Raw genomic sequence first — 115,343 nt, 5'->3', positions numbered from 1 at the left:
GCCGCAGACATTGCAGGGATTGCAGATATCATCGACCTTGCTGACATTCTAGACGTTGCAGACATTGTAGGCATTTCGTTCACGGGATCGGCTGCGACGATGGCTGAAGGCGCGTACGCCAGGGTCTCCCACTGGCGTACGAACTGCCGGACGGCTTCGCTTAGTCCGGCATCGTAGATCTGCAGGGAGTCCACATACTCCCTGCCAGTGACACCGGGCGGCGGCGGTCCATACCGCTCCGCCAGCCCGTGCCAAGCTAGAGAGGCAGCGCGCAGCTGCCTCTCGCGGCTCATGCTGCTGGCGCTGCGCGCGGCCAGCAGCAGAGCCAGGCTACGCCGCCAGCGCCAAGCGGCGGCGGGAAGCAGCGCCGCGGCAGCGAGCGGCGCGGCAGAGGTCCTGCCCGCCATCGGCAGGGCGGGCAGGACCGCGCTTCGCGCAGCTTGCGGCGCGAGCGAGGCTGCCGCAGGCAGCGCCGGTGCGGCGAAGCCGGCGGCAAGGGCGGGGCCAGGCGTTGGGTCGAATGGGACCCAACCGGCGCCGGCGAAATAGACCTCCACCCAAGCATGGGCATCGCCCTGGGTGACTAAATACTTCGCCGGCATAGTATCGTCCTGCAAGGTCCCAGGCCCAAAGCCTTGAACATAACGAGCAGGAATTCCTGCACTGCGCAGCAGTACGGTCATAGCTGTTGCAAAATGAACACAGTAGCCTTGTTTCGTCTCAAATAAAAAGCGATCCACAAAATCAGATCCGGATGGTGGAACCGTTGTGTTCAACGTATAGGAATATCCATGTTGTAAGTAATCCTTAATGGCAGTTACAGAGTCATAGCGGTTACCTGAAGAAGCTGTAAGCATCTCCGCCAGATCTCTCACTCGTACGGGTAACAAATCTGGCAATTGCAAATACTTGCCCATAATGTCCTGAGGATCGCTACTGCTTAAACCACGAAGCAGTACTGGATCGCTCTCAGGAAGTAAGGACTCCACTGAATATTCTGTGATCCGTGCAGAGCCTATTGAATCAGGCAGACGAAAACTCTCTCTGTCTATGTTAGACAGCACATATCCCAGTTTACTTCCGCCCAAGAGTTCAACCGACTCAACATCAGTTATTATTCCCGCATTGAATAAAGGAATTCCCCCGGAAGAAGGGGTGGCAAATTGTATCCGCTGTTGAAGTGTTCGTTTCCTAGTTTCACCGCTTAGCATCAATGAAGGATTCTTTGGAATACCAGACAGATTAAGCGGCATAAACTCTTCGCCCCCCCTGATCCATCGGCGACCATCGTAGTAAGCAATGCTCTCACCTCGCCAGTAAGTACGCTCGCTAGTTATAGCTGTAAAGACTGGTTCAGTATTGCGGGATAACGGAGCACCGAGTTCACCGTCATTCGAACTATACCCTGTTGTTCCTGAAGCATTAGACGCCTTATCTTCTGGTAAATGGCCTGAAGCCCAAGTCTGCAGCTTCTGAAATGTCGATTGCAACGTAAGCTCGCTGGTTGGTCTTGCCCCGAGCAGCTGCCCACCGAACCATGCTGTTGCCATCACGACAATGGCTGTCGCCAAAGTCAGCCCTCCCCAACGTGCATAAGGCAGTGTAGTAGCTCCCTCACGTTCTTGAAGACGCAGGAGACCACTCATCGCGTGCATCCAAAAAATAAGACCCATTGATATCACAATATCCATTGTGGTATTGACGTCAAAGCCCATATCCAAGATCAGCAAGTAAATGATTGTAACTGCTGTGAATAGCACTGTACTCCCTCGGAAGAGTGCCAGCTGCTGTACTGAGGATACCAATAGCCCCCAACCTACAATCAATATCAAAAGCCTGCTGATCTCGCTTAACTGAGAAACATGTCCTGAAAGAAGCAGAATGAGATCATTCGGAATTTCGTCCGCATAAATCCCTAACCACCCTATGCCTTCGCCCCCACTGCATAAGTAAAACCATGCTGAAACAGTAATAAGAAATTGAATACTTAGCAGTAGCCACCCCGGAATCTGAAATATCCCCCATAACAGCAACACTGCCGCCAATACCATTAGAACTTGTAGCATCTTGGAGGTATCTTCTAATAAAGCAGACCTATATAAAGGGAGTAACCATTCAATAAATAGCCCCATAATGGCCAAAGAGAACAGCAAACGATAGTACAGAGGCACTTTTCTCTGCTTACCGGCATGTCTGTTCTCTATTTGCCCCAAGTTGAACTGAAAGCCATTCATAGCCAGTTCTGTATCACCCGATTTTCCCTTACCGTAGTGTTGGTTTTCCGGATGATTCATGGAACTCTACCTCCCTGAATCTGAATGCTGGCAATGCATCATCCAGACAAAACATTCGTGCTCCAAGACGAGCCAAACTATCTCCGACAGTTCCCCTTCCAGGCTGGCGAGCCTCCCCTGGCTTCGGTGCTGATTGGTCCCAAGCATAATAAAGCTCCACCTTCACACCTTGCATCAAGAACTTGGCAATCACCTTGGCAGATTCCTCTTCTAGCCGTCCCGTGATAATGGCTACTGTCATCCCCGGAATCCAGCCTCGGGAGGCATCATCAAGCAGCAGCGACAGGTTTCTAGTGCCATCCAGAGAAATTTCAGTCAGAATATCCAGCACTCTCCCTGGGATTTTACCCAGACCTTCATGTCTAGCCATACCTTCTGGCCAACCGCCGCTAAACAACTGAACATAAGCACCTGAACGCTCAGCGGAGAGCATCAGCCCCATCGCAGTCGACACCGCTTTCTCAAATGCTGGAGGCGAATCGTCTCGGCTCCCACGAGGTTTAAGCGCATCTGTAGGAACCTCGTAGCTGAACGGGTCATTAGCCAATACGATACAGGTCATTCTTGCCTTTTCCCGTTCTGGAACTTTGCTCTGCAGTGCTCCCGTTCTTGCACTATTCTTCCAATGAATTCGGCTAAGTGGATCTCCTGGCTCATAATCCCTGGATTCCAAAGCCTCATCGCTGATGCTTCTTCCCCTTCTAGAATACAAGGTGTCACCCGTCATAAATCCGCTATCTGGTACAGTTCCACCAAAGTATAAAGGCGCTGGCAGCACCTTAAAACTCTGTCCTCCATCCGGTTCAGATCTTCCCGTGAACCAACCCGGAAAATCTCCCCAAGTTACTCTACAGCCAAGCAGATGATGATTGCCGCGAGATAAATTTTCAATCGTGTATGTGTATGAAAAAGAACGTTTGAATCCAGGAAATAGCAGCTTCTGATGATGGCTATCACCCCAATAATCGGCAATGGTCATCCAAGGGAGAGGCAACCGAGAAGAGAAGCTCAGCTGTACCTTCACATGAAGTGTATTTCCAGCCATCGGTCTCGCAGGAGTAATTGTACGAACTAGCTTAATCGTCCGTGGACCAGAGAGCTGAAGCATAAGTCCACCGAGCATAATAACTCCAACAACGATCAGGAGAAACAGCAAAGACGGACCTCCTCGCCAAACATATAAAGCACCTATAATTCCAGCCACAGTTAGCATCCTTAACCATTCCATCAGAGCACTTCGGCTACGCGGATAAGAGAAGCTTTTGACACTTCCGGCATCTTTCTTCAATTGATCAATTAGTGATGAAGAGGACAATGGGACACCCATCCTTTGGTCATAGACTTGTTCCCAGCTCAGGAACTTATTACTATCTATTCTTCCCATGAAAAAGGGTGCCCAGACATTTGTTTTTTCTTTTTACTAGACAGCCTCAGCTCTTCTTTCAGAATGTTTTTACCCGGCGTTCTACTTCAGTAACGCTTATATTAAGCGGAGGATGACCTGTTGTCTCCAGCAGTTCTCGTAGCGATACCCAGATCGATCCACCAATCATTTCTACCCTCGCATCGATTGTCTTTTGACCCTTATCAGGATGGTTTAGAATCAATTGTTTGTTCATTACATCGGCAATGACCGCTTTCCCGTTCCAATCTATTTCTCCACTTCGGCTATTCACATCCCAGCTAACTCGCCCTCCAAGCCGTTCAATTACAGCACGAAGCGGAACCATATACTGTCCATTTCGCACAGAATATTCCCCGGTATTCAGCTTCGTCTCCAGCTTTCCTACCTCCAGAATCAATGGCTTTCCAGGCGCAAAGAGCTCCGCATTCGGTGTGATATTTGAGGCGACCCAAGCTTCTGAAGGCTTTTTCCGCCCCAAATTAGTGGCTTTTGCAGAGACTCTAAATTGTACAGGTTCTACCGTTTCATCCAATAGGCCAAAGTCATATCCAGCCGCCTTATAGCGTGCAATAATGTCCGGCAGCGCTTTGACGCTCTCTTGATGACCGCCACCATCATGTAGCAGCAAAATAACCTGGGAAGACTTCATATCCATTGTGGATTCCTTCAAAATTTCTGAGGCTGGCACGCCTTTCCGTTTAGAATCGCCGCTATCCACCGTCCAATCCATCACCTTATAACCTGCTTGCTTCAATAAATTGAAATAGGTATTATCAAAATGATCATAGGTTCCACCTGGGGCCCGGATAAGCTGTGGCCGAACCCCTGTAATCCCCTGAACAATCTCTTCAGTCTGTTTAATTTGATTCCAAAATTCCGTGAATCCACTATATAAATCATGGTAATTATGATTATAGGTATGATTGCCAATCGCATGGCCCTGTTCCCATATGGAGTCGATGAGCTCAGGATGGCTTTTCGCTTGATTACCAAGAACAAAAAAGGTTGCCTTCACACCTTCCTGATGTAAAATTTCAAGTACACTGAAGGTGTTATCGCTAGGTCCGTCGTCAAATGTAATATAGACTGTTTTTTTAGATTTTTTTGCTGCTGTGATTGCAGAACTCGTTGTCGAAACCTTGGATATTTTCTCTACCCCATTAGCTTGAGGGAGTTGAGTCACAGTAAGGGCCGCACTTGAAGAGGAGTGAACTTCCGGAGATGCAGAAGCGAGTGGTTCTACTGCAGATGGCAAATCTTGCATCGTCGCTGCGGTAAGCTTATTCTTAACAGATACAGACTCGGCGCTAGCGGGCTGCAAGGATCGGAGCTCCCATGAATTCAAGTTTTTCCCTATACTCCATCCGAGCATTACGATGAATATTACAACCATAACGAGCAATCCGCTTATCAACTTTCGGCGGCTGTGTGCGCTTTTATTACCCTTCATCTTCTCTACCTCCAGCATTCTATTGGCTTAAAAGCCATTTGGTAGATTGTATGAAGACAAGCTGTAAAATAGAATAAGGCAACTGCCTCTTGGAGAGTGACAATCTTATGGAAATGCTGAGTTTTATACAAGAATTATTCACCAAATATGGATATAGCGTATTATTCTTTGGATTACTTCTCGAGTTCGTTGCCCTGCCCTTTCCCGGAGAGACCACTATGGCGTTTGCCGGTTTCCTTTCCTATACTGGGAGACTTGATTTCTTTACGCTAATTGTAGTTGCTTTTGCAGGCACCACAGCTGGGATGACCCTCACCTATTTTGTCGGATTAAAAGCCGGTATGCCCTTTATCCAGCGATATGGAAAATGGTTTCTATTCTCACCTACTAAGCTAGAAAAAACACAGAAATGGTTTGAGAAATACGGAAGCTTTCTAATTTTTATCGGTTATTTCATTCCAGGGGTACGGCACTTTACAGGTTATTTTGCTGGTATTATCGCGCTTCCCTTCCGTAAATTCGCCCTATATGCTTATAGTGGAGCCGTATTCTGGGTAGTACTGTTTCTTAGCATCGGAAAGGTGTTTGGTCCACAGTGGATGGGCATCTTCCATTTGTTCGAGTCATATGCGCTTTGGATTATTTCTGGTGGTGCAGTAATAGCAGCTCTTGTGATCATTTACCGTTATCGCAAAAACATTGGTGCCCGCCTCTTCCCTGGCAAAGCTGCCACTCGGATTCAGGCCCAGATTAAAAAACCTTCCAAGGAGCGGTGAATTCACCGCTCTTTTTACTACGTATCAACGCATACCCTGCCAACAGTATAGCAATTATAGAAAACCCTGCTCCCCCAGTAAATCCCAGCGCCCGAGGCTCTATCCATGCTTTATTTTCAAGAATTTGCTAAGATGTAGTACATCATTACATAACGAAATTATCCGAAAAGGAGGGCTCTATTTTTGAAAATTGATCGATTGCTCTCTATCGTCATTCTACTAATGAACCGGCGTCTCATTCAGGCGAAGGAGCTCGCCGACATGTTCGAAGTGTCCGTGCGTACCATTTACCGTGATATTGAAAGTATTAATGGGGCTGGAATTCCTATCGTCACCTATCAGGGATCGGGTGGTGGTATCGGCCTTATGGAAGGCTACCGGTTAGACCGCAATGTATTGACCGACCGCGAGCTGGCTGATATTTTTTCCGCTCTGCAAAGCGTCTCCTCTTATGGAGGAACTGAACACACTCTGCTCATGGAGAAGATCAGTAGCGTAATCCCGCCCTCACAGACCGCCGCTTTCCGAAGCAAAACGACCCAGCTTATCATCGATTTCTCTCCTTGGGGTCTTCAGCCTATCCTAGAAGAGAAGATTGCAACTCTAAAAGAGGCGCTGGAAGAAAATAGAACTGTGGCCTTTGATTATGTCAATGCCGAGGGGCAGTCCAGTCAGCGTTCTGTCGAGCCCTATACTTTAGTCTTAAAAGGACAAGCATGGTACTTGTATGGTTACTGCCTGCAACGCCAGGATTTCAGATTATTCAAGCTGCATCGTATGAAAGGACTCGTTAAAGAAAAACGGGAGTTCATTAGAGAAGATAGGGACATGCATGAGCTACCCTGGAGCACTGATTATCAGCGAGTGACTTCTGCCTCAGTAGTGTCGCCAATCCTTCTGCACTTCACAGCTGAAGGCAGACATCTAGCGGAAGATCGCTTTGACTCCACTGAGCTTCAACCGGACGGACATGGTGGATATAACGTGTCCATCCATTATCCCGAGGACGGATGGCTCTATGGTTTCTTGCTCAGCTTCGGAACGGCTTTAGAAGTGCTAGAGCCGGAACATATTCGTCAGAAGCTTGGAGAGTTGGCTCTTGGGGTTGCCAAAAAATATGCAACCTCGCTTTAAACCTGACGGTATGTCGTCAGATTCATAGTTCTATAATGTACTTAAAGCGAGTGCTCATAAGCTTCGCATACTTTTAAAAGGAGTGCTGTATATGAATCAAGAGCATGTAGGGCAAATGCAAGGCGAATCGAAATTTTGTCAAAGCTGTGGGATGCCTATGCCTACGGAAGATTTACTTGGAACGAACAAGGAAGGGCAAAAGATCGAGGATTATTGTGTATACTGCTACGAAGATGGAGCATTTAAACAGCCTGATATTACGCTGCAAGAAATGTCTGACATTTGTACAAGCTACTTGGTTCAAGAAGGAATGGATGAGGCTGTCGCCCGCAAATTACTCGCCGAACAGCTGCCTCATCTGAAACGGTGGAGAGGCGTAGCCAGCTCTCCTTCAACAAACTAATAATCAGCACAAAAAAGCGGACCAAGTGAATTCTTGGTCCGCTTTTTATAGGCACTTCGTCTATATGTTACCTTTTTAAGCTCAGGTCAAACTGTAGGAGCCTTCAAGTAGGGGCTGCTGCAGCGATTTAAGTGATGGTTCTAAATCAGACACAGCATTCCCTTCCTGACTGCTGGCAATCGACATCATCAGCTTGATTCGATTCGCTTGGTTAACTACACTAACTCCAGCATCATAATCAATGGCGACGATATTCGCACCTGGATACAACTCCTTAAGGCCCTTAATCATCCCACGCCCGGTAATATGATTGGGCAAGCAGGCGAACGGTTGAATACAAGCAATATTATTCACACCATTATCCAGCAGATCCATCATTTCTGCAGTCAGGAACCATCCCTCACCCATCTGATTTCCTACGGATACCAGTCGGCTGGCCTTCTCAGCAAGACCATAAATATTTTCCCGTCCTTTAGCCAGTCCGGCATCCTCAAGAGCTACCTTTATCGGCTTGCGATAAATCTCCAGATAGGAGATCAACATCGGATTAATATATCCTAGCCGTTTACTTTTACCGAATTGCTCGGCTTTGTAGATCGGATTATACACGCAATAAAAGATGAAATCTAAGAAGTCTGGCATTACCGCTTCTCCGCCCTCTGCCTCAATCATCTCGATGATGCGGTTGTTGGCGTCCGGATGAAATTTAATCAGGATCTCTCCAACAATGCCTACTCTTGGTTTAGTAGCACCTGTAACGGGCAGCTTACAAAAATCAGCTACAATTTCACGAATCAGACGTTTATATTCTCGGAACGAGAAGTTGACTAGGCTGACCTTACAGCGCTCCATCCCCTTACGGAATAAACGCTCAGCACTCTGTGGAACGACCTCATACGGCCTAAAATGATTTAGCAACCGCATCATTAGATCACCATAGCAAGCCGCAGCGATCAGCCGATTTGCCAGCTTAAGACTGATTCGGAAGCCTGGCTGGTTCTCCATTCCAGAAGCATTCAGCGAAATCACAGGAATCTGTTCTAGGTCTGAATCCTTTAGGGCTTTGCGGAGCAAAGAAATATAATTCGTCGCCCGGCAGCCACCGCCCGTCTGTGACATGATTACAGCGGTACGATTCGGATCATAGTCCCCACTCTTCAGTGCCGACAGAATCTGCCCTATCGTTACAATAGCGGGATAACATGCATCATTGTTAACGTATCTAAGGCCCTCTTCCGTCTCTTCAGGCCCAGTGGTTTCAAGGATCTTGAGACGGTATCCCGCATCGCGGAAGACCTGTTCAAACAATTCAAAATGAATGGGCGACATCTGCGGCGCAAGGATCGTGTACGTTTCTTTCATTTCCTTCGTGAATGCTACATTAGCCTGTATTTTAGGCGGCTTCTGTGGCAGCACCTTTCCTTTTTCCCGTTCGCGCATCGCTGCCAGCAGTGAACGCAGCCGAATGCGCGCAGCGCCAAGGTTGCTAATCTCATCGATTTTGATCAGCGTATATACTTTGTTATGCCTTTCCATAATGTCTTGTACGGCATCACAGGTGATCGCATCAATCCCACAACCGAAGGAAGTCAATTGAACAAGCTCCAGGTCGGTTCGGACTGCGGCAAGGCGGGCTGCGCGGTACATTCGGGCATGATAGGTCCACTGATTAACTACCGCCACATCCCCTTCACTTCGGTCCAGATGGCAGACAGAATCTTCTGTCAGCACGGCGAGTCCCATACCGGTAATCATATCTGCAATGCCGTGATTAATTTCAGGATCCGCATGATAAGGGTGACCACAGAGAAGTATTCCCTTGTTCCCAGTGCTGGCAAGATACGCAAGCGTCTCTTCACCTTTGGTACGCACATCACTTTTGGCGCGGTCAGCTTCAGCAAGTCCTGCCTGCACAGCATTCGCAATCTCTTCTCTCGGAATCCCTGTAAATGTCTTCACGAGTCCCTTAGTCAGCGCAGATCTATCGTCGAAGGTCAGAAACGGACTGACCAGCGTGATTCCATTATCCTTTAGTCCATCCATATTGTTGCGAATGACCTCAGGGTAAGAGGCGACCACCGGACAATTGAAATGATTATCCGCTGCTTCATCTTCCTTCTTCTCATACACTACGGCAGGATAAAAAATAAAATCGACGCCTTTACCGATCAAGCTCTGCACATGTCCGTGCGCCATCTTTGCAGGATAGCAGATCGATTCTGAAGGAATCGTATCCATCCCACTTTCATAGAGCTTCTTGCTTGATTTAGGAGAGAGAATTACCCGGTAGCCAAGTTTGGTGAAAAAAGTGTGCCAGAACGGGTAATTCTCGAACATATTCATCGTACGTGGAATACCGACAGTGCCCCGTGCTGCACCTGCCTCAGGTAATGCTTCATAGTCAAAGAAACGTTCATACTTATACTGCATCAAATTTGGCAGTACATTCTTCTCTTTCCTGCCTCCTGCACCACGCTCACAGCGATTGCCTGTAACGTAGAAGCTCTTGTCCGGGAACCGACTGATCGTTAACGCACAGTTATTTCCACAGCGGCCACAGCGACCTGAAGATACCTCGTACTTAAAGTTGGCTATTTCCTCCGGTCCAAGCAGTGTACTTTTTCCGTCAGCCCCTGCTTGCTCACGGGCAATCAGTGCACAACCGTACGCTCCCATAACGCCAGCAATATCCGGTCTGACTACCGTTCTCCCCGTTAGGCGCTCAAAGGCCCGCAATACGGCTTCGTTATAGAAGGTGCCGCCCTGAACAATAATATTCCGCCCTAAATCCTCAGGGTTGCGAATTTTAATTACTTTTTGCAGGGCATTCTTAATTACGGAATAGGCAAGACCTGCCGAAAGATCAGCCAGCGACGCACCTTCCTTCTGAACCTGCTTCACTTTAGAATTCATGAATACCGTACAGCGGGAACCCAAATTAACAGGTTTGACTGCTTCCAGCGCTGACTTCGCAAACTCCTCGATACCTAATCCGAGCGCAGAAGCAAAGCTCTCCAGAAAAGAGCCGCAGCCTGCCGAACAGGCTTCATTGAGCATTAGACTGTCGATAGCACCGCCGCGGATCTTGATGCATTTCATGTCCTGTCCGCCGATATCCAGAATAAAGTCTACTTCCGGCATGAACTTAGATGCGGCCTTGTAATGAGCAACCGTCTCCACTTCACCGCCGTCCGTCCATAAAGCGGCTTTGATTAGCCCCTCTCCATAACCTGTTACATAAGAACCTGCAATATAACAGCCTTCCGGTAGAACCCGATACATTTCCTTCAGTGCCTCACTGACAGAATACAAGGGATTCCCCTTGTTGCTGCCATAAAAGGTATGTAGAATTTCGTCAGCAGAGCCGGTCAATACGAGTTTGGTTGTTGTTGACCCCGCATCGATCCCCAGATAACAAGGGCCACGATACACAGCCAGGTCTGATCTGGCAGCAGAAGCTTTACCATGGCGCTGACGGAACGCAGCAAGCTCTTCGGGGTTCTCAAACAGCGGTGGTAATTCAGCATCCGCTGCCCGATCCGCTGTAAAATCCACAGCCGCTATTCGCGCGATCCAGCCTGAAAGCGGCAAAATAGTAGGATCCGCTTCAGAGAGTGCTGATCCAATCGCTACGAAATACTGCGACCGCTCGGGGAAAAGAATATCTGACTCCGCAAGTTCAAGTGTCTCCGCAAAACGCTGACGCAGGGCTGGCAGGAAGGTTAGCGGTCCGCCAAGGAAAGCCACCCGTCCGCGAATCGGACGTCCGCAAGCGAGACCGCTGATCGTCTGATTAACAATACTCTGAAAGATTGAAGCCGCCACATCCTCCCGGCGGGCCCCCTCGTTTAGTAGCGGCTGCACATCGCTTTTGGCGAATACACCGCAGCGTGAAGCGATAGGATAGATTCGCTCATGCTTCTCTGCCAATGCGTTTAAGCCCGCTGGGTCGGTCTGTAGCAGTGATGCCATTTGATCAATAAATGCTCCCGTTCCTCCCGCGCAAGCCGTATTCATACGCTGCTCAATGCCGCCTCGGAGATAGATGATCTTGGCGTCCTCACCACCCAGTTCAATCGCCGTATCGCATTCTGGAATCAGCTCGCCAATCGCCTTTGTACAGGCGATCACCTCTTGAACGAACGGTACGCCTCCCAGTTTGGATAAAGATAAGCCCGAGGAACCGCTTACAGTAAGGGCTGCGCCTCTCTCAGGAAATCTGCTCTGTACATCAGATAGAAGAGAGAGGGCTGCTTTTTTTATATCGCTATAATGTCTTACATAGTCCTGATAAACAATAGTGTTACGCTCTATAACAACCACTTTCGCAGTAGTTGATCCGATATCAAGGCCAATACGCAGCATTATCACTACACCACCTCGTCTTGCTCCAAATTTGAAGCAATTATGAGGAAACTATATCATGACAACACCTTATGAAAGCTGTTAAAAATGTAACAGACTTTTACAAAAAGTTATTAACAAACTTTATGATTTGGAAATCCCTGCTATGGCAGATGCTACATGACCTTTCACTCGTACTTTCCGCCATTCTTCCACTAAGATCCCCTGCTCATCGATCAGAAAAGTAGAACGTACAATGCCCATGAATTCTCTACCATAGAGCTTCTTAAGCTGCCATACACCGAACATTTCACTGACCTTATGATCCTCATCAGACAACAGTGGAAAGGGTAGACTGTTCTTCTCCGTAAATCTCATATGCGAAGCTAAAGGATCTGGACTGATGCCTAAAACAACCGCACCAAGCGTAGTAATCTGATCATGGGCGTCCCGGAATTCGCAGGCCTCCTGCGTACAGGCTGGTGTCATATTTTTAGGATAAAAATATAAAATGACCTTTCGGCCCAGGTAATCACTTAAACTAACCTCTTGCCCGTTGGAAGACGGAAGAGTGAAATTCGGTACTTTTTGTCCAATAGCTACTACGTTCAAGTTATATCCACTCCTTCTTGATATTGGAGGATCGAGCATGAATTGCGCGTATCCCCAAAAGAAATTATAATGTAGAGAATGTGAATGCGAAAGGAAGAACGAGAAATGCCACCTAGAAAGAAAAGGCACGCAAAGACTGGTAAGTCAAAAAAGAAACCGCTGCTTTGGACACTGGCCATTATACTCCTCCTTATTATCGGTGGAGCCATTTACTACTTTACATCCATCTACACTGAGCTTGGCAGCATGTCGAACACCGAGAATTCACCATTTAAGAATGCTGAAACTGTTGATGTCGACACGCCAGAACCTCCAAAATGGGAAGGTACAGAGCCTGTTAATATACTGCTAATGGGCGTAGATGCCCGCGGTGTCAAGAAGGGAGAAATTCCTCGTTCTGATACAATGCTCGTAGCCTCACTTGATCCCGTGAAGAAGAAAATCAGCGTATTCTCAATTCTTAGAGACACTTACGTTCCGATTCCAGATCACGGCGAAAAACGTATTAATTCAGCTATCATTTATGGACCTAACACGGCGATGCAGACTGTAAGCGATCTGCTCGGCATCCCGATTCAATATTATGTCTACACGGACTTCCAAGGATTCATCAAGCTAGTAGATGCCGTTGGTGGTGTAGATTATGAAGTCGAGAAAGATATGGTGTACAAGACCATTGCAGATGGTCCCGAGTATGACATTGATCTTAAAAAAGGATATCAGCATCTCGACGGTAATAAAGCTCTGCAATATGTACGTTTTCGACATGACGCTACCTCCGACTTCACTCGGACCGAGCGCCAGCGTGCTTTTCTCAAGGTTGTGGCTGACAAGCTGATCAAGACCACATCCATAATCAAGCTACCGAATATCCTGTCTCAAGTTACGCCTTATATCGAAACTAATCTGACAGTAAATGATATGTGGAAGCTTGCAACCGTTGGGTACGATAGTACCATGGGCGGTAGTGAGCAAATTCCGCCAATGGATCTGCTCAAAGAGGAAACTACAAGTGACGGATCGCAGGTTATAGGCATTCGCAGTGAGAAAAAATTAAAGGAATTTGTTCAGGATACCTTAAATGGCCCTGAGCCAACGCCTACACCTTCAAGTTCACCAGAGACTACTTCAAATAGTAACACTAGCGGAACCCAATAAAGATCTGACAAGCAACGTTCACAAGTAGACACTACAGGCAATGGTATAATACGGGCGGACAGCGGAAACACCGTTGTTCGCCCGTTGCCATGAGCACCAACAATCGAAAGGATGATCACATTATGAATCGTTCCACATCTGAGCAACTTTATCACGAAGCCCTTCAACATATCGTTGGAGGTGTAAATAGCCCTTCCCGCTCTTTTAAAGCCGTTGGAGGCGGAGCACCTGTATTTATGAAACGTGCCAGCGGATCTCACTTTTGGGATGTAGATGGCAATGAATATATCGACTATCTCCAAGCCTATGGACCGATCATTACCGGCCATGCTCACCCACATATAACGAAGGCAATTACCACTGCAGCTGAGAATGGTGTTCTTTACGGAACCCCAACAGAGCTCGAAATTAAGCTTGCTAAAATGCTTAAAGAAGCTATTCCGTCTATGGATAAAGTCCGGTTTGTCAATTCAGGCACAGAAGCGGTTATGACTACCATTCGTGTCGCTCGTGCTTATACAAAGCGCAGTAAAATCGTAAAATTTGCTGGCTGTTATCACGGCCACTCTGATCTAGTGCTCGTAGCAGCAGGATCCGGGCCTTCTACGCTTGGCATTCCAGATAGTGCCGGCGTTCCTAGCAGTATTGCACAGGAAGTAATCACTGTTCCGTTTAATGATCTGGAAAGCCTGCAAGAGGCACTAGAAAAATGGGGCGAAGATGTCGCCGCTGTAATGGTTGAACCGATCGTCGGTAATTTCGGTATGGTGATGCCGAAGCCCGGATTCCTCGAAGGGCTCTGCAAGCTGGCTCATGCTAACGGCTCACTCGTTATTTATGACGAAGTCATTACGGCCTTCCGCTTCCACTATGGTTCCACACAGACATATGCAGGACTGGATAACCATGAAGACATTACTCCTGACCTTACAGCACTCGGCAAAATCATCGGCGGCGGTCTACCGATCGGCGCGTACGGCGGACGTAAGCATGTGATGGAACAAGTAGCCCCACTAGGACCGGCATACCAAGCGGGAACAATGGCGGGAAATCCTGCTTCCATTTCCGCAGGGATCGCCTGTCTGGAAGTGCTGAGCGCAGAAGGCGTATATGATGAGATGGAACGGCTTGCGATCCGCCTTGTCGGCGGTCTTCAGGAATCCGCTGACCGTCATGGCATTCCACTGACGATCAACCGCATCCGTGGTTCATTCTCTACTCATTTCTGTAAGCATCCAGTTACAAATTACGATGAGGCACAGGATACAGATGGCGAATTGTTCGGCAGCTTCTTCCGGCACATGTTGAACCGAGGGATTAACCTCGCCCCTTCGAAATATGAAGCTTGGTTCCTAACGACAGCACATACCGATGCAGATATCGACGCTACGCTGATTGCAGCAGAAGAATCATTCCGCGCTATGGCGGCTGAGAAATAAGACGTTATTTACAGCCACTAAACATACTAAAACCTACCACCAAGCTTCTGGTGGTAGGTTTTTTGCATAGGCACTATTCGAAATCAATTTGCTTGTCCAATATAATCTCTGTCATGGCAGGTCGAAACATTTGGTCTCCTCCGGGTATTAAGGCAAATTGAACCGTATCCAGATCCGCTGGCAGCGGTGGCGAGACCAAGAACTGCATTTGTGTATGAGCTCCCCCTCCGTGACCTCCATGCTGCTGGATTTCATAGGCTGCCTCGCTCAAAATCTCCAATGTTAGAGCCGGTTTAAGATAAACTTGCTCCACTGTTTCTTTTAAATACTTAATCTCCACAGTAACTATACTGAGCGTTTCATACTGCATAGCATGTGTAAGTGTATACTCGCAATCTTCGAGGACTGTCCGCTTCACAATTGGAAGTACGCCGAGCAGTAAACCGGGCTCTTCCCAATATTTCCGTCTGGGCACAGCCTCATTCAGACTGTGTATATACTGTACAATCTGAGAAGTGTCCATCTCGAATCTAGTTGACCATTCCTCAAGGAGCTCACTTTCGGGGGAGAACCGTTTTTTGCCTGTTATAGCTTTACGTTCCTGAATCAGAGTCAAAATCTGCTCATCAATCTTCTTAACCTCATCATTATATTCGTTGACCACGCCTCTTATTGGCATTCTACCCCAACCCATTTAATAACCTCCTTCTTATAATAAAGTTACTTTCTACCCATTAGCTATATGGTACCTCCTGTGGATTAATTTGTAAAATATTCGAAATCTTTCAATCTTGCAGATAGCAAAAAAAAAGCATGTACCCCTCAGCTTTATGCTGCAAGACCACACGCTTTATGATTCAGAGATTTTCTTTTACTCGTACAAGTTACGGATTTCCACTCCCTGAGGAAGCTTGAATGGATTTTCCTTGTTGATTCGGTCGTAGAACATGATCCCATCGAGATGATCAATCTCATGCTGGATAATGATGGCTTGGTAGCCCTTAAATTTAAGGACCACTTCCTTCCCCTCAAGATCATATCCCTTTACCTTCACAGATTCATAACGAGGTACAAAACCATGCACCGGCCGATCAACGGACAGACACCCCTCGCTCTCCGGTAAGTACACCATGGTTAGTGAGTGACTGATGATCTTAGGGTTAACCCAAGCATGCTCTACAATCCTCCCTCTCTCGTCCGTAGAATACATCACGAACATACGCTTCAACAGTCCGATTTGATTCGCCGACAGACCTACGCCAGAGCGTAAATTGTATTCTTCGGAAATCTCCGGGTCCTGGCTGTTCTTCAGAAACTGAAGCATACATTGCAGAGTCTCGCGATCCTCCTCCTGTAGAGGAAGCTCCACTGGTTGAGCTACGGTACGAAGTACGGGATGACCTTCCCGTACAATATCATCCATAGTGATGATATATTCAGCACTAAATTTTGAACTAGACAATATTCCATCCACCTTTGCCTTACGGGCTTAATTTAAAATACCTATGATATAGTATGCAGATTTATGGATTTATGAAAGCCGTTCGCAGTTTGCTACTATAATTAACATCAAATCCAAGTCCGGTCGCCAATGCGGCAAGGGGAAGATAAGTTTTATCTTCTTTGCCTACCTTTTGCAGAAAAGCAGGGGTATCAATGGCTACATTCTGTCCATTCACCTTAATAAATTTGCTACCGATCGTGATTACAACCGTCCGGCCACCGTATTCAATAGTAGCACTGGAGGTCTTATTATCCCACTTTCCATTAGCGCCTACGGCATTTAGAATATCTTTAAGCGCCAAGAAGTTCTGACCATTCTTAAGGATGGGCTTATTCGGCGTATTTAACTCCACACCCTTTACAACAATCGACATCGGTACAGTATCCGTAGCCGTCACCGCTACAGTGGGAATGCGGTATTCCCCCCATTGTAATTCAGCAAATACTTTTGCAATGGTCTCGTATCCAAGCTGCGTAGGGTGAAAATCCGCTTGTCCTGCCCCGATAATATGTGTGAGTGATCCCTCTGAGCCGGCAAACTTTGCCGCTACATGAGCTACTACTACCTTTGCTCCCTCTTGATTCGTACTTGCAGCCACACGATCTGCCGAATCCGTAAATTTCGCTGCTGCGGTCATCAATTTAGTGTACATCGCACCAAGAGCGATCTTAGGAGCAGGCTGGTATTGGTCAGCCAATATAATTGTTGCTTGAGGATTTATCGCACGAATATTCTCAAGACTCGCCTTCACATTCGTATTGTAATCCGCTAGCTTCTGCTCCAGCTGAGATTCAAAATCTGTATCTGTCAGCTCCTTCACCTGTAAGAAAAGACGGCTTACATCATTCCCGCCAATTGTAATCGTAATCAGATCGGCTTCCTTCAGCTCTGATGCGATCTGCGGGGTTAACTTTACGAATTGGTCAATCCGCGGATCTGGAAGACCTGACTGAATACCTTCAGCGGTAATCGCTGAGCCGTCCTTGATGGCTCCAGTGTAATTACGTAATCCAGCAGTGGTCAATCCAAGAATACCATAATTGGTAAGCTCGCTCCGGCCATGATACCACCCCTGCTCCAGTAGTCGCTCCGCATAACCGTAAGGCTTGGTATTCACATCCGTCATTCCCGGCTCGTATCCGGCAGTAATCGAATCGCCAAGAGCTACGATGCGAAAGACATCCTGACTTGCATCTTGTGATGTAGACGTGTCAGCTGCATTTGCCGATCCGGCACCTACGCCAATCAGCACAGATAACAAAAGCATACTGCTTGTGCTAGCTGCTAAAATTCTTCTCCACTTACTTAGCATCGTATCCCTCCCAAAATGTTCTAATTCTCATTCTACCATCCCTGATAGCAACGCAAAAGAGCGGCCTCCCATATTCGGGAAACCGCTCTGAACATCACAATTATTATCACAGCTAGAAACGAATGTCTTATTCTTTATTTGAATCCTCTTGTGAATTCAAATGTTTCCCGGCACGTTCCAGATATTTATCATATCGATCGTCTAGTTCATGTCCAATCTTACGATACCGCAGCGTCTCCTCCACAATAGGATCCATTGTGGTCTGGATACGAATTTCATACTTCGGAGAGATCTCACGGATTTCTTTAGCTATACGGTCACCCTGTTCCATCTCACCATCAACCAACATTTCGCTTAGCTTGCGTTCCAGATCATCCTTCTCGCTCATGATGCATCGTCCTCCCTAAAGCTTATATCCTGTTGCTTCAGCATTCTTCAGTGACGAAACCAAGTATTCGTGAATATGACCATTACTTGCTACTATATGACGAGTGCCAATATCGTATGGACGCCCAAGCGTATCCGTAATTCTGCCCCCTGATTCAAGCACTAGCAGCACTCCTGCTGCGCAATCCCAAGGGCTTAAGCCTACTTCCCAGTATCCATCTACCCGACCTGCTGCCACATAAGCCAAGTGTAGAGCAGCTGAACCTCCTGCGCGAATACCACGAATCTGCGGAAGAATGCTCTGCAGTCCTGCCATATTTACAGGTTGCGCAAATTCACGGTCCGGCGGAAAGCCCATTGCAATCAAGCTGTCTCCAAAAACGTCCTCCGTAGAGACTTCGGTAGGAACACCATGCATGTAGGCTCCCTTACCTTTTTCAGCAACGAACATTTCATCACGAATCGGATCGTAAATTACCCCCACTGTTAATTCTCCACGAATCACTAAAGCAATGGAGACACAGTAAAAAGGAAATCCGTGTACAAAATTAGTCGTACCATCTACAGGATCTACAATCCACAGATATTCATGCTCACGAGCTTCTTCCAATGCAGCGGTTGCTGCTGCTGCTCCCGGGGAAACGCCTTCCTCACCGAGGATCGCATGATCTGGATAATGTGTCAGGATCAACCTGCGAATCATCTGTTCAACGCCTTTATCTACTTCCGTGACCAGATCCTGTGCTGATGTCTTTGTATTAAGTTCCTTCACCAGGCCCTGTCTGCTTTTTATCCATTCTCCTGCTTTGGCAGCAGCATTAATGGCTACCGCCGTATGTCCCTTGCTTGTTACTACATAGGGTTCACGTTCTTTCTTACCCTCTGGTTTTAAAGGACTCATATCTTCACTCCGCTTCCTTGAACATAATCGCCATTGGCATGAAATTTAAAGCAATCCTATTCACAATACCGTTCAATACGCCAAAACGTTCTCAAAGTTCCGCCATAAGGGATACCCATTTCTATGATCCCTTGAATGTTAATCGTAATAAAGTTTCATTCAACGTACCCTATTTCAAGTTACATATCAAGTCATGATAGGGCCCGTATTCGGGACCTATCGCCTTATTTTCATTGTTTAAGGTTCGATATTCACACTTGCCCCATTTAATACAGAAATTCCGTTACCGGCATCAGCCAGCTCCTTCATTGCTTCCATCAATCCAAATAACGCACCATCTTTAAGTTTTGCCTCAATCATAACATCAATAGCAGGGGTATCTGCAGCTATCCGCTTTAAAAAAGCTACTAATGGCGCAGGCTCCACACCATCTGCATGGCTGCGTGGATCAGACGGACTGCGCGGACTAGATACATGAATCTTAGGCGGGAAAAGCTCTCCAGACGGAACATCCTTCTGCGCAAGCTCGCTTCGCCATGTCTGCTGAATATCAGGCCACAGCTCCCAAGGGAGCTCTCCTTCATTATTCACCCATTGATGGTGAATATCCAGCACCATCGGCAGGCCTACGTTCTGGCAGACTGCCAGTGTCTCCGGGGCTGTGAAGGTCTTATCATCATTCTCCAGCGTAATACGTGCCTGCAGCGCTGCTGGTAGCTCGCGGAAATGCTTCTCAAACCGCTTGGCTGCCACCGGCTTGTCCCCATAGGCTCCGCCAATATGAATATTGTTCTTCGCCATGGCAGGAAGTCCCATAGCATTTAGCATGTCCGTGTGGTGCTGCAAATCCCGGATGGAACTTACTAGCACCTCAGGACGGGGTGTACTAAGCACTGTAAAGTGATCTGGATGAAAAGACACCCGCATCCCATGCTTTTTCACATATTGCCCCACTTCCGCGAATTCCTCAGCGAGCGCAGCAAACGGATTCCAATCCTGTAAATCAGGATGCGTCGCCAGAGGAATCAACTTGGAAGTGAGACGGTACACGAAGATGTCCGAACCCACATTATGCTTCATTAGTCGCAGCGTATTGTGCAGATTCATCCGAGCGAGGTTCTCCAAACGCCGAAGTGCCGCTTCACGGTCATCCAGCTTCTTGAAGGAGGCCATCGTCATAGTCTTGGATGGTGAGCAGTCTTTGATAACGGTGGACATCGCTACATATCCAAAACGGACAATCATCCCTGCGCTCCAAAAAACATTTCATCTGCTAGTGCAGTTTGCACTTTTGATTCTTCTTCATTCAATTTACGCACGAGTTCCATTTCGACCGCTGTAACCTCATGCCCCTGAAAATTAATCTCTGCAATCGAGGCTGAGATTTTGACGATCGCTACAGCTACATTCTCAGGTGTGTAGGCAATCACCTTCTGACCCGTCGGATACACGCGAAAGCCCTGCTTCACCATTTTGGTACGCCCATACTCCAGCAGCTCGTACAGCTCTTGTTCATTCTTGAACTTACAGACGGAATTGAATTCAGTTTGAAAACCCATATTTTGTCGCCCCTTTCCAGTCGGGATGAACCCGCTAGTAGCTTCAATTACTCGTTATCATACTTAAGACCTTGTTTGAAATTATAGCGCTCTAAAGCTAACTCAATCATACGGTCTAACAGAGCTCTATAGGATACACCTGTCTCACGCCACAATAGCGGATACATGCTGTAAGGAGTGAAGCCAGGCATCGTATTCACTTCGTTAATTAGAATTTTACCATCCGATCTCCGCAGGAAGAAGTCCGCCCGGGTAATCCCGCTACCCTCAATCGCTCTAAAAGCGGTTATCGCGGACTCCCGCAAACGATCAGCAACTTCAGAATCTACTGGCGCAGGAATCATCATTTGCGATTTACCATCCGTATATTTAGCTGCGTAGTCATAATATTCTCCAGAAGAAACGATTTCACCCGGAACAGAGGCCTCTGGCTCATCATTTCCGAGCACACCGACCTCTACCTCACGAGCATCCACGAATTCCTCAATAATGACTTTGGTGTCATAACGGAAGGCGAAATCTATAGCTTTTACAAGACTTTCCTTATCAGAAGCCTTAGAAATACCTACACTTGAGCCCAGATTAGCAGGCTTTACGAATACTGGATATCCCAGTTTATCCTCTACACCCACAATCAACTCATGGCTTTTTCTTTTCCAAGCGCTGATGTTAAAATAACAATATTCACACTGATCCAGACCTGCATCAGCGAATAACTTCTTCATAACAACCTTATCCATCCCTGCCGAAGAGGCAAGAACACCAGCCCCAATGTAAGGAATATTCGCCATTTCGAACAACCCTTGAATTGTTCCGTCCTCGCCATACGTGCCGTGCAGCAGTGGGAACATAACGTCTACCGCTTTATCCGCACCGGATAGTCCACTAAATACTACATTCAGGGCTGTGCCCATATCTTCCGTTGCATCTGAAAGCTTGAGCTGCTCTACCTCACTATAAGGTGCCGATAACGTCTCTCCGACTTTCCACAAGCCCTGTTTTGAAATATAAAAAGGGATAATCTCATATTTATCGTAATCAAATGAGTTCATCACGGCAAAAGCCGTCTGTAGCGATACCTCATGTTCTCCGGATTTGCCCCCGTACACCAGCCCTACGGTTAGTTTTGCGTTCCCCATACCTTTACAACCTCTTTCTGTCTTATAAATAGTCGTTAATATGAAAAAAACGGTATTTCGTTTGTTCCGTCCATGCGTAGGAATCACGATAGTCCCAGAAGCGATGACGACTGCTAACTGTACGTGCATTCACAAGCGGCATGCCACCAGCATCAAAGGCTGTGACGATCGTGCTGTGCTGATATTGCCCGTTACCATCCCAGTCATATTGAATGATATCGCCCAGCATCAATTGCTCCGGCCGCTCCATGACTTCCGCACGCAAGCCACTGCTCCGGCTAACGCTCAAATAGCGCTGCAGACTGTCTGATACAGCCCAGCTATAACTCCACCATTCTTGTTTTCCTTGGTAGCCTTTGTACCACCAACCCGTTTCTCTTTTACCAGTATAGTTGATAGGCGCGCCCCCTGCAAAGAGGCATTGGGAGACATAATTCGTACAATCTACCTCAAATGTTTCGAACTCCGGATTCCCGTCTTTCCACCAACGATCGGCATAAGCCACCGCTTCTTCACGGTTGTAGCGAACCTCTCTTGAGCCCGAGATCTCACCAAGAATATTCCGGTTTAGAAGGGGCTGTGATGGCAGCGGAGCAGGCAAAGCTTCCCCCCATTTGGACAACCTGCCTGATAACTCCGCCTCAGCTCTATGAACTGTATTCCTTTCGGGAATGGTTCGTTCAATAGCAGCGATTTCCCAACCCCCTCCGTCCCGCACAAAGGTCAACCGCTCCAGCTCAACCCTATCCTCGCGGTGGTTAACGCCTCCTTTTTCATAATAAAGTGCACTATGCAGCGTAACCTCTGCTACCACCTCATTCGGAGTCTGCCGGACGGTCCGTAAAGTCTTCACACCTGTTTCCCCACGCAGCGGAGTGATCCCACGAGCGGTATACCATTCAGCGATACGGCGTGAACGTTCCCCTTGCTCCACCAGAAAACGTGGATCTTTAACGGATACGGAAACTGTTTGCGATGAGGACTTAGGTTCCACCTTGGCCTTATTCACTTGATCTACATATACATATAGACTCTGCTTCCACTGTTGTTCCATTATACTCGCACCCCTTCATTCCCTTTTAACTACTGCTCTATGTATATGAAAGGAAACAGGCCGCTATACAGATCGCTTCAATTTACATGGTAGGGCATATGCTTTGCTTATAGCTTACGTTTTAGAGGTAACTCTAAATGGTTTCAGAGATGCGATATTCGGGCTTTATATATAGGAAAAAAAACTTTACTCCCCTCTTTGTAACCGTTATAATTAAATAATATGCAATGTGAAATTGAGTTTCAATAGATGAAACAAGGAGGCGCACATATGCCAAGCAAGGATCATTTCTCGTTGGCCCGCACCCTGGAATCAGGTGGCAAATCTTATCGCTATTATGATCTTAACTCCCTTGAGGAACAAGGATTGGGCTCTATCTCTTCCCTTCCTTTCTCGATCAAAGTATTACTTGAGGCGGCTGTTCGTCAATTTGACGGACGGGCGATTACAGAAGAACATGTGAAACAATTGGCTGATTGGTCAGGCGACATTGATCGCAATAAAGAAATTCCGTTTATCCCTGCTCGTATCGTACTTCAGGACTTTACCGGTGTTCCGGTAGTCGTAGATCTGGCAGCTATGCGTGACACCGTAAAGAAAGCCGGCGGAGATCCTAAACAGATCAACCCGCTCGTTCCCGTTGACCTTGTAATTGACCACTCTGTTATGGTTGATGCTTTCGGTACGGCAGACGCTTTGGAATACAATATGAACGTGGAGTTTGAGCGCAACGAGGAACGCTACCGTTTCCTTCGCTGGGCACAGACCGCTTTCAATAATTTCCGCGCAGTTCCTCCAGCTACCGGTATCGTGCATCAGGTGAATTTGGAGTATTTGGCTTCCGTAGCCACCACTAAAACTATCGATGGTGAAACTGTCGTTTATCCAGATTCCCTTGTTGGAACGGACTCCCACACTACGATGATCAATGGACTTGGTGTTGTGGGCTGGGGTGTAGGCGGTATTGAAGCTGAAGCAGGTATGCTCGGACAACCGCTCTATTTTGTTACACCAGATGTAGTGGGCTTCAAGCTAACAGGCAGTCTTATCGAAGGGGCTACAGCAACAGACTTGGCACTGACAGTGACTGAAATGTTGCGTAAAAAGGGCGTAGTCGGCAAATTCGTCGAATTCTACGGTCCTGGTCTTGCTAACATCAGTCTCGCTGACCGGGCAACGGTTGCTAACATGGCGCCAGAATACGGAGCAACGATCGGTTTCTTCCCTGTAGATGAAGAGACACTTGCTTATCTTCGCAGCACAGGTCGTCCAGATGATCTGGTAGAGCTCGTTGAATCTTATTACAAAGCACAAGGCATGTTCCGCACTTCGAATACGCCAGATCCTGAGTTCAGCGATGTAATTGAACTTGACCTAGCTTCTGTCGTTCCAAGCTTGGCTGGACCAAAACGTCCGCAAGACCGGATCGAACTTACGCATATGAAAGAAAATTTCGAAGGTATTATCCGTACACCTGTAGACAAAGGCGGTTACGGTCTCAGCGATGAGAAAATCGCCCAAGTTGTAGAAATAGAACATAAAAATGGCACCAAAAGCAAGCTGAGCACAGGCGCGGTCGTGATCGCAGCGATTACAAGCTGTACGAATACTTCCAACCCTAGCGTTATGCTTGGTGCAGGTCTTTTGGCGAAAAAAGCTGTGGAACGTGGTCTGACCAAACCAGCATACGTTAAGAGCAGCTTGACTCCAGGATCATTGGTAGTTACTGAATATTTGGAAAAAGCAGACTTGCTGAAGCCACTTGAAGCACTGGGCTTCTACTTGGCGGGATATGGCTGTGCTACTTGTATCGGTAACTCCGGTCCATTGCCTGAAGAGGTTAGCCAAGCCATCACTGATAACGATATGACCGTAGCTGCTGTAATCTCCGGTAACCGTAACTTTGAAGGCCGCGTACATGCTCAGGTCAAAGCCAACTACTTGGCTTCACCGCCGCTCGTAGTTGCTTACGCACTGGCTGGCACTGTAAATATCGATTTGCAGACTGAACCGCTTGGATTTGATCCACAAGGTGAGCCAGTATTCCTGAAGGATATTTGGCCAACTACTGCTGAAATTCGTGAAGCTATCGGTCTCTCCCTTAGTCCGGAGATGTTCCGTCGTAAATACGAGAATGTATTCACTGCTAATGAACGTTGGAATTCTATCCCTGTTCCACAAGGCGAGCTGTATGAGTGGGATGATAATTCCACGTATATTCAGAATCCGCCATTCTTTGAACATCTGGCAGACGGTCTGGGAGACATTAAGGATATCAAGGATGCACGCGTTCTGGCGTTGCTTGCTGATTCCGTAACGACCGACCATATCTCACCTGCAGGTAATATCTCTACCTCTGGTCCTGCCGGCGAATATTTACGCGATCATGGTGTAGAACGTGCAGACTTCAACTCCTACGGCTCACGCCGCGGAAATCATGAAGTCATGATGCGTGGTACATTCGCTAATATTCGGATTCGTAACGCAGTAGCTCCAGGTACAGAAGGCGGAGTTACAACCTTCCTACCAAGCGATGAAGTCATGTCCATCTATGACGCTTCCATGCTGTATCAGGACGCTGGACAGAATCTCATCGTTATCGCCGGTAAAGAATACGGCACAGGAAGCTCACGTGACTGGGCTGCCAAGGGCACGCTTCTGTTGGGTGTTAAAGCTGTTATCGCTGAGAGCTTTGAGCGGATTCACCGCAGCAATCTGGTTGGTATGGGTGTGCTTCCACTGCAATTCCAGGAAGGCCACGGCTGGAGCAGCTTGGGACTGACCGGACGCGAGACCTTCAACATTACCGGTCTCGATAACGAGGTGACGCCAAGCCAAGATCTAACTGTTACCGCTACCCGTGAAGACGGTACTCAATTCGACTTCCCTGTTACTGCACGACTCGACAGCACGGTTGATATTGATTACTATCGCAATGGTGGTATTCTACAAACTGTACTTCGTCAAATGCTGGCGGATGCCACAGATTCTTCGGCTGTATCGGTAGAATAGATTTATCGTAAGACGCACAAGGGAGTGCCCTCTGGCCATTAAGGTTAGAGACACTCCCTCGTCTTATTATATTTGAATATTAAACGGCCAGCCTCCGATCATCCGGAGACTGGCCGTTTTTCTCATGTTGGGCTATGGAATCATCATGCCCATTTCACTTGCTGCTTCCTTCAAGATGGCAGCATACTCCACTAACGTATCCCTAGACAGGCGGCTGACCGGCCCTGACAGTGATAACGCCGCAATCACATTTCCACTACGGCCTGTGACAGGTACCGCCACAGCGGCCGCACCAGACTCACGTTCTTCGAAACTCGTGGCATACCCCAGCCGGATGATCTCATTAAGCTGATCTTTGTATACACTCTTCTCAACGTAATCCGGCCACTCCGAACTCTCCAGCAGCTCTCTCAACACCTCAGGTGGTGCATACGCTGCTAACACCTTACTCGACGCCCCTACGGATAATGGCAGCCTCGCACCGATCTGTGCAACTCTACGAATCGCTTGCTGGCTCTGTACCGCCTGAATACGTACGCGTTCAATACCATCCCGTAAGTAAAGGCTGACCGTCTCTCCGAGTCGATCTCTCAGCCGTTCCATAGATGGCAGCAATACCGCTGCCGACTCGTCAAAAGCAGGCAGATGCGTAGACAACTCCCAGATTCGTATACCCAACCTATATTTTTCTGTCGCCGGATTGCGAATAAGAAAGCCCTTTTCCTCTAGTGTTGCCAGCAATCTGTGGACTGTACTCTTATGTAAGTCAATCTTTGATGCGATCTCCGTTAACCCTAAATCTCTGTCCTGCGTAAAACAAAGTAATATATCAAGCGCACGTTCTACCGCGCGTACCGTTAGCTTTCGGTCCTCCACAGTAATCCCCCTTCGTGTTTCATCAAATGAAACGCGGTTACATTATAACTAACTCTATCTTAGTGCAAAACTCTACGGAAAGTCCAGTATATTCACTGAGTCGAAAAAGACTGGTCCGCACTTTACAGTTACATTACAAAACGGTCCAATTCATTGACTTTGTAAGTGCTTCAACTTACGATAAACATATTAAATATACTAATGCTTTAGTATCATTTTCGACAAATTATCCTAGGCACTAGTACTCACATCATACTTAGGAGGGGACCTTATGGATCTGACAACCAGCCGAGCCGGCACGTCAGTCTCCCGTCGTCCTAAACTACCTAAACAGGGCAGTTCATCACGACTATCGCTGCGGATGATCCGTGTTAAGCATATTATCGTTGCATTGCTATTATCTATATTTTTCTTTTTAGCATTTTGTTTTGTCTCGCTTCATGGCTACATCGCTTGGGTACTATCCAATCCAACCGTCGCGCCACTGTACTCCAATCCTATGATGGCCAAAGGCCTCGCCTACGAGGATGTAACTTTCCCCGCTAAGGATGGAAGTCGCATGATGAACGGCTGGTATATTCCAGCCAAGGATGCTACTAAGACTATCGTGTTCAGCCATGGCTATGGTGCCAACCGCGAAGAGTCTTGGGTACCTATGTACGATCTCGCTCACTATGCACACAGTCTGAATTTCAATGTCGTAATGTTTGATTACGGATTTGCTGCCCAAGGTAATAAGGATATTGCAACCGGCGGCAAAAAAGAATCCCAGCAGCTTCTAGGCGCCATTGATTTCGCAAAGGAACGCGGAGCTAAAGAGCTCGTTGTTTGGGGCTTCTCCATGGGGGCTGGCACAGCACTGCAAGCAGGATTAGTATCTGAGGACATCGACGCGATGATTCTGGACAGCACCTTTTTGTTAGAACCAGACACGCTGTATCATAATATCAAGCAGAATATCGATCTGCCGCGCCAGCCTTCCCTGGCGATCATGGAAATGCTGTTCCCGGTACTGAACGGTACGGGACTAGATCAGATTCCATATGCAAAGGTTAAATCCAAAGATTATCCTTTCCCTATCCTTTTCATGCATGGAACCAAAGACGATAAAGCCCCTTATCCTATTGCCGAAGAACTAGCAGCAAATCAGAACAATCCGTTCTCTGATTCCTGGATCATTGAAGGTAGTCATCATGAGCTGTTGTTCCGCGAGCATCCCCGTGAGTATTTGCGGCGGGTCTCCGCTTTTTTAGGGAATGTCCATCTGGCCAAAAATAATAATGGCGATCAGCCGGCGATGGCAAGTAATTAACTAAGCGCTAATAACCATACGAACAGCCTCTTCCAGGGACAGAAAGAAATGTATCCTAGGAAGAGGCTGTTTTCATCCCCAGGAAAGAAAGAAGCCAAAGAGGCACTCTAAGTTTATGTTCTTCATAACCTTCCAAGACCGTTCATATAATGGACTGATAAAGACATATCACGGGAGGTTTTCTTGGCATGCTATATGTATACGGGCCGATGCTGCCAGTACGTATTCTGGAAGAAATCGTATTTTGGAAAACACAAGAGAAAGAGCATACCGAAGTCATCAAAGCGATCGTACCTAAATTAGAGGACCCTTATGTGAAACTCCTCGATGAATGGGCCGTTGTTTTTGGTGCAACTGAGCAGACGGCACAGCAGCTATTGAATGCTGCCCTTTCCGCTTCTCCTCCGCCACAGGCAGAACTCACTGCGGAAACGGAGAAACTGCTACATATCTCCTGCAATCAATCCCAAGAGTTCGTCCGGCAGCTCTTTGCCATCATGGAGAGTAGCGCAGCGGTCAAAGCCGTCCCCCTTGCAACTACTGTGATTCTGCATATTATTCGCGAATCAGAATACTTCTTAGCCGTACTGCAGACACTCAGCTCGCCCGGAAAGCTTTCACAAGTCATGCGTGATTACACAGAGGATTATGTCGTAAACATCGATACAGACGATACTATGCGGAATGATGGATTCTCTACTTTTACTGACACTGTTCCTGATATCCGCGATAAAAACGACGCGGTACCCATTGGCGGCCATACGCTACCTCCCTTGCCTTACACCTATAATGCACTAGAACCTTATATTGACGAAAAGACGATGAGAATTCATCATGATAAGCACCATCAAAGTTATGTAGATGGATTAAACAAGGCTGAAGTTAAATTAGCAGATTCCCGTAAGAACGGTGACTTCGATCTCGTTAAGCATTGGGAGAGAGAATTAGCCTTTAATGGTGCAGGCCACTATCTTCACACGATCTTTTGGAACGTGATGTCTCCGCAAGGCGGGGGCCGCCCAACAGGTGCTTTACTAGAAGCTATAGAACAAAGCTTTGGAAGCTATGACAGCTTCAAGAAACAGTTCACCGAAGCTGCGAATAAAGTAGAAGGTGGCGGCTGGGCCATTCTCGTCTGGAGTCCACGTAGCCATAGACTAGAAATTCTCACTGCGGAAAAACATCAAAATTTATCGCAATGGGACGTTGTTCCGCTCTTGGCCTTGGATGTATGGGAACATGCCTACTATCTGAAACATCAGAATAATCGTGCGGATTATATTAACGATTGGTGGAAGGTCGTCAACTGGCCATATGTGTCAGAGCGTTATGCGGCTGCCAGTAAACTGGCATGGAAGCCTTACTGATCTCTTACCACTTCGTAGAAGACATCACTTCTATTCGCTTATATTGACCCAAAAGGACCCATCGTTCACAAAAAGTGAATGATGGGTCCTTCTAATTTCGAGGTATAGACACCTCTATATACTATTCTTTAATCAAGCTCAGAAACTCCGCACGAGCGGCGGCATCCTCCCGGAAGACCCCTCTAGTAGACATGGTTACCGTCTTACTTCCTGGCTTCTTCACTCCACGTGCGCACATACAAAGATGTTCACCTTCCACAACGACCATAACGCCGTGAGGGCTTAGTACCTCCGTCATAATATCCGCAATTTGCGTCGTAATGCGCTCTTGAACCTGCAAACGCCGACTCACTGCTTCAACTAGGCGAGCTAATTTGCTGAGTCCAGCAATCCGTCCGCTCGGAATGTATCCAATATGCACTTTACCGAAGAAAGGAGCCATGTGATGCTCACATTGGCTGTAATAGACGATATCCTTCACGATCACTAGCTCTTCATGAGACTCATCAAAAGTAACACCGAGCGCCTCGCGGGGATCTATCGAATAACCGCCGAATATCTCCTCGTACATCCGCGTAACACGCGCTGGTGTTTCAAGCAGTCCCTCGCGGCCGGTATCTTCACCGATTAATTCTAATATTTTCTCAACGTGATACTCGATTTGCTCACGGTTCTCTGATACTTTACCGTTCACGTATTCATTGATGTTCCCCATGATGTCTCCCCCTTCCGCACCCGTATAATTTCTATCCGGACCCGGTTACTTACTTCTACGTTTATTCCCTTTAGCTGCTCCTGGTCGGGCGCCTGTCTGGTTCTGATTCTTCATCATCTGTTGGGCACGTTGCATTTGTTTCCCATTCAGGTTATAACCCATTTGTTTCGCAACCTTTTGCAGCATTTCAGGATCATTCTGCATAGTTGTCATTTGTCTGCGCAGATAATACACACCGATAAAAAATCCACCGATGAGACCTACGACCAATGTAATAATAGGTAATGCGATATTCATCTAAAGCCCACCTCTACACTCTATTGTCTGCATCGCCATATGGCGCGCGAATCTATCATAGCATTTCGAGAACTGGACAGCAATTGGGAATATGCAACCTGTCTATGATCTTTTTCCTTCATTAAACATCGTTGTCCTCTCGTGCCTGCTTCGCAGTAAGGAGCACATCCTGCGCCCGGCTCAGCATTTCTTTTACCGTGTCATGCTCTTCGCGCTCTAAAGCCGATTCAACAGCAGCTAGAGCCTCCTCACCACCGATGCGTCCCAGCGCCCAAGCAGCAGTGCCTCGCATCTCAGGCCGCGGCTCTTTCAGAACAATTTCTGTTAGCTTTGGCACCGCTTCTACTTCCTTGAAATTACCGAGAGCGATGATCGCATTTCGTTGCATCGGCTTTTTGCCTCTCCAGGCAGCAGAGCTATTTCCGAATCTCTCTTTGAATTCACGGTTGCTAAGATCCAGGATTGGCATTAACAATGGCTTCACGATCTCAGGATCAGGCAGCATCTGAGGGCGATGATTCCAGTTCTTCCCTCGATTCTTGGGACATACAATCTGGCAGGTGTCACAGCCGTATAGACGGTTGCCAATCTTGGTCATGTATTCATCACTCAGAAATCCTTTGGTCTGCGTCAGAAAAGAAATACAAGCCTGCGCGTTAAGCTGACCCGGCCCCACCAGTGCACCGGTTGGACAAGCATCAATACACTTGGTACACTCCCCGCAGCCTTCCTCAACAGGCTCATCCGGAGCAAAAGGAATGTTCGTAACCATCTCCCCTAGATAAATCCAAGATCCCCATTTGGGTGAGATGATAGAACAGTTTTTGCCGCTGAAGCCTATCCCCGCTCTTTCCGCTACCGCTCTATCTACCAGTACACCGGTATCGACCATACTTTCCAGCACAGCCTCCGGTACACGTTCATGAATAAAGTCCTCTAGCTTACTTAAGGCCTCCCTCAGCACATGATGATAATCCCTGCCCCATGATGCTCTGGCGAGAATACCTCTTCGTGCACCTGGCTCAGACTTCGGAGGATTCTCCATTTTGGAAGGATAGGCCACAGCAATTGAAATAATAGATAAGGGCTTGTCCCCAGAGCTCAGAGCGGGGATTGTCCTTTTATCCAGATCCGGTTCCTCGAAACCAGATTCATATCCTTTGTCTCGGTGGTCTTGCAAAATATTTTTCAGATATAAAAAAGGCTCTGCTGTAGTAAACCCGATATCATCAATACCGAGTGACGTCGCAGCCTCCTGAATCTCCGCTTTAAGCTGTGCCCACTTGGAAGGCGGGGGTGCATACGGTGACTGAAATGTATTGTTCATTTCCGCCTTCTCCTTTTCATGTTATCGATAAAATTCTTATAACCCTTTCAGTTTAGACAGCGGCCACCAGATATAATCCGCCCTGCCTACAATCATGTCCTGTGGGATGGAGCCGAAATAACGACTATCTTTGCTTGCTGAAGCATGACGGTTATCTCCCATGACAAAATAGTTTCCGCTCTCCACAGTTAACGCCGCGAAATCCGGGTCTTCAATCTCGGTATCTATATACGGCTCATTCACTATTTTTCCATTCACATATAACTGGTGATCCTTCACTTCTATGATATCTCCAGGTATACCAATGACTCGTTTTACTAAAAAGTCCTTCCGACTTGGTCCAGTGCTAGGATCATGAAGAATGACGACATCCCCGTGTTTTGGGTTTACAAACATCAATGAAAGCTTATTAATAAAGAGCCTCTCACCTTCCACAAGCGTTGGCTGCATAGACTGACCTTTAACCGTTGATATATTGAACACAAAAATATTAAGAACCGACATTACCGCAAAGACAACTACCGCTGTAAGCAACCAATCCTTCAATTCCGCGGCCAAACGACCACCAAAGCCTTTGTTTGATCTGGACGATCTATGTCTTTGCTTCCGATTACGCATGAACTCTACTTGGGACTCCTGACTCAATATGTCACCTCTTATTCTCAATTATTGATGTCTATACTTGCAGATATTATAACAATAAAAAAGCATATCTCCCAGCCATTAGTAATGGACTTCTGGAAAATACGCTTGAGTATGAATGAAACAGACTATATCATCAACTATAGTTCTTTATTTAGTAAATGTTTCCGCTTACGCATCTGAGTGATCAAAATTACCCAACAATGCTCAGCTTCCGGACAGATTTAAAAATTTGATTCTCGCTATATCCCATAGCTTCATACAATGGCAATGCAAAAGAATTATGCTCATCGACGGCTACGTAGATACCACTAACCTTACGAGCTTGAAACCTGGATTCCATAGCCGATACCAGACTTCTACCGACTCCTCTGCGGCGATAATCAGGATGTACAGCAATCCGGAAATAACAACCGTGGTTTTTCTCAATCGTACCAATCAGTGCTCCAACAATTTCTTCTTCATCTTCCGCAACTACAATGAGATCTGAATCCCATGAAAGCTGCCTGGAGAAAGGCTCGATAGTGTTCTCGAAACATTCTTCCGATAATGCTGTTTGCAGCAAATCAGTCACAGGGCTAACGTCGCTTAATTGAAAGGAACGAACGTGCATTCTTTAAAATCTCCCTTGTCTATGGCTTATGAATTTAACAAAAAGAAGGGGTTCCCTTAACATTGAGAAAATAAAAAAAAGCATCAAATACCGAGGAATACCTGCTTTTAAATCTATTAAAGCACACTTTTCTCGTGATATCATCATTTTTCTTTTGAAAGCGCTTAATATCAAGCGTTTACATTTTGACTAAGATTCATTGTTTCATTATAAGGGTAATTATAAAGAGTTATGTCTATGGGGTGACGGCTCTTTATTTTAACATTTTAAATACAATTGATGATTCTGTTTACACTCCCATCATACTTTATAAACATTTATGTTTGTTTAGTGTTGCATTATTGATCCAGATACTGTTTAATTAAAGTATCCTATTGGGAGATACCCTATAGTACATATCAACAATAAAGAATTTTGACGATAAACCGCCGAAGTTCTTTATCTATACAAATTCTAATATACTCAGGAGGGATTTTTCCATGGCATTTCAATTACCAGCACTTCCTTATGCAAACAACGCACTCGAACCACACATCGACGCTTTGACGATGGAAATTCACCATGATAGACACCATAACACATATGTGACTAATCTGAACGCAGCTTTAGAAAAGGCACCTGAATTGCAAAGCAAAAGCATCGAAGAACTTCTTACAGATCTGAACGCTGTACCAGAAGCTATCCGCACTGCTGTTCGTAACAATGGTGGCGGACACGCTAACCACACCTTGTTCTGGGAAGTTATCGGACCAAACGGCGGCGGCGCACCAACTGGCGCACTTGCAGCAGCTATTGACAGCGAACTGGGCGGATTCGAAAAATTCAAAGAAGATTTCGCAGCAGCAGCAACTACTCGTTTCGGCAGTGGCTGGGCTTGGCTAGTTGTTAAAGATGGCAAACTGGCAGTAACAAGCACACCTAACCAAGACAACCCAATCAGTGAAGGCGCTACTCCAATCCTCGGACTTGATGTATGGGAGCACGCTTACTACCTGAACTACCAAAACAAACGCCCTGATTACATCAAAGCGTTCTGGAACGTAGTAAACTGGGAAGAAGTTGGCAAACGTTACGAAAGCGCGAAATAAGGAATTAAATTCGGCTTGAGCTTATAGCTTAATAGCCAATTTAAAAAGGTATCCCCTGGCCTAATAGGCTGCGGGATACCTTTTTTTATGTTGCTCTACTGGGCAGAGTCCCCAAATAGCCTTCGTCTTACTATAATTAGGGAAAAACTCCCTGAAATTCAGCGATATTCTCCATAAACACTAGTAATAAGGGAAAACCTCCCTAAAAACCAGCGGTTCTGGAGCATAAATAAGATATTCACCGAATTTTTAGGGAGGTTTTCCCTAAAATGATTAAAAATAGGCGGAAAGGGCATGATTTCAGGGAATAATTCCCTAAAAACAATTTTGATCACTCTTGAGGTCATAAAACAACAGAAGCAATTAGATGTAAGCATAGTACATTCCATACTTCTACATCAAACATTCTCTACTTCCCCGACTTCGCCAGCTCTTCCTGCTCATCGAAATAAAGATTCAGCAGCTTCAAGAAGACATTAGGGAACGCATAATTAGCCATGTCCTCACGACTGATCCAGCGAACAGCTCCGCCATCCTCTGGACTAGCATTACCGTCCTCAAATTTCTCGACGGGCACGCTGCTGTCCATCTCTGGGAACAGGCCTACATCCGCGGTGTAGGCTGCCCGTACTTCTGCCGCTATTGGCAGCGGAAGGGCGTCCTCCTCCCTGCACCGATACACCTGCAGGGTCCACACAATATGGCTGAAGATATGCTCAGCAGCCATCCAGTGCTCCTCAGGCCGGGCGGAGATCCCGGCCTGCCGCAGTGACCGGCGCAGCCGGTCCAGCGCCGCGGCCTCCGGCAGCCGCGCGTTCTTAGCGCCGCCTTCCGCTGGCGGCGCCTGCCAGTGCGGCAGCTCCCACATGCGGGCTAACAGCCCGCTTTGTGGCCGCTGCCGGATGAGCACTTGGCCCGCGTGGGTACCGCGGCCCTCGATTAAGGCCGCCAGCCGCTCCTCTGGGCGCGGCGGCTTGGCCTTGGTCTTGACGGGCAGCGAAGTCTCGCAGCCCGCCAGGCGCGCAGCACAATGCTCCATCACCGGGCAGGTTAAGCAGCTCGGTGATTTCGGGGTGCATACGAGCGCCCCGAGCTCCATAAGCGCCTGATTAAATGAGGCAGCTTCCCCCTCCGGGATCAGCTCAGCAGCCAGGCGCTCCATTTTCACGCGGGTGGGTCCCTTAGCGATATCATCCTCGATGAGGAAGTATCGGGACAACACCCGCATTACATTACCATCTACCGCTGGCTCTGGCCGATTAAACGCGATGCTGAGAATAGCCCCTGCTGTGTAAGGACCCACTCCCTTTAAGCTGAACACCGCATCACGGTCATTCGGCACCTGTCCACCATAAAGCTCCTTTACCTGCTTGGCTGCATGCTGTATATTACGTGCGCGGGAATAATATCCTAAGCCTTCCCAACACTTAAGCACGTCTTCTTCAGGGGCGTCAGCGAGTGACTCCACCGTCGGAAAGCGTTCAATAAAACGATTAAAATAAGGGATTACCGTATCTACCCTTGTCTGTTGCAGCATAATTTCAGAAATCCAAATATAATAAGGATTGCGATGCCTGCGCCATGGCAAATCCCGTTTCTGCCCTTGATACCACTCCAGCAAATGATAACTGAAATATTGCTTGGCCTCCCACAGCTCCTGATCTTGTTTATCTTGTCCTTCTTTAAAATCCAGCTGTTTTGGTCGTTCATCTTGATCTTGCAGATCTTGTACTTTTTTTAACTCTCGTCCTTCTTCTCGTTCCTGCAAATCCTGTCGTTCTTGTTGTTTCATTGTAACTCTCCTTGCCCTTCTATAATCACGGTTCAATTCATGAACCTAGCTCCTCCACCACCGCAAAAGCTGAAGCCAAATCACGGCCATGTGTTATCGTAAGATGAATGGTATACTTCTGTCCTTCAGGTAGATCTAGTCTGCTCCAGGCTTCGCATGATAAGGTTACTTCCGGCTTACCTTTACGGTCAGGTAATATCTCAATATCCTGAAAACCAACCACATTACCAATGCCACAGCCTAAAGCCTTCACAACGGCTTCCTTGGCAGCAAAACGCCCGGCTACGAACTCAGCCAACCTTCCACCTCGTTGCTCAGCAAGCTGGTACTCATGCTCCGTTAGGATGCGCTGGTTGAATTTCTTGCCCTGTCCCCTGCGCATTACCTCTGAGATTCGCTCAATTTCTAACACATCATGTCCGATTCCGTAAATCAAAATTTCACGCTCCTTATGGACGTGTATCCTATACTACTTCAATAATGGTATGATCATTATACAGGTCATTCATTTCAATTTTAAATTATAGTCCTATAAGATTCTTTCTGCTATCTTAAAAGAAAATGCTTTGGAAGTCTATCTAGGCGCCTTCGTGATGGACTTGCTGATTTACTTTATTTATATATAGAGAGAGGGGATTACCCTATGCAGCATCGTAATTTCGAAATACCCGCTGGTGAAGACGCTGTTCTCCGCTGCTCACACTTTCCTGCCCAAGAAGCACCTAAGAGCCTTATCGTTATTGCACACGGCTACAAGGGCTTCAAAGATTGGGGGATGTTTCCTTACATAGCCACTACTCTCAGCCAAGATCATGAAGTGATCACCTTCAACTTCTCTCATGCTGGAATCGGAGAGGATCTGCTGCATTTTACCGAGCTTGAAAAATTCGCCCGCAACACCTTTCGTCGCGAGCTGAAGGACATAGAAATACTGTTGTCCTACCTTAGCCAGCACCCGAAATTCGGCAGCTTACCCTTATTCCTTTTAGGACATAGTCTTGGAGGGGGAATTTGTCTGGTCTACACGCTTGACCATCCCAGTGAAGTTAGCGGGGTCATCTCCTGGAACGGGGTTACGAAGCTCGATTTGTTGACGGAAGAACAAAAGCAGGAGATGAAGCAAACAGGACGAACCCACGTCCTTAATGCACGCACGGGCCAACAAATGCCGCTGGATGCTGTTATTTTAGAAGATATGGAGAACCAACAAGAACGTTATAATATCCTTGAACGCATGAAGACAGCGTCCTTCCCAGTTGTTCTTATTCAAGGCAGTCTGGATGGAGCGCACCTCCGGCAAGGATCTGAGCAGCTCACTGAACTCCGACCCGATATTAACTGGGTTCATATTCCTGAGGGTAATCATACCTTCGGTACTGTGCATCCTTTTGCCGGTACTACCCCACAATTGGAGCTTGCGATTGCTTCGACCACTAATTTTATCGATCAAACGCTGGCTAACTAAGATTCTTGTAGCTTATCCATCTCACAAAAAACCGCCACGAGAGCTGCTACAACGCAGACCCGTGGCGGTTTCTACTTCTACCTATTCTAAATTCCAGGAATGACATTGCGCTTATGCGCCGTTCTCCGGTAATAATTCTCGAGTTTCTCCGCTACCTCAGGGTTAACCTGTTTGCCTTCCAAATAATCGCTATTATCGTCATAAGTAATGCCCAGCTCGGTTTCATCCGTCTGCCCCGGCCATAAGCCTGCCGTAGGTGCTTTAGTAACAATATCCGCAGGCACACCAATATGAGCAGCTAATTGACGAACCTGACGTTTGTTAAGTGTGGATAGAGGTGTAATATCTACAGCACCATCCCCCCACTTGGTGTAGAAACCCGTAATGGCTTCTGAAGCATGATCCGTCCCTACTACAATCAGATTGTTCTCAAAAGAGAGCGCATATTGCATAACCATACGTGTTCTCGCTTTAACATTCCCCTTGCCTTGATGGGTCATATGACGATGTTGGCCCAAGGACTTCAGGCTATGCTCAACTTCAAGCGCAATCTCATTTACAGCTTCCTCAATGTTTGTCTCCACGGTATGGGTCAGATTAAAAGCTTTTGCGACATCATAGCTGTGCTGGATATCCTCTTGAACACCATATGGCTGGTATACGCCAAGCGTAATATACTCTGTGCCTTCTTGAGCCGACAGCTCGTCCGTAGCCTGCTTACACAGACCCGCAGCTACCGCGCTGTCCACCCCGCCGCTAATGGCGATCAATAATCCTTTGGCACCTGCCTTCAGCACGTACGACTTTAAGAAATCAACCCGTTTGCGTACCTCTGCTTCTACATCAATCGTTGGCTTCACACCAAGATCAGCAATAATTTCTTCCTGTAAACTCACAAACCACACCCCGTTCCATCAGAAATGGTTCCATATCCATCAAAATATCCATACCAAGTGAAGCTCTATGCTTCTAAGTATATTCTATCCCATTATCGCTCTTATATTTTGAAAAATCCCGCAACAGCCGAATTACCGACTAATGCGAGATTATATGGAATAACTTTTTTACTTACAAAAACGATCAAAAACTTCTTTCAACTCAGCAGCAATTTCAGCAGCCGAACGATTCTCAACACTATGGCGTTCAATAAAATGAACGAGCTCTCCATCCTTCATCAATGCGATGGAAGGGGAAGATGGCGGATAAGGAGCAAAATATTCACGCGCTTTAGCAGTAGCTTCTTTCTCTTGACCTGCAAACACTGTGAACAAGTGATCCGGAGCGATCTCATTTTGCAATGCCTGAGCTACACCAGGACGGCATTGTCCAGCGGCACAACCACAGACCGAATTCACGACTACAAGCGCCGTACCTTTTGCGGTAGGAAGAGTGGCTTCCACCTCTTCTGGAGTCATAAGCTCCTGAAACCCAATGCTTGTAAGGTCATCACGCATAGGCTGAATCGAATCTCTCATATATTGATTAAAAGACATGGACATTTCTCTGCACTCTCCTTCACTAATTACTGTTTTGTCAGATAACATTACAGCAGTACTTACTAACTTTATTATACATTCATACTCTGTGAAAGCAAGAGATGCTACAGTAACCTGATTCAATCCGCAAGCATGGCTTCGCTATATTCTTCCTTTACTAAAGGGAATGAGATGGTAAATACTGTACCCTCTCCTTCTACAGAATCTACAGTTATTTTACCGTTATGCCGTTCCACAATACTGAGACACAAGGATAACCCTAGACCCGTTCCCTCCCTTTTTGTTGTGAAGAAAGGGGAAAACAACTTCTCTCGTTGACTGTCCGACATACCGATTCCCCTATCCCTTACAATCAGCTCCACTTGTTCCTGAGTACTATGTGTTTCCAGTGTCAGAATCCCCTTGGATCCCATAGCCTCCATGCCGTTTCGGCCTAAATTAAGGATAAGCTGCTTGATTTCCCGAACGTTTAACTCCAATTCATGGATGGATGCGTTCAGCTTTAGCTCAACACTTTGACCACGAAGATTAGCATCCGCCCACAGCAGCGGACTGACTTCTTCTATAACTCGGTGTAATAGCACTTTCTCCTTATCGGATATCCGGCTTTGCGCCAGCGATAGAAAATCATTAATAATGCTATTCGCCCGATCCAGCTCCTCTAATACGATCTGATAATAAGAATCCAAATCATCCGAGCTCTTTTCTCTCATTAGCTGTAAAAATCCGCGAACTACCGCCATAGGATTACGAATCTCATGGGTAATTCCGGCAGCCATCTGCCCTACTAAGCTCAAACGTTCCACATGATCCAGCTCTGAGCGGAGTTTCACTTCATCCGTAATATCCTGTGCAATGAGTACCACTCCACTCGTTAATCCTGAGTTCTTATGCATTAGTGGTGCTGAATAAATTTGATAGATCCGCGTTCCATGAATCATTCGCTCATGGGAACGCCGTTTATGCTGAATGTTATCCCGTACCCTCATATATGCATCAACATCCGCTGAACCATTAAAAAATTCCCTAACCGGCTTGCCAATAATATCTTCCCTTCTCAAATTGGGATAATGAATTCGTGTCATTCCCAACATACAATCATTGAGGTCGGTCACAACTCCGTGATCATCCAGGGACATAATACTCAGAGGTACTACATTTGTAATCTGCTGCAGCTTCTCAGACTCCAACTGGAAATTATCACTTATACTTTCCATATGTACTTTAGCCCGCCAACTACTCCAGACCATTTCAACAAAATAAACAAAAATACCACCTAGTGCGATGCTGAAAAATAGATACAAAGTAATCAAAAGTGACTCGCCAGAATGAGCCTCATATATATTTTTTCCACCTATAATAGGCACAAGTGCAATGAACAACATATTCGGACAAAGAACCATCCATAACATACCTATCTTCTCTACCACTGTGCCTTTCTTAAAAGGCTTAGCTAGCCCAAACAGCAACGGATATAATAATATTCCTGAATTTAATATCATATTACTTATTCCTGCTGGCTCTGCAATGAATATATTACAGACAAGCAAAAAGATGGACAGCAGAATGCCTGAACGTACAGTTCCATATAAAATACCGATATAAGCAGGAATCATTCCTAAATTCAAATAAGCAATACCGAATAAAGTCGTCGAAAGAATAGAGCATAGCATAAGACTTAACGCACACGCCAAAACCAAAAAAGTTTGATTATCCGGGAAACTACCTTTTTTTCGAGCCACAAGCCCTCGGTCCACCCACCACTGAATCAGAAAAAGAAAGGAGCATGCTGCCGATATTTGCAATAATATATCCTTAATTGCGCCAATAATTACAATCACACCCCAAAATGGACAAATTCCCCTACATGACTAGATTAAAGCACAGGATTACTCTCCTGACAACGATTATAACCAAGTGAGCGGACAAGACTGGTTACATGACAGTCAGAATGGTATGATTCCGTTAGGAAAACACGAAGTAACACCCGTGTCTTAACATGTAAAGGAGTAAAATTTCATGAGCAACTTCGATGTGATCGTCATAGGTGGCGGCCCTTCGGGATTAATGGCAAGCGTGGCCGCAGCAGAACACGGGGCATCCGTACTACTGATCGACAAGGGAGCTAAGCTAGGACGAAAGCTCGGGATATCTGGTGGCGGACGCTGCAATGTAACGAACGTCAAGGAGAGAGATGAGTTAATCTCCCATATCCCGGGAAACGGGCGGTTTTTGTATAGCGCCTTCGACCATTTTAATAATCAAGATATCATTGCCTTTTTTGAAGGCTTAGGCATTGCATTAAAGGAAGAAGACAACGGACGGATGTTTCCCGTCTCCGATAAGGCCTCCAGCGTCGTCTCCGCCTTAATTAACAAAGTACGGGGTCTAGGTGTGCAGATTATGACGGATAGTCCTGTTTCACATGTAATATATGAAGAAGGGGCCGTTAAGGGCGTTCAGCTGGGCTCGGGCAAAACGATTTCCAGTGCTGCCGTAATCATCGCCACCGGAGGAAAGTCCGTTCCTCAGACCGGCTCTACTGGAGATGGGTACCCATGGGCTGAAGCCGCAGGCCACACCATTACTGAGCTATTTCCGACAGAGGTACCGATTATTTCACGGGAAGAGTGGATTAAATCCGGTGAGCTGCAAGGATTGTCGCTACGCGATGTGACACTTACTGTATGGAATCCAAAAGGAAAGAAGGTCATTTCTCATCGCGGAGATATGATCTTCACCCATTTTGGATTATCCGGGCCAATTGCGCTGCGCTGCAGCCAATTTCTGAGACAGGTCCAGCGTAAATCAGGGAATGACACGGTTGAGATGTCCATCGATCTCTTCCCTGATCTGAACTTGCAAGAAGTGGAATCATCGCTGCAGGACAAGCTGGACCAGGAGCCGAAGAAAGCGATCCGCAATTCACTAAAGGGGCTGCTGCCAGAACGTCTCATTCCCCTCTTGTTAGCTAAAGCTGACCTGGATGGAGATATTACGGGTCATCATGTATCCAAGAATGGATTGCATGCGCTAGCAGGTATCTTGAAAAGGATGCCCGTTAATGTTCATGGTACCCGCTCCCTGTCCGAAGCCTTTGTTACGGGTGGCGGCGTAAATCTGAAAGAGATCGATCCCAAAAGAATGGAATCTAAGCTTATGCAAGGGTTATTCTTCTGTGGAGAGGTACTCGATATCCATGGCTACACTGGTGGCTACAATATAACAGCAGCGTTCTCTACTGGATATACAGCAGGCAAACATGCTGCTGACCTTCGCCTTAGTTAATACGTTGCAACTAAAAACAGCGTGACTTGAGAGGTTTCTCAAGTCACGCTGTTTTTTTTATCTATCTATCAATCTTTGCCCAATCGGAACGTACCAAATATTCTGCTGATAAAGAGTCCAACCATGTATCCAACCGGTACGAACAAGATGATCCCCCACCATCCATATAAAGAGAGACAGATTAGTGCGGAGGTAATCATTGTAAAGGGAAGTAATAAAATAGGGACCGCATGCATACCCGCTTCAGCCTTTTGTTCTTTCGTAAATGGAAGTATCCCGATGTAATCATCCCCAACAAACAAAGACCAGAACGAAAACAGCCAAAAAGTCATAAGCGATGTTAATACTACAAATCCTAGCCATTTAAATCCCGATGGAATGATAAGGATCGCTACCGCGGACACGGCAGTGAAAGCCAAGTAAAGCTTTAAATGGGCCGGATTCCGTATGAGTGCCTTAATCGCTGCCGCAGAGAAACGGCTCTCGGCAGTCTTTGATTTAAGCAAAGGCTGCGACTTCCGGAAAATCCATGGCTTATGGCGAGTCGGGCGAGGTTTATCCAGAACATGGCGGAGCAGTATGGCCGCTATCTTCATTCGCTGCTTGTAGTCCTCGCGCACATCGTTCATAAATGTCCCACGCATCAATAAGCGCCACCGGAAAGCAAATATTGCAACGACTGTGAATACAACCGCACTCAGCAATATGATGAGCGGGCGATCATTCCAAAGGCTAGCTACTCTGAAATAAATAGCGTTCGGGACGGAGATCGCCAGAAATAGCCATAACCAGCGACGCCAACCTTGCTTCTGTACTTTTACAAGATGTCCAAGTAACTTAACACACCAACTGCACGCCAAGGTCAGAGCGAACAGCGCCCATACCTCCGATGACGTCATCTCAAATCCCCGAATCAGAAAAGGCAGTAACAGTGCAAAAGCTACACAGAACTTCAGCGAGGTTACAATCAGGCTGTAGAGCAACCCGCGAAATAGGATCGTATTCATCCATCGTTGCCGTTGTCTAAGAAATAATAGATCGCCTTCCTGCAATAACAGTACCAAGCCCCCGTTGCAGATCAAGAGCACTAATAATGAAGGAATGAGCATAAACGGCAAATTCACACTCCAAGCCGGTAGCGCCTCATTCCAGAACCCATAATACAAACGCCCTCCCAATAATCCCCCGGGAATAAGAATATATAAAAGAACGGTCCAATCAGCCGCCGTACGGATAATAGCGGATTGCTCACGCCAATGAGAGAATAGCCGCCGTCTGAATAGTTGTTTAGCGTTAGAAAAAGCAAACGCCCGCTGTCCCTGCTTACTCATGTTAATTCGTCGAAGCAATCAAACAACGACGCCTCCGGCAGTCCAGCATAATCACGTATATCTTCGAGTGTTCCTGAGGCGGCAACCTTTCCCCCGGAGATCAATACGAAATCATCGCATATTTTCTCTGCTGTATCCAGTACATGCGTAGACATTAATACACCAGCTCCGCGCTTCCGCTCCGCTTCTAGCAACCGCAGGAAATCTTTAGTGGCGCGCGGATCTAAACCAATAAATGGCTCGTCCACAATATAAACATCCGGCTGTACCAAGAAGCCAAGCATTAGCATCATTTTTTGTTTCATGCCCTTAGAGAATCCAGCTGGAAGATCATTGCGCACATGGCCCATACCAAACTGCTTCAACAGTCTTTCTGCAGTTTCTTCGAACTGTTCGTACTTCAGTCCATAGGCAGCGGCCGCTAAATCCAAGTGCTCCCACAATGTCAAATCCTCATAAAACACAGGTTGCTCCGGTACATAAGCGTAAGATTTATTAACTCCACTAAAAGACACCTTAGCCTTGGTATTCTTCAACAAACCAAGCAGGGTCTTAATGGTTGTACTTTTCCCAGCACCATTAGGTCCGATCAGTCCGAGCAGTTGACCTCGCTTCACTTGAAAAGAAATATCGAATATGCAAGGATCTCCCGCTTCATAGCCAGCTTCATCGATCTCAACATCGAGCACAATGTCGTCATAGCTCTCGGTATCCACTGTAGTTTCTTCTTTTTCCATACTCTCCATCTCCTAGTACTTCTAATAAATACTATTATAAATTGCATTCCCTATTGCGTATATGAATGATATTCAAATGATCAACAGAGGCAATCGCAACTTATCTAATCGTACTATATATTTTTCCTGAAAATAATCAAGCTGCTTTTTTCACAATAATAACTTAAGCCCTGCGCAATAGCGAATAAAAGAAACCTCCCATCAAAGGGAGGTCTGTCCTACAAGGTCAATGTTATTCGTCGCAGCTATTCCTTCCTGCTTCTTGATCGCCGCTTCATCCCTGCGCTCGATTTTACCACGCAGCATTAACAGCCCTAGTCCTAGCAATCCTGTAAGCAAACCAGATAGAATAAAGGCAGATACCGGCCCAGATGCTGTCACTAAGGCTCCACCGGCTACAGGTCCTAGAATAACAGCTGCGCTTGTCAGGCTGCCTATGGTTCCAAATACACGACCCGTGTATTCCGCAGGTGTCCGTTGCTGGAGCATTGAATTGAAGGGGATAAACGCTAGTCCTGCACCCACACCAGCAAACATGAAGGACCCAAACAAAGCAATGTTCATCCAGATTCCGGCTTGACCATGAGCAGTTACGATCCCTGCACTTGAGAAGACAACGCCCATGATTACAGCACCTAATCCCATAAAAATAAGCGGATGCTTACCACTGCCTAATCGGCTTACAAGCAGCGCAGATAGCAAGGTTCCAAAGCCACTGGCTGCTACACACCACCCCAGCAGATCTCCGTTCACACCTGGAATCTCCCGGAATAACGTTACAATCTGAGAGTCTCCGATCTGTAGCATTAGCAGCACCAGTACTAGCATAACAATGCCACACAGCACTACAGGCATTCCTGCAATCACATGCAGACCTGCCGACATTTCTTGGCGGAAGGATTTACGCACCTCCGTATCCCCACCGCTTGCTTCCGTATCCTCCTTCTTTATCACAGCTGTACGCGGTAATCCAAGCAAAATAATCGCCGATAAAACGAATGTAGCAGAATCGATCATATAACAAACAGATATGCCGAAGGCTGCAACTAGCAATCCACCAAGCGCTGGACCCACAATTTTAGTTATCTGCTCTATAGATGAGCTAAGCGCCATTGCTTTATCCATCTGAGCCGCAGGAACAAGTTCCTTAATCTTTCCGCTTTTGGCCGGAGAGAACAGCACATCCATACATCCCTTAGCCAGCAGCAGTACATAAACCTGCCACAGCGAGCCTGCAAATACCAAGCAAATAACAACCGCTGCACGGGCTATATCCGAACCAATCATTAGTGCCTTGCGGTTAAAACGATCACTTAAGTAACCTGCAAACGGTCCTCCTAAGAGCAAAGGCACTGCCATACATAAAGATATAGCCGTAATTTCCCACGGTGTGGCATTCCATTTAAACCCTACCATTGTCAGTAGCGCTAGTATATGCAACCAGTCTCCTACATTCGATACAAGCTGTGCCGCAATAAGCAGCATGAATGGCTTATTTGCGGTTAGCTTACTTTCTTTTAAACCATCAATATGATGTTCCTCCATCCTTCCTTCACTCCCCGTTACTATTTCTCAATGAAATAATAGTAAAATATTGGGGATTGTCATTCATCCGTCTGGAGGCGTAAATAACACTGAACCGGGGGATGAAATTGATATCCTTTCAGAGACTGAAGTAAAAAAACATTCAATTTCAGCATCTTCAAAAAATTGTTTGATTTTTAATAATTAAAAGTTGCTCATTGTGACAAATCACATGTTCTTCATTCGATCTTTCACGTATTCTATTGTTATCTCAAAGTTCGTTGCACAGGTAAACCGTGCACTAATTAATATGATTACAGACGTGCGACGAGTTCACATGATTAACGATAGAGGGTGGAGAAGCATGATACAATCTTATGAACGTGATACACAATTAACACTACATTTGTACCGGGTATTTGCCAAATCATTCAAGAGTATTAATGAGCATGCTGTTACCGGCAGCAAAATTGAAGGTTTTAACCCTACTGCCTTTGCCGTCATGGAAGTGTTGTACTATAAGGGACCACAGCCCATTCAACAAATTGGTGCCAAACTACTGCTACAGAGCGGCAACGTGACTTACGTTATCGACAAGCTCGAAGAACGCGGCTATTTGCAACGCAAGCCTTGTCCAAGTGATCGTCGTGTGATTTTCGCAGAGTTGACCGCGGAAGGCGAACGTCTCATGAATGAGATGTATCCGAAATACTCAGAGCGTCTTCATCTTGCTTTCAGCGGACTGAATGATGAAGAGAAGGAACAAATGATCACTCTACTCAAGAAGATGGGTCTGCAAGCTGAGAAACTTTCCCCTCTTCCCCGTAAGTAGAGCTAGAGGTTAGGCTGCTTTTTACTTCATATGTGTTAGACAAGCTGTTATTGCACGAAGAAGCCCGACCGGTAAATACCCGGTCGGGCTTCTTTATGTGATTTAGAGAATGAGTTATGCCTTTTTCAAAGACGACGTAGCATCCTCTACCGAAGGTACACCCTTGCGCAAACCCCAAGATATAACTAGTGACAAGACTGCGAAAACTGCCATCACAATAAATAGTGAATGAAGTCCCCCTTCTAGTGCACCACGTAAACTGTTTGATACTTCGCCGGAGAGGTTAGTGCCTGTATGCGAGCCTAGCAGCTTATTAATATCATCACCTGTAACGTTTGAATCCGGTTGTTTTCGCAACAGCTGATCAATATTCAAGTTCAGCCAGGAACCGAAAATAGCCACCCCAATGGTCTGACCTAGTGACCTTGTAAATGCATTAAGTGCTGTGGACGCACCGCGTTGATCATATGCAACCGACGACTGAGCGATAATCGTGAAGACCGTAGAGGAGTATCCGAAACCTACCCCACAGACCAGCATCAGGCATAAAAGGATTACCTGTGAAGACTCTCCTGTCAAGAAAACCAGACCAATAGCTCCAGCAGCAATCATCATTAATCCAAGCATTGCCGTTCGGCGAGAACCCGCTCGCAGAATCATCCGTCCGCCTGCGATTGACCCAAACATCCAGCCTACAGACATTGGCGCAAGCAGCAAGCCTGAGATCGCAGCGCTTTTTCCAGAAACGCCCTGAACCCATAAAGGGATATACGTAGAAAGTCCAATAATTAATGTGCTAACAAGCAGGTTGGCACCCGTTGATACTGCGATATTACGATTTGAGAATAGGTTCAGCGGAAGCATAGGCTCTGGTGCACGGCGCTCCACAAGCAAAAATAGGATTAACAGGATAACCGCTGCACCCAGTGTTGCGAGTAATAACGGAGAGGTCCATGCCAGGTTCTGCCCTCCCGTGGAGAGTCCAAAGAGTAGAGCACCCATGCCTGCCGCGAACAGAAGGACGCCTGGCACATCGATCTGTGTCTTCCGACGCACCTTTTCTTCCTTCAGGTAGCGCGCAATAAATACCATTGCCAACACGCCAAATGGCAGATTGAATACAAATACCCAGCGCCAGCTTAAGTAATCTACCACATAGCCACCAAGCAGTGGCCCTACCAAAGAGGAAATCCCCCATACAGAGCTTAGCAACCCTTGTGTCTTTGCTCTTTCTTCAATGCTGTAAATATCACCGATAATGGTAAAGGTCATTGGAATAAGTGCACCCGCACCGATCCCCTGTATCGCGCGAAACAGGATCAGCTGTTCCATACTTTGAGATATGCCGCATAATAATGAGCCTAGTAAAAAAACAGCCGCTCCCCACATGAATACAGGCTTGCGTCCGAACAGATCACTGATTTTGCCGAAAATAGGTGTAGTAATAGCCATTGCCAGTAAATATGAAGTAAATATCCAGCTCAGCCACTGCATTCCCTGAAAGTCGCCTACAATCGCCGGCCCGGCTGGTCCTGTTACAGTCCCTTCAATAGCCGCCAGAAACGTGGCCAGCAGTACCCCTGTTAATATTAGTTTACGTTCTAAATCCCCTGTTGACTTCAATGTTCCAAACCCTCTCTTTATGTATTAAGTGGATTGCCACTCCTCGCGCAGTAGAGCATGGAGAGCAGTATCCTGAAAGCCGGAAGCGATCTGCCTGTATTGACGCAATACGCCTTCCTTCTGAAATCCAAGCGTATGAACCAGCCTCTCCGCACGGATATTATCAGGATGACAGAGCGCTTCAATCCGATTCAAGCCCATAGTATTGAAACCAAAATGGAGTACAAGCCCAAGCGCTTCTTTCATATATCCAAGCCCCCAAAAGGTAGGCGACAGATCACAGCCAATTTCACCACGGTAAGCTCCCTGAAGCTGCCAATGGTTATATCCACAGCTACCTATGACTTCCTCCCCTGGTCCAATAATACTCCAACGTAAGCTCTCCTCTTCCTGAGCCATCTGTGATAGAAGGTCGATAAGCTGCTTCGTCTCTTCTATAGAGGATAATGCCGGTGCACCCAGCCAGAGAGAAACTTCCGGATGAGACCAAACCTGAAATAACGCTGAAGCATGCTCAGTAGTCATAGCACATAATTTTAATCTTCTACCGATCAGTGTAGGTGTCACTCCATTGCATAGATACAATTCTCCGCTCCCCCTTCAACTTATCAATTATACATCATTCAAGAGTATATCCTTAAGCTAAAAGTTCTAATTTCTTTAACTTTGAAAAGAACAAATTGTATCCTCTCACGTAAAAAGCGCCTGCACCAGAAGGTTAATTCTCCCTTGATACAGACGCTTTTATGGAACTTTGCTTTAAATGATTTCAGTCTGCTCCCTGAATAACCTCACTACACAGCACCTGAAGTTTGGCTCGAATATCCTTGAACTCTTCAATACCCGTGCCAGTAATACTGTACCCTTCACTATGTGCAGTCAGAAAGTTGTCCAGCGTCAGCTTTTCCAATTCCTGTTTCACTTCGCGTTCTCCTACACGATACCCCATGTCTTCCAGTCCGAGCAGCATCTCCGAGATCGTCACATCTTTATCATGAGCACAATAAAGCATGTGAATTCCTATGAACAAGTTCTGTACATCAGCGCGCATATTCCACTCCTTCTGGCAACAAAGCCTTCGGTATTTACTCTTGCATTACCCTATGACAGTTCATTGGAAACATCATCACAAGGGTTCAGCGCTACAGAGGGATCATAGCCCATCCCAAAATATTACAAAACAATGTTGTGTCTTGACGTACCCCTCATAGCTGTACTATGTTGTTAGTTACAGTTATGGCTTCATATTGAATTTAAAGTACAGGAAGGTGATGCTTCATGTTTCAAGCTATGCCATATGATGGAACGCGCAGCGAGCAGTTTGAAGCCGTTCTAATCCAACTCGAAGCATTGATAAAGGACGAACCAAGTGCTACAGCCAATCTGGCTAATGCTTCGGCACTACTTAAACACGCTCTACCGGATACGAATTGGGCCGGTTTTTATTTATTTGACGGCAAGGAGCTAGTACTTGGACCTTTTCAAGGCCTCCCTGCATGCATTCGAATTCCGCTATCTCGCGGGGTGTGCGGAACTGCAGCCGCCGAGCGGCGCACACTTGTAGTAGGCGATGTGCATGCATTCCCAGGTCATATCGCCTGTGATGCAGCCTCCAACAGCGAGATTGTTGTTCCTTTAATAAAGGATGATCGCTTGCTTGGCGTACTTGATATCGACAGTCCGCTCAAGGATCGCTTTGATGATGAAGAACGCCGATTTCTGGAGCGGTTCGCAGCTTTAGTATCGGAAGCTATCTAAAAATTTCTTCGTTTTATATCCCATAAGAAAAAAGGCTGTCTTATTTGTAGGGGTTACCTACTTATAAGACAGCCTTTTTATGTTGATCCTACAGTCGAACTGGACTAATGTTCCAAATCTCAGCTGCATAGCGACTAATTGTGTTATCGCTGGAGAATTTACCGGAATGACCAATATTAATAATGGACTTCTTCAGCCATTCTTGCCGGTTGCGATATGCCCGATCAATTTCGACGTGCGTCTCAACGTAACTAGCGAAATCCTTCAGGACAAAAAACTCATCGTTATTATCCAGAAGTGAGTGGAAAATGCTCTCAAACTCCGTAGCGTGACAACATATAGGTCCTGGTTTGATTAACTGATCCAGCACTTCTTTCACACGACTATCCCCGTTGTAAATATCACGCGCATGATAACCGCCATGCTGGTAGTAATCCATGACCTGCTCAGCACGAAGTCCGAACAGGAACATATTGTTGTCTCCCACCATTTCATGCATTTCTACATTTGCGCCATCCATCGTTCCTACCGTCAATGCACCGTTCATCATAAACTTCATATTCCCGGTACCGGATGCTTCTTTGCTGGCTGTAGAAATCTGCTCACTGATGTCCGCTGCAGGAATGATCTTTTCTGCTAGGGATACCGAATAATTTTCAAGGAAAAAGATACGAATCTTCCCTTTAACATCCGGATCTTTATTGACTACCTCCGCTACTGTATTAATCAGTTTGATAATCCGCTTCGCCAGATGATAACTTGGCGCTGCCTTTGCTCCGAATATAAACGTGCGTGGAACCATATCCATCGAAGGATTATCTTTGATTTGATTGTACAAATGCAGAATATGCAAAATATTAAGCAACTGGCGCTTGTAGGCATGTAGACGTTTCACCTGTACATCAAAGATAGAGTCAGGATCGACATGTACTGAATGCTTACTGTAGATGTACTCTGCAAGACGAAGCTTATTCTGGCGCTTAATACTGGCTACTTGTTCCTGGAAGGAAGCATCCTCACAATATTTAATCAAGCCAATCATTTCTTGAGGATGGCTCACCCAACGGGTCCCTATCGATTGATTGATTAAATTAGCCAGATCTGGATTGGCATGCAGTAACCATCGCCGATGGGTAATTCCGTTCGTCTTATTATTGAAACGGTGTGGATACATTTCATTAAAAAGTCGCATCTCGCGCTTCATTAATATTTCTGTATGCAGCGCCGCTACTCCATTGACACTATGGCTCGCTACAATCGCCAGATGAGCCATCCGAACCTGATCATCATGAATAATCGCCATCTGCGCAATTCGATCCTGATCCCCCGGATAACGACTCATAAGCTCGCCACAGAAACGCGCATTGATCTCTTCAATGATAAGAAAAATACGTGGCAGTAGCTCCCTAACCATTTGAATAGGCCATTTCTCAAGCGCCTCGCTCAGAATAGTGTGATTAGTGTAAGAGACCATACGCGTCGTGATACTCCATGCCTCATCCCATCCTAAACCATGTACATCCATCAGAATCCTCATCAATTCAGGAATCACCAACGTTGGATGTGTATCATTAATATGAAGAGCAACCTTGTCTGGCAGCGATTCTATAGGAATCCCAAGCTTGGCATAGGTACGCAGAATACTTTGCAGCCCCGCGCTACAGAGGAAATACTGTTGCTTCAGGCGAAGCAGCTTGCCTTCGTATTGAGAGTCATCTGGGTAAAGGAACTCCGAAATGGATTCTACTGAACGCTTATACTCCAGAAACTTATGATAGTCCGTCCCGGCAAAAGAACCAAAGGTTCTTGAGGGCTGGGTGATGGATTCTGCACTCCAATTACGCAGTGTATTCACATGCCGGCGATCAGCACCAATGATAGGGACATCGTAAGGCACTGCACGAACAGCCTCATATTGCGTATGATCAAATATGAGCCGTCCGTTCTCTTCGCGGGTCTCAATAGTCCCCCAGAACCTAACTTCAACCTGCTTGTCTTCGCGGCGCACTTCCCATACATTATCATTCTGCAGCCAGTAATCAGGAAGTTCCACTTGATACCCATCAACGATCTTCTGCTCGAAAAGGCCATATTTATACCGTATACCACAGCCATGTCCCGCATATTGCAGGGAAGCGAGTGAGTCCAGGAAGCAGGCGGCCAAACGACCGAGACCTCCATTCCCTAACCCAGCGTCCGATTCCTCCTCTTCTATATCCTGCAAACAAAAGCCAAGGTCCGCTAAACCTTCACGTACTACTTCCAGTACACCCATATTCAACAGATTGTTCCCCAGAAGCCTACCGATCAAGAACTCCATTGAAAAATAGTAAACCTGCTTATCTTTATCGAGCTTATATTTCTGGTTCGTTTCCGCCCAATTTTTCCCGGCGTTCTCACGAATCATGTTGCCCAGTATTTTATAGACATCGGCATTCGAGGCTTCCTCAAGCGGTTTACCTAATTTACCAATGAGGGTCTCACGGAATGCCTGTTTGAAAGATTCTTTATCGTTAAACAACAGTAGGTCCTCCTGACAAATGCTTTTATTAGAAGTGCAGCAGACTGTGCCATTAGATCAGATAGGTTAATACTGCTTTGTTCATCTAATCCAGTCGTTAGATCTTGCTGCTCTTGGCGATGACGAATGGACGTTTGCTATCTCCAACAAGAATTCGATTCTTACTCAAATGTACGTCTTTATCCATGATTACATTCTCAATGACCGCATTTTCTTCGATGACGCATTTTTGCATAATTACTGAGTTGATGATCTTCGCTCCCTTACGTACCTGAACCCCCCGAAAGATCACGCTGTTCTCTACCGTTCCAGCTATAATGCAGCCATTAGCCACCAACGAATTACTGACATTAGCACTTTCCAAGTATCGGGTCGGAGCCTCATATTTAATCTTCGTCTGTACCGGGCTTTCTTTGAACAAACTGAAGTAATTCTCCTGCTGGAGCAGTTCCAAACTGTTCTTATAATAACTCTCTAATGAATTAATTACGGCATGATAGCCATGATATTCGTATGCGGCGATATTAAATTTGTGTCGGTTCTTCTGAACTACATCTCGGAAAAAATAACTCTCTCCATGCGCAATGCAATGCTCCACCTGCTCCAAGAACAGTTTTTTCTCCATAATGAAGATATCCAGATATAAATTAGGATGGTCTTTCTCATGATGGATATTAGTCACCTTATTCTCTTCGTCTACTTCAATACGCTGGCATAGATCATGTTCTGGCTGCAGTTCTTCAATCTTTTTATACACTACTGTAACATCGGCGCCCTTCTCCAGATGGTAACTGTACAAATCCTGAAGATCGATCGTATTGATATGCTGGCTGCCGGAAAACACGATATATTTAGCAGATCCCCGTTTAAAAAGATCCAGATTGTTATGATAATGCTGTAAGTCCCCGAGAGAAGTATCCGTTGGATCGTTCCAGTCTGGAGGCAAAATGAATAATCCCCCATGCTTGCGGTTCATATCCCACGATTTTCCGTCACCCAAATGGTCCATTAGAGAACGGTATTTACGGCGGACGAACAGGCCAACGCTCTCCAGGTCTGCACGCATCATATTAGAAAGCACGAAATCAATCAACCGATAACGACTGGCAAAAGGTACGGCTGCACCACAGCGGAAATAAGTGAGTTCATTTAGTTTGTCGAGTTCATGATCCAGATTAATTACACCCATGAGTTGCTTCATCGGAATCCACCGTCCTCTTATAATTTATAAGAAAGTATAAGTTTCACGATATACTTTATCCTTATAAATCTCGCATAAACGCTTACCGTCCCTAGAAGGACGCCGAAGGCGTTTTAGCTTGATTATATGGTTTTGGCCACAGCTGATTTACGTTTTTTGCTTTTATTGTCGATCAGCAGAATTTCGTTCTCGTTCTCCCGTTCGATGCCTATTTCCATATAATCGTCGATTACCGTATTCTCACTAATAATCGCTTTATGAATGCGTACGTTCTTGCCAATCTTGACCTTAGGCATAATCACGGAGTCCGTAATTACACTTCCTTCACCCACTTCTACACCATAAAAGAGAACCGAATGATTCACTTCTCCGTGCACTATGCAGCCTTCATTAATAATGCAGCCTGACACTTTCGCCCCAGGGGCAACATATTGGGCAGGTTGATTCGGATTACGTGTAAAAATGCGCCAGCTGGGATCATTTAGATTAAGTGGCGGAGTATCGCTCAGCAAATCCATATTTGCTTCCCATAAGCTAGTTACTGTACCTACATCTCTCCAGTATCCTTCAAAAGGGTACGCAAATAAGGAGTTTCCGTCCTCCAGCATCAAAGGAATGATATCCTTGCCGAAATCGTGGGATGATCCTACATTCTCCCCATCCTCTAGTAAATGCTTGCGGAGAACCTCCCATTTGAAGATATACACCCCCATAGAAGCTAATGTGCTTTTTGGCTGAGCGGGCTTTTCCTCAAATTCGTAAATTTTTAGATCGTCCTCCGTATTCAAAATTCCAAATCGGCTTGCTTCCTCCAGCGGAACGTCAATGACAGAAATTGTGCAATCAGCGTTTCTTTCCTTGTGGTATTGAAGCATAGCGTGATAATCCATTTTATAAATGTGATCACCGGACAGAATAAGAACATGCTCTGGATCAAACTGATCCACAAACTTAAGATTCCGATAAATCGCATCGGCTGTTCCCCGATACCAGCTGCTTCCATTCTCACGTTCATGCGGTGGCAACACGAATACCCCACCGTTCTTACGGTTCAAATCCCAATCGCTGCCTACTCCGATGTAAGAATGCAGTATGAGTGGCTCATATTGAGTCAGCACACCAACTGTATCAATACCTGAATTGGAGCAGTTACTTAAAGGGAAGTCGATGATCCGATAGGTCCCTCCAAAATAAACAGCGGGCTTGGCAAGCGATTTGGTTAAACCTTTCAATCTTTTGCCTTGGCCTCCAGCCAATAGCATGGCTACCATTTCCTTTTTCTTCATGGAAAAGCCTCCCTTGACTTATGGGTAATATGAAGTTCAGCAAGCACAGGTTGAATGAACAGAAGTTCCAAAAAGAAATGAATGAACAAGAAGTACACTTGAAAGAAATGAGCCTTGATAGGAAGATGGACAAAGATGAGAAAAACGTGGAAGGAAATGTAACACGTTCGAATGATCTTTCCTAAAATGGGTAACTTTCACCAAAATCAGGAGATTATCCTTATTGTAAAGTGTTCTATATCCGCCGTCAAAACCCTTTATCACATTTTCGAAAATCCGAATTTTTTAACCTTGTTTGTTATTAAACACATTAATATTACTTATAACTAAATTAACCGCTTTGAATCATCATGAAATAAGAAAAGGCTCCTTTAATCGTAAAGCAAAGGGACTCATCTTCAGCAAACATTCAACCGAATATGTCATAATGTAGCTATCTATCACTGATTTGGAGGTACCTATGATGAAAGCAGCTCAAGGCGTTCGACTACTGCTCGTAGATGATGAGCCTCATATATTACAATTTCTAGAGCTGGGTCTCCTTAACGAAGGATTTGAAGTCAGAACCGCACCCGACGGAATAACAGCCATCTCGGTCGCTGCTGAGTTCAAGCCACATGTAGCCATCCTAGATGTCATGATGCCTGGCATGGATGGATTCGAGTTATGTCATTACCTTCGCTCGGAAGAGACGGAACTAGCCGTTATTATGCTAACTGCAAAGGATGAAGTGGACGATCGAGTCAAGGGTCTCACTATTGGTGCTGACGATTATATGGTCAAGCCCTTCAGCTTCGACGAATTGCTTGCCCGAATTCAAGCGCGGCTACGCAATCAGTTTCCAGGTCTGCTCGGCGAGGTACGCTGCGGTCCATTCCGAATTGATAGCCGTAGAAAAGAAATTCGCTTCAAGGAAGAAGTCCTTGAACTCTCACCCACGGAATACGAGTTATTACAGTATCTCGTTATTAATCACGGCCTTGTACTAAGTAAACCCATGATTCTTGATAAAGTGTGGGGCTATGACTTTGGTGGTGAGGAAAATATCGTTGAGGTCTATATCCGTTCGCTTCGCGAGAAGCTCGGGGATAAGGAGCACCGTATTATCCGTACCCTGCGGGGAGCAGGCTACCGGGTAGATCTATGAGTACGCGCATCTCTAAATGGTTTCGTAAGCTGCCTGCACCACGTTCTCTGCGCAAGCAGTTGCTAGCCATTTCGCTGCTCATTCTATCAGGATTGCTGCTGCTAATCGGAGTATTACAATATATACTCATGCGGGATTTCATATATAGCAATAGAGCAGAGTCTATGGAAGCGCAAATACGTTCTGTTCCCCGTGAGATGTTTTTCAACTTTTTCAATTCCTATGACGAGGACACCATAACTCCGAATGAGGGAAACACCGAGTATAACGGCAATTTGCCGGGGGAAAGAAACGGCGAGAATAAAATCCCAAATGGTCAAAGAACCGGTGAGAATAGGCGTCCACTCCTGCTGGATGCCCATACAACCCTCGCTATTTATAGCTCAGATGGCACCTTCAGGGACTTACAGCAAATGACTTTATCTGATTCAGCCGCGCCTAGATTAACGAATGAGCAATACAATAATCTGCTCATTCATACCACGGATAGAGCAACAGGAAGTTACAAGCTCATAGAGGCCGATGACGGCTCTGAACATCTGGCTATATTCGTGAATCTCTATAGACCTGGAAATACTCGATTGCTACTCCAAATGAGTGTGAATACCGGACCTCTTACGGATGTAATCTTACAGCAATTGATGATCTACGCAGGTTTGTCAGTGATTGCTTTATTGGCTGGCTTCTTCCTATACTTGCCTGCCCTTCGAAAGACGCTGGTCCCTCTTTCAAATATGGGAGAGTCCGCCGAGATCATTGATGCCGGTAATCTGAATATCCGATTTCCAATTAATCAAGGCCAGACTGAGATCGACAAGCTGGCCCATTCATTCAATGGTATGCTCGAGCGTCTCGAAATATCCTTTCATAATGAACGGGAAGCCAAGGAACAGATGCGCCGCTTCGCTGCCGATGCTTCTCACGAGCTGCGAACGCCGCTGACCTCAATCCACGGTTTTCTGGAGGTCTTACTGCGAGGCGCTGCGGACAACAAAGAACAGTTATACAATTCATTGCGAAGCATGCATGGCGAATCGAAACGGATCAATAAGCTGGTGGAGGATTTGCTGCTGCTCGCTCGGATGGACGGCGCCCCTCAACTGCGGATGACGGATCTGCTGCTCGGTGAGGTCATTTCCGAAATGAAGCCGCATCTGCTCTTGTTAGCGGATCAACGCAAGGTTACTTTTGATATCTCGTATGGCATCCATGGTAAATATGAACCCAATAAAATCAAACAGGTGATTCTGAATCTGTTTCACAATGCAGTTCAGCATACGGATGCAGAATCTGGCAACATTCATCTCTCTTTACATGCTAGAGGAAATGAGGCCATTCTAACGGTGCAAGACAACGGCTGCGGGATTTCTCCAGAGCATATCCCACATATCTTTGATCGCTTCTACCGCAGCGATTCCTCTCGCACACGAAAATATGGTGGATCTGGACTCGGCCTTTCTATTACCAAGTCTATCGTGGAGGCACATCACGGCAAGATTAGTGTAAGCAGCACTCTCGGTGAGGGAACAACGTTTAGGGTTACCCTTCCTTGCGAGGAAGGATTAGCCAAGAGAGAGTAACAACCGTTATAATAGATGATAGACTTAAGCCTATGTCTACGATGCGAGTTTTGCTTCACAAAACTTAAGCCTATGCTTTCGATGCGAGTTTTGCTTCACAAAACTTTTAGGAGGTCAAAAAATGTACGAAATCGCCGTAATTGGAGCCGGTCCTGCCGGTGCAAGCGCAGCCCTGTTCGCCGCCAAGGCGGGCAAAAAAACGTTGCTGATCGACAATGATAAAGGCATGACCCGTAGAGGATGGTTTGAAAACTTTTATGGAATTTCCGAAGTAGGCGGTCCTGATCTCGTAGAAACCGGACATAAGCAAGCCGTCAAATTCGGCGCTGAGCTGGTAGCAGAACAAGCTATTAACCTCACTTCCAGCGGCAATGGATTTGTCATTGAGACCGAAGACGGAATCATTTATGAAGCCAAACATGTTATTCTTGCAACAGGCGCCCTTACCGATCTAGCCGCCAAAGCAGGCGTGGAAACTAAGGATGGTACAGAGCCAAGAATCAAAACAGTAGTCGCTGTTAATCCAGAAGGTAAAACAAATATTGAAGGCATTTGGGCTGCAGGTACCGTTGCCGGAGTAAGTGTACATGCCATTATTACTGCAGGCGATGGCGCGAAGGTAGCCATTAATGTGATTAGCGAGTTAAATGGTACGCGTTACGTGGATCATGATGTACTAAAGGCTTAATCAATGACTGAAAATATAGACCCGGAGACGATTCTTAGGAATCTGTCCTCCGGATTTTTTATATCGCAAAAAATAATTGCACTTGGTGCAGTTATTTCATACTTCATCCCCTCTATGACTCTTTTAAGTGTAGTTTATGCAACTAAAAACAGATGGAAAGAGTATTTCCATTGGATTATGAAGAAATAAGTGTATCAAGTGCAACTAAGTCGATACATAGCAGTCTGATGCGCTTTTTAATTGTATAAAGTACACTTATTTATTCATCCTCACCTACCCTGTAAACGCCCCACGCGCAAAAAAACTGCCCCAAACATCATCCCACCGCCGCCGAAGGCGATGTTAGGATCGTTTGAAACAGTCTCCTTTAATCACTAGCGTGTACCCCAAGGTAACGCCCCCACTTCTTCACTTTCCTTCAGACTAGCAGCCAGTTTCTGCAAATACGGAACCAGTAATGGACGCAACTCCTCCCGCATCAATCCGACCTCCAGCGTAGCCTGAATGTAGCCGAATTTATCACCAATATCATAACGTTTGCCGATCAAATCCAGGGCCAGCAAACCTTCATTACGACATACCTCATGCAATGCATCAGTCAGTTGATATTCACCACCTGCTCCCCGTTCAAGGTTAGCCAGCACTGAAAATATCGAAGACTCCAAAATGTAACGTCCCATAACCGCATGCTCTGAAGGTGCCGTATCCGGGGTGGGCTTCTCCACCAAACCTTTAACTTCATGGACGCCTTGTAGAGAACCGCTTGATGAAATAATTCCGTATTTATGAACATCCTGCCGTGGTACCGACTGAACACCGACGATGGTCTTCTCCTCTTGTTCATACAATCGCATCATTTGCAGCAGCGCCGGGTCCTCCGAGACCATGATATCGTCACCGAGCAGAACAGCGAAGGGCTCATCGCCAACGAACTGTTCCGCACAAAGGATGGCGTGACCTAGTCCTAGCGGCTCTTTTTGCCTAATGTAATGAATGCTGGCCAGTTCGCTAATCGCTTGGACTTCACGAAGCAGCTCCTCTTTTCCTTTTTCCAAAAGCGTCTGTTCCAGTTCCACTGATTTATCAAAATGATCTTCAATCGACTTCTTGTTGCGGCCCGTCACGATAATGATGCTTTCAATACCGGATCGAACAGCTTCTTCTACGATATATTGAATCGCCGGCTTATCCACAATGGGCAGCATTTCCTTGGGCTGAGCCTTAGTTGCAGGCAGGAAACGAGTGCCTAAACCCGCGGCGGGAATAACCGCTTTTCTAATCTTCACAACGAATCCCTCCCTTGCATTTATTGACGATGTAGAACTTGCTGTTCACGAACATCCTGCTGTTTCTTACCTTCATAGAACTCTTGAACAATATAGAGCGGACGTCCCTTGGTCTCATCATAAATCCGACCGACATACTCACCCAGAATCCCTAACATAATGAGCACAAAACCATTAAAGGTCAGTGTGATTCCGATCATCGATGCCCAGCCCTTAACGACTGAATCCGTAAAAACCACCAGATATAGCACATACATCAGATATAGAAAGCCGGAAGCCGACAGCAGCATGCCAAGGTATCCTGCCAGCTTCAGCGGCTTATAAGAGAAGGAAGTAATTCCATCCAGCGAGAGCTTGATCATCCGTTTCAGCGGATATTTAGTTTCTCCAGCCAGACGTTCATCGCGTTCATATTCAATGGATTTTTGCCGAAAACCGACCCAGCTGACTAGCCCGCGTACGAACCGATTTTTCTCCGGCAGGCGTTTGAGCTCCTCACAGACTTTACGATCGATGAGGCGAAAATCCCCTGTATCGACAGGGATAGATATATCGGTTGAATAACGAAGTACTCTATAAAAGAGACTGGCCGTCCACTTTTTGAATAAGGATTCTCCGTTTCGCTTTATCCTTTTGGCATATACAACTTCATACCCCTGCTTCCATTCCGCAATCATGTCCAGAATCAGTTCCGGCGGATCTTGCAAATCGGCATCAATAATGACAACTGCATCCCCTAGGGCGTAATCCATTCCGGCAGTAATAGCGATCTGATGTCCAAAGTTACGAGACAAGTCGATCAGCTTCACACTCTCATCCCAGTAGCTATATTCCTCAATCATCTGGGCGCAATTATCTGTGCTGCCGTCATTCACAAAGATCAGCTCATACACTTCATTAGTTAAACCCATTACTTTTTTGATACGTCGATACGTCTCTTGAATGACCGCCTCTTCGTTAAACATCGGTATAATAATGGAATAGCGCACGTTGGTACTCATGAGCAGCTCCTCCTTAAATTTGAATAATGAAGCGTGCCTGATCTATCTCATAACACGCCTCATAGGATTAACATTTGCCTAGTTTACAGTAACTTTGTATAATATCCCGCTGTTTCCTCCATCGCTTCCTGCCCAATCGGCTGCTGGAACTTCTGTACCATTCTCTGTGATCCAAGTCGTTAACTCGGAGCTTCCCCCGCGTCCACCACCCATACCACCGCTATTGATCAGGAAGTACTTCACCTTTCCACTCACTACAAACGCCTTTAGGGTATCTGGGGTATACACGGTGTCTGAGTTAGAAAATCCGTTCAAAATAACAACCGATGCACCCTTGTCAACGATATAAGGAGCTGCTGTGCCATAATCCAATGTAGCAAAAAGATAAGGCTCACCAGTATTGTTCTCCTCCAAATAGGACAACAGACTCTCATTCGCACTTGCGGCGCTATTACGTCCAAAATTGCTTGGACTGCCTCCCATTCCCCCTCTACCCTCACTACTGCTCGGGCCTGCCTCAGGGGTTTGACTGTTCAAGCCATAAGTAATGGGAGTAGCTGCCCAGTAGAGCGGCCCAATTAACAATACTAATACGGCTGCAATGCCTGTCGTATAAATAAAGGATTTCTTCATGCCTTTAAGAACTACCAGTACCAGCGAAACCACTATGCCTGCAGCTAAAATCCCAATGGACCAGCCACTGCCAATCGTATCGTTATAAGGATGAACAATGTACCATTGGAAACCTGCTGTAACCAGCGTTGCGGCTGGCAATAGCCAAGACAGCCAACCAGAGTGCTCGCGATATAGCGTCCACAGCTTTGACCATCCTGCACCGACTAACGCTGCAACTGGCGGAGCCATCATCACCAGATAATATTGATGGAAGAACCCTGCGATACTGAAGAACCCCATAACGGGCACCAGCCACGCTAACCAGAAGAGAGCTTCTTTATGAGCCTGGGTAAAGTTCTTTCTCCGCAGATTGGCGAATAATCCAATGATGCCTAGCAATACAAAAGGCAGCATCCAGCTAGCTTGACCTGACAGTTCTGATTGGAACAGGCGCAGTGGGCCTGCTGTTCCTGTATTGAACATTCCGCCTCCGCTTCCACCGCCATTCATGCCGCCACGATTCCCTCGCTCGCCGTCGTCGCCACCAAATTGCCGGCCTTGATTGTCTGTTCCACTAGGAGGCTGACCTGGTGCACCTCCATCATCGTCACCAGTCTGGCTATTTGAGGTCGAATTTGTGCCTTGCCGGCCCGAAAATGCTGCACGTCCACCATCAGTGCCACTATTACTGCCTGACCCATTCATAGCTGGCATCTCACCATTCATAGCGGGCATTTCACCGTTCATGTTTGGCATCTCACCGCCATTCATTCCTGGCATTCCACCGCCACCACCACCTGCCCCACGATCCCCCGTTAATCGGGCAACGCCATTGTACCCAAAAGCAAGATTCAGCACTGAATTGGTACCACTACTGCCGATATAAGGCCGTTTGCTGGCGGGAATCGAATCCACGATCACTGCCCAGGATAAGGAGACTACAAGCAATATTGCTGTGGAGGCGGCCAATACTCCCGTCTTCCGCTTCCAGTTCACTTTGGCAGCTAAGACATAAAAGAGATAAAAAGCCGGCAGAACCATGTACGCCTGCAGCATCTTCTCGTTAAACCCAATACCGATTAACGCAAATGCGGTAAGAAGGCTGCCCATCTTGTTGCTCTTCGTCCCTTTAAATAAAAACCATGCCGCGAGCAGAAGGGTGAATACAAGCAGCGCATCAATATTATTCGTCCGGCTGACTGCCGCTGCTACCGGAGTAGTCGCCATGACTAGAGCTGCTATACGTGCTGCCGCTCTGCCAAAGGTAGGCTTCACCAGCAGGTATACAAGTAACACGGAGCCCACGCCGCCGAGTGCCTGTGGCAAAATCACACTCCAACCATGCAGCCCGAAGATAAGTGCGCTAAGTGTCTGAATCCAAAAGGTAACTGGTGGTTTATCCACCGTTACTGAACCCGCGGAGTCCAGTGAAGCGAAGAAGAAATTATGAAAGTTCTGCAGCATACTTCCCACCGCGGTAGTGTAGTATGTATTCACATAGTGGTCATTCCAAACTCCATAACCGTACAAAAAAGCGGCAATTAATAAAATGAGCCACAATATAAGATCCGAGCTTATTTTTTTGAACCTACTCATCTCCATCCACTCCTATCCTTTGATCGTCTATATTCCGGCAGTTCTGTGCCCCCGGTTCAAACTTTCTGTAGGTGTATTATTTCACCCTTACCTTAACTCTCAATGAGTCCAAGCTGAATGTTTGCTGAATATACAAGGCCGCCAGAACGCAAAAAAAGCCCCACAACTGTGGAGGCTTTCTGTTCAAATCCCAACCCAAGCAAATATTTTAAAATAGACTATTCCATTCTGCCCATAGTAACGAGCTTATTCACCGTATTCCAATTACGTGCTGTAAGCGTCATACCCAATATTCTGTCAAAAGGAACCTTGAAAAGCGGCGACTGGCTCACACTGACCTCATATAACACGTACATCTCTCTGCCGACAAAACGCACTTTATCGGGTCCATTCTCATAAGTGCGCAGTTTATCCAATACTTCCGCTGAAGGCTCGGCTGGTAAAAAAGTAACATACCATCTTTTGAATTCCTCTGGCTCGGAGAGCTGAAAGGGATCGTTAGCGATCACGTTCTCCATTTCTGCTAAGGTACGGATAATAACAGAGACCTCGAATCCAAAAACCTCATGAATCTTACGTTCAATGACTCCAGTAAGCAGACTCTCCGAACCTTCATCACTCTCAAATACAACATTTCCGCTCTGAATATACGTTCGTACATTTTCAAATCCAAGAGTCTGAAACATCGCCTTCAGGTCCAACATTTTAATAATTTTGTTCCCGCCGACGTTAATTCCACGCAGCAGCGCAATATAGGTAGTCATAGAATACGCCTCCGTTTTTGTGCCATGATCAGCTTACCTCTGCGGCTAATGTTTGTAGACGTTTACGAACTTCTTTTACCAGCAGCTCCTTCTCTGGAGGCGAAAGCCCCTCCACCAAACGCGCGGCAGCGATCGGCAAAATCCAGCGGTCTACGTCCTCATAAGTATGTCCTGATAATCTGAGATACTCTTGAATATATCCCTTGGTTAATTTTTTTCGGATAAAACCAAGCATTAATTTGGAGAATGCAGAAGCTCCCGGAGGCATAGCCCCCAAACTGAACATCACTACGGAACGCGCAGCATCTCCAGCAGGTTCTCCCACTACACCTGTCATCCAGTCGATCACCCAGAGCTGTTCATCCATAAGCACATTGTCGGGATGAAAATCCCCATGACATAAACGAGTACCTTCCGGCAGCTTCTCCAGATACTTCAGAATGACGGATTTCTCCTCTTCGCTCAGCATAGGTGCTTCCAATATCTGACTTTTTAACATATCCTTTTGCTGGCCGATTTCCTCTTTAGTTTCAAGCTTATGCAAATCACAATGAAGCCCCGCCATCAGCCTGGCATATTGGGTAACTTTCCAAGGCTTCTCACCCATCACCTTTAGCAGGGAGGGACCTTTAATTTGTTGAAATACAATACCTTGTCTTGATTGTTCAAAAATAAGCTCAAAAGGCTGAGGTGTCCGAACACCCCGCGCATGTACAAACTGGCTGATTTTATATTCCCTGCTGACGTGTTGCTCTGCTATATCCTCCCGGTACAATTTAAGAATCCTCTGATCGTCATGCTGCCAGATCTCCGCAGTTCTGCCTTCCCCAACAAGCTTCGCCTTCATTCGCCAGCCTCCATTTAGTCCAGATTAATACGGGTAAAATGCTCAACAACCGGAAATGGATCGTAGTAATGGTGAAGTAGCACCTTCCATTCCTGATACTGGCTGGATTCTCTGAATCCTATGGTGTGATCTTCAAGCGTTCTCCACTTCACAAGCAGCAGATACTTATGATCATCCTCCAAGCAATGTTGCAATTCATGCCCTATGTAGCCTTCGATCGAAGAAATTAAGCTTGATGCCTCCTTGAAGCTTTTTTCAAATTCAGTAGTTAAACCAGGCTTCACTTGCAGCATCGCAGCTTCCAAAATCATAATCAGCATCCTCCAAAGGTTATGTATTTAAAGCATCACGGAAAAATTCATGATAAAAATTAATAATAACAAGCAGAATGGCTAGTGACTCGTTGACCTGCTCTACCTCAAGGCTATGATTAGCATCATCGATTCTATACACTTTTAAATGATGAAGCCCACTAATTTCACCAGAAAGCTGTTCGCTAAATAAAGGGTCGCTTCCGCCATAAATTACAGTCCCACGACTCTGCTGTATCAAAGGAATCGCCTCAGCTAATGGTGTTATATATAGATGAGACGTCTTTTTCTGTATTTCTAGCTCTTCTGCAATTCTCCCTGCTATGACCGAACCCACGCTTTTGCTAATGAATAGAATCTTTTTGTATTCAGGAAGAGATGCAATGGCCGCCTTACATTCCTGAATGAGAATAATCATTTCATCACGCTTAAAACCTACTCTAGCACTCTGGTAGCCATATTCAAGCAGCAGGACATCGCAATTATGTTCCCGAGCTGCTTTGGCCGCATAATCTAGCAGAGGGCGTTCAGCCGAGTAATTTTTACCTGGAAAAATAACAGCCAATGCCTTAGATCCTTGAGTAATATATTTATGTCTAACCTCTCTACCCCAATAAGAGGACATAATGATGTTGCTGACGTTCATACCTGTTTCCCTCTTTTCTAAAACAAACATTCTATATATATCTATCATTATAGCTAACTTATGTTTAGTTTTAAAATCAAAGAATTCCTAATCTTTACTAGAGATCAGGAATGTTCGAAAGTAGGTCTATTGCTGTGATGCCACCTGCTTATTTTTACTTTTACTAACCTTAATTTCAGCACAAATCCACAATACCAACGGAATAATTACCTGAAAAGGAAGCGCATATATTGGATAAATAGTATAGGCAAAATGCTGCATCTCCATAATATCCTTGAAGATAAATCGAGAGAAATAAACCATAATCAATCCCAGCTGAAGCACAACGGATCGGTAGCTCTTCAGTTTGAATAATTTAGCGACTCCAACACTAGCCACATATAAACATAAGCTAGCCTTTATGAATATCGTGATGACAAATCCAAGTGCTGATGATGCCTCCATTCGGGTCAAAAAATCCCCTATATTAATCCGACTAACCGCTACATAAGAGGGGAAGTATAAACTTTGAACAATATCAGGATTGAGAATCAGCAAATTCCGCAGAGAAACGAGCAAAATCACCCCACCAGAAATCAGCAATCCGCTTAGCAGAATCTTTTTGGCTGAGTCTTTTGCCGGTAAATGACTAAATACGCCCATAAAAAGAACAATTTCAGCAAAAGGAAAAGTAAATGATCCAAATGTATCTGCAAATATTGGTGACCATCCACTGTCAAGAAAAGGCTTCAAATAGTGATACTTGAGCTTGGGAATGGCTAAGATTTCAATAAATAGAACCTCAGCTAAAAGAAGCAGCAGAAATAGCTTAGCACATCTCCCAATCACCTCAATTCCTGCCTTAACCACCCAAATACATAACAGACCTACGCATAACATGGGTGCAATCATAGGCGTCTCTGTCAAGGCAACCGTTTTACTAAATTCCCCAAAATTCCGTAGAACGAGGGCCCCCATATGCAGCGCGTACCATATATACATACAAGAAACTACTCTCCCAAAGATAGATCCAAATACGATGATCAATATATCAAATAGATTCTTACCCGGAAAAAGCACATGAAATCTGGCGTATATAAACAGCAGGGGAACCGTTAAAGATATGGCAAAAAGTAGAGCAATCCAGCTACTGTTGCCCGATTTCCCCGGCAGTCCCATGAATAGTGAAGTCCCAATAATAAATAGAACAACAATACTTATAGAATGCCCTGTGGGTATGATCTCTTTTTTCATGCTTAAATCTCCTCTTGGACTTGTAACTAAAATAACTTGCTGATCCAGCTTACAATTAAAGGTGAAGGACTGGGAAGCTGCCATTTCATGGCCAATGCAAAAGCAATACAGAAAGAAAACAGACATAGTGTACAACACACATAAAAATCCCGTTTCATCCCTTGCTTTAACAATCCGTAAGGATCCATCAATATAACAAAAAAGTAGATCAACACAACGATAACAGCCAATTTAATCACCTATTCTTGATGGATCTGGATAGATCTTGAGTTTTGAGCACTGCTCTCAATAATTACTGTTGAATTTACAACCACATCTAGATCAGAGAATTCCCGTTCCCAATCTTTATCAAGCTCGGTCCAGGTCTTAGGCATATTCTCAAAGATAATCTCTCCGAATCCAAAAATATCGGAATGATATTCCTGCTGCAACTTTTTAATTACAGAGAGAATATGCTTCTGTAATTCCTTAGCGGCACGCTTCTCTATAACATTTTTACTATTCAGACTAGTGAATCCTTCAGTAGTCATTACCTCATCAAGCCCGGTATGTGTGACCATATTTATCTGTAATTGGAGCTTACCGTTTACCCAAACAGGCTTTACTTTTGTTTTATTGGAAAAAATCTCAAGTGTGAAGTCGGGGGCTCCCTTTTCGTTATTCACGGTTAACACCCCACCCTTTATCTCATCTTTAATAAACAACATGTACTTGGTCTCTTCGCCACTCAGTTTGCCAATCATTTTGTCCATTTTGAATATAGCAGTTCCACTAACACGCGGATTTTTCTGACCATTTTTCTCGTGAATATAAATAAGAGGAGCTATAGCACAATCCCCGGGCGTCTCCAGCTTTTCAATGAAGTCCCAAATCTCCACAACCGGGGCCGTACTTACATTTTGTTCAATTGCCATCTGCTGAGCAAGACCATAAGACATAATAGTTTCTGTTGAGCTATTTAAATTAATTACTTCCTGAGCCGTCTTCTCTTTAGAAACAAACACGTATACATCCGATCGAGTTTCTGTATCTCTGTTGTACCAATCAATCACCTTTACAACCCCTTCCTTGGCTACCTCCTCACTGATAATGATCGCCTTGGAATGGCTCCAAAATAATTTCTTTCCCGTGATTGAAATCATGCTTCGCACAATTTCAAACAACGTTTTACCTGAAAGACTAACCATCTTATATCCCGCTTGACTAGACTTCATCCCCTCTTTTGTATCCACGATTTCGACCGTTGCTAACAGCTTCCCGTCAGAATCTTTATCGATGCCAATGCCTGCTACAACCGCCCTATCTTCAATTTCAGCGTAATCCCAACAGCCCAAGATACTGACCAGAAGTAATAGCGATATACAAGCTAGCAACCCTTTTTTGATTTTTTTCATGATCGATTCCTTACTTTATTTGTCGCTTTTCTCTTTCGGTTACGGGCTCCAATCATCGCTGGACGTAGATACATATGCCACCACGGCGCCCTTATAGCTGTATCCTTAATATCCTGCGGGTGAATAGAACCTACTCCAAGCATGTACTGGACCCCAAAGGAACGTAAACTCATCAAATGAATCACTAAACCGATCACACCTAAGAAATACCCGTATAATCCCAGAAAGAAGGTAGCCAATAGCAAAAGCGACCTTACCACAATTAGTGGACCCGTCAGTGTAGGGTTAAGCAACGCCATAATTCCTGTTAAACCCACTACAATAATCATAGGTGCGCTAACTATCCTCGCCTCCACAGCTGCCTGACCCAACACAAGCGCACCTACGATACTAATCGCCTGACCAATGTAGGTCGGTATTCGTTCTCCGGCCTCTCGTAGAATTTCAAATATCGTTAGCATGAACAAGACCTCCACGACGGTCGGAAAGGGAACGGCTACTCTCGATGTTGAAATACTAAGCAACAACATGGTAGGCAACATCTCCTGGCTATAAGTAACCAAAGCCACGTACAAAGCAGGAATACTAATAGACAAGAAGGCTCCAAGTACCCTTATCATTCGGTTAAACGAACCAAAATAATAGTTAATATAATAATCAGAACTGGCCTGAAAATTCTCCACAAACAAATAGGGCACTGTCATTGCATAAGGACTGCCTTCCATTAATAAGGCAACTCTGCCCTCCATAATTTTGCTTACTACAGAATCAGGACGTTCTGTGCTTCCCGTCATTTCAAAGGGTGAAAAGGGTTCATCTCGAATAAGCTCCGAAAGAATAGATGTATCCAATACAACATCTATGTCCACCTGTTGAATTCGGTTCTGCAGCTCTTTAATAACATCCGGTGAGGCCAAACCTTCGATATAACAAATACAAGTTTGTGTTTTGGAGCGAGTCCCGACTTGACCATAAATAATCTTTAAGTCCGGACTTTGCACTCTTCGGCGTATGAGCGTCAAGTTTACAAGCAGCGACTCTGTAAAACCTTCTCGCGGACCTTTTACGCTTTTTTCCGTCACAGGCTCCGCGATGGCCTTCGTTTCCCACCCCTGCGCACTAATGTTAAGCGCACCCGCAAAGCCATCCATCAGAAACAATGTTTTTCCAGCTACGACCGCGCTAACCATCTCATCCAAACTCGTAGAGCAAACCACATCGCTAATGTTAATAACCAGCGTCCGAATTTTCTCCATCATTTCAGCTGTATTCCCGCTATCCATTGCCGTAAAATCAAAATCCATTAGAGGCTTTATCACCCCGTACTGGATCATTTCCCTGTCTACCATTCCGTCTACATAGACTAATCCGCAGCGGATGCCGTCACTATGGATATTATTTATCACCCTTATTCTAAGTGTTCCATCATCCTTGAATATTTGTCGAAACAGATTCATCATTTCATCTAGTGACGTACTCGGAGTCTGCCCAGACGTCGTATTTTGTTGAGAATCTTTGCGGTTACCTCCTGCTGTCTGTTCCTCCACAGTAGTCACTCCTGTCACAATAGTTTCCTAGAAATTATCCCCCATCTCACTAAATACTATCCGCCAAAATTATACTGTAAAGGGATCAACTTCTTCGCAAAGAAGAGTAAACTCCATACGTTTAAAATAAAAAAAAGCCGCTTTAGCAGCGGCATGTTGAATGTTTATGATTGTAGTGATCATCTGGTATAATTTGATAAAAATAAGAGATAGGAGCTCCCTATGACACCATTTACAGAACAAGTGATTCGTATCATACAATCTATACCTGAAGGAAAAGTGATGACTTACGGAGGCGTTGCTCGTGCGGCAGGAAGCCCAAGAGGCGCAAGGCAGGTAGTTCGTATCCTTCACTCCATGAGTAGAAAATATAAGCTTCCCTGGCATCGGGTTATCAACGCCAAAGGAATGATCGCCTTGACTGAAGATGAATCCAACTCCCTCCAGAAGCTTTATTTGCAGGAGGAAGGGATTATTTTTAATGAAAAAGGTGTGGTGGATCTGAAGCAATACCAATTTGATCCCGAATTTATGGATTAACCACGTATGCGCTTAGCGACCCTTCCTCTTTCACTGGTTCCAAGACCATTCAACAAACAGTACATCGTAGCGTAGATAACCAGCAATACAAACGCTATGAACAAGCTAAAAAATACCGACTGTCGATTCAAGCTGTCCATAACCAGTTGGTACAACTGATGCCGGTCCGTCAGTACATCCCAGCTATTCAGCCTGTAGACTCGGCCAAGCAGGACACCATACCCCCCAAGTACACATGCTGCGAGTACGAATATCCAAGAGAACAGCAGGCTGCTTTTGCGATAAACAACCGTCTGGAACTGGTATAAAGAGAAGAACCCGGTCAACCAGCCGCTCCAAGTGAACAATAAGAGGGTAACCAGATCATACCAATACCGATTCTGAATGGTGCCATCCACGATATATCTGCTTTTTCTTATCGTCAGATGCACCAGATCCGTCATGAGATAAGGCGCGTTCGGAAAGAACAGCAGCCAAGCGACGCCTAGCGGAACAAGCAGCAATCCACCTATCTTCCTTTTATCCAGTTCATAAGCAGCCATAGAGAACAGGAACGGAATCCAAGCCAGGAATAAATTCCAGAGTAAAAATGCATAAAACGAATCCGTCTGTAGTGACACTACACGATATACGGCCAATGACGCCACAGACAGACCTGCCAAGAGCATAAACACCTTCGGATAATGCAATTCCTTCATGAGCTTATATTCTCCTTATCGAGATAGTTTACATCTAACTTATACCCAATTGTACAAATTTGGCATTCCCAAGTCCAATCTCAAGCATAAACGCCTTTGTCGTCCTTATTAGGACGATCAGCGTTTAAGCGAGAAATATAAGGATAATATATGATGTGAAACTTAAATTCTTATATTTGAACAGAAAAACCCGGACGCAGAAACGTCCGGGCTGACTCTTATCTATTTCACTCAAAGACCACTATTTAGTTCAGGTGCAATTACAGGTTTCTTACGCCCTTTCAGACCGCGCACACTTCCCGCCTCTTCCAGACAGGAGAACGCTGTACACTCCCTAAAAGCGGCATGGCTACATCCAATACACTTGTTGTAATCGATGCTGTTAAGTGCGTCATTAATGGCTTCCCCGGTGTGCGGATAAAACTGAGCCTCACCTATGGTACTATACAGTCCAGTTCTCTTGAGTAGCTCAAGCGGCTGTGGCTGAATACCTGAGATCATAAGTTTCCCTCCAACAGCTTGTAAATGCCGCACCAGCTCTGCTAAATTGGATTCTCCAGTGGTATCCATGAAGGGTACTTTCCCCATCCGCATTAATATAATTCTAGGTTGATCTGAACCATAGCTTGGCATAGTGTCATCGAATCGATAAGCAGCGCCAAAAAACAGCGGACCTTCCACCGTGTAAATCCCAATTTGCGGACAGTCATGACTCTCCGTAACCATATGTGCCTCTACCTTAACGGACTTCGGATCAGGCAGCACTTTGGCTACCAAATGAACCTCTCCCATTCGTTTCACAAACAGAATAACCGCAAGAATTAATCCCACCTCTACAGCCAGCGTTAAATCTGCAAATATCGTTAACAAGAAGGTGATGAATAACACCAAGGAATCGCCGGTCTTGATCTTAAGCAGATGAAGGAACTCTTTGCGCTCACTCATATTCCAAGCTACTACCATTAAGATCGGTGCCATCGCAGCTAAAGGAATACTGGAAGCATAGGGTGCGAGCAACAGGAGAATTAGAAACACCACAACACCGTGAACGATCCCCGAGATCGGAGAAACAGCGCCACTCTTGATGTTCGTCGCTGTTCTAGCAATTGCTCCTGTCGCTGGTATGCCCCCGAACAATGGAGCAGCAATATTTGCGATTCCCTGACCGATCAGCTCTCGGTTACTATTATGGCGGCTGCCTGTCATTCCATCCGCTACAACAGCGGATAACAATGACTCTATAGCACCTAGCATTGCAATGATAAATGCCGGACGAATTAGCAGGGTAATTCGTTCCCAAGTAATGTCCGGAAATCGAAAGCTCGGTAAGGTATTAGGGATTTCTCCGTAAGCAGAGCCAATCGTAGTCACTTTGCCGCTAAAGAATAACGCAGCAACCACAGTCGCGCACAGAAGACCTACCAATGATCCAGGCACCTTCGGAGCGAATCGAATCGCTAGGATAACGACGGCAAGACAAATCACGGCGGTCAGAATACTGTATCCATTCATCGTCGATAGATGAAGCCCTATTTCTTTCATATTATTTACAAAGCTCTCATGCCGTTCTATATTCCTTAGTCCAAGGAAATTAGCAATCTGCCCGGTGAAGATAATGACCGCTATCCCTGCTGTGAAACCAATCGTTACTGGCCTCGGAATAAACTTAATCAATACACCCAGCTTTAATAATCCCATGAGAACTAGAATAACCCCTGCCATCATCCCAGCGATAAGTAAGTTCTCATAGCCATACTCCATCGCAATGGCAAACAAGATAGGAATAAAAGCACCTGTTGGCCCACCAATTTGAAATTTTGATCCTCCGAACAATGAAATACATATTCCGGCAACGATTGTCGTGTAAATGCCATACTCCGGTTTTACACCAGATGCAATAGCAAATGCCATCCCCAAAGGAATGGCAATAACACCAACGATTGTTCCCGAAATCAAATCCTTGCGAAATGCATTCATGTTGTAGCCTTTATATCGGCCCCACCCTGTCATGATCAAACCTTCTTTTCTTTAAATATCTGATTATTTGAATATAAGAAGAACATTACTCTAGGACGCAACTGTTGTCAACGCCAAAATAATGTTATTCCTTTATTCTCCGCGCATACCTTCGAGCAATGAAATGGTATTCACCAGATGGTTATCAAATATTTGTTTGGCTACGACCAGAAGATCTTTAATTAGAGGATCACGTAACGAATAGATCACAGTGGTGCCTTCTTTTACACTAGCTACTACATTCTTGGCGCGTAAAACAGCTAGCTGCTGGGATACAGCAGAGCCTTCTGATCCTAGAATGGCTTGTAGCTCATTCACATTCTTCTCACCTTCGCTGAGCAGTTCCAGTATACGAATTCGCATCGGATGAGCCAGCGCCTTGAAGAATTCGGTCTTAAATTGCTGAATTTCGGTGTTCATAGACTTCTACTCCTCATACTTACTTCTAAATCTAATGCTATCTTTGTATGTTATCTTAGTCCCTGATAAGCGTCAAATACTCAAAGGGTAGATACTCACATTACGAACCTGTACTTCTACAAACACACCAAGCGCCATAGGCTCACCGAGACACTCGAACATCACTAAACTTTCACCTATTCGCAAAAATCCTGTTCCGTCCTCTTCAATATTCTCCAGCACACCGGTAAAAACAACCTTATCTCCCTCTAACCTAGTATTGAACTCACTAGCAGGTGCAGGCAGAATATCCACCCATCTCATCAGCAGCTCCGAAAGCTCGAATTCCACATCTGTTTCCGTATCTGGCTCTACAGGAGCACCGCACCAGATCCCCCGACCCTCGCCAAACTCTGTGCGAAAGAATACCTCATCCTTTTTCATGCCATTCTTTGTTATTTTGATTTTCATAGCTATTATTCCACCTTGATAATTTATAACGACCATTATACATGACAATGAACCGATATTATCAAGTGTAATTCTGAGTAACCTTGTTCAGATACGTACTAGGATGCAGCCAAGGATACTTAAAGAACTCACTTTTCTTCGTAATTCTCCGTGAGACACCCAGATCATAATCGATCATAGACTTTATCCGCTCTGCGAAGGCCTCCCCTTTCACCAGCATTCCCAGCTCGAAATCGTGGCAGGCGCTTCTCTCATTGATGTTGTAGGAGCCATGAAATACCGCCCGTGATCTATGGTCATAGGTTATTTTCCAATGTGAAAAACGACCTGTGAAACTGTAATCATAAAAGGAAACCCCATTGAGAAACGGCTTATACATATTGCCTCGTACCGCCGCAGTATTGGTAGGATGATCATTAACCTTCAGCGGATTGCAGATGCTCAGATGACAGGAACAGTCTGGCCCCAGCTCCCCCAGCCGATCCCAAAACTCTTGATCAATCAAATAAGGATTTACAATCACCGTCTCCTCTGTCGCATAGGTAATTAAATTCAAATAGTATTGCTGAATTAAGTTAACTGGATTACCCGGAAAGCTTGCAAACAGTGTACATTTTTCCTCCCCAAAATGATAATTTACATTCGGATGGTAGAAGGCATCATCCACGTCAAAATGATCACCTCCCAGAAGTAACCAACGGGAATGAAACTTAGCATTTAAAGGCTGCGCCGCCGCGCCACGGATCCGGAAGCAGCCATCATGCCACTCCTCTTTTTTACTAGGAATCCCCTGTAGATGTCCTTCTATACTGATCGAAGAAGATGCCTGAACAGGCGTCACGTACGTGTATTGATCTCCAATATTCAGGCTGCCAATAATAGAGGTTACCCCATCAATGACCATAAACTTCCGATGATCAATGACATTCAGCCCAGTGATTTCAACGTCCTCTTGTACTTTATCCTGTAAGAACAGGATACTTTCCGGTACGCCTTGTTGCTTCAGCGCCTTCCGCTTCACACGCCATTCTACGGCTGTATAATAAGAATTGAAGGTATTCAACAGCTTAGCTCCTGCATTCTCGAGCCTTTCAGAAATCTTGGAAAATTGACCAAACGCCAGATTATTCTCATACCCTAAAGCTGTCAGCGCGTAATTGACCATGATCCGTACCTTCACCCCCCGTTTAAGGGCGTGAAATAATTCATCTGCAACCAGATTGCCTGAACGGTCATTAAAGAAGAGCATCACGGACAGGTGAATATAATGCTGTGCCTTCTTTATTTCTTCTAGTATCATCCCTAGGCACTCGGGTCCATTCACGTAAGGATCTACTTGGTTATTCCATGTGGTTTGTGGGGCCAGAGCTTTTAGCTTGTCTGAATCTAATCTGCCTAATACTTCAGTAAGTTGCCCCAGCAATCTTGGGCTAAAGCCAGGAACCTGAAATAGCTGCTGACCCTCCGTAATGACTCCGCCAATGGACTGTCGGTATGCTCTAGCCGCCTCCAGATCAATCCCCATTAGTCTGCGCTCCGCCTCTTCTCCTGCTTCGCCCATAATGCAAACAAGTGAACCGCCTGATAAATAATAGTTCACCATATCGATCATATTTTTCTGTATTTCCATATGTAAGATCCCCTATCTTTATTGTGAGTGCACATGTATCAAGGTAAGGATAGATACCCTTGAACCCCTCCTTATAAACGGGGAACATAAAAAACAGGAATGCCCCGCAGCCATTATGGCTATGGAACATCCCTGTTTAAGATCAACCAGGATTCACTAATAATCGAGATAATTTATTTCACTTGCTCTGCGCTAAATACTTTTACGTCTAGTGGCGCAGCCAAGAATTCACCAGCTTTAGCTGAGAACGCGGTAAAATGAGCGCTCGTATTGTGGCTGGATACGGCTTCAGCGTCGCGCCAAGTCTCCACCATAATAAATGAGTTCGCTTCTCCGGCATTCTCATACAGCTCGTAAGAGAGATTTCCTTCTTCAGCGTGAGTAGCTGTGAGAAGTGTTTTGGACTCCGCCAAAAACTGCTCGCGACGTTCCGGATTCACTTTAAGTACTGCATGGATAATGATCATTGTATTTTCCTCCTAAGGTATAAAATATTATTTCCACTCAGCAATCTTATCGATAGGCAAACGGACAGATGGGTAACCTGCATCAACAGCCTTACCGATGGAAAGCAACATTACAGGAACATAACGATCTTTTTCCATGCCAAATGCTTCTGCGATTTGATCTTTTTCATAACCGCCAATTGGGTTTGTATCGTATCCATGTGCACGGGCAACCAGCATCAATTGCATTGCAACAAGAGCACCATCAATAAGCACAGTATCTTTGTTAACTTCACGTGGCAAGGTAGCAAAGTGAGCAGATAATCTAGTTAATTGGTTTTCTTTTACTTCAGCAGGCATTAGTCCACGTTCAACAGCTGTACCATAAATCTCCTCAGCGTAGTCGAAATTGTTCAAATCACCGAAGATGGCAATCATAGCTGCAGAGGTTTCAACTTGTACGCCATTAAAGCGAGCAAGAGGAGCTAAAGTAGCTTTTGCTTCGTCACTTTCAATGACAAGAAACCGCCAAGGCTGCATATTTACAGAAGAAGGTGCAAGAGTTGCTTCCGTAAGAATCTGAGTCATCTCTTCTTTGCTGATCTTAACGGATGGATCATATTTGCGGATAGAGCGGCGACCCGTAATAATTTCTTTAAAATCATTGGTTTGTGTTTGTGTAGCGTTCATATGTGTATTTCTCCTTTGAGTGTGTGATTTTGGTAGTTACAACAGATTGATATTAGATTGCAGACGATTAAGCATATCTATGAGCACTTTTCGCTCCTGATCGTTAAATCCAGTAAGCAGAGTAGCGACAAATCGCCTCTTCTCTTCGCCATATTGAATCATTCTTTCCCGCCCTTGATCCGTTAATGAGACCAATGTAACCCTGTTATCTGCGGGGTTGTTGCGGCGAGTGATCGTACCACTCTCTTCCATCCCTTTCAAGTGCCGAGTGACGGCGGCCGCATCTATATCCATGCCCTTTTGCAGCGTAATTTGGCTGACTTCATCCACCTGGAATAGTTCATGCAGGAGGCGAAGCCGTGTGGGACTAATGCCAGCACATCGTTCGAATTTCGGACAGATTCCCTTGTTTAATGCCTGCAGCAGTTCAAATATGCGGTCTTCCTCAGGATAGTGCTCCGTCAAAATATACCTCCTTTATAAATTTAATTGCATGCAATTGTTTTGTATAAAATTATACTAACTGATAATCATTGACCCGTCAACTAATATATCAAATCATTTTTTAAAAATCAACATTGCTTATCCTCTTATGGTGCTATAGTCTTGAACAAAAAGGAGGAATCCTATGAGAATCTCCCTGATTCAGCTGGATATAGCATTTGGCAAACCCGATATGAATTATGCTGCTGTAGCAAATAAAATTAGTGTAGCGGCCGCCACAGCCCCCGACTGTCTTATTCTCCCTGAGCTTTGGACCACTGGCTATGATCTGACCCGACTAGAAGATATTGGCGATCCAGAAGGAGAAATTACCAAGGAATTCATCTCCAGCTTAGCCAGACAATACAACATCAATATCGTCGCTGGTTCAGTCGCTAGCAAGAACGCCTCCGGTGTAACTAATCGTATGTTTGTATTTAATCGAACTGGCGAACTCGTTGGCGAATACAGTAAGCTACATTTGTTTCAGCTAATGGATGAACATCTATATTTGCAGCCTGGAGAAGACAAAGGCCTCTTCACATTGGAGGGCACGTTATGTGCCGGATTAATCTGTTATGATATCCGATTTCCAGAATGGGTTCGTGCCCATACCGCACAAGGCGCAGAAATCTTGTTTGTCAGTGCAGAATGGCCATTATCCAGGCTATCTCATTGGCGTGCACTACTGATCAGCCGAGCGATCGAGAACCAATGTTATGTAGTAGCCTGCAACCGTGCAGGAAGCGATCCTAACAATACCTTTGCTGGGCATTCTATGATAATTGATCCTTGGGGAGATATTTTATGTGAAGCTTCTGAAGGGGAAGAAATCCTAACGGGGGATATCGATTTACATATGGTGCGTGAAATTCGAGCACAAATCCCGATTTTTGCAGACAGACGTCCCGACTTATATGCTTAAAAAGGACGTAACAGATGCTGGCCTCTCGCCAGATTTCTGTTACGTCCTTCTTAATGATGCTCAATATCCATTTATCCTTGGGCATAACGTTCATGCAGGACTCGCGCAGCATCCAGAACACGCGGATCTTCATAGTCTAGGAAATATCCGGTCTCCTGCTGTAGCCTGTCAGAGGATTTAAGCACCACTCCACGGTGGGCTAATGCTTGTCTAATACCTTCGGCAAATACTTCAGTCGCATTCGGTCCACCTAGTTCGCCAAGCCCAGCGATCGTCTCTGGACGAACCCGCGGATAAGCTAATGCTGAGTCTCCTCCAGAGGCTTGCTCATAGAATTTATGAATGAGTTCACCACGTTCCTGTCCCGAACCCGAAACCACTACAAATGCATGTACGAAATAAGCATTATTTTGTCTGCGCTGAGCAATGCCGCAAAATTTCCGCCCACCGATCGCCAAATCGAAGTCCCCCGGGCAGTAAGAACCAACAATTTCACCAGCCTCAATTTGTGCCGCAGCCTGTGGATGACTCATAGCCACTGCCTCAGTGATCAGAGAAGCCAGAAGCCTAAAGTCATCATGAAAGTCCAGCTTTCCACGTCCTTTGGGGAGAACTAGCGAAACATTAACAATTCCATCATCCAGAGGCACCGCAGCACCACCGGAATGTCTTACCGCTGTACGAATGCCTCGCTGCTCCAACTTAGCCATCGCTTGGGCCGCGTACGGAAGCTTGCTGTCCCGTAGGCCGAGCACAACACCCCCAGAATGACTCCATAGGTGCAGACTAGGAGGAACAAGTCCCGCTCCGACATCCCTACAAAGGGTCTCTTCAAAGGCGAACGGGATCAACATCTCCCCGAAGCCCTTTGCTTCCGCATCTATCCTGTCATCCTTTAAGATTAGATGCTGGAAAAGTCCCATTTCTGCAGGAAGTCCGATGACTTCTTTACTTCTATCAACAGATCCATTGATCATTGCATCGTACTCCCGAGTATCCACCGATTCCCCTCTTTCCCGTATTATCCGTGATATTGTAATCGATCTGCCTCGCTAGTGCGAAATCAGAATTGAAATGAGGTTATGATAACGCTATCCTTATAGTATACGAACATGCCCCAGCTCGAATAGGGGGTAGCCTTAGGTTCATGCTATACACAACGTTAAGGAGTGATGCCGCATGACAGTGGAAGTGATGAAGGAACGACAGTTAACCAAGACAAGACAATGGGAACAGGCACTTAACCTGCTGTATATTGATTTCTGGGATTACTGCCATGATGCAATTAGCAAATTCGATGACGAGGACATTCACCAAGCAAGAGTGAACTGCCGTAAGCTGTTAACACTGCTATCCATTCTCGACCCTGGACATACTCTAGGGCTATACCCCCTATTTGAAAAAGCCCAAAAGAGATTAGGCAAGGTCAGAGATACAGATGTTCTGATTGAATCGTTCAAGACTAAACGTAAACACGCCAAGGAAAACGGCGATACAAAGACAGCAGAACTGTTGAAGGCTGTGATCGACCACCAAAAGGACAAGCGCAAAACTTATCGTAAAAAGCTGGCCGATGAGCTGCCTAAGCTAATCAATGAAGATCTGGATGAGAAGTGGAAAGCTTTCCTAAGTGAACAGCTAGAGGCCCTGGTAGCGAAAAAAGATGCCAACGTTGTCATGCGCGAACTTGAGGTAGCTTACGAGCAGAAGAAAAAAGCTTGCAAGGCTATATTTCGTGGACAAGATGCCGAATCAGAAGCAGCCTTCGACTCACTGCATGAGCTGAGGATGGCTGCTAAGGAACTGCGATATACCGCTAGTGCAGCCTCTTTTGCGTTAAATCAAAAATTTCATGCCCATGAGGAAATATATAAGCAGATCCAAGATCAGCTCGGGCTGATAAACGATAAACGCCTTTGGCTGGAAACACTAAATGCTATTGGGCGAGAAGAGCTGAATGTCGGCAAAAAAACATGGAATACCTTTACTGAGCAATTAAAAACCGATGTACTCGATGCGCTGCACCAAAATGATGTCATACCGCTCACACATCAAATGAAGTAACTCTGAACCTTTTACAATCTCTCTATTCAGCCGTTGTATCTGATGCGCCGTATTCTTCTATATTCACATTTACTTCATAGGTAATCGGAATTTGGCTGAAGGTTTCGTCCCAGTTATCCTTGACGCTCCGCCATACGGCTGGATGCTGATTATGTAGACTGGTGCCGAAACCGGCAGCTTCAGTATGCAGCTCCTTCTGCATCTTTGTTACAGTAGTTTGCACCATTTCTAGGACACGCTTCTGCAGCAAGGCTTTATCCTTCTTTACAATTCCGTCGTGTAATTTCTTCGATTTCTCGGCAAAGACCTCAGCATATCTACCTGTAGATGTTATTTTCACGTTAAAAGAGATCTGACCATTATTCACATTGGCTTTGATCTTGCTATGCATGGTTTTAACCTCATAGGTTAAGAGGTCATTGGTATCCGGATTATACGTCTTAAGCACTCCCCCTAGCCCCTTTCCGGTCAACCAGGCCATCCCTTCCAGCTCCGACTCATCCAAAAACCCAACAAGCTTCCCCGTTTCCCCGTTGATTACACCTGCTCCCGATAGCTTTGTCTCCTGATCAATAGGAATAACATTTTGCAATAAGAAGCTTTTCTTTCCTTGCAACGGGCCAACAACTTTTGCCAGAGATACCGGCTCCCATATCCCCATATTCCGGTCTCTGTTATTAAATATCCCTTCGAGTACAAAGGCAGGAGTCTGACCCGGCAGCGCATTTTCCAATACATCCTTGGCCATTCCCTTGCTGACAAATAACATAACACTCGGACGAATATCATTATCCCGCGTAAAGAAATCTATGATTTTAGTAAGATTATTGGAACGCGCGAGTTTTTCACTAATCACAATAACCTTTAAATGATGACCAATCGGAGTGCGTCTAGTACGCAGTGAAAGCTGCCGCATCGCTTCAAAGATAGAATCGCTAGTTTCACTCATATTATAGTAATTCTTAAAGGAGGAGGAAGAGGAACTGGCAGAAGACTTCATGACGGCGCCTCCCGATCCTTGTGGAATCGTAAATTGATAGGTACTTATTATTTTTTCAGGCTTCTTATGGCTCCCACCTTCCGGATTAGCTACTTCCTCGCCTCCTGACTCCTCCGCACTGTCCAGTGCAACACCAATCTGCATGTTTAATTCCTCGATCGGTACGCTGCTCCAGCAGCCTGATAACAGAGAACATAGTACAGTGAGTACGATCCACAACCTCCATTTTCTCATGAAGCAGCCCTCCGGAAGTATGTGATGATTAATAATGGTAAAGGAAGCACTCCGAATAAAATAAGCATACAATCACCAATGCCTGATCCTAAAGCAAACAAAGCATTCACATTAGGAGGAATCCTAGAAACTATATAAACAACCGGAAGTAATGCCAATAAACAGCTTTTGAAGCTTCTATGAATGATTTGAGACAAACCTAACGCCGCTGCATAAATCGCAACACAAAAGGTACAAAAGATCTGCATAATCCAGATCACCAGCAACAACGACTCAAACCTTTCAAAGATGAGATAGTTCACCTCAAAGCTACGTACAAGATCGAGAAACGGCCAGGTTCTTGTGAGAACTCCATCTATAGAAAAGGCACCTATGGTTGCTACAACTGCCAGGACATAAAATATCGTCGATATACAGGTTCCGGCTATAATTACCTTTACTGCTTTTTGGGGCTTGTCCATAAAAGCAACAACGAACAGCATCGCTTCACCAGCTGTAAAGGTCAGAATGGTTGGCCTGATCCCTTTCCATACGGGTTCCATTCCCTCTCCCAGTACTGGAAGTAGATTATTGAGGTCAAAAACTTCGAAACTTAGCAGACAAACCCCCAGAAACACTGTCCAGGTAATCGGAACAATAAGTCTGCACATGCTAGTGATCGCATTAATTCCTCCTCTGCATAAATAGAAGGCGATCCATATAAAAGCAGCCACTATCGCCCAAGGAGGTGTTCCTTCCAGTAGAAAAAAAGAGGTCACTTCCTGCACCGAACGTATCTCAAAGCCGGCAATACTGAGAAAATACCCAATGACTCCTATTGAGAGAACCACTCCGAGTGGTTTGCCGATGATCTTCCCGATATATTGAAAAAAAGTTTGGCCTGGAAACCTTTGACTAAGTTTCACAATGATCAAGCCTAACAGAAAGGAGATTAATCCCCCTAAAAAAATACTTATCCATACATCTGGACTACCACTGGCCTCTACAATGGTCCGAGGAAGCGTAAGTACCCCTGCCGCAATCGTATAATTGGCTAGAATGATCGTCGCTTGAACAGCAGTTATTCGATCCTTTACCTCGGCGCTCATGTTCTCTTCCTCCTTCACCTAGACTTTTCACCCTTTACGCAAAGGGTCCTTGGGTTTCAACAATGTAGGCCGCCCGGTTAAAAATTGCAAAGGCATACGGAATATAAAATCTTTCCAATTGACTGTTCTATTCGGGACTGCCAGACCAAGATAGGGAACACCAAAACTCTTCAGCTTAATTAAATGACTACTAAGCAAAAGAAAAAAAAGTACCACTCCGTATAATCCAAAGATTGCTGCAAAAAACATAGCCGCAAACCGGAGCATACGAAGCGTCATCCCAGCACTATACATTGGCATAGAGAAGGAAGAAACAGCAGTAATTGATACTACAATGACTAGGATTGGACTCACGATTCCTGCTTCTACCGCAGCCTGGCCGATGATCAAACCGCCGACAATCCCCATCGCCGGACCGATAGGTTTAGGCAAACGAAGTCCAGCCTCCCGTAAAATTTCAATCGAGGTTTCCATAATCAATGCTTCGATTAATACAGTGAAGGGAACGCCTTGCCTGGAGGCAATAATGGAAATGGCCAGCTTCGTTGGAATCAATCCAGGTTGGAACGAGAGAAAGGAGATATATAGTGCCGGCGCAAACAGTGATATCGTTGCCGCAAAAAAACGTAACAGACGTAGCAGCGACCCTACCATCCAGCGATCGTTATAATCCTCTGGAGATTGCAGTAACATCCCGAAGGTAACCGGCATAATCAACGCGAAGGGAGTACCATCAATTAAGATAGCTACTCTTCCTTCCAGGAGTGCTGCCATTACGCGGTCTGGTCTTTCTGTATTCTGAATCTGCTGGAAGGGACTATAACTATTATCCTCAATCAATTGTTCGACATAACCAGATTCTTGAACATCATCTATATCTATCGTTTTAATTCTTCGTTTAACCTCTTCTACAAGCTCATCATTCGCAATATCCTTGATATAGGTTAAGATGAGTTCCTTCTGCATTCTCTTTCCTAGAGTAAAAGAAATCATCGCTAGCTCCGTACTCTGCCCGTGTCTACGCAGCATTGCCGTGTTGTCGCTTAAAGTCTCATTAAATCCGCTCCGTGAGCCCCGTAAGACTGCTTCAGATTCTGGCTCTTGAATCCCTCTTGTAGCCCCCTTTGGACTACTAAGCACAAAAACTTCTGATATCCCCTCCACGAGCAGCACGGCAGATCCAAATAACACCTTCTGAAGGGAGAGGTATGCATTATCCGTAAGCTCAACTTCCGAGATAAGCAGGATCTCGTGGATGAGAATATCTTGTAGATCTTTCGCTTCCGCTTTGTTATTCATGTTCATAAACGGCTGATATGCATTCATTAACGGTTTTAAAATATTCTGATCCATTTTGTCTTTGTCCGTTAGACCGTCTACGTACAAAAGTGCTGCCCTTGTCTTAATGCTTCCGATTCGCAACTCCCTTACATTCACATCATGCATATCGGCGCTGATCTCTCTGAATTTCTGCAAATCATCCTCAAAATGGCCACTATAAGATATTCTCTTCCCCTTATCCTTAGTTACTACATTCGAGCTGGACTGCTTCACCGGCCCTTCTAAAATGCCTCTTTCTCCAGAGTTTTCTACGGAAGAAACACCTCCACCTTTGCTGCCAGTAGCTTTTTCCGCTCTAGTCGTTATCCTGTCTTCTTTAGCTTTAGCCCAGCTTATTGTACGAAGCAGGAAGAAAGGGACACAGAAAATCATAATCCCTTGGAAAACCACACCCCAACTTGGAATTAATTCTATTACCTCATTCCACACCCCTAACACCTCCTTTATAGCTGTGACCGTATTTTTTACCGAAGATGGATAATTCATGCATACAAAAAAGACCCCATAGTATGGGGTCTCCCTAAGTTAAACTTCATATGTTCTTATACCTCTATTGTATCTGTAAAGTGTCGGATGCTAGCCTTGGACGTTCGGCTGACGTAATTAAAGTTTATTGCGGCATCATGCGAGTGGTGATCGCGATGCGATTCCATGCATTGATTGTAACAATTGCCATGATGATCTCGCCAAGTCGCTTAGTATCGAAATGGCGCTCCGCTTCCGAATAGACATCGTCCGGTACATGTCCTTGTGTCACGAGTGTAACCGACTCGGTCAGCGCAAGCACTGCACGCTCCTCGTCGCTGTAGAACGGCGCTTCACGCCATGCGTTCAGCATGTAGATGCGCTGTTCCGACTCGCCTGCCTTGCGGGCATCCTTCGTATGCATATCGATGCAGAAGGCGCAGCCATTAATTTGTGACGCTCTGATTTTGATTAACTCCAATAACGACTTCTCCACGCCTGTCGATTGTACGAACGCTTCAAGACCCATCATCGCTTTGTATGCGGCTGGAATTTCACCGGCCAGATCCATTCTTTGTTCCATGGGGATAGCTCCTCTCCGGCTGTAGACCGGTTATCTTTTGATTGTTTCACTAATAAGACAATACAAAAGCTCCGTTTGTGACAGGTTACCCCATTCGTTGTAATTTATCGGGATTGAGTACGATATAAATATGCTCGATCCGCTCCCCGGCCGCATCAAGCTGGAAGCTGATCGCCTTAAGCGGCCGGCCATCCCGATAGATGACGATGCCCAGCTGGCCGTTAAGTAGCACCATCCTTTGCGAATCTCCGAGGAAGCCCTTCGTAATGACGCCTCCAATGAAAGCTTGAACACGATCCCTGCCCGTAATAGTGAAGATCGCTGCGCGAACTTTACCGCCGCCGTCCGACGTAAGCAGCGCGTCCTCGGTCAGCAGGCTGACAAGCGCATCGACGTTGCCGCCTCGAGCAGCTGCGAGGAATGCTGTCGCAAGAGGTGTTGCCTGAGCCGTGTTGTTTGGCAGAACTGGCGATTGTTGATGCAGCTTATCATTAGCACGGCTAAATATTTTTCGACAGTTGGCTTCTGATTTTCCTAATACATCGGCAATTTCGCTATATTCGAAAGCGAAGGATTGGCGCAAGATGAAGACGGCTCTCTCGACAGCCGATAAATGTTCCAGCATGACGAGCAGGGCGTAGGATACATTTTCATCGTGATCGAAAAGATCAGCAGGATTATCGCCGCCTCCATTCGTAAAGCTGACGAGCGGCTCCGGCAGCCATGTGCCGACATATTGCTCTCTCCTTATACGAGCGGATTGCATATAGTTGATGCAACGATTTGTTGTCATACGGATTAAGTAAGCTTTCGGATGGGTGATATCTATTGTTTGTAGCTTGCTGTACTCGATGAATACGTCTTGAACGAGGTCCTCTGCATCTGCTATAGAGCCGGTCATACGGTAAGCGATTGCTTTCAGCAGAGAGTGATAGTTGGTATATGCGACCTGAAAATCCATACGTGCTAGACTCCTTCCAAAGCTGTGCCTTTCATACCGTCACGGCTCACCGCGGCGTCTACATCGTTCAGCGGATGATCAACAATGTAGACGCTCTCCTAGGGCTTCATGTCTAGCCTATTTAGTGCACGCAGGAAAATATCCGGATGAGGCTTCTTAATGCCTTCTCAGCTTGAGATTAATATAGCATCAAAATACAACTAAATTCCAATTCCCTATGCTAGAATAACCTTGTTCAATATCCCTTGGTAGGCTGCTATCGGACGTAAGCCAACCAACTTTTCCATTGGCTGCCCATCTTTATATACAATGACTGTAGGCATCCCCATAACACCAGCTTCCCCAGCCAGATCCGGCAATTCGTCACAATTCACCTTCACAATAGAGACATCGTCTCCATATTCCTGATGAAGATCTTCCAAAAGAGGCAACAGCACCTTGCAAGGGGGACACCATGGCGCACCGTAATCTACCAAAACCGTTCCACCACCGCGAATCTCTGCTCGTACCCAATCAGCGCTATCTGCATTTGTAATAGCCATTTGTCATTCCTCCTCAAAGTTTTCAACTCCAGCAGTACCTACTCCAAACTCTCCAGTGTACATGCCTCTAAACTACTCTCGTTCTGCTCTTGCAAGATAGAGGCCATTCTTTCTTCCAAATTGCGTTTGATCTGATTCAGTTCTACAAGCTGACGTTCAATATCCTCAAGCTTGCTACGGTATAGTGGCATCACTTCTGCGCAGAAAGCTTCTTTGTTCTTCAAAACACAATGTAGAAAGCCCGCGATCTGCTCTGTGGACAGACCCAGGTTCAAATATAATTTTATCGTTTCTACCGTCTCCACAGCGAGCGGAGAGTACTCCCGATATCCGTTGGCCTGACGGATCGGCGAAATTAATCCCTGACTCTCATAATAACGAATTGAACGGACGCTTACGCCCGTCAGTTTAGCAAGCTCACCTATTTTCATAGCAATCTCCCCGGGGTTCATGAGAATTGTTCTACACCAGTATAAACCCTGACATCAATGTAAGAGTCAACAAAAAAAATCCAACCGTAGTTATCCCACAGTTGGACTCATTTATAATCTTACAACAAGTATATCCGCCGCTTATATTCTACAATAATCCTGCTGCCCAAAGCCCACCTCTACGAATCATTTCGCGGAATGGTTCTACTGAGAATGATGGTAAATGATGCCCTGGCATTAAATAAACAACCCGGCCCAAGCCAAATTCGTGACACCAAGCCGCTTGGCGCATAGCTCCCTCATGAGAATATTCAGCGAGCACCGTTGTTTCGAAATAAGGATGCATCTCAAAATAATACGGCTCATCCTCAATTACAAATTCTTCAATTCCCTGCATAATGGGATGCTCTCGTGCGGGTATGGACATCTGCAGCGAAGTATACTCTGGATGATGGGTGAAATGTGCGCCTAGCATAGCACCAAGCTCCTGATTGCGCTGTAAGGAAATTCCGTTATGTACCACTAGTAGTCCGCCCCCGCCAGCCACATAAGATAGCAAAGCACCACTTTGTTCCGCGGGGATTTTGTCATCAGAAAATTCAGTGTAGGAGATTACCAGCTTGTAGTCAGACAACGTTTCTTTATTGAGAAGTGCATAATCCTCTGAAGAGAAAACCTGTAAGTCATTCGCAAGGATTTGTTCGATCTCCCGGTCCACGCCAGCAAAGGGGTGATATTTAACCTCCGAGTAGCTTCCGAGTGCGAGTGCTTTTAGTGTAGACATGTTATCAGCGCCTTTCTTCTTATCTATTTTGAAATATCCGTTCTACCACGGCCATGAGCTGCCATCCGTATCCAGATAGGCTGGTTCCTCGCCCATATATTTTTTATAATCCAGAACAAGGTCGATAATCTGCTCCGCGGACTGTTCAGGAGTCATTTCCGCTTGCTCATCCTTCTTACCATGCATATAAGTCTGCAGCCAGCCAGGATGGAACACCATTACTTGACCGCCAAGCGTTCTCAGATGATTGTGCATCAAGGAGGATTGCATATTCAGTGCTGCCTTCGACATACAATAGCCATACATGTTGATACGCTTATTTCGGGCAATACTGCCTGCCTCCGATGAAATATTGACGATTAATTTATCCTCACTTTGTAGTAATAGTCCCATCAGTGCATTGCTGACTCTTAACGCGCCAAGCGTATTTACATTATATATTTCTGCCATGCCTTCATCATCCAGCTCCACCAGCACAGTAGCATTATCAGCAGAACGAATAATACCTGCATTATTAATAATCATATCGACATATCCAGTTTTACTGGCTATCACTCTTGCAGCCTGCTTCACACTATCTTTATTGCTGATATCTAGGGGGATAAGCTCCAACTGTTCAGGATATTGCTCTTTAAGCGCTTTCAAATCTTCCGATTCTTTTAAAAACTGTCCTGCAAATACTGAGAACTGGTTGGCCAGCAACGAACGTACAAGCGACAGTCCGAGCCCATGATCAGCTCCAGTTACACATGCAACTCTCTTCATTCTTCTGAACACTCCTATCTCGTAGCGATATGGTTAGGCATGTTGCTTCTTTTCACCTTAGCATGCTGTACTCTTTTTTTCAACGCGATTGGTTTCAGGTATATCGCCTCTTGTGCAAGCCTTTCAGAATCCTTTTTGTTTTAATTTTGATATATGTTACAATCATGATTACAGGTTGTTAACAACACAATTGTTAGCAAAATAACGATCCCAGGAGGGTGATATCTATGTCTATTCAACAACTCCATACGCTGGAGGATCTTGAGCAATATGTAGCTAAGCCTGGCAAGAAGCTGCTGTTCAAACACAGCACGACCTGCCCGATTAGTGCTAAAGCTAATGAAGAGTTTCAGGCTTATCTGAAGGATGCGGATACTGCCGCTGCAGTGGTCTTAGTCATCGAGGATCGTCCCGTTTCCAATCAAATTGCTGAGGATTTTGGCATCAAACATGAATCTCCACAACTCTTCCTGCTTGAGGACAATGAGGTTCGCTGGAACACTTCCCACTGGAAAATTACAAGAGATGCTATCAAAGAGGCTGTGAACCAATGAGTGAGCCAGTGATTGTCTATTCAACCGCAGGGTGCAGTGACTGTAATTTGGTTAAAAATTATCTTACGGAGCAGGGTGTCCCTTTTGAAGTAAGAGATGTTATGACCAGCACAGTCTATCAAGAGGAAGTTGAGAAGCTTGGATTCATGGGTGTTCCTGTCACTGTAGCAGGGGATCAAGCGATCAAGGGATTTAATCTTCCTGCGCTCAAAGCACTCATCGAAGCTGCCCAATAATTAAGCCATTAAACTATTCAGTACATGATGTAATTCATAGCTGCAAAAAAAGGGTATCCTCATAGCCAATCGGCTTGTGGATACCTTTTTTCAAAATATAAGAATCTATAATTTTCACGCTATACATTATCCTTATATTTCTCGCATAAACGCTTACCGTCCTTTAGGGACGCCGAAGGCGTTTTTACTTGTTAGTCATAGTCTATGCTTCCTCACGTATGAGATCTGCCACGACCAGCACATCCACGTTTCTGGCAGAACGCAGAATCTGCTTGGTAACATCGCCGCGGATACTTTTTCGCAGCCATGAGCGTTGTGATTGACCGATAATAATCTGAGTGCTCTGCAAAGCTTGAGATCTTTCAAGCAGCAACGACGCCACTCGGGCGGGGAGCCCACTCTCAATCATCTTAAACGTTCCACCCAGTCGTTCCGTCAATTCCTTTAAATCATTTATACGTTTATCATATACGGGTCCATTTTGTTTAAATTCCTGCACATACGTAACATACCAGCAAGCTTTTAGACGATATGCAATCCGAAAACCACGCCGAATTAAACGCTCCGCATGATCCCCCAAGGTGATACACACATATATAACTTCCTGACGCCGCCAAGGTCCCCGTAACGAACCAACACGTTCCCAAGATTCTAGCCTTTCATCAACATCATCAGCAATTTCCCGCAACGCCAGCTCCCGAAGGGCGATCAAATTCCCGATTTTGAAAAAAGCCCCCAGCGCCTGATCCACCTTGGCCATGGCATATATTTTCCCGTCCTTCATCCGCTCTTGAAGTGTTTTGGGGGATACATCTATAAGTTCTACCTCATTAGCCCGCTGAAGAATGCTGTCCGGAAAAGTCTCTCTTACTCTAACACCTGTAATTTGCTCTACGGCATCATTCAGACTTTCTAAATGCTGAACATTCACGGTAGAGATCACAGATATTCCCGCATCCAGCAGCTCCATAACATCCATATAACGCTTCTTATGTTTGCTGCCTGGCATATTGGTATGAGCAAGCTCATCCACTAGCACGACTTCTGGATTACGCTTAATAATTGCTGCCGTATCCATTTCCTCAAGAACAGTCCCGCGATACTCCATACGTAGACGTGGAAGGGTCTCCAAATCACCGATCTGTTCAAGGGTTTCTTTACGGCCATGTGTCTCCAGGAGCCCGATCACGACATCGATCCCTCTCTTCAAGAGATCGTTCCCTTCACGCAGCATCTTGTAAGTCTTGCCCACACCGGGAGCAGCCCCAATGTATACCTTAAAGGTTCCTCCGCGAATCGCATCGATTTTATCCTTTACTTCCTGACTACTTAACCTGTGATAGGCATCCGCTTTCCGTTCATTACGGCTCTGCCGGGTTGGAAGTACACGCTCTCCCTCACGGTCTGCGCGATCCGCTACGAAGAACACATCCACACCTCGGATTTGCTTCAGTAACGAATTGGCGATCGAGCCTTTCCATAACTCCTGCCAAGCGGTCTGTTTGGAGTGTCCCATAACGATCCGGGTAATATTGTGCCGGGTTGCGTATTTTACCAACAGACGAGGAATCTCCCGCTTCGAGCGAAAGGTGATTTCCTCCATAGAAGCACCAATCTTCTCGGTCAGCTTCCAGAGGGAACGCTTAAAGGTGGCTGCTTCCTTAGAAAGGGTGAGGCCCTGCTTCCAGAATGACACCACTGACAGATCCCCATTTAGCCGCTTGGCGATCTGCTGTCCACGTCGGATATGGATCGAGCCATTCCAGTAATACTGTGCGGAGACCAGCACCTTCTCTGCGATCCCCGAAGCTCCCTGCAGCCCTTGTTCTTCCCGGTGTTTCTCCAGCGAGTCATTAACATCCTCAGCGACCATCCGAAGTGCCAGCTCCCGCAGCTTGCTTAAATTACCCTTATTAAAAAGCGATCTCTGCTGGCGTTTACCTAAATGGCCATCGGACAAGCGCTGAAGTATTTTTTCAGGGGTCACATCAATTAGAACGATATCATCGGCAAGGGTAAGCACCTCAGCGGGAAGAGAATGCTCTACCTCAATCCCGGTCCATTTCCGTGCCAGATCCGCAGCACCTTCTAGTTCGTATACATTTACAGTTGTGATGACACTAATCCCATTACTCAATAAGTATTTGATATCGTCCAGTCTTCCAGATCTCTCTGCACCTTCGCGATTCTGGTGGGCCAAGCCATCGGTTAGCACAACTTCAGGATTACGTGCCACAATAGTTTCTACATCAAGATCCTTCTTCTCTATATCCTTTTGAAACCAATGAATACTTGGTATCCGTTCCAAATCGCCCAGCTGATCCTTAGTTTCTGGACTCTGATTCGTCGAAACCGCACAGATCACGACATCGATTCCCTGCGCTTTTAGCGCCTGGCCCTCACGCAGCATCTGATACGTTTTGCCCGACCCACTGACCGGACCGATATAGATCTTCAGACGTCCCCGATGCAGCTCATAGATAGAGAGCAGCAGCTCCTCCGGCGTCTTCCTCCGGTATGTTCCCATCAAGACCACTCCTTAATAACCCCGATCATGCATGTACCCTTCTGTTCCAAGAAGAAACGACGTTGTCGTCCTTCAAAGATGACAGCCGTTTCTCGTAGAAATATAAGGATGATGTATAATGTGAAACTTATACTTTCTTATATTTTAGAAAGCAAGATATCCCTGCCCGATTCTAGTAATCTGGCAGGGACATTTACTATATTTATTTGTTCGATAGTTTCAGTAGATCCATGTTCAGCTTCAACACATTGACCCGTTCTTCACCAAACAACCCTAAGTCACGACCCTCGGTATGCTTATTTACGAGCTCTTCCAGCTGTGTCGCAGGAATACCTGTTAAATTGCTAATCCGAGGAATCTGCACCATAGCTGAAGCTGGTGTGATATGCGGATCAAGCCCCGAACCCGAGTTGGTGACCAAATCAACTGGCAATTTGTTCACGGGCACATCCGGATTATCGAGCTTCCACTGCGTAATGAAATCCTTTGTCCGCTGCAGCATATCCGGATTGGATGGAGCGTAGTTATTGGACCCTGAGGCTTCTGCTTTATACTCAATACTAGACACACGACCATGAAATAGTGCTGGGTTCGTAAAGTTCTGCCCAATGAGTTCCGAGCCTACAACTACTCCAGCATCATTCTTAAGCAAGCTGCCGTTCGCTTGCGACGGCATTAGAACCTGGGCAAGCGCTGTAGTTGTCAGAGGATAGATCACTCCGCAGAGAACAATAAATACTAAACTTAGTCGCACAATAATAAAGAAATAAGCACCTTTCGATGATGATAACTGCTCTTCAGTGTCCTCCATGGAGTTTCCGTTATTCACGATGCTCTCACCCTTTCAATGATTAGTCAACACGTCGTTAAATCCATACACTTACGATCATATCAATGAGCTTGATGCCCGCAAAAGGAACAACCACTCCGCCTAGCCCATAGATAAATATATTGCGTCCAAGCAGCTTCGTAGAGCTCATAGCTTTATACGACACACCCTTCATAGCCAGTGGGATGAGCAGCGGAATAATAATCGCATTAAATATTAAGGCGGATATTATAGCTGAGCTTGGCGAGCCTAGTCCCATTACATTCAGGGCTTCCATTTCAGGAATGGCGAGCATGAACATCGCCGGAATAATAGCGAAATACTTCGCGATATCATTCGCGATACTAAAGGTTGTTAACGCACCCCGCGTCATCAGCAGCTGTTTACCAATCGCTACGACCTCTATAATCTTCGAAGGGTCAGAGTCCAAATCGACCATATTTGCTGCTTCCTTAGCAGCTGTAGTGCCGCTATTCATGGCTAAGCCCACATCAGCTTGTGCAAGGGCAGGGGCATCATTTGTACCATCCCCAGTCATGGCAACCAGCTTACCCTCGTTCTGTTCGCGGCGAATGACTGCTATTTTATCCTCAGGTGTACTTTCAGCGATGAAATCATCTACCCCCGCTTCACGGGCAATCGTAGCTGCGGTCAGCGGATTGTCACCCGTACACATGATGGTCTTGATCCCCATTTTCCGCAGCTCATCAAACCGCTCTTTCATGCCTGGCTTTACGGTATCCTTCAAGTAAATAAGTCCATAGATCCGATTGTCTACCGCAACCGCTAACGGGGTCCCCCCCATCCGGGCGATGGCATCAGAATTACTGTCGAGGTTCGCGGGAATGACACCGCCTTTCGACTGTACCCATTTCTTCACGGAGTCTACCGCACCTTTGCGTACGCAGCGTCCATCTTGCAGGTCAATACCACTCATCCGAGTTTCGGCCTTAAACTCTACGAATTCGCCACCTTCAGCAAGCTTGCTGTCATAGCTGCGTTCCAGCTTCTTGGCCAGCTCAATTACAGAACGTCCCTCAGGCGTCTCATCCTTCAGGGAACTGATGGCCGCCCACGCTGTAAGCTCAGCTTCCGTTTCATTTCCGACAGGAACAAATTCACTTGCCATCCGGTTCCCGAAGGTAATCGTTCCGGTCTTATCTAGGATCATCGTATTAATATCGCCGGCAGCCTCAACTGCCTTACCCGACATGGCGAGTACATTAAACTGGGTCACCCGGTCCATACCCGCTATTCCGATTGCCGAGAGTAGCCCCCCGATTGTTGTCGGAATCAGACAGACCAACAAGGCGATCATAACCGGAATATCAAGATCAACGCCTAGATAAGTTGCAATCGGCCGCAAGGTCACTACTACAATCAGGAAAATCAGCGTCAGACTGATCAAAAGCGTATTTAGTGCGATTTCATTCGGTGTCTTCTGACGTTTCGCCCCTTCAACAAGGGAGATCATTCGATCTAGAAACGACTCACCAGGATCACTTGTAATTCTGACTTTAATCTCATCACTGACGACCCGTGTACCGCCTGTAACGGAGCCAAAGTCCCCACCAGCCTCCTTGATTACAGGTGCGGATTCACCTGTAATCGCTGATTCATCTACGGAAGCCAGCCCTTCAATCACTTCACCGTCACCAGGGATGAGTTCTCCCTGACTGACGATGACGATATCTCCTTTACGCAGCTCGGAGGAAGAGACTGTCTTCACCGCTCCTCCAACCAGTTTGTTAGCTGTGATATCTTGTTTTGTTTTTTTGAGCGAATCGGCTTGGGCTTTACCCCGGCCTTCCGCCAGTGCTTCAGCGAAGTTCGCAAACAGCACTGTAAATAGCAGAATGAACAACACTGTGATATTGAAGCCTATCGATTGCTCTGCATTAAAATATCCAGGAGCCAGCACCATGAGGAGGACAATGATCGTACCGACCTCTACCACGAACATGACTGGATTTTTGATTAGCGTTACTGGGTTAAGCTTTATAAAACTATCCTTTACAGCGCTAAGGAGTATGGGTCCCGTCAGCAACTTTTTTCTTTTTACAGTACTCATCTTATTCTCCCTCTTCCTACCGTAAGGTTAGATATTCTGCAATGGGGCCGAGTACAATGACCGGCAGGAACGTCAACGCACCGATAATCACTACTGTACCAATCAGAATTCCCGTAAACAGTCCATTGTCTGTGCGGAACGTGCCAATCGTCTCAGGAACCGGCTTCTTCTTAAGCAGAGAACCTGCTACCGCCAGCATTGCAATGATAGAGACATAACGACCTAGCAGCATGACAATCCCGGTTGTGACATTCCAAAAAGTTGTATTGTCTGCAAGCCCTTCAAATCCTGAACCATTGTTCGCGGCAGAAGAGACATATTCATATAACACTTGGCTGAGTCCATGGAATCCAGTGTTCGTAATCGCCCCTTGCCCCAAATCGGTCAGGAACGCAGCTGCAGTTGGCACAAGGATAATGAACGGATGCACAAGGATCGCAATGGCAATCAGCTTCATCTCCTTGGCCTCTATCTTCCGTCCGAGGAACTCCGGTGTCCTGCCGACCATCAGACCGCACAGGAAGACACCCAGAATCGCATACATCAGCATATTGATCAGTCCGACACCTTTACCACCGAAGACATTGTTGAGCATCATCAGTGCAAGAGGCGTAATGCCTCCCAGCGGCGTCAGCGTATCATGCATATTGTTAACACTACCTGTCGTAGCTGCGGTTGTTACTGAAGTAAACAAGGAAGACTGCGGTATGCCGAAGCGCACCTCTTTACCTTCCATGCTACCTTGTGAAGATTCGATTCCTAGTGCATTGATCGCCGGATTACCTTTTGATTCAGCATAGAAGTTTAGGCTTAATAGCAGAACAAACAAGGTCATCATTGCGGTAAAAATTACCCAGCCCTGACGTTTGTTCTTGGCAAACAATCCGTACATATAAGGGAGCGAAGCTGGCAGCATCCACATAGAGAGAATCTCCAGAACGTTCGTAAGTGGATTAGGGTTCTCAAAAGGATGGGATGAATTGGCCCCGAAGAAGCCGCCACCATTCGTGCCCAGATGTTTGATCGATTCCAAAGAAGCTACTGGACCGATAGCAATTTGTTGTGTTTGGCCCTCTAGTGTAGTGACTTCAAGTGATGGCTTGAGCGTTTGTGGCACATGCAGTCCTACCAGCACCAATGAAACTAACAAAGCTAGCGGAATGAACACACGAATATGTGCTTTGACGAAATCCTCGAAGAAGTTCCCGACTGATTTCCGTCCCGTGATTCCTCTGACAAAGGCAACCGCAACAGAAAATCCGCTCGCTGCAGATGTGAACATCATCATCGTGATGACAGCCATTTGTGAAAAATACGAAAGTCCCGTCTCCCCGCTGTAATGCTGCAGGTTTGTATTAGTCATAAAGCTGATCACCGTATTGAACGAAAGCGTCTGTTCCATATCCGCAATTCCATTCGGATTTAGCGGTAAACCCCGCTGCAATCGAAGAAAGATATAGCTGAAAGTAACCAGTACGATATTCGTTAAAACAAAGCTGAGCGCATACTTCTTCCAGGACATACCGTCCCGTTTTTTCAGGCCGATCAGCTTATAAATTCCTTTTTCCATGCCTCCAAACCATCGATCCGTACGGTTCGGTTCATTAGAAAACACATAATATAAATACGTGCCCATCGGCTTAACCAGCAAGATAAGAATTACGATTACAGCCACTATTTGCAAAATGCCCATGAATGCCCCTCCTTAAAATTTCTCCGGATGAATCAATGCGTAAACCAGATATACAAACAACAGTAGGGTAACAGCGATTACTAGAATCACAGCTTATCCCTCCCTGTATCCTCAACTACACCTGCGCACCAGCGCATAAATCCATAAAACAACCCGTAAATTACAGCTAACGAAGCCACCATATACAGATCCATCATATCTCCCGCACTCCTTCTTTTATCCTTGATGAGGTGATTTATCGATTAGAAAATCAGCATCACCACTATGAGAATAGATTACATAACTTGCACCAAGTCTTTTATAGACCAATCTAGGATTTATTGAGCTTGTGATTACAAAAATCGGCTGTGTCGTCCAGGTGCGGCACATCTGAATGTAGCGGCAGCATAACGTAAAGCTGCTCTCGAACAGATATACCCGTCCTACCGGGAACGGCGGGCGAAACCAAGTATTCTGATGGCGGGTATCAACTAGAACGACTTGTTCAATCCCCATCTCTTCGAGTAGGGCCTTCTCAGGCAAGTTGTTGGTCAATCCGGCCATCTTAATGCCTCTGAATTTTAGAAGCTTAATAAAATGTTCGCCTGCCTTCGTTGGCGCACATACCAGTACATATTCATTCTGATCTGTCATCTCTTATTCTCCTCAAATGCTTTGCTTGTAAGATCAGAGCTTGATCACCCTGATCTTGAAAGAAAAGCTACCGCTAATGATGAATATAACGACCTCTTCGTGAGGTTTTCCATAAATGCTTTGCTTAAAAAAGCACAGCAAAAAGCCACAAAGGATTCTCCTCTGTGGCTCGCTAGCGGTCACATTGCACTCATCCTCTCTCCATACGCTTACGAGGTTAGCTGTCGGATTCGGGCGGTGAGAGTCGCCCTACCTGTATAGATGCGAGCTCACTCGCATCTTCTACAGGATTCACCCCATAACCGGCTTCCGACTCTCACATCGTCTGCCGATTGTTGGTTCCCCCGCTTTCCTTATCGGAAATTAAGCGGATCAAATATTCGATTGTTGTTGAAACAGGAGTAATCATACCCTTATGCAGGAAGAATTGTAAAACCTGATTGATGCCAAAATAATGCAAATTAAAAACTATTTTCGCGTTGGATAGCGCTTACTTGATATCCAATCTCTCTATATCTCTTGTTTACTCGAGTTTTAATCCATTAGCGAAAAGCGGGCATACCATGTGATTTTATTCACCACAAATGTAGAAATCTCAAAAAATCGCCTTTAGTAGGTAAGAAAACAAGAAGTCGAGATTAAGCGAGGAAGAAGCCCGATAACTCGCAATAAATACCTATTTGGTTCCCTTTTCCGTCGTAGTAGGCAGGATTTGGTTTAAATTGCGCTCAAAAGAACACTTTCTGTTTTTACAGAAACACCTTGAAAAGAGTATGATTCGGGTTGAATCTATTTCACGAAATACATTCAACGCTGAGTTCCTGCATTTGCAGGGAACGGGGGAACCATCAGGCCACATGGCCTACTTGGGGTGAATCCGAAGGAGACTGTTCAAGTCTCACATAGGTAGGGCGACTCTCACCGTCCGAATCCGACAGCTAACCTCGTAAGCGTAAAGAGAGAGACCCTTGATCCGCCACGCTTTGGCACAGGTGTGTGTATACCTGTATTCCAAAACCGCAGCAGAGGTCCTCCTCTTGCTGCGGTTTTTGCGTTACCTGAATCTATAGGGTGATAGCATGCTGGACGGGGTGAAAGGAATGAAACACTATTATTGGGGAACTCAGCAAGGGCTACTTGAGCCGATAAGTCTAAATTATGTTTGCTTTGGAGCGTTGTGGTTCGAAGAGGATCATCACAGAACTATTGTCGGCTATGCTTTTGGTCAGAAGCAGATTGAATCACTTCGCCATTTCAGCAGCCCATCTACCTGTGAATACTGTATGGACCGAACAATTATATACGAAATATATAAAAATATCCGAGAAAAGCAACAGCTGCAGGATTGGTCAGCACACCAACGTTTTCCGTGGCTCACCGCCTTTAAGGAACCGTGGAAAGATGTTGCTGTCGGTTGGTACGTAATGAGATCCCGCAACACCTTCCCCTTACATTTATCCGTTATACGCAAACAGAAATTCGGACTATGGCTGGAGCATGCCGCAGTCTGTGAGAATGAAGCTGAAATGCTCGCCTGTATAGAGAAGGCTAATGACATTCACCATGTAGATCTTAAGCTTTTGGAAACCTAAGGAGGAGAAAACTGTCATGGACCAGCGAAGACTATCTCGCATAGAAGTATTCGTCTTTGATTCACCTGAGCCTATTCATTATGGAATGGAGGCTGATCAAGGCAGCCGTTATGGCATCCTGAAACTTACCTGTAAAGGAGGTAGCAGCTGGGGGGCATGTCTTATCTCTGCCAATACCAAAACTTTCGATCTTATTAAATGGAGTTCTTTTCTCAGAATGATATACCATTGCCGGCTAGAGGAAGCGATAGATAAAGTACGTACCCATGGTTCAGAGTGGGATCAGACTCAGTTTGAGCTAGTACAAGGTGCTTTACAGGATTTAAAAGCCAAGCTGCAGGGTAAATCCTTGGCAGGGCACATTGAACAAGGTCGTCTGTACAGAGCTGTCGCTGGTGGGAGAGATTCCAAAGGAGGGCGGCTATATTATAAACCATCCAGTGTTGCGCTTCAAAAACATAGTTATCCAGAACCTGATACCGCCGAGCTTATCAACAAATCCATTTCTTACTTTTCTATATTATAGGTTCATCCCATAAACAATTCTGAAAGGATCGTGTTTATCATGCCTGACCCCTTACCTGCCGAATCCCCCCGTAGAACTATATTTGCAGAGTGTGTTCAGAAGTGTACGAATGATATCTATATGCTCAGTTCCATGTTGTTACAACAATCAGCAGAAGCTGAGGAGGTTACTATCCGTACTTTTAAAGAGCTTCATAAAATATTCCGTCAAAAAAGCTTCGACAGCCAGCTATTCTCTATCGAAGCTTACCGCTCTTGTATCCGACAATGCGCCGATTATTACGCACGCCGGTCTCTTCTGTCTGCCAAGGCGTTGCCTTGGGAGGAACAGCTTATAAAAACGATGTGGTATGGCCTAAAGCTATCTTTACCTCAAATAAGCATCATCCTGCAAAAGAGTGTTCCTGTACTAAAAGCGCAGCTTAGGCGTGTGCGGGAGCAACTGACTGCTCCAGAGGATTTGCTGCCTAGTAGTAATCTATCCGTTGTCTAATCCCTCAAAAGGAAACGACATTTGAGTGTACGGAGGATATATTGGACTCAGGAGCCCTGGAGTCCGCAACTATCTTCCAAATAACTTTTACGATACGTACACAAAAAAGAAAAAAGCCACGGCATCTGCCGCGGCTTCCTTTCCCTACTATTACGCTTTGCTCTTACGCGCCTTACCGTACATCCACAATCCCGCAATCATCCCTACCATGGCAATCCCAGTCAATACACCCTGAGTGAAATCCATAACAGCGGATCCATCTGAATGGAGCATTCTACTAACCGTAGCCAGAGATACCGAACTCATTAAAAGCATCATATTGTATTGTTCACTTTTAGTCATGATTACCACTCCTTAAAAGTTTATATATGAAGCCACTTAGATCTTGTAAGCCTTCATCGCTTTTCTGATCTCTTTAATACTTGGACGTTTGCCGTACATCAATACGCCTGTGCGATAGATCTTGGCAGCCAACCATCCAAAGATGAACGTGGTAACAAGCAGGATGGCTAATGATACAATAACTTGCCAGATCGCTACTTCACCAACACCAATTCGGAGCAGCATGGTCAATGGAGAGGTGAACGGTACATAACTCGCTACCTTAACCAGCAGAGTATCCGCATTGGAGATACTGAACAGTGGAACATAGAATGCTACGAAGCCTAACATCATAATCGGCATAACCGCTTGGCCAAGATCCTCTGTACGGCTGACAATCGAACCTACAGCTGCATACATCAAGGCATAGAGGAAATAACCTAGTACATAAAGAACAATTCCATAAAGCAACAAGTTAATATTAAGCTGGCCTAAATCCAGGTCTAAATCTTTCAAAATCGTTGCATTATGCGGAAGCTTAAGATTGACAACTACCGCTGCGATAATGACGCCAATTTGTAATAATCCTACTAAGAAGACACCGATAACTTTACCAAACATTTGCGCTAAAGGTGAGGCACTTGTAATCAGAATTTCCATGATCCGTGAGCTCTTCTCTGAAGTAATCTCAGCTGCGATCATATTACCGGTCATCATGATAGACATGAAGAACAGCATAAGCATGGCGTATACAATGACGTAATTAATAGGTGGAGTGGATTCCTGCGACGCATCCTTATCTCCCGCAGTCCCATCAGGGTTGAGCTGCTGAGTAGCTATCTGTACCGGTGTTGACATAGCAGCAATCTGCTCCTGCGTCAGCTTGTCGCCAACGATGAACTGGGTGTTGGCCTGCTGAAGGGCATTTTGGAGATAGATTTGCACATCGCCCTTCAATTCACCATTTTCACTATGATAAGTAACGGGTGGAAGTCCTTCGCCAGTAGGTTCTGCAAAAGTAACGTACCCCTCTACAGTCCCTTCATCTAAAGCTTTCTTTAGCTCCGCATCATCGGCAGAAGTATATTGCACAACTTTTGCCTGCGGCATTCCTTCAGGTGAAGTATATGCCTTCAACAACTCTGCAGCCTGATTTCCCTCTTCCGCGATCACAGCAATTTGAGTCTCTGCGTTTGTTTTAGAATCACCCTTAAACTGATCGATGATGTACGGAAGATTCATCCCAATGCTGAGCAGCAACACTAGAATTAATGTAGTAATCATGAATGATTTCGTTCTTACTTTATTTTTAAAGGTAAAGCCAATAATTGTCCCCATCTTATTCATGAGATTCACCCACCGCTCTGATAAAGATTTGATTTAATGTTGGTTCCTTAATTTCAAAATGCTCCACTTCACCCTGTGCCATCGCCTGCTGTAGGATACGTTGTGCTGCGCCGATCTCACTGATTGACAACAGATAACCTCGCTCCTGTCGCTGTACTGCTGTTACACCTGCAATTGATTCTAGACCGGTCACTTCGTTATCCGTACGCAACAATACTTGTTCACGAGGATACCCACTCTTAATCGTACGAATATCGCCCTGCACGACAGTATTGGAACGATCCAAAATCGTAATATTACGGCAAAGCTCTTCAACATGCTCCATCCGGTGAGTAGAGAATAAGATACTCGTTCCCTGATCACGCAATTCTTTTACCGTATCTTTCAGTAGTTCCACGTTAACAGGGTCCAAGCCACTGAAGGCTTCATCAAGGATGAGAATTTGCGGCTTATGAACAACTGCGGCGATAAAGCCCATTTTCTGCTGATTCCCTTTGGAGAGCTCTTCAATCTTCTTATTGTAGTAATCCGGAACCTCAAACCGATCGAGCCAGTAGCGAAGGCTCTTATCTGCATCACTAGCCGACATCCCGCGCAGACGTGCCAAGTAGACGATTTGATCGCTTACCTTTACCTTTGGATATAATCCTCTTTCTTCGGGTAGATAGCCCATGGTTTGCTGAAGTTCACTGTTATACGGCTTTCCATTATACAAAATATTCCCGCCATCAGGGTAAATTAGGCCAAGCACCATGCGCATTGTGGTTGTTTTCCCTGCACCATTTGCCCCCAGTAATCCGTAAATTTCCCCCTTGCCTACCGTTAGGTTAATTCCGTTTACAGCGGTTTTTTCTCCATATTGCTTCATTACACTTTCCAGCTTTAAGGCTTCCATTTCTCTAGTCCCCTCTCTTGTGATCAATCAGGATAGGACGGTGTCCCTGTGTCCATAAACCCAATATTTCGTCCAATTCTAAACTGCGACTCTTGATAACCTTTACGCCCAAGTCCTGAATGCGTTTCTCGTTCTTAGAAAATTGTTCTATGATAAAAGAAGCTACACCCGGTGTATCCATGGTAAAGTTTATACCTCCCGGTAATTCCGCTGATAACTCAGCAAGCTCCTCTTCACCTGCAACCTGTACCCATACCTCGGTCCAAGTACCGAATAAACTGTCTTTCTCGGCCATACCCAGCAGTTCACCTCTATGCATAAGCACGATATAATCTGCCAACCGCCGCACCTCTTCCACAATGTGTGTGGAGATGATGATCGTAGCGTTGTTCTCATCCATATATTTAAGAAGCGTCTCTATCATAATCTTCCAGGCAAAGGGATCAAGACCTGATGAAGGTTCATCCAATAGCAGCAGACTTGGGCGTGACGCAAGTGCTGCGGCAATTTCGAATTTCCGACGCTCACCCTTAGACATCTTAGAAAGCCTCATATGATATGGAACCTCAAAGCGATCCATTAGATCCTGAAAATACGACTCATCCCAGTTCGGATACCAATGCTGTCGAAATTGAGCGGCCTCTTCTGCATTCCAGTGGTTCTCCTCAGTAATCGACGTCTCAGGAACATAGGCAATGTTCTGCCGCAGCTCCAGAGGCAACCCGCTAACATACTTGTTCTCAAACCAATATATCTCACCTTCCTCTGGATTGGTCAGCTGCATCAGGAGATTCAGTAGCGTGCTTTTGCCAGATCCATTCTGACCTACCAGGGCTGTAATATATCCTTTTGGCAGATTCATGGTCAGCGGTCCTATCGTCTTGTTTCGCCGCTGTTTAAGTACATTCCGCAATTCTATAGCCATCTGTACCATATGAATATGCGCCCCCCTTTCATTCCTTTGCTCTATACTTGCGTTCTACAATCTCCATAAAAATCTGCTCAAGTTCATCCTTGCTGCAATGTACCGATCGGCCGATATCCACAGCACTTTCAAGTGCTTTGCCTACCGTGTCTCGTTTGTATTCTTCCATTGCTCCGTCGCCTATGTGGGATACAAAGGTACCTGTTCCTTGTCTCGTTCGCAGCAAACCTTCGTTCTCCAGATCCTGATATACGCGCCGCACTGTAATTACACTGCATTTCAGATCTCCTGCGAACTCACGAATCGAGGGCAGTAGCGTACCTTCTGTAATGACTCCGCTAATGATTAAGGATCTAAGCTGAGTCTCTATCTGATGATAGAGGGGCTCTGCACTATTTTCGTTGATTTGTACCGGTATCCACATTATTACACCTCGCCTTCCACTCTAGCGTGCTAGAGCGCAGTCCTTGCCATTCCGATTTTTTATACGAGATTGCGACTCTTCAGTCGATGTATAGTCCATTTAGAGAATAACTGCACAGATATTGTCCCCAGCAGAAGTGACCCCCACATGATCGGAGATAACAGCCCCCACTCCTTGGAATAGGAGATACTGTATAAAAACAAATTGCCTCCCCCAAGTGTAACTAGGAATGATATTCCCCACGATAACACTACGATAAGCAATGTTAGCCATAGATAAGCTTTGCCGCTAAAAAGATACTCAATAAAAATATATAGACCTGAGACCATGAATCCGAAGCCGAGCCATGTAATGGCAAAAGCTATATACGAGGGAACCGCCAGCTCTGTCCGGAAATTTTCCCCTAACAAGTAAACAATACCGAAGAATAACGTACCATTTAGAATAAAGGAGCCTACCCCCTGAAGTTTTCTCCGCGATAGTATTACTGCAGCTGGAATCGGTAAGGTTCTTAAGTAAACCAACATTTTTGTGTAAGAGTCTTCACTCCAATATTTCATGGAACGGCGAGAGAATGTTAATCCCAATAAGGGTATAAAGGAGAGAAATAAGAAATCCGTTATCATCGTCCGATCCTGCTCACCTAGTACGTCATTTGCTACCAGGCTAGTCATTCCACCAAGATAACACATAAAAATAACTGTTATTACGAGGGTCCCTAATATCTTTAATTTGTCTCCGCGAAAATCAGAGCGCAACATAAACCATGAATCTTTTAATGTTCTCATTAAAACTAACCTCGCTTTACAATGTCTTCAGCGTCTAGCAGAAGCAGGTGTTCATATCCCTGTGCTTACTGTATATATCTATATACACAGTATATGACCTTAATTTACCATTGTCAATCCTGTAAATGGAAAACATTCAAGAGGATTAGGAGGTTTGCGTTTCCCGCCCTTTGGAGAAGGTTTTGCACGTATGGGAAACTGATCATTATTGGGATTAACTAATCAGAGGATTAAACATAACTTATGGAGAGGTTGAATGTGAGCGAGGGACGCAGAGCGAGGACAGCCTCATTGTTGCTTCGCCAATGGATTGTAGGTGTAGGGCCAGTTGTTGCGGCTCGGTGGGGTGATTGAAGGGCGGGAGCGACTCCTCGGTGGGTGTGACCACTAATGGATGCGACCGCTCAATCGATGCGAAGGCTCGACGGGTGCTACTGCGAGTGGATGTGATCGCTCGGTGGGTGTAACTGCTAGTAGAATCAACAATTAGGGAAAACCTCCCTCTAATTACTTGGATTTAGCCTGAAATCATCGTTTTTAGGGAATTCCTCCCTATAAATTCACCCATTTCTACGTTTTAGAGCTTAAACGGTTAAAATACAGGGAGAAATTCCCTAATTATCGTTTTTCGAGCTCAAAACTTATCTCTTTCAGGGAGGTTTTCCCTAAACACTCCCCCAACTCCATAAACTAAAATAAGCCCGCCATCCATCATCCCTATTTAGGAACGAGCAGATGCACAGGCTTATTTCATTACTATTCACACAAATTCACGTACGATTCGCACGCATATTCACATGCTCTTTTCAAATGCCAATCACAAGCTCTTTTCACGCAACTATCTTACGCGCCCAAAATAACTTCCCACACTGGCTTGGTGTGTCCACCTGGATACAGAACATAAAGCAGCACATACACCATAACGCCAGTAATCGCAGTAATGAACCAGATTATAGATGTCACTCTGCCCCACTTACGGTGCTTGGAGTACTTCGCCTTAAATCCAAGAGTTAACGTAGTAAGTCCGAATACCGCAGCTACCGTTGCCAGCACGATATGGAAGATCAGAAACACTTGATAAATCGTCTGAAGTTCATCCGGTCCGCCCCATGAGGTGTTTCCCACGAACAACGTTCTAGATACGTAAACAATAAAAAACAGGAGCGCGGCGATTGCAGCAGCAATCATCGTCTTCTTGTGCGCCTCGCGTTTGCCCTTAATGATGAGCCACCAGCCAATAGCTACGAGCACCGCACTGAGCACGATGAACGATGTGCTAATAGTTGGAAACACCGTAAAAATATCCATGATTCTCCTCCTTGGCAGTCTACCAGTTATGCACGGGTCAAGGTGCTCTCCTCGAGTGCTGAGGAAGGCGTCGATAATTCATCGCCCTCTTGTCCGTTCTCTTTTTTATACCAATGATAGAACACATAAGCAAGCATAGAGGCAAAAATAAATTCCTGAATGAACTTCATCGCGATACCTCCCACCTGCTGATCCACTTTTGGTGACAACAATGAAAAGAACGCAGGACCCCCAAAATTCTGAAGTAAGGCAGAAGGATCACCCGATATACAATAGCCCATGGCAAGTGCCCAAGTCTCCGGATCACTGTAAGTAGCATAGAGCGGTTGATCTGCAAAAATAATCAGTCCGCATGCTGGTGTCAGCAATACCATGTTTAGAAAAATAAACCCAATCTTGCCCAGTCCACTCGCCATTCGGCGCTCCGGTAGCGGATTGATCAATGTCCACCACATTAAGGCAGCTGTTAGGAATAAAACAATATAGTAGATTCGGTGAACGGTAAAATGCAGCATCACATAATCATGGATAACAGGAATATGGTACAAAGAAAATAGTCCATTAAACAGTAAAGCAGCTACCACCGGTCGAGCTAAAAAAGACAGCCGGCGAAATGGATTTACTCTCAATATGCTGCGCCAGATAAAATCTGGAATCCCCAGCATAATCAGCGGCACCGCCACTAGGTATGACAAGGCCATACTAACCATGTGGAATGAAAACATCATATGTCCTAATAGACTAACAGGACCGCCTTGTGCCAGATAAAGCGCAAGCATTCCGCACACAAATAGTGCTCTTCGCCAGAACGGAACCGGAACTGAATCGGCATGACGTCCAGCAATCGGACCAATCCAAACGAAATAACCCGCCGTCAGCAGCAGCATGACCGCCAGAAAAAGCGGGCTCCATAGTTCTGCAAAGCTAAAATATTGTAATCCGAGCATAACCCTAACCCCTCCTAGCGCAGGATCTAGTTAAACACCAAAAAGAGGGGGCATCTCAGCCCGCCTCTTTCTTTATAGTCCGTTAATTCCACCAAACCCAATACAGCGACATAATAATACAGGTACCGGCGGTAAAAAAACCACCCAGCATGAAAATAATCGGTATTAGATGTCCTTTATCTTTCAGGTGCATCCAGAAGCCCATCTGTACAATGACCTGAATGACTGCCATCACCAGTAGTAGAATAACCGCAAAGGTGGCATTCACCCCTCCAGCCGCAACAGCGGCGAAAGCAATTAAGGTCAAGACAATGGACAGTATAAAGACAACAATATGCCTCTGTGGCCCTTCATGCCGATGACGATGCTTATACCCGTCGTTCTCTGGCACATGCTGATCTGTCGTCATAGTGTCTAGCCCACCTTTCCAAGTAGGTATACAACCGTAAAGATGAAGACCCATACCACATCAATAAAATGCCAGTACATGGCTGACACATACACTTTTGGTGCAGTAACTACGGTTAATCCTTTACGCATGAGTTGCCCAATCAGGATGGCGATCCATGCAATCCCGAAAGCTACGTGCGCACCGTGGAATCCTACTAATGTATAGAATGCCGAACTAAATGCACTTGTAGTCATTCCGAAGTCTTCGTGTCTCACATATTGAGTAAACTCATAGATCTCCAGAATCAGGAAGCCAAGCCCTAAGGCTACAGTTACCAAAAGCCAGTTACGAAGCACTGCCGGACGGTTTCTATGCATCGCTTGGATAGCGAACACACTCGTCAAACTGCTTACCAAAAGAATGAATGTCGCAGCAGCTACAAGCGGTAAGTGAAACAATTCATTCGCCGATGGCCCCTCATTCGTCTGATTACGCAATGCGAGGAACGTAGCGAACAACGTACCGAACAATACCGCTTCCCCACCTAGAAACAACCAAAAGGCAAGAACCTTGTTTCGTCCTTCGAGCGTAGCTTTTTCCGGCTCGTGAGGAAATTCTTCCTTAGAAGCTTCTGCATGTGCCGTTGTCATGTCCGCTCACTTCCTTCCAGCTCTTCAGGTTCAATATGCCATCCATGATCATCATACAGCGAACGCAACAGCATAGATCCAAACGTAATGATAAGACCGATGGCTGTAACGATATAATTATTAAACATAAAGCTCATAAAGGCGTTGCCGAAGTCATCCCGACTAAACATAAAGCCCAGTCCAGCGATGAAAATTCCAACAGACATTGTGAACGGCAATATGGTTGCAGACGGCATATGAATCGAACCAACGGGTTCAGCCGGAGTCATGCCTTTATTTCCTGCCATCTTTTCTTTCCAGAATGCATCAATTCCACGGATAAGCGGGGTTTGCTTGAAGTTATATTCTGGCGGTGGCGAAGAAATCGTCCATTCTAGTGTACGTCCATCCTCCCACGGATCATCAGCTGCATCCATTGGCTTTCTTGAAGTTAGGAAGACATTGACTAAGAAAATAATCGTACCGACAGCCATCAGCCCAGCACCAATTGTACTGACTAAATTCAGCAAATCGAATTGCTGATTCGGCAAATACGTAAATACCCGACGCTGCATCCCCATGAGTCCAAGAAAATGCTGTACAAAGAATGTCAGATGGAATCCGATGATAAACGTCCAGAAAGTCCATTTGCCCAGCTTCTCACTTAGCATCCGACCAAACATCTTCGGCCACCAGTAATGCAGACCTGCAAACAGGCCAAGCACCAAGCCGCCCACAATAACGTAGTGAAAATGCGCTACAACAAAATACGTATCATGGAACTGAAAGTCAGCAGGCGCAGAAGCCAGCATGACGCCAGTGACGCCACCCATCGTAAAGGTAGGAATGAATCCTGCCGCGAACAGGTTTGGTGTCGTGAAACGTACTTGCCCGCCCCACATCGTGAACAACCAGTTAAAAATCTTGATTCCTGTCGGAACCGCAATCAACATCGTTGATACAGAGAACAATGCGTTAGCTACCGGCCCAAGTCCGGTAGTGAACATATGGTGAGCCCAAACCATGAAGCCCAAGAAGGCAATCAGGATGGTAGCGAACACCATTGAGCTATATCCGAACAATCGCTTCCGTGAAAAAGTCGGGATAACCTCCGATATAATTCCGAAGGCAGGCAGAATGAGGATATATACTTCTGGATGACCAAATATCCAGAAGATATGTTGCCAGAGCACCGGATTACCCCCAGCCCCAACCTCGAAGAAATTGGCTCCAAGTATCCGGTCGAATGTCAGCAGTACTAAACCTACTGTAACTGCTGGAAATGCAAACAAAATAATTGCGGAAGTAATAAATGTAGTCCAAGCAAACATCGGCATCCGCATGTAGGTCATTCCCGGCGCGCGCATCGTAATGATCGTGGCTAGAAAGTTAATCCCCCCGATGAGGGTACCTAATCCGGCAATTTGAAGACCAATCGTATAAAAGTCTACACCGTGTGTAGTGCTGTATGTACTCGTAGATAGTGGGGTGTAGGAGGTCCATCCGGCATCAGGAGCGCCACCCATTATCCAGCTGAGATTCAGTAGAATTCCGCCGAACAGGAAGGTCCAGAAGCCAAGTGCATTTAGAAAAGGAAAGGCTACGTCACGTGCACCGATTTGTAGCGGTATGACGGCATTCATTAAGGCGAAGATGATTGGCATGACGCCGAGGAATATCATCGTCGTACCATGCATGGTAATAAGTTCATTAAACGTTTGGGCATCCAAAAAATTATTCATTGGCTTGATGAGTTGCCAGCGAATCAGAAGTGCTTCAATTCCGCCGATACCAAAAAATAATCCTCCGGCCCATAGGTACAAAATTGCGATTTTTTTATGATCGACGGTTGTTAGCCAATCCATAAGTCCTGTATGGCGCTTCACACTGTGGCCATGCCCCAGAGGCTTGGATGAATTCAAGGTATGCGCTGCTTGAGCCAAAGTTCGTACCCCCTTTTTCGAAAGTTCCGCCCGCCTTTAGGCTAAGGCATTAGTCCAGCTTATAGTTGGCCAGATACTCAGCAATGCCATCAATCTCCGCATCACTTAGGCCTAGATCTTTGGGGTTAGGCATCAGATTGCCCGGTTTTACGGATTGTGGATCATGCAGCCATGTTTTGAGATTCTCCTCAATTGGTGCACCATCCTCCCTCGTGTCGTCGTTGAGCAGGATCCCTGCAATCGACTCCCGAGAACCAATTCCGGTCAAGTTCGGCGCATTATTAATCCCTTGATCACCTACAGCGTGGCAAGTCAGACACGCCGCTTTGAACTTCTCAGCTAAAGCAGGATCCTCTGGCAGCACAGCTACGGGTGCTTTCATCGAATCTATCCACTTCTGAAAATCTTGTTCACTAACCGATTTCACCTTAAATTCCATGAATCCATGAGACGGCCCGCATAGTTCCGCACATTTGCCACGGTAAACGCCTTCATTAGGTGCACTGAAGCTGAAGCGGTTAATCGTCCCGGCTGGGTTGGTGTCGATTTTACCGGAAAGGGAAGGGACCCAGAAGGAGTGCAGCACGTCTTTAGTCTCCAGTTCAAAAGCAATATCTTTGCCCACTGGAATAATCAGATCCTGCGCTGTAGTCACCTTGTAATCGGTATACTCAAACTCCCACCAATATTGGTGGCCGGTTACTTTAACCTTAATCGCATCCTTGTCATTGGCATGATCATCTCCTGCGGCGAACACTGCTTTCACCGTTGGAACTGCCAGTACCACTACGAGGATAAGCGGAATGACCGTCCAGAGAATCTCAAGCTTGATGCTACCCTCAACCTGCTCAGGGATTTCATTCTGACCCGGCTTTCGACGGAAACGGATCAGTACATAAGCTGCAATCGTAAAGACAATCAGCAACACGACGATCATAATACTGATCGACAGCTCCATTAATCCATAAGACATTTCCGCCTGAGGTCCCTGTGGTCTGAGCACTGACAAGTCCTCACGACCGCACCCGGCAAGAAAGAGACCAAACATAGCGGTCATGGGAAGGAGTCGCTTTACAGCCTGCCACGTTTTCATCATTGATCTACCCCGCTTTTCCCGATTTCGTAGGTTCCTGTTTTTTTCTGTCAATTATAACAATCACTATTAATATAAGTTTAAGGGAAAGTTTTGTCAATCGTTCACAACTAGTTCACATTGTAATTTTCGACATAATAATTCCTTGTCCCACCTGCATTTATACGCATTTTTTGAAAACGCAATCAAATAAAAAATGATCGTTAAAGCGCATTCATTGTGAAATGTGTCTATTAATTCATTTGACTATTTTATGAGAGACAATATTTCTTATTCATAAATGTACATACAAAAAAAACCGATTCCTGCAACAAACGCTGCTCGGGCACGGTTTATAAGAATCCTCGTGGATGTTATTACTCAAAATGATGTCAAAAGTAAGTGACACTCGTATCTGTTAGCTAGGAGACGGATGAATTCATCTTTACCAGCTCATGCTCCACGACCATGGTCAGTTCTTCTTCATAGCCTCCGGTAATCCGATATTTTCGGACGTACTCCTTTACGAATTTCTTGGGATCTTTGGGCCGGAAAATACGTGTCATTTCCCGTAAACTTTCCTTGACTTCGTTATGACCTTTACTTGCCATGATCAGTTCCCTCCCAAAACATTGAAAATGAATGCTCCGTTGTAGAGAATGCATGATGAAAAGTACGCCGTAACCTCGAATGCAAGTGAAGTAACCATTACACATACGTGGCTTGCATTATCCGCCAAAACGTAAAATTCAAAGCTTCAAAGCCTTGAGATACTGGTTCGCCGGTGAAGCAGGTTCGTCGTGATTTGGGCTGAGAGTAAGGACGCCTGTTGAACGAAAGCTCCTTGACACTTTTATTACCCGAAGAGCCACTTACTGAATCACCCCTTTCGGGCCTTATCGTTATATTGTATCATATTCCGGTCCAACTTCCACCTTTCCTTGTAAAATGTGCTAATTGGAAAATTTTTATTTTTTTACAATGTTCTTCGTAAGTCATATTGCTCGTGTCGGGTTAAAATACAATATGTTCTATAGCAGGCCACACCTAGCACATACCACAGCAAGAAAAGGAGATCATTATGGGCCAACCTACACCATTACTGACTTCATCTTATAACGTAGTTCCCGCGATGACTACCGCGCTACCCGAGGAAACTGCAACGCGCCGTGAGGGTCTTGAACAAGCTGATTATGCTATTCAGAAAGAATATCCAAAGATGCATAGTATGCTTATTGCTCGCCATGGCAAGCTCATCTTTGAACGTTATTACGGCAACCATCATGCCGGGGCATTAAATGATCTTCGATCTGCGACTAAAAGCTTTATCAGCACAATTACCGGAATCGCTATCGATCGGGGAGATATCCCTGATATCGATGTCTCGGTTTCCAAGGTACTTCGTAAACATGTTCCATACCTGCACTCCCCTCATTTATCAAAAATCACTCTTCGTCATCTGCTTACCATGACTTCCGGATTTAGCTGGATCACGGGCAAGAAGCTGGGGGAGCCTTTCGTCCGGAATCTCCATCGTAGTCGCCGCTGGGGTTCCTTTGCTCTTAGTATGAACATAATTCCGGAACATATCGGTCAATTTCAATACCGTAGTATCGACACCCATCTGATTTCGATGATCCTTAGTGAATCTACAGGTCTTGATGCATTCACCTATGCTGCTGAGCATTTATTTAGCCCTCTCCGAATGACTCACACGGCTTGGTTACCGAGTCCCGAAGGACATAGTATGGGACATATTGGTCTGTACTTAAACTCAAGAGATATGGCTAAATTTGGTATGTGTCTGCTTAATAACGGCGTATTTGCAAAACAGCAGATCATTCCGAAGCATTGGCTGCAAGAAGCACTAACTGCACAGACTACGGGATACCCGGCTTTTGGAGATTACGGATATCAGTTCTGGGTGGGTACGATGAGCGGCCAACCCTACAAGCTTGCCCACGGTCATGGCGGACAGCAAATCCTTCTCCTACCCAAGTTAGATACGGTAGTGGTCTTTACAGCAGAGAGTAAGACAAACAATTGGAAGAACCCCCGCAAGCTGTTGGAAAAGTATATTATACCCACAATGAGCTAAACATACTTTTTCCTGACAAGTCATAGGCTTTTAAGGAAGAAGGAGTAGCGAACTAACCCCCTTCTTCTCCAAGTAGAAGGAGAGTGAGCCCTTTGTCCCCTTTCAAATCATCCACCGGATTGCCCGATAATATTGCGGGCGCGCTGTGCTATTTTTTCCCTTTTATCGGCGGCGTGGTCTTTCTCGCTCTGGAGAAACGCAACCGCTTCGTGCTGTTCCACGCGTTGCAATCACTGCTTACGTTCGGCGTGCTGATGATTCTCCATGTCCTAACCGGATTTATCCCTTTTCTCGGTTCCCTGTTGAGTGCAATCCTTTCTCTTTGCAGCTTTGCTATATGGCTGCTTATGATCTATCAAGCTTTAAGCAGCAGATGGTATAAGCTCCCTTGGGTTGGGGATATCGCAGAAAGTCAGATTCGGCATCTATAAACACCGCTGAACTAACACCTCTTATCGCTGAAAAGTATTCCCTTTTGCCCATCCACTCCTTACAATGGAAAGACGGGCATCAACGGAATTCTACAGGCTGGAGGAATTTAAATGTATCTATTCATCATAAACCCGCGTTCCGGCGGGGGCGCAGGCGGGCGGACCTGGCATACTGTAGAGGCGCTCATGAAAGTGCGGATGCTGCCATATATGACCTTGTTTACGCATAGCGCAGAGGGTGCAGAAGCCCTCGTTCTAAATACAATTAAACACCGTGAGGACTGGAAAGCCGCGATTGTAATCGGCGGCGATGGCACGCTGCACAGCATCTTGGGTGCCCTTCGTGGCAAAGATATTCCTATGGCAATCATCCCTGCCGGCTCCGGTAACGACTCCGCACGCGGCTTCGGCATTCCGCTTTCGACTGAAGCCGCGCTGGAAGCTGCACTTAGCGAACGGTATATCGAAGCCGATCTGATCTCAGGCGCAAACGGACTGACTTTAACAGCCGTTGCCAACGGCTTTGATGCTCAGGTGGCCGAGAATGTGAATGCCAGCCGTTACAAACGGCTGTGCAATGCCATTGGCGCAGGCCAACTGGCTTATATCATCGGCATATTGCATACGCTGATGACGTTTAAGCCATGCCGGGTGAGTGTTGCGTGCGACGGGACGGAGCACGTCTTTGAGAAGGCATGGCTGGTCTCGGTCTGCAACCTGCCCAGCTACGGCGGCGGGCTCTTGATCTGCCCGCAGGCGAAGGCCGATGACGGCCAGCTCGACGTCTGCGTCGTGCACGGGTGCAGCCGCGGGCAGCTGCTGCGGCTGTTCCCAACGGTACTGAAGGGCAAGCATGTAGCGTTGCCCTTCGTGTCGATGCTGCGTGGACGTAGCGTAGCCGTCAACTTCGCAGAGGCCCGGCCGGCGATCGGCGATGGCGAGAGCTTCGGCAAAGGGCCGCTTGCCGTGCGCTGCGAGCCTGGATCGCTGCGGGTGCTCTCGCCGCTGGCGGCGGTTAGCGCGCAGCGCCACGCCGATCCTGCAGCGGCATGCGGTAGCAACGGGTAATCCATACCCGTGTATCACAAAAAAACAGCAAGAGACAGGCTTATAAACCTGTCTCTTGCTGTTTTGTGTTAACTTCATCCGAATCTACACCAAAGAGTCTTAGCTAAGTAGCCCTTCCTCTTCTTCCACGAAAGAGATTCTTCCGTCCTCCAGTGAAGCGATTCGCACGAGTGATTCTACCCGGTAACCAGCTTCCTGCAGTAACCGATTTCCTGGCTGGAACGCTTTTTCGATCACGATACCAATCCCAACCACACTTCCTCCTGCCTGCTCAACAATACGAGCAAGTCCGAAGGCGGCTTCGCCATTCGCCAAAAAATCATCGACAATCAGAACCCGCTCACCCGGAGCAATGAACTTCTTGGAAACGGTAATTTCATTCGTTTCTTTCTTCGTGAAGGAGTAAACCTTTTCTACATAAATATCCTCTGTCAGCGTCAACGATTTCTGCTTACGGGCAAAAATCAGCGGAACCTCCAGCTCTAATGCCGTCATAATCCCCGGAGCAATTCCCGAAGATTCAATCGTCAGTACCTTCGTAATCTCTTCGCCGGAAAAACGGCGGGTAAACTCACGGCCAACCTCACGCATTAGAAAGGGGTCCATCTGATGATTCAGAAAAGAATCTACCTTGAGCACGCCTTGCCCGAGTACAATACCTTCTTTTAACACCTTTTGTCTCAACAGCTCCATAGTGCTCCTCCTTCTCCCATCAATGAATCCTTTCTCCCCACTTTATAGACCTGTCGGTTTTTGTGGTAATAAATTTCCAACGATAGATTTTAAATTATGATCATCTTTGCTCTTTTCTTGCCCGTTATCATAACCCGTAATTCGAATCTCCACGAAATCGCCCGGATTTACCGGTTTAAAGATCAATTTCTCGCGGTCTTCCAGTCTCACGTTAAATTTCATGTCCTTGAACATTTCAACTAGCTCTGCTTCTCCGGGACTTGCTCCTTTATCCAGAAACAGCAGTCCACGCAATTTTTTAGGACCATCCTCATGCACCACTTCAAAATGTACGATACATTCCATGCTTTCACCTCCCTGTAATAGCTACTGCGCCTGTTCTTCCCCATCATCGCCTGGATCATGCATCACATATTTGCTGTGAATTTTGCTGTAACGCTCACCATAACGTTCTTCTAATTCTGCGCCCATATCCTGCTCCAGCTCGAACAGCACCATTTCCTGTGCAAAATGATTCAATAGCAGATCTACTAAGACCGGGTGCTCGGTTACAACCGCTTGCGCCGATCCATCTTCATAGCGCATCCCGAGCATACACCAGCTCCGATCGATCACGAATGAGAACTTCCGTCCATCTGTTCGCTGAGAATCTCTTCCGAGAGGCGGCCATACCGGATAGGCGGCAGGAGCAGCATTGCCACCATCAAACGCCCACAAGAGTCTAA

Annotated in this window: 110 protein-coding genes, 1 pseudogene and 2 riboswitches (2 of these 113 only partly in view); of the genes and pseudogenes, 27 read left to right on the top strand and 84 right to left on the bottom strand. The window is 45.8% G+C overall.

All coding sequences use genetic code 11. From position 1 onward, the window contains the following. The 3 genes in view from MHI27_RS03090 to MHI27_RS03080 are tightly spaced (at most 58 nt apart) and all read right to left on the bottom strand, a layout consistent with a single transcriptional unit that may run on beyond the window. A protein-coding gene (locus MHI27_RS03090) for a DUF4129 domain-containing transglutaminase family protein (RefSeq protein WP_405175544.1) crosses the window boundary here: on the bottom strand, positions 1-2,294 show its 5' portion. The gene continues 100 nt to the left of window position 1, outside the view; only the first 2,294 of its 2,394 coding nucleotides appear in the window; the start codon lies at positions 2,292-2,294; its stop codon lies beyond the left edge, outside the window. Next, positions 2,263-3,678 carry a DUF58 domain-containing protein gene (locus MHI27_RS03085; protein ID WP_081383094.1) on the bottom strand — a complete coding sequence of 472 codons (1,416 nt, stop codon included), beginning with the start codon at positions 3,676-3,678 and terminating at the stop codon, positions 2,263-2,265. The genes MHI27_RS03090 and MHI27_RS03085 overlap by 32 nt, the downstream gene beginning before the upstream one ends. A 58-nt stretch (positions 3,679-3,736) precedes the next feature. Further along, the gene (locus MHI27_RS03080) at positions 3,737-5,149 is read right to left on the bottom strand and encodes a polysaccharide deacetylase family protein (RefSeq protein WP_405175543.1); all 1,413 of its coding nucleotides are present in this window, start codon (positions 5,147-5,149) and stop codon (positions 3,737-3,739) included. A gap of 107 nt (positions 5,150-5,256) precedes the next feature. Here MHI27_RS03080 and MHI27_RS03075 point away from each other — a divergent pair, with 107 nt between their 5' ends. From MHI27_RS03075 to MHI27_RS03065, 3 genes are all read left to right on the top strand, one after another. After that, positions 5,257-5,925, top strand: coding sequence for a DedA family protein (locus tag MHI27_RS03075; protein ID WP_076285863.1), 669 nt, complete (start codon positions 5,257-5,259; stop codon positions 5,923-5,925). Positions 5,926-6,108: 183 nt separating this feature from the next. Beyond that, complete coding sequence (locus tag MHI27_RS03070; RefSeq protein ID WP_076301085.1) at positions 6,109-7,059, top strand: YafY family protein; 951 nt, start codon at positions 6,109-6,111, stop codon at positions 7,057-7,059. 91 nt (positions 7,060-7,150) lie between these two features. Continuing rightward, positions 7,151-7,462 (top strand): zinc ribbon domain-containing protein, encoded by a 312-nt coding sequence (locus MHI27_RS03065; protein ID WP_405175542.1) that lies wholly within the window; start codon positions 7,151-7,153, stop codon positions 7,460-7,462. An 81-nt stretch (positions 7,463-7,543) separates the two neighbouring features. Here the strand turns inward: MHI27_RS03065 and MHI27_RS03060 are convergent, their stop codons facing one another. Together MHI27_RS03060 and bcp are read right to left on the bottom strand one after the other, a co-directional pair. Beyond that, positions 7,544-11,827 carry an acyl-CoA dehydratase activase-related protein gene (locus tag MHI27_RS03060; RefSeq protein WP_405175541.1) on the bottom strand — a complete coding sequence of 1,428 codons (4,284 nt, stop codon included), beginning with the start codon at positions 11,825-11,827 and terminating at the stop codon, positions 7,544-7,546. A gap of 123 nt (positions 11,828-11,950) precedes the next feature. Further along, the gene (gene bcp, locus MHI27_RS03055; RefSeq protein WP_042184684.1) at positions 11,951-12,418 is read right to left on the bottom strand and encodes a thioredoxin-dependent thiol peroxidase; all 468 of its coding nucleotides are present in this window, start codon (positions 12,416-12,418) and stop codon (positions 11,951-11,953) included. Between the two features lie 105 nt (positions 12,419-12,523). Between bcp and MHI27_RS03050 the strand changes: the two genes are divergently transcribed. Further along, complete coding sequence (locus MHI27_RS03050; RefSeq protein WP_076301084.1) at positions 12,524-13,576, top strand: LCP family protein; 1,053 nt, start codon at positions 12,524-12,526, stop codon at positions 13,574-13,576. Between the two features lie 122 nt (positions 13,577-13,698). After that, the gene (locus MHI27_RS03045; protein ID WP_339268602.1) at positions 13,699-15,015 is read left to right on the top strand and encodes a glutamate-1-semialdehyde 2,1-aminomutase; all 1,317 of its coding nucleotides are present in this window, start codon (positions 13,699-13,701) and stop codon (positions 15,013-15,015) included. Between the two features lie 73 nt (positions 15,016-15,088). On the opposite strand, the gene MHI27_RS03040 is transcribed toward MHI27_RS03045, so the two are convergent. From MHI27_RS03040 to MHI27_RS03000, 9 genes are all read right to left on the bottom strand, one after another. Continuing rightward, the gene (locus tag MHI27_RS03040; RefSeq protein WP_042184679.1) at positions 15,089-15,709 is read right to left on the bottom strand and encodes a hypothetical protein; all 621 of its coding nucleotides are present in this window, start codon (positions 15,707-15,709) and stop codon (positions 15,089-15,091) included. A gap of 177 nt (positions 15,710-15,886) precedes the next feature. Continuing rightward, positions 15,887-16,438, bottom strand: coding sequence for a peptide deformylase (gene def, locus MHI27_RS03035; protein WP_042193240.1), 552 nt, complete (start codon positions 16,436-16,438; stop codon positions 15,887-15,889). A 100-nt stretch (positions 16,439-16,538) separates the two neighbouring features. Further along, the gene (locus MHI27_RS03030; protein ID WP_405175540.1) at positions 16,539-17,831 is read right to left on the bottom strand and encodes a stalk domain-containing protein; all 1,293 of its coding nucleotides are present in this window, start codon (positions 17,829-17,831) and stop codon (positions 16,539-16,541) included. Between the two features lie 127 nt (positions 17,832-17,958). Then, positions 17,959-18,219 (bottom strand): hypothetical protein, encoded by a 261-nt coding sequence (locus tag MHI27_RS03025; protein WP_076285870.1) that lies wholly within the window; start codon positions 18,217-18,219, stop codon positions 17,959-17,961. Positions 18,220-18,234: 15 nt separating this feature from the next. Beyond that, positions 18,235-19,119 carry an inositol monophosphatase family protein gene (locus MHI27_RS03020; protein ID WP_405175539.1) on the bottom strand — a complete coding sequence of 295 codons (885 nt, stop codon included), beginning with the start codon at positions 19,117-19,119 and terminating at the stop codon, positions 18,235-18,237. A 237-nt stretch (positions 19,120-19,356) separates the two neighbouring features. Continuing rightward, entirely contained in the window at positions 19,357-20,364 is a 1,008-nt protein-coding gene (gene uvsE, locus MHI27_RS03015) for a UV DNA damage repair endonuclease UvsE (RefSeq protein WP_339244634.1), read from the bottom strand. Continuing rightward, positions 20,361-20,678, bottom strand: a complete 318-nt coding sequence (locus MHI27_RS03010) for a hypothetical protein (RefSeq protein ID WP_042123954.1) — start codon at positions 20,676-20,678, stop codon at positions 20,361-20,363. Before MHI27_RS03010 ends, uvsE begins: the two co-directional genes overlap by 4 nt. Positions 20,679-20,725: 47 nt before the next feature. Next, complete coding sequence (locus MHI27_RS03005) at positions 20,726-21,817, bottom strand: D-alanine--D-alanine ligase (RefSeq protein ID WP_076285873.1); 1,092 nt, start codon at positions 21,815-21,817, stop codon at positions 20,726-20,728. Between the two features lie 22 nt (positions 21,818-21,839). Next, positions 21,840-22,871 carry an amidase domain-containing protein gene (locus tag MHI27_RS03000; protein WP_405175538.1) on the bottom strand — a complete coding sequence of 344 codons (1,032 nt, stop codon included), beginning with the start codon at positions 22,869-22,871 and terminating at the stop codon, positions 21,840-21,842. A 270-nt stretch (positions 22,872-23,141) separates the two neighbouring features. Between MHI27_RS03000 and acnA the strand changes: the two genes are divergently transcribed. Further along, positions 23,142-25,883, top strand: a complete 2,742-nt coding sequence (acnA, locus tag MHI27_RS02995) for an aconitate hydratase AcnA (protein ID WP_076285875.1) — start codon at positions 23,142-23,144, stop codon at positions 25,881-25,883. Between the two features lie 132 nt (positions 25,884-26,015). Here acnA and MHI27_RS02990 read toward each other — a convergent pair whose 3' ends face one another. Further along, positions 26,016-26,759 (bottom strand): IclR family transcriptional regulator, encoded by a 744-nt coding sequence (locus MHI27_RS02990; RefSeq protein ID WP_042184662.1) that lies wholly within the window; start codon positions 26,757-26,759, stop codon positions 26,016-26,018. Positions 26,760-27,030: 271 nt separating this feature from the next. Between MHI27_RS02990 and MHI27_RS02985 the strand changes: the two genes are divergently transcribed. Together MHI27_RS02985 and MHI27_RS02980 are read left to right on the top strand one after the other, a co-directional pair. After that, positions 27,031-28,071, top strand: coding sequence for an alpha/beta hydrolase (locus tag MHI27_RS02985; RefSeq protein WP_076285877.1), 1,041 nt, complete (start codon positions 27,031-27,033; stop codon positions 28,069-28,071). A 188-nt stretch (positions 28,072-28,259) separates the two neighbouring features. Continuing rightward, positions 28,260-29,438 carry a Fe-Mn family superoxide dismutase gene (locus tag MHI27_RS02980; protein WP_405175537.1) on the top strand — a complete coding sequence of 393 codons (1,179 nt, stop codon included), beginning with the start codon at positions 28,260-28,262 and terminating at the stop codon, positions 29,436-29,438. A gap of 121 nt (positions 29,439-29,559) precedes the next feature. Here the strand turns inward: MHI27_RS02980 and folE are convergent, their stop codons facing one another. From folE to MHI27_RS02955, 5 genes and pseudogenes are all read right to left on the bottom strand, one after another. Further along, positions 29,560-30,153 carry a GTP cyclohydrolase I FolE gene (gene folE, locus MHI27_RS02975; protein WP_042123940.1) on the bottom strand — a complete coding sequence of 198 codons (594 nt, stop codon included), beginning with the start codon at positions 30,151-30,153 and terminating at the stop codon, positions 29,560-29,562. Positions 30,154-30,198: 45 nt separating this feature from the next. Continuing rightward, entirely contained in the window at positions 30,199-30,450 is a 252-nt protein-coding gene (locus MHI27_RS02970) for a YneF family protein (RefSeq protein ID WP_042123938.1), read from the bottom strand. Positions 30,451-30,586: 136 nt separating this feature from the next. Continuing rightward, positions 30,587-31,777, bottom strand: a pseudogene (gene queG, locus MHI27_RS02965) (tRNA epoxyqueuosine(34) reductase QueG); the annotation flags it as partial. Between the two features lie 36 nt (positions 31,778-31,813). Beyond that, entirely contained in the window at positions 31,814-32,422 is a 609-nt protein-coding gene (gene lepB, locus MHI27_RS02960) for a signal peptidase I (RefSeq protein WP_042184655.1), read from the bottom strand. A 190-nt stretch (positions 32,423-32,612) separates the two neighbouring features. Next, a complete protein-coding gene (locus MHI27_RS02955; RefSeq protein ID WP_036676822.1) occupies positions 32,613-33,032 on the bottom strand; it encodes a GNAT family N-acetyltransferase in 420 nt (139 codons plus the stop codon). 479 nt (positions 33,033-33,511) lie between these two features. On the opposite strand from MHI27_RS02955, the gene MHI27_RS02950 reads away from it, so the two are divergent. Next, a complete protein-coding gene (locus tag MHI27_RS02950) occupies positions 33,512-34,120 on the top strand; it encodes a superoxide dismutase (RefSeq protein ID WP_042184652.1) in 609 nt (202 codons plus the stop codon). Positions 34,121-34,529: 409 nt separating this feature from the next. Here MHI27_RS02950 and mutY read toward each other — a convergent pair whose 3' ends face one another. Both mutY and acpS read right to left on the bottom strand, forming a co-directional pair. After that, the gene (gene mutY, locus MHI27_RS02945) at positions 34,530-35,912 is read right to left on the bottom strand and encodes an A/G-specific adenine glycosylase (RefSeq protein WP_405175536.1); all 1,383 of its coding nucleotides are present in this window, start codon (positions 35,910-35,912) and stop codon (positions 34,530-34,532) included. Between the two features lie 37 nt (positions 35,913-35,949). Beyond that, positions 35,950-36,348 carry a holo-ACP synthase gene (gene acpS, locus MHI27_RS02940; RefSeq protein ID WP_405175535.1) on the bottom strand — a complete coding sequence of 133 codons (399 nt, stop codon included), beginning with the start codon at positions 36,346-36,348 and terminating at the stop codon, positions 35,950-35,952. A gap of 207 nt (positions 36,349-36,555) precedes the next feature. Between acpS and MHI27_RS02935 the strand changes: the two genes are divergently transcribed. Then, the gene (locus MHI27_RS02935; protein ID WP_405175534.1) at positions 36,556-37,377 is read left to right on the top strand and encodes an alpha/beta hydrolase; all 822 of its coding nucleotides are present in this window, start codon (positions 36,556-36,558) and stop codon (positions 37,375-37,377) included. Between the two features lie 86 nt (positions 37,378-37,463). On the opposite strand, the gene nadE is transcribed toward MHI27_RS02935, so the two are convergent. The 3 genes from nadE to MHI27_RS02920 all read right to left on the bottom strand — a co-directional run bounded on the left by nadE (position 37,464) and on the right by MHI27_RS02920 (position 40,615). Then, positions 37,464-38,273, bottom strand: coding sequence for an ammonia-dependent NAD(+) synthetase (nadE, locus tag MHI27_RS02930; RefSeq protein WP_042184646.1), 810 nt, complete (start codon positions 38,271-38,273; stop codon positions 37,464-37,466). A 168-nt stretch (positions 38,274-38,441) separates the two neighbouring features. Further along, positions 38,442-38,876, bottom strand: coding sequence for a BrxA/BrxB family bacilliredoxin (locus MHI27_RS02925; RefSeq protein WP_042184644.1), 435 nt, complete (start codon positions 38,874-38,876; stop codon positions 38,442-38,444). Positions 38,877-38,992: 116 nt separating this feature from the next. Then, positions 38,993-40,615 (bottom strand): nitrogen regulation protein NR(II), encoded by a 1,623-nt coding sequence (locus MHI27_RS02920; RefSeq protein ID WP_143764114.1) that lies wholly within the window; start codon positions 40,613-40,615, stop codon positions 38,993-38,995. A gap of 277 nt (positions 40,616-40,892) precedes the next feature. Between MHI27_RS02920 and MHI27_RS02915 the strand changes: the two genes are divergently transcribed. Then, the gene (locus MHI27_RS02915; protein ID WP_076285885.1) at positions 40,893-42,161 is read left to right on the top strand and encodes an NAD(P)/FAD-dependent oxidoreductase; all 1,269 of its coding nucleotides are present in this window, start codon (positions 40,893-40,895) and stop codon (positions 42,159-42,161) included. A gap of 68 nt (positions 42,162-42,229) precedes the next feature. Here the strand turns inward: MHI27_RS02915 and MHI27_RS02910 are convergent, their stop codons facing one another. The 3 genes from MHI27_RS02910 to MHI27_RS02900 all read right to left on the bottom strand — a co-directional run bounded on the left by MHI27_RS02910 (position 42,230) and on the right by MHI27_RS02900 (position 45,774). Next, positions 42,230-43,492: an ABC transporter permease gene (locus tag MHI27_RS02910; RefSeq protein WP_042184640.1), complete on the bottom strand. Its 1,263-nt coding sequence runs from the start codon at positions 43,490-43,492 to the stop codon at positions 42,230-42,232. Next, entirely contained in the window at positions 43,489-44,229 is a 741-nt protein-coding gene (locus MHI27_RS02905) for an ABC transporter ATP-binding protein (RefSeq protein WP_042184638.1), read from the bottom strand. The genes MHI27_RS02910 and MHI27_RS02905 overlap by 4 nt, the downstream gene beginning before the upstream one ends. A gap of 201 nt (positions 44,230-44,430) precedes the next feature. Continuing rightward, positions 44,431-45,774 (bottom strand): MFS transporter, encoded by a 1,344-nt coding sequence (locus tag MHI27_RS02900; protein ID WP_405175533.1) that lies wholly within the window; start codon positions 45,772-45,774, stop codon positions 44,431-44,433. Positions 45,775-46,117: 343 nt separating this feature from the next. Between MHI27_RS02900 and MHI27_RS02895 the strand changes: the two genes are divergently transcribed. Then, entirely contained in the window at positions 46,118-46,585 is a 468-nt protein-coding gene (locus MHI27_RS02895) for a MarR family winged helix-turn-helix transcriptional regulator (RefSeq protein WP_042123913.1), read from the top strand. 114 nt (positions 46,586-46,699) lie between these two features. On the opposite strand, the gene MHI27_RS02890 is transcribed toward MHI27_RS02895, so the two are convergent. The 3 genes from MHI27_RS02890 to MHI27_RS02880 form a co-directional block, all read right to left on the bottom strand. Next, positions 46,700-48,208, bottom strand: coding sequence for an MDR family MFS transporter (locus MHI27_RS02890; protein WP_042184634.1), 1,509 nt, complete (start codon positions 48,206-48,208; stop codon positions 46,700-46,702). A gap of 24 nt (positions 48,209-48,232) precedes the next feature. Continuing rightward, positions 48,233-48,793, bottom strand: coding sequence for a GNAT family protein (locus MHI27_RS02885; RefSeq protein WP_341127092.1), 561 nt, complete (start codon positions 48,791-48,793; stop codon positions 48,233-48,235). Positions 48,794-48,977: 184 nt separating this feature from the next. Further along, a complete protein-coding gene (locus tag MHI27_RS02880; protein ID WP_076285888.1) occupies positions 48,978-49,259 on the bottom strand; it encodes a hypothetical protein in 282 nt (93 codons plus the stop codon). Positions 49,260-49,486: 227 nt separating this feature from the next. Here MHI27_RS02880 and MHI27_RS02875 point away from each other — a divergent pair, with 227 nt between their 5' ends. Continuing rightward, positions 49,487-49,966 carry a GAF domain-containing protein gene (locus MHI27_RS02875; protein WP_042184630.1) on the top strand — a complete coding sequence of 160 codons (480 nt, stop codon included), beginning with the start codon at positions 49,487-49,489 and terminating at the stop codon, positions 49,964-49,966. 88 nt (positions 49,967-50,054) lie between these two features. On the opposite strand, the gene MHI27_RS02870 is transcribed toward MHI27_RS02875, so the two are convergent. The 3 genes from MHI27_RS02870 to MHI27_RS02860 all read right to left on the bottom strand — a co-directional run bounded on the left by MHI27_RS02870 (position 50,055) and on the right by MHI27_RS02860 (position 54,974). Then, positions 50,055-52,487 (bottom strand): glycogen/starch/alpha-glucan phosphorylase, encoded by a 2,433-nt coding sequence (locus tag MHI27_RS02870; protein WP_076285889.1) that lies wholly within the window; start codon positions 52,485-52,487, stop codon positions 50,055-50,057. Between the two features lie 97 nt (positions 52,488-52,584). Further along, positions 52,585-53,688 (bottom strand): glucose-1-phosphate adenylyltransferase subunit GlgD, encoded by a 1,104-nt coding sequence (glgD, locus tag MHI27_RS02865; protein WP_042184625.1) that lies wholly within the window; start codon positions 53,686-53,688, stop codon positions 52,585-52,587. A 122-nt stretch (positions 53,689-53,810) separates the two neighbouring features. After that, positions 53,811-54,974: a glucose-1-phosphate adenylyltransferase gene (locus MHI27_RS02860; RefSeq protein WP_042184623.1), complete on the bottom strand. Its 1,164-nt coding sequence runs from the start codon at positions 54,972-54,974 to the stop codon at positions 53,811-53,813. A gap of 463 nt (positions 54,975-55,437) precedes the next feature. On the opposite strand from MHI27_RS02860, the gene MHI27_RS02855 reads away from it, so the two are divergent. The 3 genes from MHI27_RS02855 to MHI27_RS02845 all read left to right on the top strand — a co-directional run bounded on the left by MHI27_RS02855 (position 55,438) and on the right by MHI27_RS02845 (position 58,389). Beyond that, entirely contained in the window at positions 55,438-56,121 is a 684-nt protein-coding gene (locus tag MHI27_RS02855; protein ID WP_076116779.1) for a response regulator transcription factor, read from the top strand. Then, the gene (locus MHI27_RS02850; RefSeq protein ID WP_405175532.1) at positions 56,118-57,701 is read left to right on the top strand and encodes a sensor histidine kinase; all 1,584 of its coding nucleotides are present in this window, start codon (positions 56,118-56,120) and stop codon (positions 57,699-57,701) included. Before MHI27_RS02855 ends, MHI27_RS02850 begins: the two co-directional genes overlap by 4 nt. Positions 57,702-57,822: 121 nt before the next feature. Further along, on the top strand, positions 57,823-58,389 hold the full coding sequence (locus MHI27_RS02845) for an FAD-dependent oxidoreductase (RefSeq protein ID WP_076116777.1): 567 nt from the start codon (positions 57,823-57,825) through the stop codon (positions 58,387-58,389). 374 nt (positions 58,390-58,763) lie between these two features. Here the strand turns inward: MHI27_RS02845 and galU are convergent, their stop codons facing one another. The 10 genes from galU to MHI27_RS02795 all read right to left on the bottom strand — a co-directional run bounded on the left by galU (position 58,764) and on the right by MHI27_RS02795 (position 69,629). Continuing rightward, positions 58,764-59,675: a UTP--glucose-1-phosphate uridylyltransferase GalU gene (gene galU / locus MHI27_RS02840; RefSeq protein WP_405175531.1), complete on the bottom strand. Its 912-nt coding sequence runs from the start codon at positions 59,673-59,675 to the stop codon at positions 58,764-58,766. A 20-nt stretch (positions 59,676-59,695) separates the two neighbouring features. After that, positions 59,696-60,676: a glycosyltransferase family 2 protein gene (locus MHI27_RS02835; protein ID WP_405175530.1), complete on the bottom strand. Its 981-nt coding sequence runs from the start codon at positions 60,674-60,676 to the stop codon at positions 59,696-59,698. A gap of 78 nt (positions 60,677-60,754) precedes the next feature. Continuing rightward, the gene (locus MHI27_RS02830) at positions 60,755-62,887 is read right to left on the bottom strand and encodes a glycosyltransferase family 39 protein (protein ID WP_405175529.1); all 2,133 of its coding nucleotides are present in this window, start codon (positions 62,885-62,887) and stop codon (positions 60,755-60,757) included. A gap of 218 nt (positions 62,888-63,105) precedes the next feature. Beyond that, entirely contained in the window at positions 63,106-63,651 is a 546-nt protein-coding gene (locus tag MHI27_RS02825) for a DUF1697 domain-containing protein (RefSeq protein WP_405175528.1), read from the bottom strand. Positions 63,652-63,679: 28 nt separating this feature from the next. After that, positions 63,680-64,498, bottom strand: a complete 819-nt coding sequence (locus tag MHI27_RS02820; protein WP_405175527.1) for a phosphotransferase family protein — start codon at positions 64,496-64,498, stop codon at positions 63,680-63,682. 14 nt (positions 64,499-64,512) lie between these two features. Beyond that, positions 64,513-64,809 (bottom strand): antibiotic biosynthesis monooxygenase family protein, encoded by a 297-nt coding sequence (locus tag MHI27_RS02815; protein ID WP_405175526.1) that lies wholly within the window; start codon positions 64,807-64,809, stop codon positions 64,513-64,515. A 19-nt stretch (positions 64,810-64,828) separates the two neighbouring features. Continuing rightward, a complete protein-coding gene (locus tag MHI27_RS02810; protein WP_405175525.1) occupies positions 64,829-65,455 on the bottom strand; it encodes a hypothetical protein in 627 nt (208 codons plus the stop codon). 126 nt (positions 65,456-65,581) lie between these two features. Further along, the gene (locus MHI27_RS02805; RefSeq protein WP_405175524.1) at positions 65,582-66,688 is read right to left on the bottom strand and encodes an endospore germination permease; all 1,107 of its coding nucleotides are present in this window, start codon (positions 66,686-66,688) and stop codon (positions 65,582-65,584) included. 239 nt (positions 66,689-66,927) lie between these two features. Next, on the bottom strand, positions 66,928-68,082 hold the full coding sequence (locus MHI27_RS02800; protein WP_405175523.1) for a Ger(x)C family spore germination protein: 1,155 nt from the start codon (positions 68,080-68,082) through the stop codon (positions 66,928-66,930). Next, positions 68,079-69,629 carry a spore germination protein gene (locus MHI27_RS02795; RefSeq protein WP_405175522.1) on the bottom strand — a complete coding sequence of 517 codons (1,551 nt, stop codon included), beginning with the start codon at positions 69,627-69,629 and terminating at the stop codon, positions 68,079-68,081. The genes MHI27_RS02800 and MHI27_RS02795 overlap by 4 nt, the downstream gene beginning before the upstream one ends. A gap of 222 nt (positions 69,630-69,851) precedes the next feature. Between MHI27_RS02795 and MHI27_RS02790 the strand changes: the two genes are divergently transcribed. Then, entirely contained in the window at positions 69,852-70,169 is a 318-nt protein-coding gene (locus tag MHI27_RS02790; protein WP_042184593.1) for an MGMT family protein, read from the top strand. On the opposite strand, the gene MHI27_RS02785 is transcribed toward MHI27_RS02790, so the two are convergent. The 8 genes from MHI27_RS02785 to MHI27_RS02750 all read right to left on the bottom strand — a co-directional run bounded on the left by MHI27_RS02785 (position 70,166) and on the right by MHI27_RS02750 (position 76,984). After that, positions 70,166-70,867 carry a DUF1361 domain-containing protein gene (locus MHI27_RS02785; RefSeq protein WP_405175521.1) on the bottom strand — a complete coding sequence of 234 codons (702 nt, stop codon included), beginning with the start codon at positions 70,865-70,867 and terminating at the stop codon, positions 70,166-70,168. The genes MHI27_RS02790 and MHI27_RS02785 overlap by 4 nt on opposite strands. A 231-nt stretch (positions 70,868-71,098) precedes the next feature. Further along, on the bottom strand, positions 71,099-72,877 hold the full coding sequence (locus MHI27_RS02780; protein ID WP_076285901.1) for a SulP family inorganic anion transporter: 1,779 nt from the start codon (positions 72,875-72,877) through the stop codon (positions 71,099-71,101). A gap of 99 nt (positions 72,878-72,976) precedes the next feature. Next, positions 72,977-73,303 carry a metalloregulator ArsR/SmtB family transcription factor gene (locus tag MHI27_RS02775; protein ID WP_042123860.1) on the bottom strand — a complete coding sequence of 109 codons (327 nt, stop codon included), beginning with the start codon at positions 73,301-73,303 and terminating at the stop codon, positions 72,977-72,979. Positions 73,304-73,375: 72 nt separating this feature from the next. After that, a complete protein-coding gene (locus tag MHI27_RS02770; RefSeq protein WP_339244578.1) occupies positions 73,376-73,753 on the bottom strand; it encodes a hypothetical protein in 378 nt (125 codons plus the stop codon). Between the two features lie 61 nt (positions 73,754-73,814). Beyond that, positions 73,815-75,383: a phospholipase D-like domain-containing protein gene (locus MHI27_RS02765; RefSeq protein ID WP_405175520.1), complete on the bottom strand. Its 1,569-nt coding sequence runs from the start codon at positions 75,381-75,383 to the stop codon at positions 73,815-73,817. A gap of 173 nt (positions 75,384-75,556) precedes the next feature. After that, positions 75,557-75,850 (bottom strand): putative quinol monooxygenase, encoded by a 294-nt coding sequence (locus MHI27_RS02760; protein WP_042184585.1) that lies wholly within the window; start codon positions 75,848-75,850, stop codon positions 75,557-75,559. A gap of 27 nt (positions 75,851-75,877) precedes the next feature. After that, positions 75,878-76,519, bottom strand: coding sequence for a nitroreductase family protein (locus MHI27_RS02755; protein ID WP_042184583.1), 642 nt, complete (start codon positions 76,517-76,519; stop codon positions 75,878-75,880). 36 nt (positions 76,520-76,555) lie between these two features. Further along, on the bottom strand, positions 76,556-76,984 hold the full coding sequence (locus tag MHI27_RS02750; RefSeq protein WP_042184581.1) for a MarR family winged helix-turn-helix transcriptional regulator: 429 nt from the start codon (positions 76,982-76,984) through the stop codon (positions 76,556-76,558). A 163-nt stretch (positions 76,985-77,147) separates the two neighbouring features. Here MHI27_RS02750 and MHI27_RS02745 point away from each other — a divergent pair, with 163 nt between their 5' ends. Further along, entirely contained in the window at positions 77,148-77,927 is a 780-nt protein-coding gene (locus MHI27_RS02745; RefSeq protein WP_405175519.1) for a carbon-nitrogen family hydrolase, read from the top strand. A gap of 71 nt (positions 77,928-77,998) precedes the next feature. Here MHI27_RS02745 and MHI27_RS02740 read toward each other — a convergent pair whose 3' ends face one another. Continuing rightward, positions 77,999-78,928 carry a biotin/lipoate A/B protein ligase family protein gene (locus MHI27_RS02740; protein ID WP_405175518.1) on the bottom strand — a complete coding sequence of 310 codons (930 nt, stop codon included), beginning with the start codon at positions 78,926-78,928 and terminating at the stop codon, positions 77,999-78,001. A 178-nt stretch (positions 78,929-79,106) separates the two neighbouring features. Here MHI27_RS02740 and MHI27_RS02735 point away from each other — a divergent pair, with 178 nt between their 5' ends. Then, on the top strand, positions 79,107-79,991 hold the full coding sequence (locus MHI27_RS02735; RefSeq protein ID WP_405175517.1) for a CHAD domain-containing protein: 885 nt from the start codon (positions 79,107-79,109) through the stop codon (positions 79,989-79,991). A gap of 22 nt (positions 79,992-80,013) precedes the next feature. On the opposite strand, the gene MHI27_RS02730 is transcribed toward MHI27_RS02735, so the two are convergent. The 9 genes from MHI27_RS02730 to MHI27_RS02690 form a co-directional block, all read right to left on the bottom strand. Continuing rightward, the gene (locus tag MHI27_RS02730) at positions 80,014-81,225 is read right to left on the bottom strand and encodes a Ger(x)C family spore germination protein (protein ID WP_405175516.1); all 1,212 of its coding nucleotides are present in this window, start codon (positions 81,223-81,225) and stop codon (positions 80,014-80,016) included. Continuing rightward, a complete protein-coding gene (locus MHI27_RS02725) occupies positions 81,222-82,313 on the bottom strand; it encodes a GerAB/ArcD/ProY family transporter (RefSeq protein WP_042184574.1) in 1,092 nt (363 codons plus the stop codon). Before MHI27_RS02725 ends, MHI27_RS02730 begins: the two co-directional genes overlap by 4 nt. A 27-nt stretch (positions 82,314-82,340) precedes the next feature. Further along, a complete protein-coding gene (locus MHI27_RS02720; RefSeq protein ID WP_405175515.1) occupies positions 82,341-84,083 on the bottom strand; it encodes a spore germination protein in 1,743 nt (580 codons plus the stop codon). A 181-nt stretch (positions 84,084-84,264) separates the two neighbouring features. Further along, positions 84,265-84,702, bottom strand: a complete 438-nt coding sequence (locus MHI27_RS02715) for a carboxymuconolactone decarboxylase family protein (RefSeq protein WP_042184569.1) — start codon at positions 84,700-84,702, stop codon at positions 84,265-84,267. 85 nt (positions 84,703-84,787) lie between these two features. Beyond that, positions 84,788-85,663, bottom strand: coding sequence for an RNA polymerase sigma factor SigJ (sigJ, locus tag MHI27_RS02710; RefSeq protein ID WP_405175514.1), 876 nt, complete (start codon positions 85,661-85,663; stop codon positions 84,788-84,790). 215 nt (positions 85,664-85,878) lie between these two features. After that, positions 85,879-86,205 (bottom strand): co-chaperone YbbN, encoded by a 327-nt coding sequence (locus MHI27_RS02705; protein ID WP_042184566.1) that lies wholly within the window; start codon positions 86,203-86,205, stop codon positions 85,879-85,881. Between the two features lie 38 nt (positions 86,206-86,243). After that, a complete protein-coding gene (locus MHI27_RS02700; protein WP_076285912.1) occupies positions 86,244-86,636 on the bottom strand; it encodes a MerR family transcriptional regulator in 393 nt (130 codons plus the stop codon). A gap of 148 nt (positions 86,637-86,784) precedes the next feature. Beyond that, complete coding sequence (locus MHI27_RS02695) at positions 86,785-87,420, bottom strand: ThuA domain-containing protein (protein WP_076285913.1); 636 nt, start codon at positions 87,418-87,420, stop codon at positions 86,785-86,787. A gap of 42 nt (positions 87,421-87,462) precedes the next feature. After that, positions 87,463-88,185, bottom strand: coding sequence for an SDR family NAD(P)-dependent oxidoreductase (locus MHI27_RS02690; RefSeq protein ID WP_405175513.1), 723 nt, complete (start codon positions 88,183-88,185; stop codon positions 87,463-87,465). Positions 88,186-88,412: 227 nt separating this feature from the next. Between MHI27_RS02690 and ytxJ the strand changes: the two genes are divergently transcribed. Then, entirely contained in the window at positions 88,413-88,739 is a 327-nt protein-coding gene (gene ytxJ, locus MHI27_RS02685) for a bacillithiol system redox-active protein YtxJ (RefSeq protein ID WP_042123836.1), read from the top strand. Further along, the gene (locus MHI27_RS02680; protein ID WP_042184561.1) at positions 88,736-88,975 is read left to right on the top strand and encodes a glutaredoxin family protein; all 240 of its coding nucleotides are present in this window, start codon (positions 88,736-88,738) and stop codon (positions 88,973-88,975) included. Before ytxJ ends, MHI27_RS02680 begins: the two co-directional genes overlap by 4 nt. Positions 88,976-89,177: 202 nt before the next feature. Here MHI27_RS02680 and MHI27_RS02675 read toward each other — a convergent pair whose 3' ends face one another. From MHI27_RS02675 to MHI27_RS02650, 6 genes are all read right to left on the bottom strand, one after another. Beyond that, on the bottom strand, positions 89,178-91,502 hold the full coding sequence (locus MHI27_RS02675) for a histidine kinase (RefSeq protein WP_405175512.1): 2,325 nt from the start codon (positions 91,500-91,502) through the stop codon (positions 89,178-89,180). A gap of 202 nt (positions 91,503-91,704) precedes the next feature. Next, positions 91,705-92,313, bottom strand: a complete 609-nt coding sequence (kdpC, locus tag MHI27_RS02670) for a potassium-transporting ATPase subunit KdpC (RefSeq protein WP_405176687.1) — start codon at positions 92,311-92,313, stop codon at positions 91,705-91,707. A gap of 55 nt (positions 92,314-92,368) precedes the next feature. Next, complete coding sequence (kdpB, locus tag MHI27_RS02665; RefSeq protein ID WP_405175511.1) at positions 92,369-94,402, bottom strand: potassium-transporting ATPase subunit KdpB; 2,034 nt, start codon at positions 94,400-94,402, stop codon at positions 92,369-92,371. 16 nt (positions 94,403-94,418) lie between these two features. Beyond that, the gene (kdpA, locus tag MHI27_RS02660; RefSeq protein WP_076300140.1) at positions 94,419-96,095 is read right to left on the bottom strand and encodes a potassium-transporting ATPase subunit KdpA; all 1,677 of its coding nucleotides are present in this window, start codon (positions 96,093-96,095) and stop codon (positions 94,419-94,421) included. Positions 96,096-96,107: 12 nt separating this feature from the next. Then, positions 96,108-96,185, bottom strand: coding sequence for a K(+)-transporting ATPase subunit F (gene kdpF / locus MHI27_RS02655; RefSeq protein WP_076285959.1), 78 nt, complete (start codon positions 96,183-96,185; stop codon positions 96,108-96,110). A gap of 126 nt (positions 96,186-96,311) precedes the next feature. Beyond that, the gene (locus tag MHI27_RS02650) at positions 96,312-96,728 is read right to left on the bottom strand and encodes a hypothetical protein (protein WP_076285918.1); all 417 of its coding nucleotides are present in this window, start codon (positions 96,726-96,728) and stop codon (positions 96,312-96,314) included. 190 nt (positions 96,729-96,918) lie between these two features. After that, positions 96,919-97,108: riboswitch (cyclic di-AMP (ydaO/yuaA leader) on the bottom strand. A 421-nt stretch (positions 97,109-97,529) separates the two neighbouring features. Beyond that, positions 97,530-97,695: riboswitch (cyclic di-AMP (ydaO/yuaA leader) on the top strand. A 133-nt stretch (positions 97,696-97,828) separates the two neighbouring features. On the opposite strand from MHI27_RS02650, the gene MHI27_RS02645 reads away from it, so the two are divergent. Genes MHI27_RS02645 through MHI27_RS02635 form a run of 3 tightly spaced genes read left to right on the top strand, consistent with a single transcriptional unit; the run spans position 97,829 to position 99,338 of the window. Next, on the top strand, positions 97,829-98,320 hold the full coding sequence (locus tag MHI27_RS02645; protein WP_405175510.1) for a hypothetical protein: 492 nt from the start codon (positions 97,829-97,831) through the stop codon (positions 98,318-98,320). A gap of 16 nt (positions 98,321-98,336) precedes the next feature. Next, on the top strand, positions 98,337-98,846 hold the full coding sequence (locus tag MHI27_RS02640; RefSeq protein WP_094877483.1) for a hypothetical protein: 510 nt from the start codon (positions 98,337-98,339) through the stop codon (positions 98,844-98,846). Between the two features lie 39 nt (positions 98,847-98,885). Next, positions 98,886-99,338, top strand: coding sequence for a hypothetical protein (locus tag MHI27_RS02635; RefSeq protein ID WP_405175509.1), 453 nt, complete (start codon positions 98,886-98,888; stop codon positions 99,336-99,338). Between the two features lie 150 nt (positions 99,339-99,488). Here the strand turns inward: MHI27_RS02635 and MHI27_RS02630 are convergent, their stop codons facing one another. From MHI27_RS02630 to MHI27_RS02570, 13 genes are all read right to left on the bottom strand, one after another. Next, positions 99,489-99,680, bottom strand: coding sequence for a hypothetical protein (locus MHI27_RS02630; RefSeq protein WP_341126344.1), 192 nt, complete (start codon positions 99,678-99,680; stop codon positions 99,489-99,491). A gap of 36 nt (positions 99,681-99,716) precedes the next feature. Next, positions 99,717-101,006 (bottom strand): ABC transporter permease, encoded by a 1,290-nt coding sequence (locus MHI27_RS02625; protein WP_405175508.1) that lies wholly within the window; start codon positions 101,004-101,006, stop codon positions 99,717-99,719. After that, positions 100,999-101,901 carry an ABC transporter ATP-binding protein gene (locus MHI27_RS02620; RefSeq protein WP_076285924.1) on the bottom strand — a complete coding sequence of 301 codons (903 nt, stop codon included), beginning with the start codon at positions 101,899-101,901 and terminating at the stop codon, positions 100,999-101,001. The genes MHI27_RS02625 and MHI27_RS02620 overlap by 8 nt, the downstream gene beginning before the upstream one ends. A 4-nt stretch (positions 101,902-101,905) precedes the next feature. Next, a complete protein-coding gene (locus MHI27_RS02615) occupies positions 101,906-102,835 on the bottom strand; it encodes an ATP-binding cassette domain-containing protein (protein WP_405175507.1) in 930 nt (309 codons plus the stop codon). Positions 102,836-102,854: 19 nt separating this feature from the next. Continuing rightward, positions 102,855-103,250: a GntR family transcriptional regulator gene (locus tag MHI27_RS02610; RefSeq protein ID WP_042184543.1), complete on the bottom strand. Its 396-nt coding sequence runs from the start codon at positions 103,248-103,250 to the stop codon at positions 102,855-102,857. A gap of 59 nt (positions 103,251-103,309) precedes the next feature. After that, entirely contained in the window at positions 103,310-104,038 is a 729-nt protein-coding gene (locus MHI27_RS02605) for a hypothetical protein (protein WP_076285927.1), read from the bottom strand. A gap of 843 nt (positions 104,039-104,881) precedes the next feature. Next, positions 104,882-105,346, bottom strand: coding sequence for a DUF420 domain-containing protein (locus MHI27_RS02600; protein WP_042123812.1), 465 nt, complete (start codon positions 105,344-105,346; stop codon positions 104,882-104,884). A 26-nt stretch (positions 105,347-105,372) separates the two neighbouring features. Then, complete coding sequence (gene ctaG, locus MHI27_RS02595; protein WP_076300136.1) at positions 105,373-106,293, bottom strand: cytochrome c oxidase assembly factor CtaG; 921 nt, start codon at positions 106,291-106,293, stop codon at positions 105,373-105,375. Positions 106,294-106,375: 82 nt separating this feature from the next. Continuing rightward, on the bottom strand, positions 106,376-106,702 hold the full coding sequence (locus MHI27_RS02590; RefSeq protein ID WP_042184535.1) for a cytochrome C oxidase subunit IV family protein: 327 nt from the start codon (positions 106,700-106,702) through the stop codon (positions 106,376-106,378). Between the two features lie 5 nt (positions 106,703-106,707). Further along, positions 106,708-107,334 carry a cytochrome (ubi)quinol oxidase subunit III gene (locus tag MHI27_RS02585; protein WP_042184533.1) on the bottom strand — a complete coding sequence of 209 codons (627 nt, stop codon included), beginning with the start codon at positions 107,332-107,334 and terminating at the stop codon, positions 106,708-106,710. Continuing rightward, on the bottom strand, positions 107,331-109,178 hold the full coding sequence (gene ctaD / locus MHI27_RS02580; RefSeq protein ID WP_076285960.1) for a cytochrome c oxidase subunit I: 1,848 nt from the start codon (positions 109,176-109,178) through the stop codon (positions 107,331-107,333). Before ctaD ends, MHI27_RS02585 begins: the two co-directional genes overlap by 4 nt. A gap of 127 nt (positions 109,179-109,305) precedes the next feature. Then, positions 109,306-110,352 carry a cytochrome c oxidase subunit II gene (gene coxB / locus MHI27_RS02575; RefSeq protein ID WP_042123804.1) on the bottom strand — a complete coding sequence of 349 codons (1,047 nt, stop codon included), beginning with the start codon at positions 110,350-110,352 and terminating at the stop codon, positions 109,306-109,308. 398 nt (positions 110,353-110,750) lie between these two features. Continuing rightward, positions 110,751-110,939: a hypothetical protein gene (locus tag MHI27_RS02570; protein ID WP_042123803.1), complete on the bottom strand. Its 189-nt coding sequence runs from the start codon at positions 110,937-110,939 to the stop codon at positions 110,751-110,753. Between the two features lie 470 nt (positions 110,940-111,409). On the opposite strand from MHI27_RS02570, the gene MHI27_RS02565 reads away from it, so the two are divergent. From MHI27_RS02565 to MHI27_RS02555, 3 genes are all read left to right on the top strand, one after another. Then, positions 111,410-112,426, top strand: a complete 1,017-nt coding sequence (locus MHI27_RS02565) for a serine hydrolase domain-containing protein (RefSeq protein ID WP_405175506.1) — start codon at positions 111,410-111,412, stop codon at positions 112,424-112,426. Positions 112,427-112,518: 92 nt separating this feature from the next. After that, complete coding sequence (locus MHI27_RS02560) at positions 112,519-112,857, top strand: DUF4870 domain-containing protein (RefSeq protein ID WP_060626766.1); 339 nt, start codon at positions 112,519-112,521, stop codon at positions 112,855-112,857. 111 nt (positions 112,858-112,968) lie between these two features. Then, positions 112,969-113,925: a diacylglycerol/lipid kinase family protein gene (locus MHI27_RS02555; protein ID WP_405175505.1), complete on the top strand. Its 957-nt coding sequence runs from the start codon at positions 112,969-112,971 to the stop codon at positions 113,923-113,925. A 99-nt stretch (positions 113,926-114,024) separates the two neighbouring features. On the opposite strand, the gene MHI27_RS02550 is transcribed toward MHI27_RS02555, so the two are convergent. The 3 genes in view from MHI27_RS02550 to MHI27_RS02540 are tightly spaced (at most 42 nt apart) and all read right to left on the bottom strand, a layout consistent with a single transcriptional unit that may run on beyond the window. Then, positions 114,025-114,618 (bottom strand): xanthine phosphoribosyltransferase, encoded by a 594-nt coding sequence (locus tag MHI27_RS02550; protein ID WP_042123794.1) that lies wholly within the window; start codon positions 114,616-114,618, stop codon positions 114,025-114,027. Positions 114,619-114,660: 42 nt separating this feature from the next. Next, positions 114,661-114,963: a hypothetical protein gene (locus tag MHI27_RS02545; RefSeq protein ID WP_042184527.1), complete on the bottom strand. Its 303-nt coding sequence runs from the start codon at positions 114,961-114,963 to the stop codon at positions 114,661-114,663. Between the two features lie 21 nt (positions 114,964-114,984). Beyond that, positions 114,985-115,343, bottom strand: partial view of a TrmB family transcriptional regulator gene (locus tag MHI27_RS02540; protein WP_042184525.1) — the end only. It continues 460 nt past the right edge of the window; 359 of the gene's 819 nt are visible here — the last part of the coding sequence; the start codon falls outside the window, past its right edge; the stop codon is at positions 114,985-114,987.

This window comes from Paenibacillus sp. FSL H8-0261, from assembly GCF_045040645.1.
GTDB lineage: Bacteria > Bacillota > Bacilli > Paenibacillales > Paenibacillaceae > Paenibacillus_AQ.
The sequence above is the reverse complement of the archived record's forward strand: the minus strand, read 5'-3'. Positions and strand labels throughout refer to the sequence as shown.

What these genes read in the sequence shown, in the direction of transcription:
- MHI27_RS03085 (WP_081383094.1), bottom strand. Translation starts at nt 3,678, where the DNA reads ATGGGAAGAATAGATAGTAATAAGTTCCTGAGCTGGGAACAAGTCTAT.
- MHI27_RS03080 (WP_405175543.1), bottom strand. Translation starts at nt 5,149, where the DNA reads ATGAAGGGTAATAAAAGCGCACACAGCCGCCGAAAGTTGATAAGCGGA.
- MHI27_RS03075 (WP_076285863.1), top strand. Translation starts at nt 5,257, where the DNA reads ATGGAAATGCTGAGTTTTATACAAGAATTATTCACCAAATATGGATAT.
- MHI27_RS03065 (WP_405175542.1), top strand. Translation starts at nt 7,151, where the DNA reads ATGAATCAAGAGCATGTAGGGCAAATGCAAGGCGAATCGAAATTTTGT.
- MHI27_RS03060 (WP_405175541.1), bottom strand. Translation starts at nt 11,827, where the DNA reads ATGCTGCGTATTGGCCTTGATATCGGATCAACTACTGCGAAAGTGGTT.
- MHI27_RS03050 (WP_076301084.1), top strand. Translation starts at nt 12,524, where the DNA reads ATGCCACCTAGAAAGAAAAGGCACGCAAAGACTGGTAAGTCAAAAAAG.
- MHI27_RS03045 (WP_339268602.1), top strand. Translation starts at nt 13,699, where the DNA reads ATGAATCGTTCCACATCTGAGCAACTTTATCACGAAGCCCTTCAACAT.
- MHI27_RS03040 (WP_042184679.1), bottom strand. Translation starts at nt 15,709, where the DNA reads ATGGGTTGGGGTAGAATGCCAATAAGAGGCGTGGTCAACGAATATAAT.
- def (WP_042193240.1), bottom strand. Translation starts at nt 16,438, where the DNA reads ATGGATGATATTGTACGGGAAGGTCATCCCGTACTTCGTACCGTAGCT.
- MHI27_RS03030 (WP_405175540.1), bottom strand. Translation starts at nt 17,831, where the DNA reads ATGCTAAGTAAGTGGAGAAGAATTTTAGCAGCTAGCACAAGCAGTATG.
- MHI27_RS03025 (WP_076285870.1), bottom strand. Translation starts at nt 18,219, where the DNA reads ATGAGCGAGAAGGATGATCTGGAACGCAAGCTAAGCGAAATGTTGGTT.
- MHI27_RS03020 (WP_405175539.1), bottom strand. Translation starts at nt 19,119, where the DNA reads ATGAGTCCTTTAAAACCAGAGGGTAAGAAAGAACGTGAACCCTATGTA.
- uvsE (WP_339244634.1), bottom strand. Translation starts at nt 20,364, where the DNA reads ATGATTGTCCGTTTTGGATATGTAGCGATGTCCACCGTTATCAAAGAC.
- MHI27_RS03010 (WP_042123954.1), bottom strand. Translation starts at nt 20,678, where the DNA reads ATGGGTTTTCAAACTGAATTCAATTCCGTCTGTAAGTTCAAGAATGAA.
- MHI27_RS03005 (WP_076285873.1), bottom strand. Translation starts at nt 21,817, where the DNA reads ATGGGGAACGCAAAACTAACCGTAGGGCTGGTGTACGGGGGCAAATCC.
- MHI27_RS03000 (WP_405175538.1), bottom strand. Translation starts at nt 22,871, where the DNA reads ATGGAACAACAGTGGAAGCAGAGTCTATATGTATATGTAGATCAAGTG.
- acnA (WP_076285875.1), top strand. Translation starts at nt 23,142, where the DNA reads ATGCCAAGCAAGGATCATTTCTCGTTGGCCCGCACCCTGGAATCAGGT.
- MHI27_RS02985 (WP_076285877.1), top strand. Translation starts at nt 27,031, where the DNA reads ATGGATCTGACAACCAGCCGAGCCGGCACGTCAGTCTCCCGTCGTCCT.
- MHI27_RS02980 (WP_405175537.1), top strand. Translation starts at nt 28,260, where the DNA reads ATGCTATATGTATACGGGCCGATGCTGCCAGTACGTATTCTGGAAGAA.
- folE (WP_042123940.1), bottom strand. Translation starts at nt 30,153, where the DNA reads ATGGGGAACATCAATGAATACGTGAACGGTAAAGTATCAGAGAACCGT.
- MHI27_RS02970 (WP_042123938.1), bottom strand. Translation starts at nt 30,450, where the DNA reads ATGAATATCGCATTACCTATTATTACATTGGTCGTAGGTCTCATCGGT.
- MHI27_RS02955 (WP_036676822.1), bottom strand. Translation starts at nt 33,032, where the DNA reads ATGCACGTTCGTTCCTTTCAATTAAGCGACGTTAGCCCTGTGACTGAT.
- MHI27_RS02950 (WP_042184652.1), top strand. Translation starts at nt 33,512, where the DNA reads ATGGCATTTCAATTACCAGCACTTCCTTATGCAAACAACGCACTCGAA.
- mutY (WP_405175536.1), bottom strand. Translation starts at nt 35,912, where the DNA reads ATGAAACAACAAGAACGACAGGATTTGCAGGAACGAGAAGAAGGACGA.
- MHI27_RS02935 (WP_405175534.1), top strand. Translation starts at nt 36,556, where the DNA reads ATGCAGCATCGTAATTTCGAAATACCCGCTGGTGAAGACGCTGTTCTC.
- MHI27_RS02925 (WP_042184644.1), bottom strand. Translation starts at nt 38,876, where the DNA reads ATGTCCATGTCTTTTAATCAATATATGAGAGATTCGATTCAGCCTATG.
- MHI27_RS02915 (WP_076285885.1), top strand. Translation starts at nt 40,893, where the DNA reads ATGAGCAACTTCGATGTGATCGTCATAGGTGGCGGCCCTTCGGGATTA.
- MHI27_RS02910 (WP_042184640.1), bottom strand. Translation starts at nt 43,492, where the DNA reads ATGAGTAAGCAGGGACAGCGGGCGTTTGCTTTTTCTAACGCTAAACAA.
- MHI27_RS02905 (WP_042184638.1), bottom strand. Translation starts at nt 44,229, where the DNA reads ATGGAAAAAGAAGAAACTACAGTGGATACCGAGAGCTATGACGACATT.
- MHI27_RS02900 (WP_405175533.1), bottom strand. Translation starts at nt 45,774, where the DNA reads ATGGAGGAACATCATATTGATGGTTTAAAAGAAAGTAAGCTAACCGCA.
- MHI27_RS02895 (WP_042123913.1), top strand. Translation starts at nt 46,118, where the DNA reads ATGATACAATCTTATGAACGTGATACACAATTAACACTACATTTGTAC.
- MHI27_RS02880 (WP_076285888.1), bottom strand. Translation starts at nt 49,259, where the DNA reads ATGCGCGCTGATGTACAGAACTTGTTCATAGGAATTCACATGCTTTAT.
- MHI27_RS02875 (WP_042184630.1), top strand. Translation starts at nt 49,487, where the DNA reads ATGTTTCAAGCTATGCCATATGATGGAACGCGCAGCGAGCAGTTTGAA.
- glgD (WP_042184625.1), bottom strand. Translation starts at nt 53,688, where the DNA reads ATGAAGCAACTCATGGGTGTAATTAATCTGGATCATGAACTCGACAAA.
- MHI27_RS02860 (WP_042184623.1), bottom strand. Translation starts at nt 54,974, where the DNA reads ATGAAGAAAAAGGAAATGGTAGCCATGCTATTGGCTGGAGGCCAAGGC.
- MHI27_RS02855 (WP_076116779.1), top strand. Translation starts at nt 55,438, where the DNA reads ATGAAAGCAGCTCAAGGCGTTCGACTACTGCTCGTAGATGATGAGCCT.
- MHI27_RS02850 (WP_405175532.1), top strand. Translation starts at nt 56,118, where the DNA reads ATGAGTACGCGCATCTCTAAATGGTTTCGTAAGCTGCCTGCACCACGT.
- MHI27_RS02845 (WP_076116777.1), top strand. Translation starts at nt 57,823, where the DNA reads ATGTACGAAATCGCCGTAATTGGAGCCGGTCCTGCCGGTGCAAGCGCA.
- MHI27_RS02835 (WP_405175530.1), bottom strand. Translation starts at nt 60,676, where the DNA reads ATGAGTACCAACGTGCGCTATTCCATTATTATACCGATGTTTAACGAA.
- MHI27_RS02830 (WP_405175529.1), bottom strand. Translation starts at nt 62,887, where the DNA reads ATGAGTAGGTTCAAAAAAATAAGCTCGGATCTTATATTGTGGCTCATT.
- MHI27_RS02825 (WP_405175528.1), bottom strand. Translation starts at nt 63,651, where the DNA reads ATGACTACCTATATTGCGCTGCTGCGTGGAATTAACGTCGGCGGGAAC.
- MHI27_RS02820 (WP_405175527.1), bottom strand. Translation starts at nt 64,498, where the DNA reads ATGAAGGCGAAGCTTGTTGGGGAAGGCAGAACTGCGGAGATCTGGCAG.
- MHI27_RS02815 (WP_405175526.1), bottom strand. Translation starts at nt 64,809, where the DNA reads ATGATTTTGGAAGCTGCGATGCTGCAAGTGAAGCCTGGTTTAACTACT.
- MHI27_RS02810 (WP_405175525.1), bottom strand. Translation starts at nt 65,455, where the DNA reads ATGAACGTCAGCAACATCATTATGTCCTCTTATTGGGGTAGAGAGGTT.
- MHI27_RS02805 (WP_405175524.1), bottom strand. Translation starts at nt 66,688, where the DNA reads ATGAAAAAAGAGATCATACCCACAGGGCATTCTATAAGTATTGTTGTT.
- MHI27_RS02800 (WP_405175523.1), bottom strand. Translation starts at nt 68,082, where the DNA reads ATGAAAAAAATCAAAAAAGGGTTGCTAGCTTGTATATCGCTATTACTT.
- MHI27_RS02790 (WP_042184593.1), top strand. Translation starts at nt 69,852, where the DNA reads ATGACACCATTTACAGAACAAGTGATTCGTATCATACAATCTATACCT.
- MHI27_RS02785 (WP_405175521.1), bottom strand. Translation starts at nt 70,867, where the DNA reads ATGAAGGAATTGCATTATCCGAAGGTGTTTATGCTCTTGGCAGGTCTG.
- MHI27_RS02780 (WP_076285901.1), bottom strand. Translation starts at nt 72,877, where the DNA reads ATGACAGGGTGGGGCCGATATAAAGGCTACAACATGAATGCATTTCGC.
- MHI27_RS02775 (WP_042123860.1), bottom strand. Translation starts at nt 73,303, where the DNA reads ATGAACACCGAAATTCAGCAATTTAAGACCGAATTCTTCAAGGCGCTG.
- MHI27_RS02770 (WP_339244578.1), bottom strand. Translation starts at nt 73,753, where the DNA reads ATGAAAATCAAAATAACAAAGAATGGCATGAAAAAGGATGAGGTATTC.
- MHI27_RS02765 (WP_405175520.1), bottom strand. Translation starts at nt 75,383, where the DNA reads ATGGAAATACAGAAAAATATGATCGATATGGTGAACTATTATTTATCA.
- MHI27_RS02760 (WP_042184585.1), bottom strand. Translation starts at nt 75,850, where the DNA reads ATGATCATTATCCATGCAGTACTTAAAGTGAATCCGGAACGTCGCGAG.
- MHI27_RS02755 (WP_042184583.1), bottom strand. Translation starts at nt 76,519, where the DNA reads ATGAACGCTACACAAACACAAACCAATGATTTTAAAGAAATTATTACG.
- MHI27_RS02745 (WP_405175519.1), top strand. Translation starts at nt 77,148, where the DNA reads ATGAGAATCTCCCTGATTCAGCTGGATATAGCATTTGGCAAACCCGAT.
- MHI27_RS02735 (WP_405175517.1), top strand. Translation starts at nt 79,107, where the DNA reads ATGACAGTGGAAGTGATGAAGGAACGACAGTTAACCAAGACAAGACAA.
- MHI27_RS02730 (WP_405175516.1), bottom strand. Translation starts at nt 81,225, where the DNA reads ATGAGAAAATGGAGGTTGTGGATCGTACTCACTGTACTATGTTCTCTG.
- MHI27_RS02725 (WP_042184574.1), bottom strand. Translation starts at nt 82,313, where the DNA reads ATGAGCGCCGAGGTAAAGGATCGAATAACTGCTGTTCAAGCGACGATC.
- MHI27_RS02715 (WP_042184569.1), bottom strand. Translation starts at nt 84,702, where the DNA reads ATGGAACAAAGAATGGATCTGGCCGGTGAAATTCCAGCCGCATACAAA.
- sigJ (WP_405175514.1), bottom strand. Translation starts at nt 85,663, where the DNA reads ATGGATTTTCAGGTCGCATATACCAACTATCACTCTCTGCTGAAAGCA.
- MHI27_RS02705 (WP_042184566.1), bottom strand. Translation starts at nt 86,205, where the DNA reads ATGGCTATTACAAATGCAGATAGCGCTGATTGGGTACGAGCAGAGATT.
- MHI27_RS02700 (WP_076285912.1), bottom strand. Translation starts at nt 86,636, where the DNA reads ATGAAAATAGGTGAGCTTGCTAAACTGACGGGCGTAAGCGTCCGTTCA.
- MHI27_RS02695 (WP_076285913.1), bottom strand. Translation starts at nt 87,420, where the DNA reads ATGTCTACACTAAAAGCACTCGCACTCGGAAGCTACTCGGAGGTTAAA.
- MHI27_RS02690 (WP_405175513.1), bottom strand. Translation starts at nt 88,185, where the DNA reads ATGAAGAGAGTTGCATGTGTAACTGGAGCTGATCATGGGCTCGGACTG.
- ytxJ (WP_042123836.1), top strand. Translation starts at nt 88,413, where the DNA reads ATGTCTATTCAACAACTCCATACGCTGGAGGATCTTGAGCAATATGTA.
- MHI27_RS02680 (WP_042184561.1), top strand. Translation starts at nt 88,736, where the DNA reads ATGAGTGAGCCAGTGATTGTCTATTCAACCGCAGGGTGCAGTGACTGT.
- MHI27_RS02675 (WP_405175512.1), bottom strand. Translation starts at nt 91,502, where the DNA reads ATGGGAACATACCGGAGGAAGACGCCGGAGGAGCTGCTGCTCTCTATC.
- kdpC (WP_405176687.1), bottom strand. Translation starts at nt 92,313, where the DNA reads ATGGAGGACACTGAAGAGCAGTTATCATCATCGAAAGGTGCTTATTTC.
- kdpB (WP_405175511.1), bottom strand. Translation starts at nt 94,402, where the DNA reads ATGAGTACTGTAAAAAGAAAAAAGTTGCTGACGGGACCCATACTCCTT.
- kdpA (WP_076300140.1), bottom strand. Translation starts at nt 96,095, where the DNA reads ATGGGCATTTTGCAAATAGTGGCTGTAATCGTAATTCTTATCTTGCTG.
- MHI27_RS02650 (WP_076285918.1), bottom strand. Translation starts at nt 96,728, where the DNA reads ATGACAGATCAGAATGAATATGTACTGGTATGTGCGCCAACGAAGGCA.
- MHI27_RS02645 (WP_405175510.1), top strand. Translation starts at nt 97,829, where the DNA reads ATGAAACACTATTATTGGGGAACTCAGCAAGGGCTACTTGAGCCGATA.
- MHI27_RS02640 (WP_094877483.1), top strand. Translation starts at nt 98,337, where the DNA reads ATGGACCAGCGAAGACTATCTCGCATAGAAGTATTCGTCTTTGATTCA.
- MHI27_RS02635 (WP_405175509.1), top strand. Translation starts at nt 98,886, where the DNA reads ATGCCTGACCCCTTACCTGCCGAATCCCCCCGTAGAACTATATTTGCA.
- MHI27_RS02630 (WP_341126344.1), bottom strand. Translation starts at nt 99,680, where the DNA reads ATGACTAAAAGTGAACAATACAATATGATGCTTTTAATGAGTTCGGTA.
- MHI27_RS02625 (WP_405175508.1), bottom strand. Translation starts at nt 101,006, where the DNA reads ATGAATAAGATGGGGACAATTATTGGCTTTACCTTTAAAAATAAAGTA.
- MHI27_RS02620 (WP_076285924.1), bottom strand. Translation starts at nt 101,901, where the DNA reads ATGGAAGCCTTAAAGCTGGAAAGTGTAATGAAGCAATATGGAGAAAAA.
- MHI27_RS02615 (WP_405175507.1), bottom strand. Translation starts at nt 102,835, where the DNA reads ATGGTACAGATGGCTATAGAATTGCGGAATGTACTTAAACAGCGGCGA.
- MHI27_RS02610 (WP_042184543.1), bottom strand. Translation starts at nt 103,250, where the DNA reads ATGTGGATACCGGTACAAATCAACGAAAATAGTGCAGAGCCCCTCTAT.
- MHI27_RS02605 (WP_076285927.1), bottom strand. Translation starts at nt 104,038, where the DNA reads ATGAGAACATTAAAAGATTCATGGTTTATGTTGCGCTCTGATTTTCGC.
- MHI27_RS02600 (WP_042123812.1), bottom strand. Translation starts at nt 105,346, where the DNA reads ATGGATATTTTTACGGTGTTTCCAACTATTAGCACATCGTTCATCGTG.
- ctaG (WP_076300136.1), bottom strand. Translation starts at nt 106,293, where the DNA reads ATGCTCGGATTACAATATTTTAGCTTTGCAGAACTATGGAGCCCGCTT.
- MHI27_RS02590 (WP_042184535.1), bottom strand. Translation starts at nt 106,702, where the DNA reads ATGACGACAGATCAGCATGTGCCAGAGAACGACGGGTATAAGCATCGT.
- MHI27_RS02585 (WP_042184533.1), bottom strand. Translation starts at nt 107,334, where the DNA reads ATGACAACGGCACATGCAGAAGCTTCTAAGGAAGAATTTCCTCACGAG.
- ctaD (WP_076285960.1), bottom strand. Translation starts at nt 109,178, where the DNA reads ATGGATTGGCTAACAACCGTCGATCATAAAAAAATCGCAATTTTGTAC.
- coxB (WP_042123804.1), bottom strand. Translation starts at nt 110,352, where the DNA reads ATGATGAAAACGTGGCAGGCTGTAAAGCGACTCCTTCCCATGACCGCT.
- MHI27_RS02570 (WP_042123803.1), bottom strand. Translation starts at nt 110,939, where the DNA reads ATGGCAAGTAAAGGTCATAACGAAGTCAAGGAAAGTTTACGGGAAATG.
- MHI27_RS02565 (WP_405175506.1), top strand. Translation starts at nt 111,410, where the DNA reads ATGGGCCAACCTACACCATTACTGACTTCATCTTATAACGTAGTTCCC.
- MHI27_RS02555 (WP_405175505.1), top strand. Translation starts at nt 112,969, where the DNA reads ATGTATCTATTCATCATAAACCCGCGTTCCGGCGGGGGCGCAGGCGGG.
- MHI27_RS02550 (WP_042123794.1), bottom strand. Translation starts at nt 114,618, where the DNA reads ATGGAGCTGTTGAGACAAAAGGTGTTAAAAGAAGGTATTGTACTCGGG.
- MHI27_RS02545 (WP_042184527.1), bottom strand. Translation starts at nt 114,963, where the DNA reads ATGGAATGTATCGTACATTTTGAAGTGGTGCATGAGGATGGTCCTAAA.